Source organism: Corynebacterium meridianum (genome assembly GCF_016342265.1).
Classification (GTDB): Bacteria; Actinomycetota; Actinomycetes; order Mycobacteriales; family Mycobacteriaceae; genus Corynebacterium; species Corynebacterium meridianum.
This window is the reverse complement of the sequence record NZ_JAEIOS010000011.1, coordinates 115,343-230,685: the sequence shown is the minus strand read 5'-3', so window position 1 is coordinate 230,685 and position 115,343 is coordinate 115,343. Positions and strand designations below refer to the sequence as shown.

Sequence of the window (115,343 nt, the reverse complement as noted above, 5' to 3'; positions counted from 1 at the left end):
GGCATGGAGATCAACTACAGCGTTGCCGACGCGCCGCAGACCGCGGTGCTGCAGCAGGTGTCCAACGGAGTCCACCTCCGGATGGCCGTCCTGTTCACCCTTTTGGCCGGCTGACGGCCCGCCCCACCCCGAACCCTTCTCAGACATTCCCAGGACACGTGATACCCATGACTGCACAACATCCCTCCGACCGGCCCGCCACCGGTGCTCTCCCACCGGCGGAGCCGGGCGCCCTGCTCATCACCGACGTCCGCCCCTACGGTGAGGGCGAGCCGGTCAACGTACTGGTCACCGATGGCGTGATCACCTCACTCGACGCCGCGTCCGACACCGCCGCCGACCGCCACGTCGACGGCGCCGGTGGCGTGCTCCTGCCCGGGCTGGTCGACATGCACGTGCATCTGCGTGAACCCGGCCGGGAGGACACCGAGACGATCGCCACCGGCTCCGCAGCCGCGGCGAAGGGCGGGTTCACCGCCGTCTTCACCATGGCCAACACGAACCCGGTGACGGACCAGCCGATCATCGCCGAATCCGTCTGGTTCAAGGGCCAGAACACCGGACTGTGTGACGTCCATCCGGTCGGCTCCATCACCAAGGGGCTTTCGGGGAAGGAGATCACCGAGTTCGGCATTATGGCCGACTCCGCGGCAAAGGTGCGGATGTTCTCCGACGACGGAGTGTGCGTCTCCGATCCGCTGATCATGCGCCGCGCCCTCGAATACGCCCGCGGCACCGATGTGCTGCTGGCCCAGCACTGCGAGGATCCGCGTCTGACCGTCGGGGCCGTGGCCCACGAGGGCGAGGTCGCCGCCGAGCTCGGACTGCGGGGCTGGCCCCGCGCCGCCGAGGAGTCCATCGTGATCCGGGACGCGCTGCTCGCCCGCGACTACGGTGGGCGCGTGCACATCTGCCACGCGTCGACCGCGGGCACTGTTGAGCTGCTCACCTGGGCCCGGGAACACGGTATCCCGTTGACATCCGAGGTCACGCCGCACCACCTCCTGCTGACCGATGAGCTCCTCACCTCCTATGACGGGCGGTACCGGGTGAACCCACCGCTGCGCGAGGACAGTGACACCCACGTCCTCCGGCAGGCGCTCCTCGACGGGATCATCGACTGCGTGTCGACCGACCACGCACCCCACGGTTCTGAGGAGAAGTGCTGCGAGTTCGAGAACGCCCGCCCCGGAATGCTGGGACTCGAGACCTCGTTGGCCATCATCGCCCAGCTGTTCGTGGAGACCGGCCTCGCGGACTGGCGCTGGGTGGCGAAGGTCATGAGCGAACGCCCCGCGGAGATCACCCGGCTCCCCGGCCACGGTCGGCCGATCGCCGAAGGCGAACCCGCGAACCTGTGCGTCGTCGATCCGGATTTCCGGTGGACAGCGAAGGGATCGGAGATGGCGTCAAAGGCGGAGAACACCCCCTATGAGGGGCGGGAGTTCTCCGCGCGGGTCCGCGCGACGATCCTCCGGGGTCGGGTCACCTGCGAAGACGGCGTCGCGGCCGGGCCCCGGAACTGAGTCCGGCGCACCCGACGAAGAGATTGAATATAATACAGCCCAATGAATAAAACTGATTCTCATCCCAGACCCCCGAAAGGCGGCCCCGTGAGCGACTCCGTCGACACCAAGCGGACCGACATCCCAGCAGTTCTCGTCCTCGCCGACGGTCGCACCTACCGCGGCTTCGGTTTCGGTGCCACCGGCACCACCCTCGGTGAAGCGGTGTTCACCACCGGCATGACCGGTTACCAGGAGACGATGACCGATCCCTCCTACCACCGCCAGATCGTCGTCGCGACCGCCCCCCAGGTCGGGAACACCGGGTGGAACGACGAGGACGGCGAATCCCGTGGTGACCGGATCTGGGTCGCGGGCCTCGTCGTCCGGGATCTCGCCCACCGCGTATCCAACTGGCGTGCCGAGCGGACCCTCGCCGAGGAGATGGAGAAACAGGGGATCGTCGGCATCCGGGGTGTCGACACCCGCGCGCTGGTCCGGCACATCCGGAACCACGGTTCCATGTCCGCGGGCGTGTTCAGCGGCACCGACGCGCAGCGGGACACCGACGAACTCGTCCGGATCGTGAATGAGCAGCCCGCCATGGCGGGAGCGGACCTCGCCGGTGAGGTCAGCTGCACCGAGCCCTACACCGTCGAACCCGACGGGGAGCACCGCTTCACCGTCGTCGCCTTCGACATGGGCATCAAGACCAACACCCCGCGCAACTTCGCAGCCCGCGGTATCCGCACCGTCGTCGTCCCCGCGGGAACCGACTTCGACACCATCTCCTCCTACTCGCCGGACGGAGTGTTCGTCTCCAACGGACCCGGGGACCCGGCGACTGCCGACGAGATGGTCGCCGCGGTCCGGGATGTCCTGGCGGCGAAGATCCCGTTCTTCGGGATCTGCTTCGGCAACCAGATCCTCGGCCGCGCGCTCGGGATGGAGACCTACAAGCTCAAGTTCGGTCACCGCGGCATCAACGTCCCGGTGCTCGACCACTCCACCGGCACCGTCGAGATCACCGCCCAGAACCACGGCTTCGCGCTCAAGGGTGAAGCGGGCGTCGAGTTCGAAACCGACTTCGGACCCGCGAAGGTCACCCATACCTGCCTCAACGACGACGTCGTCGAGGGAGTCGCCCTCACCAACGGACTGGCGTACTCCGTGCAGTACCACCCGGAGGCCGCGGCCGGTCCCCACGACGCCAACCCCCTGTTCGACCGTTTCGTCGAGCTCATGTCCACCAGCAGCACCCCGACGGAAGGTTAAGAACCAATGCCCAAACGTAGTGACATCAACCACGTCCTGGTCATCGGCTCCGGGCCGATCGTCATCGGACAGGCCTGCGAGTTCGACTACTCCGGCACCCAGGCGTGCCGCGTCCTGAAGGAGGAGGGCCTGCGGGTCACCCTCATCAACTCCAACCCGGCGACGATCATGACCGACCCCGAGTTCGCCGACCACACCTACGTCGAGCCGATCCGGCCCGAGTACATCGAGAAGATCTTCGAGGCCGAACGCGCCGCCGGTCACCCCGTCGACGCCGTCCTCGCCACCCTCGGCGGACAGACCGCACTGAACGCCGCCATCGCCCTCGACCGGCGCGGCAGCCTGAAGAAGTACGACGTCGAACTGATCGGCGCGGACATCGACGCGATCGAACGCGGCGAGGACCGGCAGAAGTTCAAGGACATCGTCGAGCGCATCGGTGGCGAATCCGCCCGCTCGCGGGTCTGCCACAACATGGACGAGGTCCGGGAGACCGTCGCCGAGCTCGGCCTGCCCGTCGTCGTCCGGCCGTCGTTCACCATGGGCGGCCTCGGCAGTGGCCTCGCCTACACGGACGAGGATCTCGAGCGGATCGCCGGTGGGGGACTGGCCGCCAGCCCGGAGGCGAACGTCCTCATCGAGGAGTCCATCCTCGGCTGGAAGGAGTTCGAGCTCGAACTCATGCGTGACGCCAACGACAACTGCGTAGTCGTCTGTTCCATCGAGAACGTCGACGCGCTCGGCGTCCACACCGGCGACTCCGTCACCGTGGCACCATCCATGACCCTGACGGACCGCGAGTTCCAGATCATGCGCGACCAGGGCTTCGCGATCCTCCGGGAGGTCGGCGTCGACACCGGTGGCTGCAACATCCAGTTCGCCATCAACCCCGACGACGGCCGTCTGATCACCATCGAGATGAACCCCCGTGTCTCCCGCTCCTCGGCGCTGGCCTCGAAGGCGACCGGTTTTCCGATCGCGAAGATCGCCGCGAAGCTCGCCATCGGTTACACGCTCGACGAGATCACCAACGACATCACCGGCGTCACCCCCGCCGCCTTCGAGCCGACCCTCGACTACGTCGTCGTCAAGGCGCCCCGCTTCGCCTTCGAGAAGTTCCCCGGTGCCGACGACACCCTGACAACGACCATGAAGTCCGTCGGTGAGGCGATGTCCCTGGGACGCAACTACATCGCCGCCCTCGGCAAGGTCATGCGCTCCCTGGAGACCAAGCAGACCGGGTTCTGGACGAAGCCCGACGAGTTCTTCGCCAGGGACAGGGCCACCGACGTCGAGGCCGTGCTCGCCGATCTGAAGCGCCCGACCGAGGGCCGGATCTACGACGCGGAGCTCGCGCTCCGTCTCGGTGCCACGGTGGAGCAGGTCCACGAGGCCAGCGGAATCGACCCCTGGTTCCTCGGCGAACTGCAGGCGCTCGTCGACTTCCGTGCCACCCTCGAGAACGCACCGGTGCTCACCGAGGAGCTGCTGCGCACCGCGAAATGGTACGGACTGTCCGATCTGCAGATCGCGGCACTGCGCCCGGAGCTCGCCGGCGAGGACGGTGTCCGTCGCCTGCGCTGGTCCCTCGGCGTCCGTCCCGTATTCAAGACCGTCGACACCTGTGCCGCGGAGTTCGAGGCGAAGACCCCGTACCACTACTCGGCCTACGAGCTCGACCCGGCGGCGGAATCCGAGGTAGCCCCGCAGACCGAACGGGAGAAGGTCATCATCCTCGGGTCCGGACCGAACCGGATCGGCCAGGGCATCGAGTTCGACTACTCCTGCGTGCACGCCGCACTCGAGCTGTCCCGCGTCGGATACGAGACGGTCATGGTCAACTGCAACCCGGAGACCGTCTCCACCGACTATGACACCGCCGACCGGCTCTACTTCGAGCCGCTGACGTTCGAGGACGTCATGGAGGTCTATCACGCCGAGACGCAGTCCGGCACCGTCGCGGGCGTCATCGTCCAGCTCGGTGGCCAGACCCCGTTGGGGCTGGCGGAGAAACTCCGCGACGCCGGAGTTCCCGTCGTCGGCACGAGCCCCGAGGCCATCGACCTCGCCGAGGACCGCGGCGAGTTCGGAGAGGTCCTGCGCAAGGCGGAACTTCCGGCCCCGGCCTTCGGCACCGCCACCTCCTTCCGGGAGGCCCGCGCCGTGGCCGAGGAGATCGGCTACCCGGTTCTCGTCCGCCCGAGCTACGTGCTCGGTGGACGCGGAATGGAGATCGTCTACGACGAGCAGTCGCTGTCCGACTACATCGACCGAGCCACCGAGATCACCACCGATCATCCGGTGCTCGTCGACCGGTTCCTGGACAACGCCATCGAGATCGACGTCGACGCCCTCTGCGACGGTGACGAGGTCTACCTCGCCGGCGTGATGGAGCACATCGAGGAGGCCGGCATCCACTCCGGAGACTCCGCGTGCGCGCTGCCGCCCATGACACTCGGGCCGGAGGACATCGCCAAGGTCCGCGAATCCACGGTCAAGCTGGCGCACGGTATCGGTGTCCGGGGCCTGATGAACGTCCAGTACGCCCTGAAGGACGACATCCTCTACGTCATCGAGGCCAACCCCCGCGCCTCCCGCACCGTTCCGTTCGTGTCCAAGGCCACGGGCGTCCCGCTGGCCAAGGCCGCGGCCCGGATCTCCCTCGGGGCTTCGCTCGCCGAGCTCAGGGAGGAGGGCATGATCCCGACCAGTCACGACGGCGGTTCACTGCCGCTAGACGCACCCATCGCGGTCAAGGAGGCGGTCCTGCCGTTCAACAGGTTCCGCCGGGCGGACGGATCCCTGCTCGACAGCCTGCTGTCCCCGGAGATGAAGTCCACCGGTGAGGTCATGGGCCTGGCGGACAACTTCGGAGCCGCCTACGCCAAGGCCGAGGACGGCGCCTACGGCGGCCTGCCCACCGAAGGTACGGTCTTCGTGTCCGTCGCCAACCGGGACAAGCGGACCCTGATCTTCCCGATCCAGCGCCTGGCCACCCTCGGGTTCAGGATTCTGGCCACCTCCGGTACGGCGCAGATGCTGCGCCGCAACGGGATCGAGTGTGAGGTGGTGTACAAGCACTCCGACGTCAAGGAGGGGGACGACAAGATCTCCGTGGTCGACCGGATCCTGGGTGGGGACATCGATCTCATCCTCAACACGCCCGCCGGATCCGCCGGTGCGCGACACGACGGTTACGACATCCGTTCCTCCGCGGTCTCGGTCGGAGTGCCTCTGGTGACCACCGTCCAAGGCGTCACCGCGGCCGTCCAGGGAATCGAGGCCATGCGCTCGGGCGAGCTCACCGTGCGGGCGCTCCAGCAGCTCGACCACGCCGTCGACATGGTCAGGGAGAAGGAATGAGCGACACCGTGATCCCGTCCTTCGGGGACCGGCTCGCCGCGGTGGGCGCCGACCGGGGCCGGTTGTGCGTGGGCATCGACCCGCACCCGGGTCTGCTCCGTGACTGGGGGCTGTCGGCCGACGGGGCCGGCCTGCGCGAGTTCGCCCGGATCTGCGTGGACGCCTTCGCGGACACCGCCGCCCTCGTGAAGCCGCAGGTCGCCTTCTTCGAGAGGTACGGCAGCTCGGGCTACGCGGTACTGGAGGAGACGATCGCCTCTCTCCGTGACGCCGGATGTCTCGTGCTCGCGGACGCGAAGCGGGGCGACATCGGTTCCACCATGGCCGCATACGCCGACGCCTGGCTCGACGACGACTCGCCGCTCGCCGTCGACGCCGTGACCGTCTCCCCGTACCTCGGTGTCGGTTCGCTGGATCCGGCCGTGTCCCTGGCCGTGGAGAAGGGGAGGGGAGTGTTCGTGCTCGCCGCGACCTCGAATCCCGAAGGTCCCGAGGTGCAGCGTGCGAACCGCACCGACGGGACGTCCGTCGCGCAGTACGTCGTCGACTCCTGCGCTGCCCACAACGCACCCTTCGTCGCCCGCGGGGGGTTCGGCCCCTGCGGGGTCGTGGTCGGTGCGACCGTGACCGACGCCCCGGACCTGGGGGAACTCGGTGGTCCGGTCCTGTTGCCCGGGGTCGGCGCCCAGGGGGCCGGCCCGGATGATGTGGCCTTACTCACCCGTGGCGTGGAGCCGCTCGCGTTCGCCAGCGTTTCGCGGGGTATTCTGCGCGCGGGGCCGGATGTCGGTGACCTGCGGAAAGCCTGCACGCGACAGGCGGCCGCCTTCGGTGGATGACACTGTACGGAAACCCATCAAAAACACTGGTCAGAGCGCTGTCAATGATCCCGGGAAAGGGCCTTTGCGGCCCCGACCTTTGACTTTGCGTCACTAGTGTTAGACTGTTCCAAGTTCGCTGGCTGACACCGATGAGATTAGCGGTGCCGGGACCGGCGAGAACTGGTAGAACCGGACCCCGCGACTACCCAATGACACTGTCCGAGAAAATGAAAAACGGAGGAACCCCGTGGCCCTTCCCAAGTTGACCGATGAGCAGCGCAAGGATGCCCTTGCCAAGGCTGCCGAGGCGCGTAAGGCACGCGCCGAGCTGAAGGAGAAGCTGAAGCGAGGTGGCACCAACCTGAAGGAGGTGCTCGCCCAGGCGCAGAGCGATGAGATCATCGGCAAGACCAAGGTCTCCGCACTGCTCGAGGCCATGCCCAAGGTGGGCAAGGTCAAGGCCAAGGAGATCATGGAGGAGCTCGAGATCGCGCAGACGCGTCGTCTCCGTGGCCTCGGTGACCGCCAGCGCCGTGCGCTTCTGGAGCGTTTCGGCTTCTCCGAAGAGGACTAGTCGTCGACATGTCGGGTGATCGGAGTCCAGCGCGTCTCGTCGTGCTCGCCGGGCCGTCCGCGGTCGGAAAATCGACCGTGGTCAACCGGCTCCGTAATGAAGTCCCCGACCTGTTCTTCTCCGTGTCGATGACGACACGCGCGCCACGTCCCGGAGAAGTCCACGGTCGTGACTATCTTTACGTCAGTCCCGAGGAGTTCCAGCGGACAATTGATGCGGGTGACATGCTCGAATGGGCTGAGATCCACGGCGGCCTGCAGCGTTCCGGTACCCCCGCCCGGCCTGTCCGGGAGGCGCTGGAACTCCGGCGTCCGGTGCTCGTGGAGGTCGATCTGGTCGGGGCACGCAATGTCGCCCGGATCATGCCCGAATCCCGGACGGTGTTCCTCGCTCCACCCTCCTGGGAGACGCTGGTGGAACGCCTGACCGGCCGTGGTACGGAACCCGCTGACGTCATCGAGCGTCGGCTGGAGACGGCCAGGGAGGAACTCGCGTCCGCGGATGAGTTCGATTACGTCGTCGTCAACGATGACGTTGACCGTGCCGTCGCTGACATCCGAGCGATCCTCACCGGTAATTGAGCCGGTCCAGGTATCTCCGGTTCTTCCGGACAGAACAGAAACACTCTTTCTTCCCCGACTTTTGAAGGTGCTAAACAGTGACCAATGACATCACCGCCACCGAGGCCGTCTTCGATCAGCCGGTCGGTATCACCGACCCGCCGATCGATGAACTGCTGGACAAGGTGTCCTCGAAGTATGCCCTGGTGATCTTCGCCGCCAAGCGGGCGCGCCAGATCAACAGCTATCTCCACCAGCGTGATGAAGGCGTATTCGAGTTCGTTGGCCCGCTGATCGACGACAATCAGGCGAAGCCGCTCACGGTCGCGCTCCGCGAGATCAACCGCGGATTGCTCGACCACGAAGAAGGCTGAGACCCTCGGAGTCGATTCCGACGCATTCGCCGTCCCACATACATGTACCCTTTCCCCTCCGACGGACACCCCGGGCCCACCGCCTGTGGTGTTTCGGCATCCCGGAGGGGGAGGGGTCTTGTCGTCTTTGCGCGACAGTTTCCGTCCCGACCGAAGATTGAAGGATCCCGTGACCAGCAATCCGCCCGCTGACACCCCACCGACCGGAAACGGCGGGGACTCCCGGAGTCCCCGGAACATCGTGCTCGGTGTCGCCGGTGGCATCGCCGCCTACAAGGCGTGCCACATCGTCCGGGGGTTCACCGAACGCGGAGATTCCGTCCGGGTCGTTCCGACGGCTTCCGCGTTGAACTTCGTCGGTGCCGCGACGTTCGAGGCGCTGTCGGGACACCCGGTCGCCACCGATGTATTCGACCGCGTCGATCAGGTGCAGCATGTCCGCATCGGTCAGGAAGCCGACCTCGTGGTCATCGCCCCCGCGACCGCGGATCTGCTCGCACGGCTCGCAGCGGGCAGAGCGGACGATCTGCTCACCGCAACCTGCCTGGTCGCCACCTGCCCCGTTGTCGTCGCACCGGCGATGCACACCGAGATGTGGAATCACCCGGCCACGCGCGCGAACGTCGCGACGCTGCGGGATCGCGGTGTCACCGTGCTAGAGCCCGCACACGGACGTCTGACGGGAGCGGATTCCGGGGCCGGGAGGCTCCCCGAACCGGAGCAGATCGTCGCGCTGTCGCTCCTGCGGCTCGCGGGCATCGGATTACCCCAGGATCTGTCCGGTCGCCGCGTCCTCATCACCGCGGGCGGGACCAGGGAGAGCGTTGACCCGGTCCGCTATCTGGGGAACCGGAGCTCCGGGCGGCAGGGCTTCGCTCTCGCAGAGGTCGCCGTGCAACGGGGCGCGGACGTGACACTGATCGCAGGAGCCACCGACGCCCTCCCGACGCCGTGCGGTGCCGAGGTAATCCGGATATCTTCGGCCCGGGAACTCGCTGACGAGGTCGACGCCCGGGCCACGGATCACGATGTGATCATCATGGCGGCCGCGGTCGCCGACTACCGTCCATCGGTGACCGCTCCGTCGAAACTCAAGAAGACCTCGGGGTCCGCACCGACCAGCATCGAACTCACCGAGAATCCCGACATACTCGCCGGCCTCGTGGATTCGCGTCGGTCCGGCCGCATCGGCGCAGACACCGTGATCGTCGGTTTCGCCGCCGAGACGGGCGACGGGGAGGGTTCGGTCCTCGACCATGCGCTGCGCAAGATCCGGCGGAAGGGCTGTGATCTCCTCATGTGCAACGACGTCGGATCCGGGCGGGTATTCGGGCGTACCCGCAACCGTGGTTGGCTGATAACTCCCGACGGTTCGGCGACGGACGTCCCGGACGGCACCAAACTCGAGGTTGCGTCCCGGATCCTGGATTCCGTGGTGAGGATCACCGCGGCCAGGTGAGCGTCACCTCTATGGCGGGGTATCTCCCTCTGACCGGCGGGTGAGTGGACCATTGCAGTTTTAGACAGCTTGGTCTATATTTAGGTTCGTGTCGCCGTACGCGGCGACCCCACAGGTGCGCTCCACGACTTCCCGTACAGTCGCTCCAGGAATCCTCCGTGAGCCCGCCGAACCAGAGAACTACAACGAGTTGAGAAGGAAGTACCGTGGCTGTAGGCACCACCGCCGTCCGTCTGTTCACCAGCGAATCGGTCACTGAAGGGCACCCGGACAAGATCTGCGACGCCATCTCCGACACGATCCTCGACGCCATGCTCCGGGCCGACCCCCACTCCAGGGTCGCCGTCGAGACCGTCGTCACCACCGGACTCGTCCACGTCGTCGGCGAGGTCCGGTGCTCCGGATACGTCGAGATCCCGGCACTCGTGCGCACCAAGCTCCGCGACATCGGATTCACCTCGTCGGAGGTCGGGTTCGACGGGACGACATGTGGCGTCACCGTGGCGATCGGGGAGCAGTCCCAGGAGATCGGCGCCGGCGTCGACACCTCCCACGAGGTCCGCAACGGCGACACCGGCGACGATGACAATCAGAGCGGTGCCGGCGACCAGGGACTCATGTTCGGCTACGCGTCGAACGAGACCCCCGAGTACATGCCCCTGCCTGCGGCCACGGCCCACCGGCTCGCCCGCCGCCTGACCCAGGTCCGTAAGGAGGGGATCGTCCCTAATCTCCGCCCCGACGGAAAAACCCAGGTCACCTTCGCCTACGACGCTGACGACCGACCGGTCCGGCTCGACACCGTCGTGATCTCCACCCAGCACGATCCCGACGTCACCCAGTCCTGGCTCGAGGAGCAGCTGAGGACCCACGTGATCAACCACGTGATCCGGGAGGCCGGACTGGAGAGCTTCGCCGACGAGGATCTGACCGTCCTGATCAACCCCTCCGGTTCGTTCGTCGTCGGGGGCCCGATGGGAGACGCGGGCCTGACGGGACGCAAGATCATCGTGGACACCTACGGTGGCATGGCCCGTCACGGCGGCGGGGCGTTCTCCGGAAAGGACCCGAGCAAGGTCGACCGCTCCGGTGCCTACGCGATGCGCTGGGTCGCGAAGAACATCGTCGCCGCCGGTCTCGCCGACCGCGCGGAGGTCCAGGTCGCCTACGCGATCGGCCGGGCGAAACCGGTCGGACTCTATGTGGAGACATTCGGAACCGCGCACGCCGGACTGTCGGATGCCGACATCCAGGGTGCCGTCGCCGAGGTGTTCGATCTGCGTCCCGGAGCGATCATCCGCGAGCTCGACCTGCTGCGCCCGATCTACGCCGCCACCGCCGCGTACGGACACTTCGGCCGTACGGATCTCGATCTCCCTTGGGAGCGGGTCAACCGGGTCGACGAGCTCCGCGCCGCCGCCGGTCTGTGAGCTGATCCACCGGATCGGCGATATACAATCGTCGGCATGTCCAAACCCCGTACCCCGGCTCCGAGTGCGCCGGTGGCACGGGTCCTGCCGCTACTCGGGCTCGCCCACCTGGACCGGCCCTTCGACTACCTCGTCGACGAGAAGCAGCACGCGGACTGCCGCCCCGGGGTGAAGGTGCGGATCCGGTTCTCCGGGCGCCTCGTCGACGCGGTGGTGCTCGCCCGCACCTCCGTCAGCGAACACGCGGGCGATCTCGCTTGGCTGGACCGGGTGATCTCCCCGGAGGTCGTCTATCCGGAGCAGACGAGGGCACTGGTCGACGCTCTCTCCGACCGCTACGGCGGGGTCCGCAGTGACCTCATCAGATCCGCGGTGCCGTCCCGGCACGCGACCGCCGAGAACTCGGACACCTCGACGCCGTGGGAGGAACTCGGAACAACGAGTGACCCTGACCTCTCGCCGTGGATCAGCTACCTGCACGGACCGAACTTCGTCGACGCCGTCCTCGCCGGACGTGCTGCCCGCGCGGCCTGGCAGATCGCTCCCGGCGACGACTGGGCCCGGGCGCTCGCGGGCCTCGCCGTGGCGACCGTCCAGTCCGGAGGTGGGGTCCTCATCGTCCTACCGGACCAACGCGACGTCGACACGCTCGAAGCCGCGCTGCGTGAACTGGTCTCCGCGCGGCAGATCACCGTCCTGAACTCCGCACTCGGGCCACAGGCGCGCTACCGGCGCTTCCTGTCGGTCCTCCACGGGCAGGGTCGGCTCGTCATCGGCACCCGGAGCGCGGCCTACGCCCCGGTCGAGGACCTCCGACTCGCGGTCCTCCTGCACGACGGGGACGACAACCTCATAGACCCCCGCGCGCCCTACGCCCACGCCCGGGAGGTGCTCACGACCCGCAGCGCACAGAGCGGGTGCGCGCTCATCCTCGGCGGGCACACCCGGACCGCCGAGGTGCAGCTCATGGTCGAGCAGGGCTGGATGCACGGTCTCGTGGCACCGCGCGAGGTCCTGCGGCAGCGGATGCCCCGCGTCCGGGCCACCGCCGACAGCGACGTCGCACTCGAGCGTGATCCGTCGGCCAGGTCCGCCAGGCTCCCGGTCGTCGCATTCGACGCGGTCCGCAGGGCGCTGGACCGGGACGAACCCGTGCTAATCCAGACGCCCCGCAAGGGATACGTGCCGACCCTCGCGTGCGGACAGTGCCGGGCGCCCGCCCGGTGTCGCGCCTGCAACGGTCCCCTCGGACTCCCGGCGGGCGACAACGACGCACCCGGAGTGCCGATGTGCCGGTGGTGCGGGAGGCCCACCGCCAACCACCGGTGCGGTAGCTGCGGATCCGTCCGGCTCCGCGCCGTGGTCCTCGGCTCCGAACGGACCGCCGAGGAGCTGGGCAGGGCGTTCCCCAAGGTCCCGGTCTCCACATCCGGTGGAACCCGCGTCCTCGACGAGGTACCGCCGGGCGCCCGGCTCGTGGTATCCACCCCCGGCGCTGAACCACCCGTCAGGGACGGGGCCTACGGGGCCTGCCTGCTGCTCGACACCTGGGCCCTCCTGGGGCGGGCGGACCTCCGCGCCACAGAGGACGCGCTCGCCAAGTGGATGGCGGCCGCCACCCTCGTCACCCCCAACGGGGACGGGGGAGAGGTGATAGTCGTCGCCGACCCGGTGCTCCCGCCGGTCCAGGCGTTGATCCGGTGGGATCCCGTCACCGCGGCCGCGATGGAGCTGGCCCAGCGTCGTGAGGTGGATCTTCCGCCGGCGGTGCACCTGGCCGCGGTCGACGGCCCCCAGACGACCCTCGACGACTTCATGGGCCTCGTCGAGCTACCGGAGGGCGCGGACATCCTGGGCCCCGTGGACCTCCCTCCGGGTTCCCCACTGCCGGGGGAGTACGACGAGTCCCGGTTCGGGCCCCCGCAACGGCTCCTCGTCCGGGTGCCGCTCGGGTCGGGACCACGGAGCGCACTCGGTCGGGCACTGCGGTCGGGACGGACCGCACGGGCGGTCCGCAAGGACGAGCTTCCCCTCCGCATCCAGATCGATCCGCTGCACGTCGGCTGATCACCGCCACCCGGGGGACTGAGTGACGGACTTCAACCGATCCGGCCCGGGGCCGTAGGATGGGACGTTGACCCGACAATCCCCGTAGTAAGGATGCCCCCCGCTCATGCGCCTGGTTTTCGCCGGCACCCCCGAACCCGCCGTCGTCGCCCTCGAGAAGCTGCTGACCTCGAACCACGAGGTCGCCGCGGTGATCACGAGACCCGATGCCCGCCGCGGCCGGGGACGAACCCTGCACCCGTCGCCCGTGGCGGAACTCGCCGCAGCCCACGGCGTCGAGATCCTCAGACCCACGTCCCTGAAACCCGACTCCGGGGACGGTCGCGCACTGCGCGCACGCCTCGCCGAGATCGCACCCGACTGCATCCCCGTGGTCGCGTACGGGAACCTCATCACCCCGGACCTCCTCGATGCCGCCCCCCACGGCTGGGTGAACCTGCACTTCTCCCTCCTCCCGGCATGGCGTGGTGCCGCTCCCGTGCAGGCAGCGATAGCCGCGGGCGACCGGGAGACCGGGGCCGCCACCTTCCGGATCGAGGAGGGACTGGACACCGGGCCCGTGTTCGCCCGTGTCACGGAGACGATCACCCCGGACGACACCGCCGATGATCTCCTCACCAGGCTCGCCCACAGTGGTTCCCAACTCCTGGTGGACACCATGGACGGCATCTCGGACGGATCACTGGAACCGACACTGCAGACCGGGGAGGCGACCTACGCCGCGAAAATCTCCAAGGACGACGCCCGGATCGACTGGACCTCGACATCCGCCGAGATCGACCGTCGGATCCGCGCCTTCACCCCGGCGCCCGGGGCGTGGACCACGCTCAACGGTCAACGCATGAAGATCGGTCCGGTGGCTGTGGCGGACGGCGGACCCGGATCACCCGCGGCCGGGGAGCTGCGGGTGACCGACGACGGCCTCGTGGTCGGAACGGGAGACGGGGCGGTGCTGCTCCGGCGGATCCAGGCCCCGGGCAAGAAGATGATGGCTGCAATGGACTGGGCGCGCGGCGCGCATACGGAAGAAGGAACGGTACTCGTATGAGTTTGGAAAAATCCGGTGGATTCCGCGCACGGAGCGGCAGCGGACGCAACAGTTCCCGGACCACCGACGGTGGAGCGGGCGCGCAGCGGCGGAGCGGCGGAGGAGCCGGGAAACGGGGGCGGACGCAGTCGTCGCACCGGCCCAAGGGGGACGTCGCGGGAACCCGCGCCGGTTCGACGAAGAAGGCGGCCCCCGGTGGATCCGTCCGTCCCCTGACCCCGGGGATCGACGCGCCCCGCGCGGCGGCACTGCACGTCCTGCGTGCGGTCCGCGCCGATGACGCCTACGCGAACCTGATTCTCCCCGGTCTGCTCCGCACGCACGGGATCACGGACCGGGACGCCGCGTTCGCCACCGAACTGACCTACGGCACGCTGCGTCAGCTCGGTGTCCTCGACGAAGTGATCGACGCGGCATCGAGCCGACCCCTCGAGACCATCGACGGGGAGCTTCTCGATGTCCTCCGCCTGTCGGCCTACCAGCTGCTGAACATGCGGGTCGGCGCCCACGCTGCGGTGGACACCGGGGTCCGGCTCACGGAAGGCATCGGGCAGGAACGGGCCAAGGGATTCGTCAACGCCGTCCTGCGGACCATCTCCAGGAAGACCCCGGACGAGTGGATGGACGAACTCGCCCCGGCGGGGGGAGTGGCGGCCACGGCCTTCGCGAACGCCCACCCGGTCTGGATCGCGGAGAGCTTCGCCAGGGTGCTCGGGGACGCCGAACTCGATGAGGCTCTCGCCGCGGACTCCGAACGGCCGAAGGTCCACCTCGCCGCCCGCCCCGGTGAGATCACCGCGGAGGAACTTGCGCTGGCCACCGGTGGCGAGCCCGGCCCGTACTCGCCGTACGCCGTCCATCTCGACTCGGGTGATCCCGGTGACCTGGAACCCCTGCGGGAACGGCTGGCCACCGTCCAGGACGAGGGCAGTCAGATCATCGCCCGCGCGGTGGTCGAGGCCCCGGTGGAGGGGACGGACCGGGGCCGGTGGCTCGACCTGTGCGCCGGGCCCGGTGGCAAGGCGGCTCTCATCGGCGCCCTCGCGCGCATAGACGGTACCCGCCTCGACGCGGTGGAGGTTTCCGAACACCGGGCGAAACTCGTGCGCACCGCGACCAGCGGCCTACCGGTCAACGTGGTGACGGCCGACGGGCGCGACCCGGGACTCGAGCCCGGGTACGACCGCGTCCTCGTCGACGCACCGTGCTCCGGCCTCGGTGCCCTGCGCCGCCGACCCGAGGCACGCTGGCGCAAGTCCGAGGCCGACATCGCAGAACTCGCGGAGCTCCAGTTCGAGTTGCTCACCAGTGCCGTGTCGCTGGTCCGGCCCGGCGGGGTGGTCGTGTACTCGACCTGTTCGCCCGATCTCCGGGAGACCCGCGGTGTCGTCGATCGTGCGCTGGCGGAACTCGGTGTCACGGAGCTCGACGCAACGGGCCTCGCGTGCGGGATGTCGGACACCGGTGAGCACGCGAGCGTCCAGATGTGGCCCCACCGCCACGGCACCGACGCGATGTTCTTCAGCGTGCTCCGGGTCGGCCGCGCCTGACGCCCTGACCGTGTGTTCCCGGCGGGCGGGACGATAGGATGGCGACATGCCAGAGCCGATCATCGCACCGTCAATCCTGTCCGCCGACTTCACCCGCCTCGGGGAGGAGATCGCCCGCGTCCCCGACGCCGACTGGATCCACGTCGACATCATGGACGGACACTTCGTCCCGAACCTCTCGTTCGGGGCGATGATCACCGCGGCGGCGCACCGGGCGACGGACATCCCGCTCGACGTCCACCTGATGATCGAGAACCCGGAGAAGTGGGTCGACGACCACATCGACGCCGGCGCGCACACGGTGATCTTCCACGTGGAGGCGACCGAAGATCCCGTGTCCCTCGCCCGGCACATCCGGGAGAAGGGGGCCCGTGCGGCGTTCTCCCTGCGCCCCGGGACGCCGATCGAGGACCACCTCCCGATTCTGGGTGAATTCGACCAGGTGCTCGTTATGAGCGTCGAACCCGGGTTCGGCGGCCAGTCATTCATGCCCGACCAGCTGGATAAGGTCCGCACACTGCGACGTGAGATCGACGCCCGTGGACTGGACTGCACCATCGAGATCGACGGCGGGATCTCCCGGGACACCATCGCCGCGGCGGCTGAAGCGGGATGCGACGCCTTCGTCGCCGGTTCCGCGGTCTACGGCGCCGAGGATCCGAACACCGAGGTCGGTCTTCTGCGCTCGCTCGCCGCACGGGCCTGACCCCGTCGCCGGAACCGGAGTCCAGCCAGAGTCTTTGCCGGGATCCGGGGGTGGCGGGCTAGACTGGGCGCAGAAGCACAGCCGGACCGATGAGACAGAGATTGAGTGGACGTGAACCCTGAGGGCAAGACCAACGGAGCCGAGAACGGCGGCGTCGACATCCAGCGGATGCTCGCCGCGGACGCTCCGACGACCACGGAGCGCCCCTGGGAACTCGTCGTCACCTCGCGGCGTCTCAAGGTGCTCGCGGTGCTCGCGGTCATCGTGGTCATGGCCGTCCACATATTCATGGCGTTCGCCGTGGCGATCGGGGACACGGGTGCAGCGGTGACCACGGTGGACCAGTGGTCCTTCGTCGGTGTCGGTCTGGTCATCGCCTTCTGCTGCATAGGGATCGCCAGGCCCCGTGTGCGCGCCAACGCTGACGGGGTGGAGGTCCGTAACTTCATCGGCACCCGGTTCTACCCTTGGTCGGTGATCTACGGGCTGTCGTTCCCCAAGGGGGCCCGCTGGGCGCGGCTGGAGCTTCCCGAGTTCGAGTTCGTTCCGATGTGGGCGTTCCAGTCCGCGGACGGTGAGGCGGTCGTCGAGGCCGTGGACCGGTTCCGCGACCTCGAGGACGCCTACATGCCCGAAGACTAGGTCGGACCGGGGAAGTGACAGTTTTGTTGTTCCTGCATCAGCGGACGGTCCGTTAGTCAGTGGCCGATCCAGCAACCTACCGCCCCGCTCCCGGGACCGTTCCCACCGAGCCGGGCGTCTACAAGTTCCGGGAGGAATCCGGCCGCGTCGTCTACGTGGGCAAGGCGAAGAACCTCCGGGCCCGGCTGTCGAACTACTTCCAGGATGTCACCCAGCTGCATCCGCGGACCCGGCAGATGGTGTTCGCCGCCTCCTCCGTCGAATGGACCGTGGTGTCCAGCGAGGTGGAGGCGCTCCAACTCGAGTACACGTGGATCAAGCGGTTCGATCCGCGGTTCAACGTCAAGTACCGGGACGACAAGACCTATCCGATGCTCGCCGTCACCGTCGGGGAGGAGATCCCGCGGGCCTTCGTGTACCGCGGTCCGCGCCGGCGCGGCGTGCGGTACTTCGGCCCCTACAGTCACGCGTGGGCAATCCGCGAGACGCTCGACCTGCTGATCAGGGTGTTCCCCGTGCGGACCTGCTCCAAGGGGGTCCTGAATCGGCACCGGCAACTCGGTCGCCCCTGTCTCCTCGGGTACATCGACAAGTGTTCCGCACCCTGCGTCGGAAGAGTCAGCCCCGAGGAGCACCGGGAGATCGTCGACGGCTTCTGCTCATTCATGTCGGGGCAGACCGACCGGGTCACGCGCAGGCTGGAGCGGGAGATGAGCGAGGCTGCCGAGGAACTCGACTTCGAACGCGCGGCGCGGCTGCGCGACGATCTCGGGGCGATCACGAAGGCGATGGAGAAGCAGGCGGTCGTGCTCGGCGACGGTACCGATGCCGACGTCATCTGCTGCGCGACCGACGAACTCGAGGCGGCGGTCCAGATCTTCCACGTACGCGGCGGTCGGATCCGCGGTCAGCGCGGCTGGGTGGTGGAGAAGACCGGGGACACCGAACTGGAGATGGGGACGGACGGGCACGACCCGGCTGTTCCCCGGATAATCCAGAACTTCCTCACCCAGTTCTACGGGGAAGCGGCCGAACGTGCCGCGGAGGACCGGTCCGAGGCGGAGAAGATCCTGCGCCGTGGGGTCGACCAGCTCTCGCACACCGACGACGGGCAGGATCTGCAGATCTCTCCGGTCCCCAGGGAAGTGCTGGTCCAGGAACTACCGGAGGACTCCGAGGAGACCACGGCGTGGCTCACCGCGCTGAAAGGGGCGAAGGTCGATCTGCGGGTACCACAGCGCGGTGACAAGCGGGCGTTGGCCGAGACCGTCGAACGCAACGCCAGGGAGGCGCTCAAGCAGCACAAGCTCAAGCGCGTCGGGGACCTGACCGCACGTTCCGCAGCCCTGCGGGACATCCAGGAGGCGTTGTTCATGTCCGAGGCGCCCCTGCGGATCGAGTGCACCGACATCTCCCACATCGCGGGCACGGATGTAGTGGCGTCTCTGGTGGTTTTCGAGGACGGACTACCCAGGAAATCCGACTACCGGCGCTACCGCATCCGTGAGGCGGCGGGGGACGGCCACAGTGATGACGTCGCGTCCATCGCCGAGATCACGCGGCGGCGGTTCCTGCGACACCACCGGGACGCCACCGACGTCCCCGACGCCGAGGAGTTCGACGGCACCCGCTTCGACGACGAGAAGGTGGAGGAGCACACCACCGACGCCCGCAGGTTCGCCTATCCTCCGAACCTGTTCATCGTTGACGGTGGTCTGCCGCAGGTCAATGCCGCGCAGGCGGTCTTCGATGAACTGGGGGTCACGGACGTGACCCTCGTCGGACTGGCCAAGCGGCTGGAGGAGATCTGGGTACCGGGTGACAATGAACCGGTCATCCTCCCGCGTAATAGCCAGGCGCTCTACCTCCTGCAGCAGATCCGGGACGAGGCGCACCGCTTCGCCATCACCTATCACCGCCAGCAGCGCAGCAAACGGATGCGGGTCAGCGAGCTAGACGGGATCAAGGGGCTGGGCGCGGCGCGGCGTGCCGAGCTGGTCCGCCACTTCGGCAGCGTGCGTAAGCTGAAGGCCGCGGACATCGACGAGATCACGGAGGTCAGGGGATTCGGACCGGCGCTCGCCGAGGCTGTCTACCGGGGGCTCCACCCCGAGTGACCGGGGGCACCGGCCGGTGGCGCGGAAAAACCGCGACCCCGGCACGGACTGCTGCGATAGAATGTCGTCATGACCGTCGACGCACGTGAAGATTCGCCCGAGCACGCTCCCGGTCACTCGATAGAGAGTGATCCCGTCCTCGTCACCGGAATGTCCGGCGCGGGTCTGAGTTCCGCGGCCCGTGTGCTCGAGGACCTCGGCTGGTACGTGTCGCAGAATCTGCCCGCCGAGCTGATGGTGGAGCTGGTCGAGCTGTGCCGCCGCGAGGATTCCCCGGTTGACAAGCTCGCCATGGTGACGGACGTTCGCTCGCGGAGTTTCCACGGCGGACTGCAGCAGGTGCTGGACGAACTCGGCGACAAGGGGATCAACCCCACGATCCTGTTCATGGATGCCCGGGACGACATGCTGATCCGCCGCTTTGACACCGTTCGTCGGACGCACCCCCTGCAGGGCGCCGACACATTGAGCATCGGTATCGCCCGGGAGCGCGAGGCCCTGGCGGGGATCAAGGAGCGCGCTGATGTGGTGATCAACACGTCGGACCTGTCGGTGCACGATCTCCGTCGGGCGATAGAGAGTTCCTTCGCCACCATCGACAACATGCGCCAGCACGTCACCGTGCAGTCGTTCGGCTTCAAGAACGGCGCGCCGTCGGACGCCGATCTCGTCGTGGACGTGCGCTTCCTCCCCAATCCCTACTGGGAACCGGATCTCCGTCCGTTCCGTGGCGTCGACAAGCCGGTCAGCGACTACGTTCTGGCGCAGCCGGCTGCGCGCGAGTTCATCGACAACTTCGTCGCGATGTTCTCCACGATGGTGGAGGGGTACCGCAGGGAGGGCAAGAGCTTCATCACCGTCGCGGTCGGCTGCACCGGTGGACACCACCGCTCGGTGGCGGTCGCCGCGGAGATCGCCCGGCAACTCGATGAGATGGATGGCCTCGACGTCTCGGTCAACCACCGCGACATCTGCCGTGGCTGAGGGAGGCTGGATTCACATGGACAAGTCCACCGGTGGTTCACAGTCCCCGGTTCTCGGGAGTCTCACCTGTCTCGGTGGGGGGCACGGCCTGTTCCAGACCCTCCGGGCCGGGCGGCATCTCGACGTGGACCGCATCACCGCGGTCGTCACCGTCGCCGACGACGGCGGATCCTCCGGCCGGATCCGACAGGAACTCGGCCAGATTCCCCCGGGCGATCTCCGGATGGCGCTCGCCGCACTGTCCCGGGACAATGAGGAGGGGCGGTTGTGGGAGGAGACCCTGCAGCACCGCTTCGGTGGCTACGGTGCTCTGGCCGGACACGCCGTGGGGAATCTGCTCATCGCCGGGCTGACGGATATCCTCGGAAGTCAAGTCCAAGCACTTGATACCGTGGCAAAGTTGACGCAGTCCCACGGTCGGGTCCTCCCCGTGTGCGAGCAGCCCCTGGAAATAGAGGCCGAGGTCGCGGGCCTCGGAGACGAACCGATGGCGGTGCGCCCGGTACGTGGCCAGGTGGCCGTCGCATCGACGACGGGAAATGTCCGCCGGGTCAGGCTCTTCCCGGAGCATCCTCCGGGAGGCGTGGACGCCGTCGCGGCCATCCGCTCCGCCGACATGGTCACCCTCGGTCCCGGTTCATGGTTCACGTCCGTGATTCCGCACATCCTCGTGCCCGACATCACCCGTGCGCTGATCGAGACCGACGCGTGCCGGGTGGTCATCCTGAACCTGACCGCGGAACCCGGTGAAACCGCAGGCTTCTCCACGGAGCGGCACATCCACATGCTCACCCAGCACGCGCCCGATCTGCGTATCGACCACATCATCATCGATTCCACGGTGATCTCCAGCGACGTGGAACGCAGCTACCTCGCCCGTGCCGCCGCGACCATCGGGGCGGATGTCGCGTTCGAACCGGTCCGGGCGGACGACGGGGACGGAGGCTGGGTCAATCGCCATGACCCGGTCAAGCTCGCGTCCGCACTCCAGCGGGTCTACACCCGTCACGTCTCCGAGCGACCGCAGCGGTAGGATCGACGGTCACGACGCGGCACCCGTGACGGGACCGCGTCATGTTGGAGAACAGCGAATGAGGGGAGCCGGATACAGTGGCACTGACCACGCGGGTGAAAGAAGAACTGGGGCGCGTCACGGTCAAACGCGACGCCCCGAGGACCGCGGAACTCGCCGCTCTGCTCCGGTTCTCCGCGACGCTTCAGACCGTGGGGGACAGGTTGGTGATCGAGGCGGATGTCGAGTCGATGGACGTCGCCCGTCGGATCAGGGATTCCATCCGGCATCTCTACGGGTATGAGGCGCTCATTCACGCCGTCGGGTCGGGTGGTGGGCGTCGCACCCGCAGCTACTCGGTCACGGTGACGGACGGTGCCCGGGAGATCGCCCGTCGGGTCGGACTCGTCTCGCCCTCGGGTCATGTCGTCCGGGGACTGCCCCCGAGGGTTGTCTCCGGTACCGTCTCCGACGCGGAGGCGGCGTGGCGCGGGGCTTTCCTCGTGCACGGTTCACTCACCGAGCCCGGTCGGTCTTCGGCGCTGGAGGTGGCGTGCCCGTGTCCGGAGGCGGCCCTCGCGCTCGTCGGGTGCGCGCGTCGCCTGGGCATCACGGCAAAGACGAAGGAGTCCCGGGGCACTGACAGGGTCAGTGTGCGGGACAGCGAGGCCATCGGCGCCCTGCTCACGCGGATGGGCGCACAACGCACCAGGTTGGAGTGGGAGGAACAGCGCACCAAGCGGGAAGTGCGGGCGTCGACGAACCGACTGGCCAACTTCGATGACGCCAACCTCCGGCGCTCGGCTCGTGCGGCGGTGGCGGCTGCGGCCCGGGTCGAACGGGCCCTGGAGATTCTGGGGGAGGACGTCCCGGACCACCTCGCGGAGGCCGGGCAACTGCGCGTCCGGCACCGGCAGGCATCGCTGGAGGAACTCGGTCGGCTCGCTGATCCGCAGATGACCAAGGACGCCGTCGCGGGCCGGATCCGCCGGCTGCTGTCGATGGCCGACCGGAGGGCCGTCGAGCTCGGAGTGCCGAAAACCTCCGAGGTGGTCACCGACAGCCTTTTCGCCGGGGACAGCTAGAACATCGGACCGGCGCCGTGTGGACGGGCCTTCCGCTGCGACGTCCGTCCATACGATGTGCCGCGCGACCCCACCTCGCCGCCGATGTGATCAATACCACAACAGACGGTCCACGGCCCGTGTCGGGGCCGTCCGGAACAGTCGCGGGCCACTATTCGGGGGTGATGTGCGGGTGCGTATGTGGGGTTCCATGGAGAAGCACCCGTGGTTCCCAAAATCAAAGAGCCACCTCGTGTGGTTTTTTCCGGATCGGTCACGGGATACTGTCCGTTTGAATGTCCGTATGTGTCTATTTCCGGTGTGACTGTGCCCGCTTTCACTGCACACTTCAGCCGACGTCGGTACAGTGGGAGCCATCAGGGATGAACGCCCGAACTCCCCGGTTCAGGGTCATCCCGATGATCAAGGTTCCAACAGGACAAAGGAGATCACAGTGACGGTTCGTGTAGGCATCAACGGCTTCGGTCGCATCGGACGCAACTACTTCCGCGCCATCCTCGAGCGCGGCGCCGACATCGAGGTTGTCGCGGTCAACGACCTGACCGACAACAAGACCCTGGCGCACCTGCTGAAGTTCGACTCCATCCTCGGCCGCCTCGGCCAGGACGTCGACTACGACGACGAGTCCATCGTCGTCGGCGGCAAGCGCATCATCGTCACCGCGGAGCGGGACCCGAAGAACCTGGCCTGGGGTGAGCACAACGTCGACATCGTCATCGAGTCGACCGGTTTCTTCACCGACGCCAACGCCGCCAAGGCCCACATCGAGGCCGGCGCGAAGAAGGTCATCATCTCCGCGCCCGCCAAGAACGAGGACGCAACGTTCGTCGTCGGTGTCAACCACACCGACTACGACCCCGAGAACCACACCATCATCTCGAACGCGTCCTGCACCACCAACTGCCTGGCTCCCATGGCGAAGGTCCTGGACGAGGCCTTCGGCATCGAGCGTGGCCTCATGACCACGATCCACGCGTACACCGGTGACCAGCGCCTGCAGGACGCCCCGCACAAGGACCTCCGCCGTGCGCGCGCCGCAGCCGTCAACATCGTTCCCACCTCCACCGGCGCGGCCAAGGCCGTCGCCCTGGTGCTCCCGCAGCTGAAGGGCAAGCTCGACGGCTTCGCCATGCGCGTCCCGGTTCCCACCGGCTCCTGCACCGACCTGACCTTCACCGCCTCGAAGGACGTCACGGTCGACGAGGTCAACGCCGCCATCAAGAAGGCCGCCGAGGGCGACCTGAAGGGTGTTCTGGCCTACTCGGAGGAGCCCCTGGTCTCCACCGACATCGTCACCGACCCGCACGCCTCCATCTTCGACTCGGGTATGACCCGCGTCATCGGTGACCAGGTCAAGGTCGTCTCCTGGTACGACAACGAGTGGGGCTACTCCAACCAGCTCGTCACGCTGACCGAGTACGTCGGCGACCGGCTCTGATCCGGCGCGGAAACCTCCGCCGTCCGGGCTGACGCCCTAGAAAACGCCAACGGCCCGGGATGCGTACCTCTCCGGAGGTACGCCCCGGGCCGTTGGCGCACTCGAACCGGGTCGAACCGGTTCACCCGCCATCTTCACCCCGATAGAGAAAAAACAGATCTCAAGGAGAATCGATGACCGTCAAGAACCTCAACGACCTGATCGCCGAAGGGGTCGAGGGCCGTTACGTCCTCGTCCGTTCCGACTTCAACGTCCCTCTCAACGAGAACCGTGAGATCACCGACTCCGGTCGCATCACGGCATCCCTCCCGACCCTGAAGAAGCTCGTCGACGGTGGCGCCAAGGTCATCGTCATGGCGCACCTCGGCCGGCCGAAGGGCGAGGTCAACGAGAAGTTCTCGCTCGCCCCGGTCGCCGCGGCGCTCTCCGAGGAGCTCGGCCAGTACGTCGCTCTCGCCGGCGACGTCGTCGGCGAGGACGCCCACGAGCGTGCCAACGGCCTGACCGAGGGTGACGTGCTGCTGCTGGAGAACGTTCGTTTCGATCCCCGCGAGACGAGCAAGGACGCCGCGGAACGCGGTGAGTTCGCCGACCAGCTCGTCGCCCTGACCGGCGAGAACGGCGCATTCGTCTCCGACGGCTTCGGCGTCGTCCACCGTGCCCAGGCCTCCGTGTACGACGTGGCCCAGCGCCTCCCGCACTACGCCGGTCAGCTCGTCGAGAAGGAGATCAAGGTTCTCGGTGAGGTCGCGTCCAACCCCGCCAAGCCGTACGTCGTCGTCCTCGGGGGCTCGAAGGTCTCGGACAAGCTCGGCGTCATCGAGGCCCTCGCGCCCAAGACCGATGCACTGATCATCGGCGGCGGCATGTGCTACACCTTCCTCGCCGCACAGGGTCACAACGTACAGAAGTCCCTGCTCCAGGAGGAGATGATCGACACCTGCCGGGACCTTCTCGAGCGTTTCGGTGACTCCATCGTGCTGCCGGTCGACGTCGTCGCCGCCGACCGGTTCGACAAGGACGCCGAGAAGCGGACCGTCGACGTCTCCGAGATCCCCGAGGGCTGGATGGGCCTGGACATGGGTCCCAAGTCCGTCGAGCTCTTCGCCGCCCGCCTCGCCGAGGCCAAGACGATCTTCTGGAACGGACCGATGGGGGTCTTCGAGTTCCCGGCGTTCGCCGACGGCACGAAGGGTGTCGCCGAGGCGATGATCTCCGCCACCGAGAACGGCGCGTTCTCCGTCGTGGGCGGCGGCGACTCCGCGGCCTCCGTGCGGACCCTCGGCCTGAACGAGGACGGCTTCAGCCACATCTCCACCGGTGGTGGCGCCTCCCTCGAGTTCCTCGAGGGCAAGACGCTCCCGGGCGTCGACGTCCTGGAGAACTGACGGCGGTCCCGCCCCGACAGGGGCGGGAACCACCCACCCATAGACACCAACCACGAAGAAAGGCCAGAACATGGCACGCACCCCCCTCATCGCCGGCAACTGGAAGATGAACCTCAACCACCTGGAGGCGATCGGCGTCGTCCAGAAGCTCGCCTTCGCGCTGCCGGAGGACTACTACGACAAGGTCGACGTCGCGCTGACCGTCCCGTTCACGGACATCCGCTCCGTGCAGACCCTCGTCGACGGCGACAAGCTCCGGATCACCTACGGTGCCCAGGACGTGTCCCGCCACGAGTCCGGTGCCTACACCGGTGAGGTCTCCGCAGAGATGCTGGCGAAGCTCGGCTGCTCCTGGGTCGTGGTCGGCCACTCCGAGCGCCGCGAGTACCACGGTGAATCAGACGAACTCGTCGCCGCCAAGGCTGCAGCCGCCCTGAAGCACGGTATCAGCCCGATCGTCTGCGTCGGTGAGTCCCTCGAGGTCCGCGAAGCCGGCGAACACGTCGACTACGTCGTCGCCCAGACCCGCGCATCCCTCGCCGGCCTGGACGCCGACCAGCTCGCGAACACGGTCGTGGCCTACGAGCCCGTCTGGGCGATCGGCACCGGCAAGGTCGCGTCGGCTGACGACGCCCAGGAGGTGTGCGCCGCTATCCGCGCGACCATCGGTGAGCTCGCCGACGACAAGGTCGCCGACGGCATGCGCATCCTCTACGGTGGCTCCGTCAAGGCTGACTCGGTCGCGGAGATCGTCGGCAAGCCCGACGTCGACGGCGGTCTCGTCGGTGGAGCCTCGCTGAACGGTGACGACTTCGCCAAGCTCGTCGCGAACGCGGCCGGGCCGCAGTCCTAGTTCCCGCATCTGGGTGGGTGCTGCCCGCACCCGCCCCGCCCCAGTGCCCGACGTTATCAACGGGACCGACACCGCCACCCCAGGTCTCGGATCCGTCCCGGTGACGGCGGGCACCGGTCTGTGCAGAGCACCTGACAGACCGTGAACCCCCAGGCGCCCGGCCCGAATTCCGGCTCCACCGCCAATCGACAAGGAAGCACAACGTGCCTGAACAACTTCGCGAGGACATCCGGCATCTCGGCCGAATCCTCGGCAACGTCATCCGTCAGCAGGAGGGAGACGACATCTTCGACCTCGTCGAAGGTGCCCGTAGAGCCTCCTTCGGCGTCGCGAAGGGCGAACGCACCCTCGACGATCTAGTCGGGATGTTCCGCGACCGTGACACCTCCACAATGATCAAGGTGGTGCGGGCCTTCTCCCACTTCGCGCTGCTGGTCAACCTCGTCGAGGACCTCAACGACGAGAACACCCGCCAGGAGATCCTCGACGGAGGCGCACCGGCCCCCGACTCCACCCTCGAGGCGACGTGGGTCAAACTCGAATCCGCCGACATCACCGCGGAAGCCGTCGCGGAAACCATCGCCACCGCGGAGATCGCCCCGGTGCTCACCGCACACCCGACGGAAACCCGACGGCGGACGGTGTTCGACGTCCAGAAGCACATCACGGCGCTGATGCAGGAACGCCACGACATCGCGTCGCGTCCGCGGAACAGTCGGACCGAAGCGCGAACCAGGGAGATCGACCGGGCGATCCAACGACGGATCACCGTCCTCTGGCAGACCGCGCTCATCCGGGTAGTCCGCCCGCGGATCGAGGATGAGATCGAGGTCGGGCTGCGCTACTACAAACTGAGCCTTCTCCGGCAGATCCCAGCGATCAACCACGATGTCCGGCACGAACTGCAGGCCCGGTACGGCGACGCCGTGCCCGCGACCGCGGTGGTCAAGCCAGGATCCTGGATCGGGGGAGACCATGACGGGAACCCCTACGTCACCGCGGCCACGGTCCGGTACGCGACGACCCGTGCCGCACAGACCGTGCTCAAGTTCTACGCCTCCCAGCTGCACAAACTCGAACACGAACTGTCCCTTTCGGACCGACTCTCGGAGGTCAGCGGCGAACTCATCGAGCTCGCCGACCGCGGGCACAATGATGTACCCAGCCGGGTCGACGAGCCGTACCGTCGTGCGGTCCACGGGATCCGCGGACGGATCGCCGCGACCCAGGCTGAACTCATCGGGTCGGATTCCGTGGAGGGCACCTGGTACCGGTGCCACGAGCCATATCCGGGGCCGGAGGAGTTCGCCGCGGATCTGGACGTCATCGACACCGCGTTGCGGGACTCCTACGACGGGCTGATCGCGGATGACCGGCTCGGACGGATCCGCTCCGCGGTCGCGAGCTTCGGATTCCACCTCTACTCGCTGGACCTGCGCCAGAACTCCGAGTCCTTCGAGAACGCGCTCACCGAGATCTTCGCGCACGCCGGGGTCACCGAGGAATACCGCGCCCTCGATGAGGAGGCGAAGCGGAAGATACTCGTCACAGAGCTCGGCTCACCACGGCCCCTCATCCCTCCGCATCCCCAGAACTTCAGCGAGGAGACCCGGCGTGAGCTGGAGATCGTCGCAGCCGCGGCGGAGGCGGTTGAGAAGTTCGGTGAGCGGATGGTGCCGCACTGCATCATCTCCATGGCGCAGTCGGTGTCCGACATCCTCGAACCGATGGTCCTGCTCAAGGAATTCGGTCTGATCCGTGTCGGGGACGGACAGCCCCGCGGCGAGATCGACATCATCCCGCTCTTCGAGACGATCGAGGATCTGCAGGCCGGGTCTTCGATCCTCCGGGACATCTGGGACGTACCGGTCTACCGCGGCTACGTGCGTCAACGGGGGGAGATCCAGGAGGTGATGCTCGGATACTCCGACTCGAACAAGGACGGCGGCTACTTCGCCGCCAACTGGGCTCTCTACGACGCCGAACTCGACATCGTCCAGGCCTGCCGGGACAACCAGATCCGTCTCCGGTTCTTCCACGGCCGGGGAGGGACCGTCGGCCGTGGCGGCGGCCCCAGCTACGACGCTATCCTCGCCCAGCCTGAGGGGGCGGTCTCGGGTTCGGTACGGGTCACTGAGCAGGGGGAGATCATCTCCGCGAAGTACGGACACCCGACCACCGCCCGACGCAACCTGGAGGCCATCGTCTCGGCGACCCTCGAGGCGTCGCTGCTACCGGTCGACGATCTCGATCACCCCGAAAGAGCACACGAGATCATGCGGGAGATCGCGGAGCTCTCCCGGCGCAAATATGCGACACTCGTCCACGAGGACCCGGGGTTCATCGAGTATTTCACCACCTCGACACCACTGCAGGAGATCGGTGCACTGAACATCGGCTCACGCCCGGCTTCGCGGAAACAGACAGCGTCCATCGGTGACCTCCGCGCGATCCCGTGGGTCCTCGCCTGGTCCCAGTCCCGCGCCATGATTCCGGGCTGGTTCGGGGTGGGTACCGCCCTCCGGGAGTGGATCGGGGACGATCCGGAGCGTCTCCGGGAACTCCGCGCGCTATACCGGGACTGGCCGTTCTTCACCTCCGTGATGTCGAACATGGCTCAGGTGATGGCGAAGGCGGAGATGCCGCTCATGGAGCTCTACGCGTCGCTGGTCAAGGACCGGGAGGTCGCGGAGCGTATCTCGGCGGCGATCTCCGCGGAGTACGACCTGACCATCGACATGTTCCTCACCGTGACAGGCGCCGACCGTCTGCTCGCGGACAACCCCACCCTCGAACGCTCGGTGCGCAGCAGGTACCCGTACCTGCTGCCGCTCAACGTCATCCAGCTGGAGTTGCTCCGCCGCTACCGTGCCGGTGACACCGACGACGGTGTCCCGGACGGCATCCAGTTGACCATGAACGGACTGGCCACCGCCCTCCGCAACTCGGGATAGGGGAGGCCCGGAAAGCAGATCCGAGGCCCGTTTCCGGGACGGGCCGCGGATCCCCGGTGTCGCCGCCGTACCATCTGGGCCGACGTGTATGGTTGTATCCGACGGCCTCCGATCCGGCCCACCAACAGTGGCCCAGATCCCCGGGGTCCCGATCTTCCGGACCGGGGCCGGACAAGACCGACCTATCCACGATTAAAGGATCCACGTTTCCATGGTGCTTACGCTTCAGATCGTTCTCTTCCTGTCCTGCCTCGGCATGACCATGTTCGTGCTGCTGCACAAGGGCAAGGGTGGCGGTCTCTCGAGTCTGTTCGGTGGCGGCGTGCAGTCCAACCTCTCGGGTTCCACCGTCGTCGAGAAGAACCTCGACCGGGTCACCATCATCTGCGCGATCATCTGGATCGTCTGCATCGTCGGCCTGAACCTGATCCACGCCTACGTCGGGTAACACCACTCGCACCGGCGACGACGCCGCGCGTCCGTGATCCGTCACGGCCCCGACGTGGCGCCCGGCGGAGTTTGACCGCATCCCGTCCGCCGGGTCGTGTCGCACCGGGAATGACAGGGCGCAGCGCCTTGCGAGCGGTGGGTCGCTGCTGCACCTACTCGGGGGCTGGGACATCGACGGCCCGCGAAGGTGTGTGAATGGTGCGAGTGCTTTTCCGTTTCCCCGGTAGGTGTTGCCCGTTGGTGCACCATCCACGACGTCCAACGGTCCCGGTCGGGATTGCCCCACCGAACCACAGAAGCCGCCCCCGGCGTCACCGGGGGCGGCTTCTCGCATGAAAGGTTTCTGGCATGAAGGGGGCGGCGCAGTGCCCCGGTGCGGTTGTTCAGGCTTTGCTCCGGCTGCGAACCGCATTGCCGCCCGCCAAGGCTTACTCGTTGAATGCCTGGTGCCTCTCCTTCGATTCGTGGAGAAACCCGCATCGACCTGCGCCGTTCCACCGTCGCCGTCAGTACGCCGCTGAATGTGGGTGAAAACGAAACGCATCATTCGGTGGCCCGGGAAAGGCGCGGTTCGCACACTCACCCCACACCGCGCAGCGGCACAACGAACCGATCATTCATCCACGACGCACGGTGAGATTGTCACCCACGTCGAAAACGGTGGTTTCGGGATACCCGGAAAAGCTGCCGTCGCCGTGCCGAAGATTCCACTGCATCCGGAGCACAACCATCGCCACCGGTGCCTGGTGTGTCCTCCACGAACCGGTCTCACCCCGTACCCCGGGGATACCCCGGAGCCGCACCCACGACCGTCTGCGGCGTTCCCGGTTCCGGGTTTTGGCCGTCACCGGGTCCGACAAGGGGGGAGAGGTAGGACAGGGCCCGGATCAGAGGTCGGGGTCGGCCGCCGCGTCATCGAGGAACAGCACGGTCTCCGACCTTCCGCGGGCACCGGCGGCGGGCCAGTCCTCCGTGGCGGCACCGTCGATGACCGCCCTAGCCGCGTCGGCCTTCTCCGCACCTGAGACGAGCAACCACACACGGTCGGCCGAACGGACCGCGGGCAGAGTCAGCGTGACCCGCTCCGCCGGTGGCTTCGGCGAGTCGGTGACAGCGAGCACGAGGTTCCCGTCCTCCCGGACCGCGGGGGTGTGGGGGAAGATCGAATTGACGTGGCCCTCTCCGCCCATACCGAGCAGGTGCAGATCGAACCCCCGGGGCGCGAACGTACGGAGGTCCCGCTCAACCCTCTCCACGGCGGAGTCGAGATCATCTCCGTCGCCGAGACCGTAGCCGTGTATGTTGGCCTCGTCGATGTCCACATGGTCCAGTAGCGCGGCCCGGGCCTGACCCTCATTCGATTCGGGATGCGTGACATCGACATTCCGTTCGTCGCCGAAGAACACGTGGATCCGTGACCAGTCGATGTGGACGACGGGGAAGTCGTCGCTCATCGTGCGGGCCGTCGCGTCGAACTCCGCCAGCCTCCTCAACAATCCGATGCCTGCGCCGCCGCCGGTCAGGACAATGCGGGCCATGCCGTCACCGTGCAGTCCGCCACCGGCCTGTACCGCGGCGATGGTCTGGGTCATCCTGGCCGCGGCTGTCGTGACGAGTGAATCGAGGTCTCTGACACGCTGAATGTCCAACATCGTGGGTCCTTCCCGGAATTCTGATCAGTCTGTGATTGCGTCGACGTACCGCACCCGATTCAGGCCACGCAGAGCGCGCGCGTAGGCGAGGTCCGGATCGAGGTGCCGGAGTTCCTCCGCGAGACAGTCCGCCCGGCTCCGACGCCCCAGGGCGACGAGTCCGTGGTGTGAACCGTCGACCGAGACCGAGAGTGTCTCCGCGTCGCGGACCTCCACCGTGATTTTGGAGCGACTCCGGAAGAGGACCACACGGGTGATCGCGATGCACTCCCGTCCCTCGTCATCGACGGGGACGGCGTCCTGGCCGGTGGACTGCCGCACGATGTTGACGCCGAACCGGTCGGCGAGCCACCCCGCCGCGAGGTCGACGCTGGGGGAGTCGGCCGGTCCGTGGACCTCCGCATCGAGCACGCCTTCGTGTGGAGGCTGATCGAGGGTCGACGCGACGATTCCCCGCCACTGCGTGATCCGGGACCAGGCCATGTCGGAGTCACCCGGGCGGTAGTGGTTGCGACGCCGGTAGATCGAGTCCTCGGGTGGATCGTAGAGCGCGTCGGTGATCCGCCGGGCCGCGATCCTTCCGATCGGATCGGCCGAGGGATTGACGGGAGCGGTTCCCGGCCACCACGCGACTATCGGGGTATCGGGCAGCAGCAGCGGGGTGACCACCGCCTCCACGTGGTCGGCGACCTCGCCGGTGAGGCGAATCAGGACGATCTCCGAGGCGCCCGCGTCGCCACCGATCCTGATCTCGGCGTCCACCTTCGAGGGCTTCACCGTCGGGTCGCCGCTCACCATCACCAGAACCCGGGAAGGGTGCTCACGGGAGGCGTCGTTGGTGGCGGCGATGATGCCCTCGATGTCGTCGTTCGCGTCAGCGACGACGATGAGCGTGAGCACTCGTCCCGTGGTGACCTGCGCGCCCCATTCACGGATGGACACGAGCTCAGCGGCGATTGCCCGGGTGTCGGTGTCGGGCATTGTGATGATCATTGGGGCCTTTCAGACTGGAGCGGCGTGGGGGAGTCGGTGTCGGGAGGATGCGTCACGGGCGACGCCAGGTGCGGTCCTCCCGTGCCAGCATCCTCTCCGCGGACATCGGACCCCAGGTTCCCGCCTCGTAGTCCTCGGGGCGGCCACGCTGGGCCCAGTACTGGATGATCGGATCGAGGATCTGCCAGGACAACTCGACCTCTTCGTTCGTCGGGAACAGGCTCGACTCGTCGAGCAGGGCATCGAGGATGAGCCGTTCATAGGCTTCGGGCGACTCCTCGGTGAATGCCTCCGAGTAGGAGAAGTCCATGTTCACGTCGCGGACCTCCATGGTGGAGCCGGGGACCTTCGAACCGAACCGCATCAGCACACCCTCGTCCGGCTGGACACGAATGACCACGGCGTTCTGGCCGAGCGCCGATGTCATGACGTCCCCGAACGGCAGATGGGGAGCAGGCTTGAAGATCAGCGCGATCTCCGTGACCCGGCGACCGAGCCGCTTCCCCGTCCGGAGGTAGAACGGAACGCCCGCCCAACGACGTGAATTGATCTCCAGGGTGCAGGCGGCGTAGGTCTCGGTGTTGGAGTCGTCCGAGAATCCCTCCTCCTCCCGGAGACCCGGGACACGGGTCGACCCCTGCCAACCGGCCGTGTACTGCCCCCGCGCGGTGGTCTTGGCGAGCGGGTAGACCGGTGCGGTGGCCCGGAGAACCTTGATCTTCTCGGCCTGGAGTTCCGCCGGGGTGAAGCTCACGGGTTCCTCCATCGCAGTCAGCGCGAGGAGCTGCAGCAGGTGGTTCTGGATCACGTCGCGGGCGGCACCGATACCGTCGTAGTAGCCGGCGCGACCTCCTAGGCCGATGTCCTCGGCCATGGTGATCTGGACGTGATCGATGTAGTGGCTGTTCCAGAGGGGATCGAACAGCTGGTTCGCGAAACGGAGCGCCATGATGTTCTGGACCGTTTCCTTCCCCAGATAGTGGTCGATGCGGAACACGGAGTCCTCGGGGAACACGGCATTGACGATCCTGTTGAGTTCCCGCGCGGACTCCTGATCGTGGCCGAAGGGCTTTTCGATGATGACCCGCCGCCAGGAGTTGGCGGGGGCCTTGGCCATCCCGGACCGCTTCAGCTGGTGGCAGACGTCGGAGAAGTAGTCCGGCGGAACGGAGAGATAAAAGCCCCAGTTTCCCGCCGTCCCCCGGGTACGCTCGAGGTCCGCGAGCTTCTCACCGAGGGCGTCGAAGGCGTCGTCGTCGCGGAAGTTCCCGGTGACGAACTCCATCCCCTCCGCCAGTCGTTCCCAGACGCTGTCCCTGACCTCGGTACGTGCACCGGCCACCACGGCGTCGTGGACGTAGTTCTCGAAGTCCTTCTTCGACCACTCGCGACGCCCGTAGCCGACGAGAGCGAAACCCGCGGGTAGCAGGCCACGGTTCGCCAGATCGTAGATGGCGGGCAGCAGCTTCTTCCGGGCGAGGTCGCCCGTCACCCCGAAGATCACCATCCCGCACGGACCGGCGATACGCGGGAGTCGTTTGTCCTGGCTGTCGCGGAGGGGATTGAACCAGGGTGCGTTGTCGGGGAGACCGGTCAGGGTATTGCTCACGGTTGTGTATGCCTGCTTTGTCTTTGGTCGTGGTCCACACACCGGGCTACCGGGTCCGGTGGGTGGAGGGGAAGGTATGTCCGGGGATGGTCAGAGGCGCTGGCGCATCGACTCGAGGAGTTCGTTCCAGCTCTTCTCGAACTTCTCGACGCCCTCGCGTTCCAGGACCGCGAAGACATCGTCGAGATCGATCCCGACGGCCTCGAGGGCGGAGAGCACCTCGCGGGACTCGGCTGCGCGGTCCGTGAGGGTGTCGCCGTGCAGCCCTCCCTGTTCGAGGGTGGCGTCGATCGTGGGTTCGGGCATGGTGTTCACCGTCTGCGGCCCGGCCAGCTCGGTCACGTAGAGCGTGTCCGGGTAATCCGGGTTCTTCACACCGGTCGACGCCCACAGCGGCCGCTGGACCGTCGCGCCCGCGGGTAGCTCCGCATCGGCGAAGGAGGTGCGGAACAGCTCGTAGGCGAGCCGTGCGTTCGCGACCCCGGCTTTGCCGCGCAGTGCGAGGGCGGCGTCGGTCCCGATCTCCTCGAGCCGACGGTCGACCTCCACATCGAGACGGGACACGAAGAAGGACGCGACCGACTGGATTCCGGCGACATCGTGGCCGTTCTCCGCGGCCGCCCGGATACCGGCGATGTACGCCTCGATGACCTCGCGGTACCGGGCGCAGGAGAAGATGAGGGTGACATTCACGCTGATTCCCTCGGCGAGGGCTCGGGTGATCGCGGGAAGCGAGCCGGGGGTCGCCGGGATCTTGATGAGCAGGTTCGGGCGGTCGACCCTCTTCCACAGCTCCCGGGCCTGTTCGATGGTCGCCTCGGCATCATCTGAGATCCGGGGATCGACCTCGATGGAGACCCGTCCGTCGACACCTCCGGTGCGTTCGAACGTCTCGCGGAAGACGTCGCACGCGCGGCGGACATCGTCGACGGCCATGGCGTAGACGGCTGCGTCGGCGTCCGCACCCTCCGACTTCAGGACGGTGATCTGGTCGTCGTAGGCCGTGCCCGAGGTCATCGCGGTGGCGAAGATCGCCGGGTTGGTGGTCACGCCGACGATCGACTTCGTGGTCAGGAGTTCCTCCAGATTGCCGCTGTCGAGGCGGTCACGGGAGAGATCGTCGAGCCAGGTGGCGGTACCGATTTCGGCGAGTTCATCGATGTGGGTCATGTGGGCTCCTAGTGCAGGCTTGGGGAATCGGTCGTTCCCTCGTATCCGGAACACGAGGGTAGTCGGCTTTCTGCGCCGGTGCAGCGCCGTGGTCCACCCGACACAGTGCTCCGGGCCACCCCTCCGCCCGGATGCGGGGCGGGGTGGCCCGGAACGTGGGACGGGTGATCAGATGTCAGTGGGCGGCCGCGAGGGACTCCCGCGCCGCGGCGACGACTGCGGCTGTCGTGATGCCGAACTCCTCGAACAGCTTCTCGTACGGCGCGGACGCACCGAAGTGCTCCAGGGACACCGGGCGTCCTGCGGTACCGAGCCAGCGGTACCAGGGCATCGCGATGCCGGCCTCGACGGAGACGCGCGCGGTGACGGACGCCGGGAGGACGGACTCGATGTACTCGGCGTCCTGTTCCTCGAACCAGTCCATGCACGGGACGGAGACGACGCGGGCGGCGATGCCCTCCTTCTCGAGGGTCGTGGCCGCCTCGACGGCGAGCTGGACCTCGGAGCCGGAACCCATGAGGATAACGTCCGGGGTGGGCTTGGAACCCTCGACCAGGATGTAGGCGCCGCGCGCGACCCCCTCATCGGCCTTCTCCGCGGTCCCCTCGAGAACCGGGACATTCTGGCGGGTGAGAGCGAGGCCCTTCGGTCCCTCCCGGTAGAGCAGGGAGTGCTTCCAGGCCGCCGCGGTCTCGTTCGCGTCCGCGGGACGGAGCATCGAGAAGTTGGGGATGGCGCGGAGGCTGGCCAGCTGCTCGACGGGCTGATGGGTCGGGCCGTCCTCACCGAGACCGATGGAGTCGTGGGTCCAGACGTAGTAGGCGTCGGTGCCCATGAGCGCGGCGAGGCGCACGGCGGGGCGCATGTAATCGGAGAAGATCAGGAACGTGCCACCGTAGGGGCGGGTGCCGCCGTGCAGGGCGATGCCGTTCATGATCGAACCCATCGCATGCTCGCGGATACCGAAGTGGAGGTTCCGGCCGTACGGGTCCGTGGTCCACGTGTCGGTCGTGATGTGCTCGGGGCCGAAGGACGGTGCGCCCTTGATGACGGTGTTGTTGGAACCGGCGAGATCCGCGGAACCGCCCCAGAGCTCGGGCAGGGTGGCGCCGAGTGCCTGGAGAACGGCCTCCGAGGCCTTGCGGGTGGCCACGCCCTTGGCGTCCGGCTCCCAGGCCGGCAGGCCGTCGGCCCAGCCCTCCGGGAGTTCGCGGGCGGCGAGCCGGTCGAAGAGCTCCCTGCGCTCCGGGTTGGCTTGCGCCCAGGCGTCGAACCTCTCCGTCCACGCGGCGGTCTTCCGGGCGGCGCGGTCACCGAGGGAGCGGGTGTGGGCGAGAACCTCGTCGTCGATGTGGAAGGAGACCTCGGGGTCGAAGCCGAGAACCTTCTTGGTGGCGGCCACCTCGTCGTCGCCGAGTGCCGCGCCGTGGACCGCACCGGTGTTCATCATGTTCGGGGCCGGGTAGCCGATGATGGTGCGGACCCGGATGAAGGAGGGCCGGGAGGCGTCGGCCTTGGCCTCCGCGATCGCGGCCTCGAGCGCGGCGACGTCCTCGCCGGACTCGACCTCGAGGGTCTGCCAGCCGTATGCCGCGTACCGGGCGACCGTGTCCTCGGTGAAGGCGATCTGGGTGTCGTCCTCGATCGAGATGCGGTTGTCGTCCCAGAAGACGATGAGGTTTCCGAGCGCCTGGGTGCCCGCGAGGGAGCTCGCCTCGCTGGTAACACCCTCCTCGATGTCGCCGTCGGAGGCGATGCAGTAGATGAAGTGGTCGAACGGGGACTCGCCGGCGGGAGCCTCCGGATCGAACAGACCCCGTTCGCGGCGGGCCGCCATCGCCATGCCCACGGCGGAGGCGAGACCCTGGCCGAGGGGACCGGTGGTGATCTCCACACCGTCGGTGTGCCGGTACTCGGGGTGGCCCGGGGTCTTCGCGCCCCAGGTACGGAGAGACTCCAGGTCATTCATTTCCAGACCGAACCCACCGAGGAAGAGCTGGATGTACTGGGTAAGCGAGGAATGCCCGCAGGAGAGCACGAACCGGTCCCGGCCGGCCCAGGTCGGCTGAGCGGGATTGACGTCCATGGCGCGCTGGAACAGCGTGTAGGCGAGGGGGGCAAGGCTCATCGCGGTACCCGGGTGTCCGGAGCCGCAGTTCTGCACCGCGTCGGCGGCGAGGACCCGGGCCGTGTCGACGGCCCGGGTGTCGAGGTCGGTCCAGTCCTCCGGGTAGTTGCGGCGGGTGGATTCCTTCAGTTCATCAGACAGGGTCACGGTCTGGCTCCTCGTTTCGTTCGGTCGGCCAGGAACTGGCGCGTTCGTCAGCCGCGGGACGTACGCCACGCGGCGGTCAACGTCACCAGCTTAACGGCTCACCGGTGATCGTGTACCCACCGCCCGGACCCTGGTTTCGGGCGCCGGAGGGGCCTTGGGGGTGGCGTCCGGATTCTCGCGCACCGGCTGCGGTTCATCGGCACAGCTCAAGAAGGGGGAGTCGGGCGGAGCGGACTGGGAACCGGGGTCGAAGGCGGTTAAGATGAAGCGGGTGTGTACCCTCTACTTATCGTCGAGGGCGCGCCGCCATGTCAGTGGCACGTTAGTTTTCCTGTTTTCCGCCCCCGTGTGGTCCGTTTCCGGAAATCACCGCGGGGAGGATCCGGTGGGCCCCCGATGGCACACCCCCTGAAGCCCGTGATCCACTGGCGCTTCGACCCGACATCTGCTGGAGGAATGGTCCTTGGAGACGATTAAGGCGTACCTTGCGCTGACGAAACCAAGAGTCATCGAGCTGCTTCTGGTCGCCACCATCCCAGCGATGCTCCAGGCCGACCGCGGGGAGAACCACGTCGGGCTGATTCTTCTCACCGTCATCGGCGGCTGGATGGGTGCCGCCGCGGCAAACACCTTCAACATGATCGCGGACAGTGACATCGACAAGGTGATGAAACGCACGGAACGACGGCCGCTGGCGAAGATGGTCGTGACGAACCGGAATGCGACGGTGTTCGCGTGGACACTCACCGTGATCAGTTTCCTCTGGCTGTGGCTTCTGTGCCGCTCGTTGCTCGCCGCCCTGTTCGTCATGGCCACCATCGCCTTCTACATCTTCGTCTACACCAAATGGCTGAAGCGCCGTACCCCGCAGAATGTCGTCTGGGGTGGGGCGGCCGGGTGTATGCCGGTGGTCGTCGGGTGGGCGGTGATCACCGACAATCTTCCCCAGGGAGTGCCGCACCAGTGGTGGCAGGCCATCGTCCTGTTCCTCATCATCTTCTTCTGGACACCGCCGCACACGTGGGCGCTCGCCATGCGGTACAAGGAGGACTACCGGGCGGCCGGGGTCCCGATGATGCCCGTCGTCCGGACCGAGGCGCAGGTGACATGCCAGATAGTGCTCTACACGTGGGCGACCGTAGTCACGACGTTCCTGCTCATCCCCGCCGCGGGATTCATCTACGCGGCTGTCGCCGTCGCGGCGGGGGCCTGGTTCATCATCATGTCCCACCTGTTGCACCGGGGAGTGCTGCGCGGGGCGGAGGTCAAGCCACTGAAGCTGTTCATCCTGTCGAACAACTACCTGGCGGCGGTGTTCGTCGCGCTCTCGCTCGACGCATTCTTCGGCCTGGAGACCGTGGGACAAATGCTGGGAATCACCACGACATTCTTCTGACCGCCGTCACGGACGGTACCCCGTCCTGTTCCCGCCGCGGCTCGTCACGAAACTTCGAGGACGATCGAACCGGTCGTCGCCCTGGACTCCAGTTCCCGGTGCGCGACCGCGGCCTCGGCGAGCGGATGGACTGAACCGACCCGGACATTCAGCCGGCCCTCGACGATCGCCTGGGTGACGGCCTGTGCCCGCATGACGAACTCGCCCTCCCGCGCGGTCCAGGCACCGATCGAGGGGCGTGTTAGGAAGATTGACCCGTGGGTGTTGAGCAGCTGGGGGTCGATCGGTTCGACCGGTCCGGAGGCCGCACCGAACAGACACACCGTGCCGCGCGGGCGCACCGCACGCAGCGACTGGTGGAAGGTGGACCTGCCCACCCCGTCGTAGACGACGTCGACGCCGTTCCCTCCGTTCGCGTGGCGCACCTGGTCGGCGAGGCCGTCAGTGTAACGGAACACCTCGGCCGCACCGGCCCGTCGGGCGAGCTCCTCCTTCTCGTCGGTGGAGACGACCGAATAGACGGTCGCACCGCGGGCCGCAGCCATCTGTGTGGCGAGCAGCCCGACGCCGCCGGCGCCGGCCGTGAGGAGGCAGGTGTCGCCGTCGCGCAGTGAGTAGACGCCGTCGGTGAGGTAGTGGGCCGTGATTCCCTGCAGGAGCATGGAGGCCGCGGTGTGGGGATCTATTCCGCGGGGGACGGCGACGAGCCGGTCGCGCGGGACAACCGCGTACTCCGCGTAGGATCCGAAGGCGTCGCACCAGGCCACCAGGGTTCCCTCGACGATCTCGCCGCGGGGATCCTCGACAACCCGGCCGGTTCCCTCGAGCCCGGGGATGAACGGGAGCTCGGCGTTGTAGACGCCCCCCCGGTAGTAGGTGTCGATGTAGTTGACCCCGGCGACGTCGACCGCCACCAGAACCTGGTTCTCGTTGGGGGTGGGGCGGGGAACGTCGGCTGGTTCCAGTACCTCGGGACCGCCGTGACTGGATATCCGGATAGCTCGCATGGGTCAATCTTAACGTGACTGCCCACCCGGCCGCCCGGGATCAGGCCGTGCGGGCCCCGGCATCCCGTCCCGAGATACGTTCCCTGCGCAGGCGGTCGCCGTCCCGGGAGCCGGTGGTCCCCACATCTCCTCCGATTCTGTCGCGGCCGTAGGCGAAGAGCACACCGGTGAACGCGACCACGGTACCGGAGAGGGTGACGTGGACCGGGACGGTCCATCTCGGGACACCGAAGTTGAACTGGATGATGCCGATCGCCGCCTGCAGGATGATGAACGCGATGAGGATCCACCCGATGCGTCTGGCCCGGAGAGCGGCACCGACGGTGACCAGAGCGATGACGAGACCCACGGTCAGTCCGAGATACAGGTACATGAAGTGGGCGTGGATGTTGGCGATGCGGGCGAGATCGATGTCCAGTCGACCCTCCATGCCGACACCGGAGTCGCCGGAGTGGACGCCGGCGCCGGTGACCATGGTTCCCGTGCCGAGGACGACCGCCAGGGTCGCCGCGGAGAGGAACGCCAGGTGACGGAGCGGTCGGGGATAGGTTTCCTTCGGGGTCCCGTCATCGGGTTCGGCGATCCGGACCCACAGGATCGCCGCGAGCCAGACGAGGAGCATCGAGGGCAGGAAGTGCATGGCCACCGACCACCACCGCAGCTCCAGGTGGACGGAGATTCCGCCGAGGATCGCCTGAACGATTACGCCGATGCCCTGGATGAAGGCCTGAATGATGACTTCCCGGCGGCGGGCCGCCCGCACCACCGCGATGAACACGAGTAGCGCCGCGGCGGCGACCACGAAGGTCAGGAGACGGTTGCCCCACTCGATCGCCTGGTGCACCCACGGGGCTGCACCCGCCACGGGAACGAGCGATCCCGGCTGGCAGTTTGGCCAGGTGACACACCCGAGGCCGGAACCGGTCACACGGACAATCGATCCGGTGACCGTGATGCCCGCCTGACAGACGAGCAGGATCATCGCCAACCGGCGTTGAATCCGGACCTCGGGACCGTTCACGAGGGATCGGAACCACTGGCGGGGGTGGGTGAACAGGGACGGGGCTGGGCTGGTTCTCACGCCCCTGATCCTATCCTGCCGTCACGACCGCCCCGGGAAGGGACCTACGGGTCAGGCGGTGAACTTGAACACCCTGACGGTCACCGCTCCGGAGATGACGGCCCAGACGGCGAGCACGAGAAGCTCCACGGCGGGGAAACCACCGGCCAGAGCTCCGGTCAACCCCTGGGTCAGAGCCACCGACGGAATGATGACGGTCCAGTCGGCCCAGTCACCGATGCCGTCGGCCCGGATCTGTATGTAGGACGCCGTCCCGATCAACAGGAACCAGACCAGGTTCGCCAGCGCGAGGACGATCTCGGAACTCAACGTCCCGCCCATGAGGAGGCCGAGGGCGGTGAATGCGGCGATTCCGACGATAAGGGTGAGGATCGCAACCGGAAGCGTGAGCGGATCAGGGCGCCATCCGAGGACGAGTGCGGTCCCGCTGAGCAGGATCGTCTGCACCGCGGACACGGCGAGCACACCGAACACCTTGCCCGCGATGATGACCCACCGCGGTACGCCTGAGGCACCTATCCGCTTCAACGCACCGTATCTCCGGTCGAACGCGACGGCGATGGCCTGGCCCGTGAACCCGGCCGATACCGCGGAGATGGCGAGCGTGAGGGGCAGGACGACCTCCACCGGATCCTCGACGTCGAGTAGCGGCAGCAGGGACAGTGCGATGAGTGATCCGAGCGGGATCACAAGGCTTAGCAGCTGCTGTTCACCGTGCCGGAGGAACAGCCTGGCCTCGATCACGGCCTGAGCCAGGAGCATGCGGGCGGCACCGGCCTGCCGTGGATCGGGAGTGAAGGTCCCCGGCGCGAAGCGGGGTTCGCCGCCGGTACGGGTGTCGGGATGCTCGGGGATCATCGTCAGCTCCTCATTTCGCGGCCGGTGATGTCGAGGAAGACATCCTCCAGACTCCGGTGGTCGATACCCAGTTCGCGGATGAGCACATCCTGCTCCGCGGCGGCTGCCGCGATGGCGGCGATGAGATCCGGCGTCGGTCGTGCCTGGATGCGGTAGGACAGGGGGCGTGTCGCGGTGAGGGTGGCGTCGCCGTGGTTCCCGGCGGAAACCAGGGAGGTGTGGAAGCGGGTTGTGTCGAGTTGCGCCGAGGTGTCGACGCGGATCTGCGCCGCCCCGGCACCGGTCAGTGCGGTGAGCTCGGTCGGGCTCCCCTCCGCGACCTTGACACCGTGGTCGATGATCACCACCCGGTCCGCCAACGCCTCCGCCTCGTCCATGAGGTGGGTGGTGAGGACGACGGTGACTCCGTCGCGCCGCAGGGAATTGATCAGTTCCCATACGGCGAGCCGGGACTGGGTGTCCATGCCCGCGGTCGGCTCGTCGAGGAAGATGAGCTCGGGTCGGCCGACGAGGGCGCACGCCAGGGAGAGGCGTTGCTGCTGTCCTCCGGAGAGTCGGCGGTAGGAGGTCCGGGCGTGCCGCGAGAGACCGACGAGATCGAGCAGCCAGCTCGGATCCAGGGGGTGGGCACTGTAGGAGGCGGTCAGGTCGAGCATCTCGCCCACCCGGATGCCCGGGTACGCGCCGCCGCCCTGGAGCATCACACCGATCCTGCGCCGTACGGCGTCGGCGTCGGTGGCGGGATCGAGCCCGAGGACCCGGATGAGTCCTGAGGAAGGATCGGCGAACCCCTCGCACATCTCGATCGTGGTCGTCTTCCCGGCCCCGTTCGGACCGAGGAGGGCGAGCACGGTTCCGCGCTCAACCCGCAGATCCAGGTGATCGACGGCACAGACGTCGCCGAAGTACCGCGTGAGTCCGCGGGTCTCCAGCGCAGTATCTGTGGCGGTGCCATGGTGCCGCCGTCGCGCTCGGTCTGTCTCAGTCACGACGGCCAGTCTATGACACGCGGTCGCCAACGTCGTACAACCCACCACAGCAGGGCCAACACGGCGATCGTGGACAGGGCCGTGGACAGGTAGATGCCGGCCACCGTCCCGGGTGGAAGAGGCAGTCCGCGCGGCAGGACGAAGAAGCAGACCACGGCTGAATACGCCGTCGCGGAGACCCGGAACAGCGGGCGGTTCGCCCACGCGGCGAGCGGCATGATCGCCCACAGCATGTACCAGGGCTGGACGACGGGGAAGAGCAGCACCAGAACGAACGTGGAAATCCCCAGCCCGCCCACGGGATGGATCGTCCCCCGGTAGACACCGATGAGCATACGGAGCATGAATGCTCCGGCGACGGCTACGCCGACCCCACGGGTGACGGTCAGCATGGCGGCGGTCTGGTCGCCGAGTCCGGCGAGCATCCCGATGCCTCCCGCGATCACGCCGAGGGCAGTGGTCGCCGACATCCAGGACCGTACCGCGACCGCTCCGCCCTGGCCGGACACCCAGCCGAGACCGATTCCGGTCGCCGCGGTGAGAACCGCCACCGAGGCGACCATGATCGTCGCCTGGAATACCCCGGAGAAAAAGACGGAGAGTACCGGGTGCCACCCCCGCGAACTGAGCGCGCGCGCCACCGCCATCCCGGTGAATCCGAGCGCGGTGAATCCGGTGATCTTGACCATCCCGCCCCCGGAGATAAGGACCGCGGAGAGCACGAGCAACACCCACCCCGCCGTCCGGGCCGATGGCGCGGCAGCTAAGAGGCCGTCGACGCCGCGGAGCCCAACCTCCATGCCGACGAGCAGCAGGCCGAGCAGCACCGATTCATTGTGGATTCCGCCGACGAGATGGAGCATCGTCAGCGGGTTGAGCAGGCCGAGCCAGAGGGCCGCCTGCACGCTGACGCCGCAACGGGACGCGAGGCGGCTCAACGCCCACCCGGCGGCGGTTATGCCCAGCACCGCCACGAGCCGATGGAGGTAGACGCCGACGAACACCGATTCACCGGCCACCTGATAGATCAGCGCCGATATGCCGCTGGCGACCGGTCCGTACGGGGACGGGGAATGGGACCAGATCAGCGGTACGGAACGGGCTAGCGGGTTGCCGGAACCGAGGAGGTCGACCGGTCCGGCGCTGTAGGGGTCGAGTCCCCTGGCGGTGATGGCCCCCTGGGCCAGATAGGAGTAGATGTCCTGGGTGAACATGGGGGCACTGAGAGCGATGGGGGTCATCCACACGATGAAGGTGCGGTAGAGCTGCCCGGTGTGGACCCTGACCTGACGTTTCCGCTCGTGGAGGACGCTCGCCCCGACGTAGGGGGCCATCAGCACCCAGGACACCACGATGAGGGCGACCCCGGTCAGCGCGACGGTAGACGATGTCTGCAGCATGCGTTGCATGATGGATCCGCCGGGAAAGGTCCGGTACACGTTGTCGGTGACCGGTAGCGCACCGGCACCGAGTGCCCCGAAACTCAGCATCAGCGCACCGACGGTGCCCAATAGACGGAGCAGAGCGAACCGGAGGGGCAGTGCCGCGGTTCCGGGTACGGGGCGTCGAAGGTCCGGGTCACCGCTTCCGGGCTGGTGGAGGGACGCAGACCTCGAGCCGGCCGTTCCCAGCCGGGGGAGTTCACCGGTGAGGGCGCGGAAGAACACCGTTCGGCGCGAGGTGGCATCTGACACAACGGCATTCTAACCGGGTGTGGCGTGATCCGCGTTCCGCGGGCCGCCTCCCGGAGATGTGGCCCGCGGCGAGGGGGTGGTCGACATGACGGTGCATCACCCCCGTGGCATATTGTCCGGCCGCTCGGCGAGGGGCGGGGAGCCCGGAGTTGAACGGTGGTCAACCGGCGGACCGTCGAGCGTTCCGATCACCGGCGGGTACAGCGGAGATCCACCGGATCCGGCATCCATCTTCACCGGTTGGACAACGGGAATGAATTACGGAACACTTGTGTTGTCTAATGATGACCGGTGGGTCGGACCCGCCGTAGACAGACGTATCCCGGCTGTCCGCTCCCCGCTTTCCCCGGTACCGGTGGAGGAGGGGCGGCATCCCGGGAAGCACCCGGATTGAACAACGGACGAGAGAGCAGGAGGTGACAACGGTGACGACAGCACGACAGGATCAGGCCGAGTCCCGGCCCACCTGCTCCCCGGCGGATTCGTTCCGTCCCCAGGACGGAGACACCCGGCGTGCGATTCTCCGGACGCTGCTCGAGCGGGCCCCGGTGAGCGCCTCGGACATCGGGGCCCATCTCGGGTTCTCGGCGGCGGGTGTGCGTCGGCATCTGGACATTCTGGTCGACGATGAACTGGTCGAGGTCACCCGCCCCGTCGGTCGTGGCCGCGGACGTGGGCGGCCGGCGAAGGCCTTCCGCCTCACCGACCGGGGCCGCGCGACGTTCGGCCACGACTACGACTCCCTCGCCACTTCCGCTCTGCAGGCTCTGCGGGAGACAGGCGGCGAGGAAGCCGTCCGGGCGTTCGCCCGGAGGCGCATCTCGACGATCGTCGACGGGATAGCACCCGCCGACGACGAGGAGTCCGTCCCCGCGACAGCCCGCGCGGTTGCGGACGCATTCTCCGCTCACGGCTACGCCGCCACGGTGCACCATGCCGGCGGAGGCGTGCAGATCTGCCAGCACCACTGTCCGATCTCCCAGGTCGCCTCGGAGTTCCCCGAACTCTGTGAGGCGGAGCATGAGGCGATCGCCAGATTGCTCGGGAATCATGTGCAACCCCTGGCGTCCATCGCCGAGGGACACGGCATCTGCACGACCAACGTTCCGGCCGGGCAGCTCACATTGACCCCCATACCCCACACTCCTGATGAAAGGAGAGGCTAAATGACCCAGGCCCAGGAAAAGCCGGTTGTCGACGCCCCCCGCACCGATGAGGAGATCATCGACTCAATCGGCGCGTACAACTACGGTTGGCACGACACGGACGTCGCAGGCGCGGCAGCGAAGCGCGGTCTCAGCCCCGAGGTCGTCGCGGACATCTCCGGCAAGAAGAACGAGCCCGAATGGATGCTGAAGAACCGGCAGAAGGCACTCGACATCTTCGAGCGTAAGCCGATGCCGACCTGGGGAGCCGACCTCTCCGGAATCGACTTCGACAACATCAAGTACTTCGTGCGTTCCACGGAGAAGCAGGCCACCACGTGGGACGAGCTTCCGGCGGACATCAAGGACACCTACGACAAGCTGGGTATTCCGGAGGCGGAGAAGCAGCGCCTCGTCGCCGGCGTCGCAGCCCAGTACGAGTCCGAGGTCGTCTACCACCAGATCCGCGAGGATCTGGAGGCGCAGGGCGTCATCTTCCTCGACACCGACACCGCCCTCCGCGAGCACGAGGACCTTTTCCGCGAGTACTTCGGTACCGTCATCCCCGCGGGCGACAACAAGTTCGCGGCCCTGAATACCGCGGTCTGGTCCGGAGGGTCGTTCATCTACGTCCCCAAGGGTGTCCACGTCGACATCCCCCTGCAGGCCTACTTCCGCATCAACACCGAGAACATGGGCCAGTTCGAGCGGACGCTCATCATCGTCGACGAGGACGCTTACGTCCACTACGTCGAGGGTTGCACCGCGCCGATCTACAAGTCGGACTCCCTGCACTCCGCGGTCGTGGAGATCATCGTGAAGAAGGGCGGCCGCTGCCGCTACACGACGATCCAGAACTGGTCGAACAACGTCTACAACCTCGTCACGAAGCGCACCAAGTGTGAAGAGGGTGCGACGATGGAGTGGGTCGACGGCAACATCGGCTCGAAGGTCACGATGAAGTACCCGGCCGTGTGGATGACCGGACCCCACGCAAAGGGTGAGGTGCTCTCCGTGGCTTTCGCCGGCGAGGGCCAGTTCCAGGACACCGGCGCGAAGATGGTCCACATGGCGCCGTACACGTCCTCCAACATCGTGAGCAAGTCCGTCGCCAGGTCGGGCGGCCGCGCGGCTTATCGTGGGCTCGTCCAGATCAACGCCAACGCGCACCACTCGACCTCGAACGTCGAGTGTGACGCCCTCCTGGTGGACAACATCTCGAGGTCGGACACCTACCCGTACAACGACATCCGGAACGACCACGTCTCCCTCGGCCACGAGGCCACGGTCTCGCAGGTTTCCGAGGACCAGCTCTTCTACCTGATGAGCCGGGGTGTCGCCGAAGACGAGGCCATGGCGATGATCGTGCGCGGCTTCGTCGAGCCGATCGCGAAGGAACTCCCGATGGAGTACGCGCTCGAACTCAACCGCCTGATTGAACTGCAGATGGAAGGATCGGTGGGTTAAACCCGATGACCGAGACAAAAGTGGAACGTGTCAAGAACGCCACCTACCACGACACCAAGGGTGACCTGTTCACCTCCTTCAACGTCGACGACTTCGACGTTCCTCGGGGCCGGGACGAGGTCTGGCGCTTCACTCCTCTGCGTCGGCTGAGGGGCCTGCACGACGGCACCTTCCCCGAGGCGACGACCCCGGACGTCTCCGTTGACGTTCCCGAGTCGGCATCGGGTGTCACGGTCGAGAAGGTGACCCGCGATGACGAACGGATCGGTACCGCCGGTGCTCCCGTCGACCGCGTCGGGGCCCAGGCGTGGACCGCCATGGAGGAGGCCACCCTCGTCACCTTCGCCAGGAACTCCTCGAACACCGACCCGGTCACCGTCACGGTCACCGGCAGGGGAGCCGACGTCACATCCTTCACCGACGTCAGCATCGTCGTGGAGGACGGCGCCGAGGCCATCGTCAACATCCGCTACACCGGCGACGGCACCCACTCCGACAATCACGAGTACATCGTCGGCGACAACGCCCGGCTGACGGTCGTCGTCCACGTCGACTGGGACGATACCGCGGTCCATCTCGGCAATCAGCGGGCGAAGCTGGGCCGGGACGCGGTGCTCCGCCACAACGTCGCCTGCTTCGGTGGCGGCGTCGTACGCCTCATCCCGAGCGTCAAGTTCACCGCACCCGGCGGAGACGCCGAACTCCTCGGTGTGTACTTCGCCGACGACGGGCAGTTCTTCGAGCAGCGTCTGCTCGTCGACCACGCCGAGCCGAACTGCCGCTCCAACGTCCTCTACAAGGGTGCCCTGCAGGCGGATCCGTCCTCGGACCTGCCGGACGCCCGGACCGCCTGGGTCGGCGACGTGCTGATCCGCGCCAACGCGCAGGGGACCGACACCTACGAGACGAACCGGAACCTGGTGCTCACAGAGGGCGCGAGAGCCGACGCGGTTCCCAACCTCGAGATCGAGACCGGCGAGATCGTCGGTGCCGGCCACGCGGCGACGGTCGGTCGCTTCGACGATGATCAGCTGTTCTACCTGCTGTCCCGCGGCATCGACCCGAACCAGGCCCGTCGACTGATCGTCCGGGGCTTCTTCTCCGAGGTCATCGGCCGGATCCCCGTCAAGGCCGTCCGTGATCAGCTCGAGGAGCAGATCGCCGAGGAGCTCGAGGGCACGCGCCTCTGACCACCTCTCGGGTACGTGTGACACACGTTCTCCTCCACCGCAACACACTCACAGCCCAAGAAAGAACCGATAATGAGCACTCTTGAAATCAAGAACCTCTCGGCGCAGGTAGCCGCCACCGATGAACACAGCGAACCCAAGCAGATCCTCAAGGGCGTCAACCTGACCATCAGGTCCGGTGAGACCCACGCCATCATGGGCCCCAACGGCTCCGGCAAATCCACCCTGTCCTACACCATCGCCGGACATCCCAAGTACGAGGTCACCGGTGGTGAGGTTCTCCTCGACGGGGAGAACCTCCTCGACATGGATGTCGACGAGCGCGCCCGCGCCGGACTCTTCCTCGCCATGCAGTACCCCGTCGAGGTCCCCGGTGTCTCCATGGCGAACTTCCTGCGCACCGCAGCCACCGCTGTCCGGGGAGAGGCCCCGAAGCTCCGGGACTGGATCAAGGAGGTCCGCGGTGCACAGGAGGAGCTCGCCATCGACCGTGCCTTCTCCGAACGCAGCGTCAACGAGGGCTTCTCCGGTGGCGAGAAGAAGCGGCACGAGATCCTCCAGCTCGGTCTCCTCCGCCCGAAGTTCGCCATCCTCGACGAGACGGACTCCGGTCTCGACGTCGACGCCCTGCGCGTCGTCAGTGAAGGAATCAACCGCTACCGCGACCGCAATGATGGTGGTGTCCTGCTGATCACGCACTACAAGCGGATCCTCAACTACGTCAAGCCCGACCACGTCCACGTCTTCGCGGCGGGCCGGATCGTCACCTCCGGTGGCCCGGAGCTGGCCGATGAGCTTGAGGCCCACGGCTACGACCGCTTCCTCTGATGACGGGAGGAACCCCGATGTACCGCAATCCCGACGGCAGCCTGGATGTGCGGGCGATCCGTGCAGAGTTCCCGATCCTGGATCGGACCGGCCGGGACGGTTCGACCGTCGCCTACCTCGACTCCGGTGCGACGTCACAACGCCCTGAGCGAGTGTGGCGTGCGGAGGAGCGGTTCGTGCTCGGTACGAATGCCCCGGTCCACCGGGGTGCGTACCTGCTCGCCGAAGAGGCCACTGACGCATACGAATCCGCCCGTGACCGGATCGCATCGTTCGTCGGTGCCGAAGATTCGGAGATCGTGTTCACGAAGAACGCCACCGAGGCACTCAATCTCGTGGCGCACGTCCTCGGCGACGATCGCGCCGGAGACCTCTCGGTCGGGGCCGGCGACACCGTCGTGCTCACCGAGCTGGAACACCACGCGAACCTCGTTCCATGGCAGGAACTCTGCCGGCGGACCGGCGCAACGCTGAAGTGGTACGGAATGACCACCGACGGTCGCATCGATCTCGATTCCCTCGAACTCGATGAGACGGTCAAGGTTGTCGCCTTCACCCACCAGTCCAACGTGACCGGAGCTGTGTCGGACGTCGCCGAGGTTGTCCGGCGCGCCCGGTCGGTCGGTGCCCTCACCGTGCTCGACGCGTGCCAGTCGGTACCCCACCAGACGGTGGACCTCCACGCCATGGGAGTCGACTTCGCCGCGTTCTCGGGCCACAAGATGTGCGGTCCCACGGGTGTGGGTGTCTTCTACGGCAGAGCACGGATCCTCAAGCTCCTGCCGCCTTTCCTCACAGGTGGTTCGATGATCGAGAAGGTCACCATGGAAGGGTCCACCTACACCGCACCGCCGCAGCGTTTCGAGGCGGGTACGCAGATGAACAGCCAGGTCGTCGGTCTCGGAGCGGCCGTGGACTTCCTCACCGGGGTCGGGATGGACGCCATCGCCGCCCACGAGGAGAAGCTCACCGCCCGGGCACTGTCGGCGCTCGGTGAGATCCCCGGCCTCCGGATCATCGGTCCCACGACGACGGAGAACCGGGGCGGCGCCGTCAGCTTCGTGGTGGACGGAATTCACCCGCACGATCTGGGCCAGGTCCTCGACGATGGTTCGGTTGCCATCCGGGTCGGGCACCACTGTGCCTGGCCCGCCCACCGTGCCGGCGGTGTCCAGGCCACGGCACGTGCATCCTTCTACCTGTACAACACGCCCGATGAGGTCGACCGGCTGGTCGCCGGTGTCCACCGGGCCCGAGAGTTCTTCGGGGTCAACTGATGAGACTTGAACAGATGTACCAGGAGGTCATCCTGGACCACTACAGACATCCGCAGCACAAGGGACTCCGGGATCCGTTCGATTCCGAGGTGCACCACGTCAACACGTCCTGCGGCGACGAACTCACACTCCGGGTCCATCTCTCGGAGGACGGATCTACGGTCGAGGACGTGTCCTACGATGCCGTCGGTTGTTCCATCAGCCAGGCGTCCACCTCCGTGATGGCCGAGGAGACCGTCGGCGCGAAGGTCGAGGACGCGATGAAGAGTGTCACCGCCTTCGAGACCATGATCACCTCCCGCGGTACCGAGGAGGGGGACGGTGACCTGATCGGTGACGGCGTCGCCTTCGCCGGAGTCTCGAAGTATCCGGCCCGAGTCAAATGCGCCCTGCTCGGGTGGAAGGCATTCCAGGCCGCGACCGCTGAAGCACTGAAGGAGAAGAAATGACCGACGAGACCCGGAATCCCGGCACGGCCCCGTCCGATGGCGCGGGTCTTCCCCCGGACCGTTCCGACGAGAAGATAGAGCGCGTCCGCCCGGAACAGTCCGAGACGGATCTCGCGAAAGCGAGTGACGTCGAGGAATACATGCGTGACGTGATCGACCCCGAGCTCGGCATCAACGTCGTCGATCTCGGTCTGGTCTACGACATCTGGATCGAGAACGGTGACGAGGCGGTCGTTCAGATGACGCTGACCTCCCCGGCGTGCCCGTTGACGGACATCCTGGAGGAACAGGCGGAGACGGCCGTCGTCGGCTCCGGCACCGCCAGCAAACTCGACCTCGAGTGGGTCTGGCGTCCGCCGTGGGGACCGCACATGATCACGGAGGACGGCCGCGAGCAACTCCGGGCGCTCGGCTTCTCGGTCTGAGAGGATGATGTTCGCCCCTTAACGGAGGTAACACCGTTCCCAACCGGGTGGTGTACAGGTTTAAACCGGGCAGCGGTGTGACGGGCAATTGATTCGTGGCGGTGGAAACGCGCCGTGGTCCCAACCCCGGTGGCAGATCTGCTTTCGTGTTTGTCGTCTGACGGTTAGTGTTGGTTCCACAATCTCCCACAGTCAGGAATCACATGAGACACAGGATCAGACGAACCTGCACCGCAGCTGTCACCGCTCTGGCGTCCGCGACGCTCCTCTCCACGGGAATCCCGTTCGCCGCCGCGGCTCCGGCCGAAACGACGACTTCTACTGTGGCCCCGGCCGACACCGCAAAACGGACCGTCGCCCGGGAGCTCACCCTTGAGTCCACCCCGGTCAGCGACGTCGAGAACAACGCGCGCAGGTACCGTATCAAGGCGCGTCTGACGTCCGCGGACCCCGGGACGGGCCACGGTATCGTCGGACAGGTCGTGACCTTCTCCGTCAACGGTCCAGCCTCCGAGTACACGGTCGACGTTGTGACGGACGCGAAGGGAACAGCGACCATCTACCACGTGGTGACCTTCGAGGACGGTCAGGCTCTGGAATCCGGGGTCCAGGTCACCACGACCGTCGACTCCCACTACGAAGACCACGCGATCTACTCGGCCGCCGAAGCCAAGTTGGTCGTGGAGCTGACCGGTAACCCGGACCAATCCGGGCCCTCGGGATCTTCCGTGAACTCCATCACCGACATGATCACCAACTTCTTCGAGTCGATCCTCGACTTCTTCACCGGCATCTTCGGGGCGAAACCGTGATCGCCCGGAGGATTCGATCAGCACCGGACAGCCGTGGAACGCGGTTGCGGGCTCGCTCCGGTGCCGGGCTCGCCGTGGCGGCGGCCGTCCTCGTCGTCATCGGCGCGGGTACCGGAGTGTCCGCCGCTACTCCGGCGCCGCCCACGGCGACAGGCGAGTGCGTCCCCGGTGCGGCTGCCCTCTGCGATATGCCGCACCCCGTTGATCCCATCTACGTTCCGCGTTCACTCGAACTGTCTGTGACCCCAGAGGGGCCATTCAACTCGAGGATGCGTGTTACAGCGGTGGTGGAGTACGGACCGAAGGCCCCCTTCCGGGCGGAGGGGGAGACGGTGACCTTCACCATCGACGGCGAGACCTACACCGCGGTGGTCGGGGCGGATGATTCGGCCTCGGTGGTGTTTCATCCGCTGCCAGAAGGAGGTCTCATCGTCGCTGATCTGCCGATGAGCTACGAGAGCGAAGGCCTGATCATCAAAGGCGACGCCCACTCGGAGCTGGAGTACACCGCTCCGGAGAACCCGGGCATCGGCAGCATCGGAGGATTCCTCGGTTGGCTGCTGAACCTGCTCCGTGGGATCTTCGGCCTCTGAGTCAACGAGAAACAGGGACGGGGCCTCCGAACGGGTAGGTCCCTGTCCTGGCGGACCTTCCCGCGAGGTACCTCTGCCACCCGCCCCGCATGCCGGGGCGGGTTATCCGTGTCCGGACAGGATTTGAAACCGGCACCCACCGGTCTGCGACCGATGTGACGCGGCCACTCGTCACCGCATTGCCGCCGGGATCAATCCGGAGACCAGTTCGCCGCCCGAGCGCGATCGACCACCGGGGTGACCGGTGAAAGGGGAGTGCGCTCATCCGGGAGCCGGTTGACGTTAATCACCGCTTTTCCTCATTCGCGGACTACTTGGCCCGTCCGCTCGCTGATTGGCGCAGTACGTGACCTGCGAGCAGGAGAAATCCGATCTAAGCGGACCTCCCCAGGTGTCTTTCCCACGGGGTCTCCGAATCCACCCGGCGATCTGTTTCGACGTTTACGTCCCGCCGACCTCAACCTCCCGGTCCCCGGCTGTGATCGGGGCAGCGGCACTCACTGATTGACACCGAAACACAGGAGCATCGGGTGCGGAGAGTCTGTAACGGGTGCCCCCGTGCCGGTCATCATCCTCGGGTATCGACAATTCCCAGCTAATTTCGGGAAACTCACATAGGCTTGGTGGGGACTAACGTTTCCACGTTGTCCATGGTCATGGCGTCCCAACCGGTACCCGGAGCGGTAAGCTCCCTCCGCCGCGGAACATCCGACCAGAGCAGAACACCCGACGAGCTGAGATTTACCGGGAGGAAAGAAAATGAACGGGACAACAATGAGACGTACCACAACGGGGGTGATCGCCACGTTGGCTCTCGCAATCGGGACGCTGGTGTCGCCGTCGGGCGGTGCAGCCCAGGCGACACCACCGGGTGGGACCATGGGTTTCGACGTCGACCACGATCTCGGTGCAGATCCGTTCTTCACCGACGAGGTCCTCGCCACCGGCGGTGAGAACGGCTTCGACTGCTACCGGATACCTTCCCTCGGGGTCGCGGGTGACGGCACCGTACTCGCGTCATGGGATGGACGGCCGGGGACCTGCGGAGACGCCCCCCAGCCCAACTCGATCGTCCTACGGCGGTCAACCGACAACGGAGTTACGTGGACCTCGCAGGAGGAACTCGCGGCAGGCAGGAGGGATGATCCGGTCCACGGCTACTCGGATCCTTCCGTGCTGGTGGACTGGTACACGGGAGACATCTTCAACTTCCACGTCAAGAGCTACGACGTCGGCATCCGGAATTCGGAGATCGGTACGGACCCGGATGCCCGGAACGTACTGCACGCCGCCTACGCGAAGAGTGCGGACAACGGAGAAACCTGGGAAACCGGAACCGTGATCACCGACCAGATCACCGGTGACGCCCCGTGGCGGGGCCGTTTCGCCACTTCAGGAAACGGGATACAGCTCCAGTACGGGGAACACGCGGGGCGCCTCGTCCAGCCGGCGATGGTGGTCACCGAAAGCGGTGAGTTCCGGGCGGTGACCTGGTTGTCCGACGACCACGGAGAGAGCTGGTTCCCGAGTCGGGCATTCGGGACCGGAATGGACGAGAACAAGATCGTCGAGCTCTCGGACGGGCGGCTGATGAACAACTCGCGGTCGTCGGACAGGTCCGTTCTCATGCGCAAGATCAGCTACAGCTACGACGGAGGCGAGACGTGGACGGAGCCGGTACCGGATCCCCGGTTGCCCGACCCACGGAACAACGCCTCGCTGATCCGTCTCTTCCCGAACGCCCCCGAGGGTTCCGCTGAAGCGAAGGTCCTCCTGTTCAGCAACACGGCATCGACATCCGGACGTTCGAACGGCACGATCCGGCTGAGTTGCGACGAGGGGGAGTCCTGGCCGGTGTCCCGCCAGTTCCGTGCCGACAATCTCCAGTACACCTCGATGGCGACGCTGCCGGATGGTTCGATCGGGCTCCTGTTCGAGGAACACAACCAGGGCAATTCAAACAACATCCACTTCTCCCGCTTCAACCTGCCCTGGCTCGGCGCATCCTGCCTGGATGCCCGGGTTGAGCCGGTGACGATCGGGCCCGGTCAGACCGTCACGGTCACCGCTACCGTCGCCAATCCGCTCGGAGATGAAATCGTCGATCTACCCCTCCGTGTCACGCTGCCCGAGGGGTGGACCGCCGATGCCGGATCCGTGAGTGTCCCGGCGGGCGGGGAAACCGAGGTCTCCTTCGCTGTCACGGCACCGTTGAATGCCGTCAGCGGTCAGGTCGAAGGGCATCTGCACGTCGACGCCCCGGGCTCACTGAGCAAGCGGGACTCCTTCCGCATCGAGGTGGTGAACGGTCACGTCCCCGGCCCCGGTGATGTGACGATCACCCCGACCGTGACCAACGCCGGAGAGTCCTTCAGCGTCGGTGACGAAATCAGGTACAACTTCCACGTCGTGAATCCCACGTCCACTCCCGTCGGCATCCTGCCCAGTGGTGAACTCGAGTCCTTCGATCCGGCGACGACCTCGGGCAAGAACTGCCGGTGGAACAACTTCGCCGGCGACACCACCGCCGACTGCCCCTTCGCCTATCACACGGTGACCACCGAGGACCTGGACCGGGGCTTCTATGCACCGACCGTCTCGTGGCGGATCGGCAGGCCCAACCACACCGGCGATCCCTACACCACGATCACCCAGACACTGCCGCGCGTCGAGTTCGGTGAGCCGCCGACGCCGGCCGTCGCGGAGGTGTTTCTGGCGCCGATCAACCCGGTCCAGTCCGATGCCGGGGACATCGATGTCACGGCTGACGTCACGGTCGCGATGCGTCCCAGCGACACTCAACTGCCTCCCGGTGCACAGGTCGTCCTCTACGTGGACGGCACCAGGGTCGCAGTTGCCCCGGTCACCGCTGGGGGCACCGCCACGGTGCCCTTCACCCTGGGCCCGGTCGCAGCCGGTGGGCAGGAGTCCGTACACAGGCTCCGCGCCCGACTCGTGTTGCCGCAGGATGCTGACCCGGCCCTCACGGTGGGGGCTGACGCCCGGGGCTCGGTAACGGTACTTCCCGCCGATCGGGTCATCGAGGAACGGACGCTTTCGCTGGGCGAGATCCCCGACATCATTTCGGACGGGCAGCCCCGTGAGCTTCCCCTCACCGCACGTCTGACCGGACCCGACGGCGTCGTTCGGGGCACGGAGGTCACCTTCACCGCCGAAGGGGCGGCCGTGGGGAAGGCGATCACCAGCTCGGAGGGCCTCGCCGTCGTCGCGTACACGGTGTCGCCTGTGGCCGAAGGCGGGCAACCCCGCACCGTCACGGTCGCCGCCTCCGTCCCGGCTGTCACAGGGACTGCGACCGAGTCCCCGGCCGTCGTCTCGGAGATCTCCTTCCGGGTACTTCCGCCGGAGGCGCCCGGTCCCTCACCGGAGCAGGAAGCGGAGCAGCTGGCGGCGGCGTACCCGGTCCTCGCGATCATCGCTTCGATCGGTTCGGTCCTCGCCTCGATCGCACGGGCGGTAGGCCTGCTGGGCATATTCCCGGGCCTCCGGGATCTCGGCGACATCCGGTGGTGGGACCGGCTGGTGCACTAGAGAATCCCGGGTTGCACCGGTCCACCGTGTCGGGCGACACGGACCCCGGAGCCCCGCGTCGCCGCCGGAATACCCGCATCCGGTGGAGGTGCGGCTGCCCGATGAGCCCACGGAAAGTCCCGCAGCCGCGTCGCGTTGCTCCTTCTGCCGCGAACCGGGTGCTCTACTGTCCCGTAGGCAGCGGCTCGGCGGGACTGTGGTGTGCCACGTCCCGGTTTCCGGAACTCAGCCGCGGAGGATGCCCTGCAGGATCCGCAGTCGCATCGCCTGGTCTGACGCCCGGAAGACCGCGACCATGCCGCGAATCGTCCCCAAGGGGGTACCCGTCTCGAGAAAGGCCCGCTGTACCCCTGGATCCTGACTGAACAGCGCGTCCATGAAGCGCGGGAACTCGTCGATGTCAAGCCCCCGGAGGACTTTCTGTCCGAGGTCCTTGAGCATTCTGTCGAGCTTCATCGAAGGCCGGTTCCACGGTAGAGTCCGTGCTCGGGCGCCGCCCAGGACCGGGGCGAGGGCGTCCAGGGTCGGTTCAACGAGCTGCAGACTCGTCGCCACCGAGTATCCCGAGATCGGGCTGATCAACCCCGCGCGTGCACCGAATGCCACGGTTCCGCCGTTGTGCCCGGTCGACGGTTTCCCCATCGGTATCAGGACCCGTTCCTCCCGGAGAATGTCCCGTTGTGCGGGTGCGAGAACGCCGAGTCTGCGTTTCAGTGAACGCTCCAGGTCCTGCCACGGTACCGGGCGATCAGCGACCAGGATAGTTTCCTCGTAGAGCATTCCGTCGCGTACCGGCAGCTGGTAGAGGAACGTCGGGTACCGACGGCATCCACCGTGCTGACGGAGGTCCATCCACACCGCGGCGTCATCGGTGAGCGGAACGGCAACGACGATGCCGTACGCCTGCTGCACCGGTCGTGGACCGGTACAGGGAACGCCTCTCGCGTCGACGACCAGCGGAGCACGGTACCGCCGTGTCCCGACGGTGACCGAGTTCGCCCGGATGTTTTCGCCAGGGCCAACGACGACCGGGAAGGTGGCGAGACTGCTCCGGAGAGCGTCGTTGTCCAGTATCAGGTACTCGCGTCCGAGACCGCGTGTGCCGTGGGTCCCGATCACCGCGGAGCTGCTGGACGTCTGTACCGGTAACGGATCCAGCCAACCGGGCGCTTCGTCACGGAAGATGCCGTAGGTGTGTGGCCACCGTCGCCCGGGATCCACCCCGAGCACGCGCCAGCCCCGGGTCTGCGCGCGGTGGGCGAGTGCCATGCCCGCGGGGCCGAGGCCGACGACGATCAGGTCGATAGGTCCGGGCAACGGGCCGGAACCCGCCGGAGCCGCTGACCCGGGATCTGGAACGGGCATCATCGGGTTCACCGTCGACGCCTCCTCCCCGGTTGCCGTGGACTCCGGAGAACGGGGTTCCGGGAGCCACTGATACACTGTCCGGCTGTGATTGTAACCAGTGATCTTGAAGTGCGTGTCGGTGCCCGGACGCTGCTTACCGCCCCCGGGCAGCAGCTCCGGGTACAGCCCGGGGACCGCATTGGCCTGGTCGGTCGGAACGGTGCGGGAAAAACCACGACCATGAGGATTCTCGCCGGGGAAGCGGAACCCTACGCTGGCGCGGTGACCCGCTCCGGAACGGTTGGGTATCTTCCGCAGGACTCCCGTGAGGGCAACATCGAGGTCACCGCACGGGAACGGGTGCTATCCGCCCGGGGTCTGGACAAGATCCAGTCGGCGATGGAACGCCAACAGGAGATCATGGAGACCACGGCGGACGACAACCGGCGGGATACCGCGATCCGGAAGTACTCGCGCCTGGAGGAGCAGTACCACACGCTGGGCGGCTATGAAGCGGCGAGTGAGGCGGCACGAATCTGTGACGCACTCGGGCTACCGGCGCGGATCCTCGACCAGCAGCTCAAGACACTCTCCGGCGGCCAGCGTCGCCGCGTCGAACTCGCCCAGATCCTGTTCGCCGCGTCGGCGGGATCAGGGAAATCCGCGACGACACTTCTCCTGGACGAACCGACCAACCACCTCGACGCAGACTCGATCACCTGGTTGCGTGAGTTCCTCAACCGGCACGAGGGTGGTCTCATCATGATCTCCCACGACGTCGACCTGCTCGAAGCGGTCTGCAACAAGATCTGGTTCCTCGACGCGGTGCGTGGCGAAGCGGACGTCTACAACATGGGCTGGAAGAAGTACCTGGATGCCCGCGCCACCGATGAGGCCCGCCGGCGCCGCGAGCGCGCCAACGCGGAAAAGAAGGCTTCGGCGCTGAAGAAGCAGGCGGCGAAGCTCGGGGCGAAAGCCACGAAGGCGGCCGCGGCGAAACAGATGCTCGCCCGCGCGGAGAAGATGATCGAGAGCACGGACGAGATCCGTAGATCGGACAAGGTTGCGCACATCACGTTCCCGGAACCCGCCCCGTGCGGAAAGACCCCGATGAATGCGACCGGGCTGACGAAGATGTACGGGTCCCTCGAGGTGTTCGCAGGCGTGGACCTGGCCATCGACAGGGGTTCCCGGGTGGTCGTCCTCGGATTCAACGGTGCGGGCAAGACCACGCTGCTCAAGCTTCTGGCGGGTGTCGAGCGGACGGACGGTGAGGGCGGAATCGTCTCCGGCCACGGGCTGAAGATCGGGTACTTCGCGCAGGAACACGACACCATCGATCCGGAGGCCACGGTGTGGGAGAACACCGTGCGGGCCTGCCCCGATGCCGGGGCACAGGATCTGCGGGGACTGCTCGGCGCCTTCATGTTCTCGGGCGATCAGCTCGAACAACCGGCGGGCACCCTCTCCGGTGGTGAGAAAACCCGGTTGGCGCTCGCCGCGCTGGTGAGTTCGCGGGCCAATGTCTTGCTTCTCGACGAGCCCACCAACAACCTCGACCCCGTTTCACGTGAACAGGTCCTCAACGCTCTGGGAACCTACACCGGTGCGGTGGTGCTGGTCACCCACGATCCCGGTGCAGTGGAGGCCCTCGATCCGGAGCGCGTGATTGTGTTGCCCGACGGGACCGAGGACCTGTGGAGTGACGAGTACATGGAGATCGTCGAACTCGCGTGACGCGTCGGCGCCGGTAACCGGCGCTCACGTCATGGGGCTGTACCGCGGGACGCCTATCCTGGGGCCATGGATTTCAGCTGCGCGACCGACGCCCGGGCCCGACTCTGGGCACAGGAACTCACATACCCCGCCGAGTTGATGCTCACGACCCTGGATCTGATGGATGGGGGAACACCGCCCGAGCAGCTGCGCGACGGAGCGTGGCGGATCCTCGATGAGGCCATCGTCCTGGGTGAGGGTAACGGGTGTTACCGGGAGGCGTCGGATCGGCTCCTGACCTGGCGCGCCCACCGCCACGCGGGCGTCCGGGTCGGTGCCTGGCGCACCGCCACGTCCGGCGATGTGGTGCGGATACGCTTCGCCGGGACCACCTCGCCCTGCCTGATCCTGCGTGTGGACACGCGGGAGCGTGAGACGCGGCTCGTCTACGGGACGCTGCCGGGCCACGTCGAATGCGGCGAGGAGGCCTTTTCCGTGGAAATCGGGGACGACGGCGTCGTCCGGGGCCGGATATTCGCCTTCTCGGTCCACGCGTGGTGGCTGGCGAAACTGGGTGCTCCGGCGGCGCGTGCCGTCCAGACCCTCATCACGCGCCGGTACCTCGAGGGACTGATCCCGTAGGAGTGCGCGCGCTCAGCCGGCGTAGATCCGGGCGAAGTTCAACAGGAGCCGGTTGTCGGTGGAAAGATCCTGTCCGGAGCAGGAATCCATGATGGAGTCGAATTCCTCCGGCTCGTAGTAGCCGGCCTCCCGGTAGACCTCGAGCCGGTCGCGGAAGGAATCGAGCTCCAGTTCCGGATGGAACTGCGTCACAAAGATGTGCCGTTTGATCCGGTACATCTGGACGGGGCAGACGTCGCCACGGACCAGGAGCGTCGCACCCGGGGGGAGGGCCCGGGTCGCTTCCTTGTGTCCCACGATGGTGGGGAACCGCGAGGGCATCCCGTCGAGGATCGGATCCGCGAGTCCCTCCGTCGTCACGTCGACGAGGATGCAGCCAGGCTTCTCCCCGAAGTGCCGGTCGATGACCCCTCCGGCGACACTGCCGATCACACCGACGCCGAAACACGCTCCGAAAAGGGGGAAATCCCGTTCGATGCACTCCCGGATGACGGTGTTGAGGCATGCCTCCACACGGACCTGATGGTCGGTCTTGTCTGGCTCGGTGGCGTTGTAGGGGCCGCCACCGACAATGATGCCCGAATAATCATCCAGGATGATCGGGCCCAGAGGCTCCCGGTCGACGCGTTTCTGGATGAGAAACTCGGGCTGGAGTTCCATCATCGAGACGAACGATCGGTACTCGGCTTCTGCGGCATCATCCTCGGGTCGGGTGCTCAGCAGAAGGAACGGCTTGGTTATCTCGGTGACGGCCATACCGAGTGATACTACTGTCTTCTCACCGGAATATGGGAGTTATCACACCGCAAAACCAGGACTAATGATCAGACCGGTCTGATCAGAGACTGGCGGGGGTCTGCGTCCGCACACTGGCCTCCACCAGATCGAGGACCTGGTGCAGGCAGTCCGTGGGTTCTCCGCTGGCGAGATGGGTGATGAAGCCGTCCATCACCGTGACCAGGTAGGTGTGCAGGACCTCGACCGGTACGTCCGTGCGCATCCGACCGGCATCGACACCCGCCTGGAGACGGGAACGGATCGCCTCGTCCAGGACAGCCTGATGCTCGACCCAGCGGGCCGAGAACACCGGATCCGTGCGCAGGAGACGGGTGATCTCCAGACGTGTGGAGAGCCAGTCGTACCGGTCCTGGTGGGCGAGCATGTCCCGCATGACCTCGACCAGCCCCTCCGCGGCAACGACATCCGCCATCCGGGCCGCGTCCTCCCGTGCCAGCGCCAGGAAGAGGTTCTCCTTGTCGGCGAAGTGGTGGAAGATGGCTCCCCGGGATTTTCCCGTGGCCTGTTCGAGACGCCTGACGGTCGCCCCGTCATAGCCGAACTCCGCGAAGCAACGGCGGGCGCCTTCGAGGATCTCCCGGCGCCGGTGGGAGAGATCCGAGGAACTGACCTTGGGCATGACAGTCCTCCTTGGTTGTGGCGTTGTGATCCATCCCGCTGACCCTGTCTGGTCGGGTTCGGGTACACGAGTGGATTGTACTGGCGTTTTAGACGTCGAGGGGGCTACGGGACGCGGACGGTGGACACCGTCGCGCATCACCGCAGCCCCCGTCGGTCAAATCGTGGCTCAGCTCACCGACCCGGACCAGCGGTCACTGGGACCGGGAATCCGGGTGGTGGACCGGCTCAGGCTGCGTCGCGGGCCATGTTCCGCAGCACGTACTGGAGGATGCCACCGTTGCGGAAGTACGCGGCCTCACCGGGGGTGTCGACGCGGACCTTGGCGTCGAAGACCACGTCTTCTCCGTCTTCCTTGTGTGCGGTGACCTTCACGGTCTGCGGGATCGTGTCGTTGTTGAACTCCTCGATACCCTCGATGTCGAAGACCTCGGTGCCGTCCAGTCCGAGTGACTCGTGGGACTCACCCTCGGGGAACTGGAGCGGGATGACGCCCATTCCGATCAGGTTCGAGCGGTGGATACGCTCGAAGCTCTCGGTGATGACGGCCCGGACCCCGAGCAGGTTGGTTCCCTTCGCCGCCCAGTCACGGGAGGACCCGGTGCCGTACTCCTTGCCACCGAGAACGACCAGCGGGATGCCCTCCGCCTTGTAGTTCTCGCAGGCGTCGAAGATGAAGGCCTGGGGGGCGCCTTCCTGGGTGAAGTCCCGGGTGTAACCGCCGGCCTGATCGACCAGTTGATTCTGCAGGCGGATGTTCGCGAAGGTACCGCGCATCATCACCTCGTGGTTGCCACGCCGCGAGCCCAGAGAGTTGTAGTCGTTGCGCTCGACGCCGTTCTCGTCCAGGTACTGGGCCGCGGGGGTCCCGGGCTTGATGGAGGAGGCGGGGGAGATGTGGTCGGTCGTGACCGAGTCGCCGAGCTTGCACAGGACGCGTGCACCCTTGATGTCCTTGACCGGTTCCGGATCCATGGTCATTCCGTCGAAGTACGGCGCCTTGCGGATGTAGGTGGAGGACTCATCCCAGTCGAAGGTCTTGCCCTCGGGGGTGGGAAGGTTCTGCCACTGCTCGTCACCCTTGAACACGTCGGCGTAGTCGGCCTCGTAGAGTTCGCGGGAGATGCACTCCTCGATTGTGGACTCAATCTCCTCGGTGGAGGGCCAGATGTCGGTCAGGAAAACGTCGTTGCCGTCCTGGTCCTGGCCGAGCGGCTGCTTGTCGAAGTCGAAGTCCATCGTGCCGGCGATGGCGTAGGCGATGACCATGATCGGCGAGGCGAGGTAGTTCATCTTGACATCGGGGGAGATGCGGCCCTCGAAGTTACGGTTGCCCGAAAGTACCGCAGTGGCGGTCAGGTCGTACTTGTTGATCGCCGCGGAGATCTCCTCCGGCAGCGGGCCCGAGTTACCGATGCAGGTGGTGCAACCGAAGCCCGCGAGGTAGAAGCCCATGGCCTCCAGGTCCTTCCACAGGTCGGCGCGCTTGTAGTAGCCGTCGACGACCTGGGAACCCGGGGCGCAGATGGTCTTGACCCACGGCTTGGCCTTCAGGCCCTTGGCCGCGGCCTTGCGGGCGATGAGGCCGGCACCGATCATGACGGACGGGTTCGAGGTGTTGGTGCAGGAGGTGATGGACGCGATGGCGACCATGCCGTGGTCGAGCGTGTACTCGCCGCCGTTGGGGGAGGTCACGGTGACCGGACGGGAAGCACGGCCTTCCGCACCGCGTGCGGCGCTCTCGCCGTGGCCCTCACGCGAGGAGTTGTAGAGGTCATCGACATCGGCCTCGTCGAAGTCGAGCTCGCCTTCGGAGTCCATACGGACGGCCGGGCGACTCTCATCCTCCTGGACCTCATCGCTGCAGTAGTTGGGCAGATCCTTGCGGAACTGTTCCTTCGCCTTCGACAGCAGGATGCGGTCCTGCGGGCGTTTCGGGCCGGCGATGGAGGGCTCGACGGTCGAGAGATCGAGTTCGAGGTACTCGGAGTACTCGGCTTCGGGGGTGTTCTCGTCCAGCCACATGCCCTGAGCCTTGGCGTAGGCCTCGACGAGTGCGATCTGCTCTTCGGAGCGGCCGGTGAGCTGCAGGTACTTGGTGGTCTGCTCGTCGATGGGGAACATCGCGCAGGTGGAACCGAACTCGGGCGACATGTTGCCGATCGTCGCGCGGTTCGCGAGCGGAACTTCCTTGACGCCGGAGCCGTAGAACTCGACGAACTTCTGGACGACGCCGTGCTCGCGGAGCATCTCGGTGATCGTCAGCACGACGTCGGTGGCGGTGACGCCGGCGGGGATGGAGCCGGTCAGCTTGAAGCCGACGACGCGGGGGATGAGCATCGAGACCGGCTGGCCGAGCATCGCAGCCTCAGCCTCGATACCGCCGACACCCCAGCCGAGGATGCCGAGTCCGTTCTCCATCGTGGTGTGGGAGTCGGTGCCGATGCAGGTGTCGGGGTAGGCGACGCCCTCGTTGTCGAAGACGACACGGGCCAGGTTCTCGATGTTGACCTGGTGGACGATGCCGGTTCCCGGGGGAACGACACGGAAGTTGGAGAAGGCCTTGGAACCCCAGCGGAGGAACTGGTAGCGCTCCTCGTTGCGCTCGTACTCGATCTTAACGTTCTTCTCGAGTGAATCGGAGTGACCGAAGGCCTCGATGATCACGGAGTGGTCGATGACCATCTCGGCGGGGTTGAGCGGGTTAACGCCATCGGGGTCGCCACCCAGGGTCTTGATGGCCTCGCGCATGGTCGCGAGGTCAACGACACAGGGAACGCCGGTGAAGTCCTGCATGAGGACGCGCGCGGGCGTGAACTGAATCTCGATGCTCGGTTCAGCGGAGGCATCCCAGTCCGCGATCGCCTGAATGTGATCGCGGGTGATGTTGGCGCCGTCCTCGGTGCGGAGAAGGTTCTCGCCGAGGACCTTCAGGGAGTAGGGCAGCTTCTCCATGCCGGATACGGCATTGAGGGCGTAGTACTCGTAGGACTTGTCGCCGACTTCGAGGGTGCTCTTGGCGTTGAATGAGTTCTGGCTCTCAGTCACGTAAGCTCCGTTCCTAAAAATTTCGGGTGAGTAGAGCGTCGGCTGGGTTACTCTCCGGCTGGCGCCGACGCAGGTAAAAAGAGCGGTTCATCGTGGCCGCTGGCCGACATGAACGTCGTCTGGGGTAAAGTATAACAGTACGGGCGTTCTGTTCGACAATCGCGGCCCGCTCCGCTACTTTCCACCCCCGTAATCTATCATTCCGGTCCCGAACGCCGTGGTGGCACGCCCCAATTCGTTTCCCTCCCCACCCCCGCGACGGTGGGTGCGCCCCGCGTGCGACGCCAAAAGCGGCGGCTACCCCCGGAACCACCCGGGTCGACATGGCGCAGAGTGCTCCGGTCACGCGCGTGCGGGGTGTCGATAGGCTGGTGGGAACGATTGAAGGTGCGAGTCCTGCGCGTGCGGGGTGTCGACCCCGGAGAGCTCGCCCGGACGTGCCATAGTCGGTCGGGGAGGGGTTTCCCGCACCGGGTGTGTGTCCCCGCCCTGCCGAACTACCGAGAGGAAGCCGCTGCCCCATGATCCCCGCCGACATCAATCTGACGGACATCACCAAGGATCTCGCCGACGACGGCGTCGCCATCGGCTCATTGGACTCGGAGTATCCGGGCCTGTCCGACGCACTTTCCGGGGTGATCGACAACGCCCGAAGCGGCGGCTTCGGGGAACTGCGTTTCGTGTTCCTCGATTCCGCCCCCGCGGTTGCCGCGGACCAGCGCGACGTCGCACAGGACCTGCTCGACGCGACCGGCGCCGACACGCTGATCCTGCGTTCTCCCGCGGGGGGTGCCGTCGTGAGCGGGGAGCATTCCCGTGCCGCGATCGAATCTGCACAGGTGGACCTGTTCGGAAACCCTGATCTCGTGGCCGGAACCCAGATCTTCGTGGACGATCTCACCCGGGCCACCGTCCCCTGGCAGGGGATCAACATCGGGATGGCGGCCGTTGTGCTGGTTGCGGTCCTCGTGACGGTCATCACGCTGCGCTCACGCATCAGCTGAGGCGGCTCCCCGCACATGGTGAAGAGGGGTCATCGACGTACTTGGTCAACCCTGGTTCCTTGACTTGGGAGCGTTCACCGGGGCCGATCCCTCCGCGTCTGTGCCATCCCAGGGCTAACGGCCGAGGTTCTGCGTCTGCGACACGCCGATAATGCTCCAATATGTGACGAATATCACGATAGCGACGCATTTGAGTAAGTGCACAGGTCAACAACCCCGTCAGTCATGTGTTGGGGCTTTACCACTGTGACTACTGGGGTCATTGTGTACCCAAGTTCCTGCAAGTGAATTAACGTGCAGTTGTCAGCTCATGAGTCTCATCGGATCAATCTGTGCTCATCGGTAACAGTCAGGCTGCGGTCCATCCGGCCCGCACCGGCTCATCGAAGGGTCCGGGTCTGTCAGGCACGTGGGGAAGCATGCCTGGTGCATCCGGATACACAGTCGGTGCGGCCCATGAGCGACGTCGAATGTTCACCCACCGCGGGTTCCGGTACTTCAGGTCCGGGACCACGGCCCACGATGCGAGAAGCAGTCGCCGCCACCAACGGTCCCGCCCAGCGGGGCCAGATCCGGTCACGGATCCGGTCGGTCGGGGATAGGAGTTAACCAGTGGCAATGTTCACGCCCCGCCACGTCTCGGACGTCAGCGCAGCTCAAAGTCCCGCCCCCGTTTTCTCCCGACGCATGATCGGGCTTCTCCTGACGGCCTCGCTGGCCTGCACACTCACGCCAGCTGCCGCGGAGCCCCGGAACCCTGACGACTCCGAGATTGCCGCCGCCGAGCAGGCGGTCCAGCTGAGCTCGGGGGAGGTGGCGTCACTCGCAGCCGGTCTCTCGGCCGCTCAGGAGCAGATCTCCGGGCTCGAGAACGAGATGGGTCGCCTCCGTGAGGCGGTCAACAAGGCCCTGGTCGACCTGCACGATGCCCAGGCCACCGCGGAACAGGCGCGACAGAACGCGCGGGGTGCACGGACGGACCTCGAGCAGACCCAGGAGGAGTTGAGCTCCGAGCAGGCGAAGCTCGATGAAATCTCGCGCAGTGCGTACCGGAGGGGAACGACATCGCTCGCCGTCAGCGGACTCGCCGGGGCGAAGAACGCCGATGACGCGCTCGACAGGCAGACCTTCCTGCGGACCGCTGCGGCGAAGCAGCAGGGTGTACTGGAATCCCTCGATCGACTTCGTACCGAGAACGCCAACGAGGAATCGCAGCTGCGCGCCGCCCGCAGGGTGGCGGAGGACCGCGAAGCCGAAGCGGAGGCCGCGGAGGCCGCTGCCCGCGCCGAGATCGAGGACAATGCCCGCCGCATCGAGCAGGCCGCCGCTGAGCGGGACCGGCTCGCAGCGGAACGCGATTCCGCCCAGAGACGGCTCGCGGAGGCGCGGGCCGCCTCTGGCGAACTCCTCAACCAACGTAAGGAGTTCGAGGAGTACACGCGCGCTGAAGCGGAGAGAAAGGCCGCCGAGGCCGCGGCCGAACTTGCTGCCCGGCAGAAGGCCGCTGCGGCGGAGGACTCGGCGGACAGCCGTCAGGAGGCCGCGGCCGCGGCGAGCGCGGCGGCGGCTGCTGCACTTGAGGCCCCCGACCGGGCCGAGGCCCGGGAGAAGGCCCAGGAAGCCGCGGATCAGGCGGTTCGGGCTCAGCAGGTGGCTGAGAAGGCCACCGCGGAAGCCGGGAACGAGGCGGCCGCCGCACAGCGGGCGCAGGATCTCATGCGTGCCGCGAGTGCGGCCGCGTCACTGGCCGCCGCAGCACTGGTCGCGGTCAACTCCCCGGATCACGCCACCCTGGACAACCCATATCCCCGGGAGGAATCGGACGCCGACACCCTGATCGCCGCGGTGCGGGACACCGTAGCCGTGCTGGACGAGAACTTCGGGGGAGCAGCGGGTTACTCGGCATCGCCTCAACCCACCGCCGCCGATGAGAGCGCGACCGTCGACGACACGACTGCCGCAGACGGTGCCGGCGTGCCCGCCATCACCACCGCGGCACCGGCTGCTCCGACGACGACCACGCGGAACGGTACCGCGGACGATCCCGTGACCGGAACCCTCGACACAGTCGTAGACTACGTCACCTTGACCGACCTCGACGAGGTCACGGAGACCGCCACGGACGTCATCACGGGATCCCGGGCGGAGAAGATCGAGGGCGTCATCTCCAGGGCGACGTCCGTGATCGGCACGCCGTACGCGTGGGGCGGCGGTAACGCCGCGGGGCCGACGAGGGGAATCCGGGACGGTGGGATCGCGGACTCCTACGGCGACTACAACAAGATCGGATTCGACTGCTCGGGGCTGACGCTCTACGCCTTCGCCGGTGCCGGTATCGCACTGCCGCACTACACGGGTTACCAGTACCAGAGGGGCACCAAGGTTTCGACCTCCAACATCCAACGGGGGGACCTGCTCTTCTGGGGGCCGAACGCCGAGTACCACGTGGCGATCTACCTCGGTGACGGGATGATGATCGAGGCACCGCAGTCAGGTGGTCACGTCCAGATCAGTCCGGTGCGCTGGTCCGGCATGAGCCCGTACGCGGTTCGCCTGATCTGATCCGTCCCGCCGGAACCGCCCACCGACGTGTTGCCGGATTCCGGGGCGCGGTTCGGTAGTCTGGGGGGCATGGCTCACGCTCGCACCGCCGACTACGACGCACTGCTGTTTCTCTCTTTCGGGGGACCGGAGGGGCACGACGACGTCCGTCCCTTCCTGGAGAACGTGACCCGTGGCCGCGGAATTCCACCCGAGCGCCTGGACGAGGTGGAGGTCCACTACCACCACTTCGGTGGTGTCAGCCCACTGAATCAGCTCAACCGCGAGATCATCGCGAACGTCCGGGCGGAACTCGCGGACAGGGGCATTGAACTGCCCGTGTACTTCGGTAACCGGAACTGGCATCCGATGGCCCCGGACACCGCCGTTGAAATGGCCCGGGACGGGATCCGCAACGCTCTCGTGTTCGCGACCTCCGCCTGGGCGGGTTACTCGGGGTGCAGGCAGTACGACGAGGACATCGCGGGCATGCGGGAGCGTCTGGCTGCAGAGGAACTGCCGGAGATCCGGTTCACCAAACTCCGGCAGTTCTATGATCACCCGCTGTTCATCAAGGCAATGGCTGATGCGGTCCGTGCAGCCTACGGACGGCTCCCCGACGAAGTCCGGTCATCCGCCCGCCTGATGTTCACCGCTCATTCGATCCCCACGGCTGCCGACAACGCGGCCGGGGTCGACGATGACGGGCCGTTGTATTCCCGCCAGGTTCACGAGAGCGCCGCACTGGTCGCCCGGGAAGTGGGGGTCAGCGATTTCGATGTGGTCTGGCAGTCCCGTTCGGGATCTCCGCACACCCCCTGGCTCGAACCCGACATCGTCGACCACGTCACGGAGATACACCACGACCGCGGGCTCCCGGCGGCGGTGGTCTGTCCGATCGGGTTCGTCTCCGACCACATCGAGGTCGTGTGGGATCTCGATTCCGAGCTCGCCGAGGAAGCGGAGCAGTTCGGCATTCCGATTGAACGCAGCGCCACCGCGGGCCCCACCCCGGAGTTCGCGAAAATGGTGGTCGACCTGGCCATGGAGATGATCGAGGGCACCGGGCCGGTACGTCTCGGGTCGGCGCCGTTGAAGGGGTGCACCGTGAACGGGGCCTACTGCGGAAACGGCTGCTGCGCCCCCGCCAGGCGGCCCACCATGTCGAAGCGGCCCGGTTAACGGGGCCGGGCGGGGAACCATTCAGGGCGAGGTTTCGGGTTCCGGAGCGCCGGCGGTGGCTCCGCCACGACAATCCGGTACGAGTCCCGTACCGGCTGTCCACGTTGACCGGTAGACTAATCCGTCAGTGCAGTCGCCCGTATTCACCGACCGCGTAGGCCACCCCGGCCATGCGCGCGGTGCGGAGATGCGTGAGAAGCTGGGTCAGTTCCGCGTCATGACTGTGGTCGCCGGCTTCGCTCACGACGGTCTCGATGATCGCGGCGACCCGGTCCGCCCGGGCGAAGACCCTGACCGCGCGGGGCGTGACCGAGTCGGGCAACCCTGGGCCCGAGTAGAAGTCATCCAGCCTCCCAACAGTCAATCGTGGGGAGGGCAACGGGCTACGGGTGAATCCACGGGACTCGATGAGGTCGGCGGCACGGGACGTCGCACCGGCGAGCATCCTGTCCGCGTCCCCCGGCCCGAGATGGTCCGGCTCGGGTACCGGTCCGCGTGCGGTGTACCACCGCCACCGGACCACACCTCCCGGATCGCCGAGGCCCGGCCCGGGAAGCAGCACATGATTGATCTCCGGATCCGGGTCCCGGATCACCAGCGCACTGAAGTCGAGAGCGCGTGCCGCCTCGGCGGCCGGTGACCCCGCGATGAGCCCCGGGACCTGACCGGGCCCACCGAACACGAGTCGGAGTACGGGCTCACCCGGGGCGAGAAGGGGAAGCACCGGGGCGGCGGTCTCCCGGAAATGGCGCAGCAGCCCGATCAACCCACCGCCGACCGGCGATTCGTCCCCGTCCGGCCCGGAGACGATGAGGCTGTGGTGGGTGCCGTAGTCGCCGAATGCATCGAGAAGGTCGTCGTAGCTGACTCTGCCGTAGAGCCAACCGGCGAGCCAGACGGCGGCGTTCTGGAGCGGTGAGTACACCAGCGGGCGGAAATCCATGGTTGCCAGAGTTTAGCCGATATGGTTGATCCCCATGAGTTTCAATGATCCGTACGGAGGCGACATACTCTCCGGCCATTCCCGGCGCCTCAAGCCCGTGTACCCGAAGGTGCCTGCGGAACCCGGACTGGTCGCGGAGGTGATCGCCGACGGATTCGTCGGGGCGGTCACCGGCTTCGAGCGCACCTATGACGGTGACTTCGTCAGGCTCGAGGACAGGCACGGCCGGGAGAGGCTGTTCAAACTCAGGGACGGTGCTTTCCTGCTGGAGGGGAAGCGGGTGACCCTCACCCGGTACGTCCCCGAGACCGGTCCCACGCGGTCGAACTCGGGCTCACGGAAGGTCGCGAACCTCACCGCCAAGGTCGCGGCGCCCTCGAGGATCTGGGTGGAAGGTATCCATGATGCGGCGATCGTCGAGAAGGTGTGGGGTCACGACCTGCGCGTCGAGGGAGTGGTCGTCGAGTACCTCGAGGGCCTGGACAACCTTCCGGAGCGCCTCACCGAGTTCCGGCCGGGGCCCGGAAGAAGGGTCGGCGTTCTCGCCGATCACCTCGTCGAGGGCTCCAAGGAAACCCGGTTGACCCGGTCACTCGGGCCGGATGTCCTGGTGACGGGCCACCCGTTCATCGACATCTGGGCGGCCGTGAAACCGCAGAAACTCGGGATCCGGGCGTGGCCGGACGTTCCCCGGGGCGAGGACTGGAAGACCGGGATCTGCGCCCGACTCAAGTGGGGGACACCCCGGGAGGGGTGGAACCGGGTCTACGGGGCGGTCGAGAGCTACCGGGACCTCGACTCGACGCTCATCGGAGCGGTGGAGCGGCTCGTCGATTTCGTGACGATCCCGGACGTTGACAAGCGTGATCTGCTCTGATTCCGGGTCTGGGGCCGGTAACCGTGTTCAGGTAGGGTGAGAATCGTGGGTGCACTCATCTGGTTGATAGCCGCGGTCCTGTTGGCTGCCCTCGAGCTGCTGGCGGGTGATTTCACCCTGCTGTTGCTGGGTGGCGCCGCACTGGCCACGGCCGGTGTCGCGGTCCTGGATGTCCCCCTCTGGGTGGAGATCGCCGCTTTCGCGGTGTCCTCACTGGCTCTGCTCATCTTCGTCCGTCCGGTGCTGCGGCGGCGGACCCTCTCTGCGCGGATGTTCGACACCTCCCCGCAGGCGCTCGTCGGTACGTCCGCGACCGTTCTGGAGGACGTCGACGGGCACAGCGGGCAGATCCGGCTCGACGGCGACGTCTGGTCCGCGAGAAGCCTCGACCCCACACACAGGTTCGCCCCGGGCGATCGGGTGAACGTCGTCAAGATCGACGGTGCCATCGCCGTCGTCTGGAAGGAGATCTGAGCATAATGGAAGCTGCTCTGGTTCAAGTTTTTCTGATGGCGCTCATCGTCATCCTGATCGGACTGGTGGTGTCGAAGTCCCTCAAGCTGGTGCCGGAAGGCGAGGCAGCCGTCATCGAGCGCCTCGGATCCTACACCCGGACCGCACAGGGACTGACGTTCCTCATTCCTTTCATCGACCGGGTCCGCGCGAAGGTAGACACCCGCGAACGGGTCGTCAGTTTCCCGCCCCAGGCCGTGATCACCAAGGACAACCTGACGGTGGACATCGATGTCGTGGTCACCTTCAAGATCAACGAACCGCATCTCGCGATCTACGGCGTCGACAACTACATCTACGGTGTCGAGCAGATCTCCGTCGCCACGCTCCGTGACGTCGTCGGCGGGATGGACCTCGAGGAGACACTGACGTCCCGTGAGGTGATCAACCGTCGGCTCCGCAGCGAACTGGACGGTGCGACGACGAAGTGGGGACTGCGTATCGCCCGCGTCGAGCTCAAGGCCATCGATCCACCGCCGTCCATCAAGCAGCCGATGGAGAAGCAGATGACAGCGGAGCGTGAGAAGCGGGCGATGATCCTCACCGCGGAGGGGCAGCGGGAGGCGTACATCAAGACCGCCGAGGGGCAGAAACAGGCCCGGATCCTCGCCGCCGAGGGAGAGAAGCACGCCTCGATCCTCGCCGCGGAGGCCGAACGACAGGCCGAGATGCTCCGCGCGGAGGGTGACCGCGCCGCCAGCTTCCTCCGGGCGCAGGGTGAGGCGCGCTCGATCCAGAAGATCAACGCCGCGATCAAGGCCTCGCAGTTGACGCCCGAGGTACTGGCCTACCAGTACCTCGACAAGCTGCCGAAGCTGGCCGAGGGCGACGCCAACAAGGTGTGGATGATCCCGAACCAGTTCGGCGACTCCCTCGAACAGTTCGCCCGTGCCATGGCGAACAAGGACGACGAGGGCGTATTCCGGTTCGAGCCCAACGAGGTCGACGACCGTACCCGGGAGATCGCGGAGGACGACGACACCGAGGGATGGTTCTCCACGGAGTCCGATCCGGAGATCGCCGCCGCGGTCGCGGCGGCCAACGCCGTGGCGAACAAGCCGGTCGATCCGTCGCCGCACGAGGCGAAGAGGGTTCCTCCGGCGGATCCGGAGATTCCCGCGCCCCCGCTCACCGGAACCGGGTTGCCCGGTGTCCCCTCGGTAGCCCCCGAGAGTCGGATCACCTCCGACCTGGAGAACACGGACGGAGCCTGACCGACTCTCCTCGACGAGGCCCCGCTCCTGATCACCGGAGCGGGGCCTCGTCACGTGTTGTCGGACCCGACCGCCGGAACCCCGTCACCCACGTTCACGTCAGTCTCTTTCGGTTGCATCTTCCGCCCTGCGGAGCAGACCGACGGCGAGTTTCCATCCGGCGGTCTCCGCCGTCCATCCCGCGGCCGCGAGGCGTTGGGACATGGCCTGCTTCGAGATGCCGAGTTCCGCGGCGGCCTCGTTCTGACTCATCCCCCCACGCATCAGCTGGGTGGCCTCCCGCCCCTCGGTCGTGCGCTTCGCCAGGACGTGGGCCAGTAGCGCGAACACCGCGGTGATGCCGCTCGTGTCCCCGCCGCTTTGGGAGCGGACCCGTACCACTCCGGTACGGCACCGGCGCCCGATCGCGGCTGTCGCGAGTTTCCGGACCTCATCGGGTTCGGCACCCGAATTCGACGCGATGCCTATCCCGATCGCCCAGTCACCGGCGGACAGCAGCGCCATGGTCGTGTCGGTCACGGCTTCGGCGGAGTCGACGACCGCGCAGATGTCCTCCACCCCGAGCAGCTCGAACCGACCCACGCCGTCGAGTGTCGACAGTGCCTCCGCGGAGCGGCGGACCAGGTCAGCCCGGCGGCGTTCCCGGCCGCGGTAGCGGGCGTGAACTGCGAACATGGTCTCTCCCGTCTCGCGTCTGTGTCGGTCTCCACAGCGGAGCCTTCATCATATTCACATCGAGTCTACCCTCAGGGCTTGACTTCCGCTGTGGGGGCTGCGGGAGGACCGGCGGGCACCACGGCCCAGCGGTGACATCGGTGGTTCCGTCAGCCGGAAAGGGGGCCGGATCCCGGCGATTCCCGCACCTGAACCGGGAGTCGGGAATCCACGATGAGGCCACTGATTCCCGCGAGGGTGATCACCACGGTGACGACCACGACAGTCGGATCCGTGTGTCCGACGAGTGCGTCACCGAGGATGACGGTCGCTACCGTCCCCGGCGCTGAACCGATGAACGTCGCCACCGTGAAAGCCGGTAGTGAGACCTGCGTCAGTGCCGCGGTGTAGTTCAGGACGGAAAAGGGAACGACCGCGATCATGCGCAGCGAGGCCACTGCGAGCCAACCGCGTTGCCTGAGGCGTGCGTTGATGCCGGCCACCGCCGGGTGTGTGAGTCGTGGTCCGATCCACTCACCGAGAAGCGTACGCATGAGGACCAGGGACAGCGCCGCTGAGGTGGTGGTGGCCGTCAGTGCGATCAGTACCCCCGTCACCGGCCCGAAGAGTATCCCGCTGGTGAGCGTCAGAATGGTCCGTGGTACCGGGAACTGGGTGACGAGGACGTAGCCGGTGAAGAACAGCAGCGGGAACCAGGGGCCCGTTTCCCCGGCCCATGACCGGAGCTGACCGATGCCGGGCACATCGACCCAGAACACGAACACGGCGGTCGTGGCGACGAACACCAGGATCGCCAGGCGCTTCAGCAGTGGTAGCGCCAGGAAACCGCGGAACAACTGAGGCGCGGTCGTCGCCAGCAGATGAAGCGACCGCCGCACCCAGTTCCGGAATCGAGTCACGCACCAAGCTTACGGGCGGGGATCGAGACACTGGCGTTCGGTGCCCGACGGCGCCGGATCGGGGCGATGCGGTCCCGCCGGACGGGGACCACCCGAAGGGGTGTCGTGTTTACCGAATCAGCTCATCTGACGGGGGCTCACCGGTTAGACTCAGGTACTGCCGTGAAGGCAGCCACGACGACCGATGGACAGGATTCTCTCACTGTGACCACTACACAAAACGAACGTGAGCACCCACTGAATGTCCCGGAGAAGTCCCCGGGGCTTCCCGAGGACTTCAGCCAGCGCCAGGACGCCTGGTACAAGTCAGTGGCCGGTGTTTTTGCCCGGGTACAGCGCAAGGACGTCGCCGATGTGCCGCTCGACGTGTGGAAGAAGCTCATCAAGACCACCTACGACGGCATCGACGTCCGACCGCTCTACACCCGTGCCGATGAGTTCTCCGAGGCCGCCGCACCGGGTGTGTTCCCGTTCACCCGGGGCAACGAGGTCGAGGACGCCCAGCGCGCGGGGTGGGGGGTCACCGAGACATTCGGGCGGGATGCCGTCGAGAATGCCGCCGCCGTCAACAAGCAGATTCTGCACGCGCTGTACAACGGGACCACGGACCTCGTCCTCGATCTCACCGGAGAGCTGACCCCGTCCGATCTCGGGGACATGCTGAGTGGTGTCCTGCTCGATCTGGTTCCGCTGCGGCTCGCCGCGGGTGCGGAGACTCCCGCCGCAGCCCTTGAGCTCTACAAGCTGGCCGAGGCGGCGGACAATCCGGACAAGATCACCCTCGAGCTGTCCTGCGCCCCACTGACCGCCACCGTCGACGCCACCGACTCCGTCGATCTCCCGACGGCCGTCGAACTCGCGGTCGAGGCGTCCGCGCGTCCCGGTGACGTCCGCGCGATCCTCGTCGACGGTGTCGCCTTCAGCAATCAGGGCGCGACCGACGCCCAGGAGATCGGCTTCGCGCTCGCTACCGGCGTCGAATACCTCCGCGCGCTCGTCGACGCGGGACTCGACACCGCCGCGGCCCTCCGCCAGATCTCGTTCCGGTTCGCAGCGACGGACGATCAGTTCGCCCAGATCGCCAAGTTCCGCGCGGCCCGCCAGCTCTGGGCCCGGGTCGCCGAGGTCGTCGGCCACGCGGAGGCCGGGGGAGCACCCCAGCACGCGATGACGGCTCCGGTGATGTTCAGCCAGCGTGACCCCTGGGTGAACATGCTCCGCAGCACCGTCGCCGCCTTCGCGGCAGGTGTCGGCGGCGCCACCGATGTCGAGGTCCTGCCCTTCGACGCGGCGGTCAAGGGAGGCCTGCAGGGAACCTCGCGGTCTTTCGCGCACCGGATCGCCCGGAACACCAACCTCCTGCTCCTCGAGGAGTCCCATCTAGGTTTCGTCGTGGATCCCGGCGGCGGGTCCTATTTCATCGAGGACCTCACCCGGGAGCTCGCCGACGCGGCGTGGTCCATCTTCACCGGTGTCGAGGCGGACGGTGGGGTCCGCAGCCACCAGGAATCGGGAGCCCTGCAGTCGGCACTGGATGAGTCCCATGAGGCCGTCCGCGCCGATGTGGCACACCGGAGGAAGCAGATCACGGGCATCAACGAGTTCCCGAACCTCGCGGAGAAGCCGCTCCCGGCGGACCGCCGGGTGGAGCCTGCCGGTGTCCGGCGGTGGGCCGCCGAGTTCGAGGCGCTGCGCAACCGTTCCGACGCGTTCCTCGAGGAGCACGGCAGCCGGCCGCGGGCGGTGCTCATCCCGATCGGGCCCCTGGCCAAACACAACGTACGGACGGGCTTCGCGACGAACCTCCTCGCCTCCGGCGGGATCGAGGTCGTCAATCCCGGTCAGCTCGTTCCGGGTACCGACGAGTTCACCGAGGCCGTGAAGGACGCCGAGATCGCCGTCCTCTGTGGCGCGGATCCGGAGTACACCGCGACCGGTGCAGAGGCCGTCCGTGCGGCCCGTGCCGCCGGGGTCGGAACCCTGCTGCTGGCCGGCTCCCCGAAGTCCTTCGCAGAGGCGGAGGACACCCCCGATGACTACCTGAACATGACCATTGACGCCGCTGCCACCCTGGCCGGCCTGCTCGAGACGCTGGGAGCGTGACGCACACCATGAGCACCATCCCGAATTTCCACGACATCCCACGTACCACCGGCGAGGCCCCGTCGTCCGTCGATGATCCCGGCAAAGCCGCGGAACAGATCTGGGCGACGCCCGAGGGCATCGACGTCAAGCGTGTCTACACCCGTTCCGACCGCGACGCCGCCACCGTCGGCGACGGGGAACGCCCGCCGCACCCGCTGGACACCTTCCCGGGCACCCCGCCCTACATGCGCGGCCCGTACCCGACCATGTACACCAACCAGCCGTGGACGATCCGCCAGTACGCCGGTTTCTCCACCGCCGCGGAGTCCAACGCGTTCTACCGACGCAACCTCGCGGCGGGGCAGAAGGGTCTCTCGGTCGCCTTCGACCTGGCCACCCACCGCGGCTACGACTCCGACAACGAGCGGGTCCTCGGTGACGTCGGTATGGCCGGCGTCGCCATCGACTCCATCCTCGACATGCGTCAGCTGTTCGAGGGAATCGACCTGGGCGCGGTGTCCGTTTCGATGACCATGAACGGCGCCGTCCTGCCGATCCTCGCCCTCTACATCGTCGCGGCCGAGGAACAGGGCGTCGGCCCGGAGCAGCTCGCGGGGACCATCCAGAACGACATCCTCAAGGAGTTCATGGTCCGCAACACCTACATCTATCCGCCGAAGCCCTCGATGCGGATCATCTCCAACATCTTCGAGTACACCTCGCTGAAGATGCCGCGGTTCAACTCGATTTCGATCTCGGGCTACCACATCCAGGAGGCCGGTGCCACGGCCGACCTGGAGCTGGCGTACACCCTCGCCGACGGCGTCGAGTACATCCGTGCCGGTAAGGACGTCGGTCTCGACGTCGACAAGTTCGCACCCCGACTGTCCTTCTTCTGGGGCATCTCCATGTACACCTTCATGGAGATCGCGAAGCTCCGTGCCGGCCGACTCCTCTGGAGCGAGCTGGTCGGCGGTTTCGAACCCAAGAACAAGAAGAGCCAGAGCCTGCGCACCCACTCGCAGACCTCGGGTTGGTCGCTGACCGCGCAGGACGTGTTCAACAACGTCCCGCGTACCTGCATCGAGGCCATGGCCGCGACCCAGGGCCACACCCAGTCGCTGCACACCAACGCCCTGGACGAGGCGCTGGCGCTGCCCACCGACTTCTCCGCGCGCATCGCCCGCAACACCCAGCTGCTCCTGCAGCAGGAGTCCGGGACCGTCCGCCCGGTGGACCCGTGGGCGGGTTCCTACTACATCGAGTGGCTGACCAACGAGCTCGCGAACCGTGCCCGTGCGCACATCGAGGAGGTCGAGGCCGCGGGCGGCATGGCGCAGGCCACGGCCGAGGGCATCCCGAAGCTCCGCATCGAGGAGTCCGCCGCCCGGACCCAGGCCCGGATCGACTCCGGACGTCAGGCGCTCATCGGCGTCAACAAGTACATCGTCGAGGAGGACGAGGAGATCGAGGTCCTCAAGGTCGACAACACCAAGGTGCGCCAGGAGCAGCTCGAGAAGCTCGACCGGCTCCGCGCCGAGCGGGACAACGAGGCCGTCCAGGTGGCGCTGGACAAGCTCACCGAGGCCTGCCGGATGGAATCCAAGGAGGCCGGCGACCTCGAGCACAACCTCCTGAAGCTCGCCGTGGACTGCGCCCGCGCCCAGGCGACGGTCGGCGAGATCTCCTACGCCATGGAGAAGGTCTTTGGCCGGCACGAGGCCGAGATCCGCACGCTGTCCGGCGTGTACAAGGACGAGGTCGGAAAGGAAGGCGCCGTGAGCAACGTCCAGCGTGCGATCGCGATGGCGGACGCATTCGAGGCCGAGGAGGGGCGTCGCCCGCGTATCTTCATCGCCAAAATGGGGCAGGACGGACACGACCGCGGCCAGAAGGTCGTCGCCTCCGCCTACGCGGACCTCGGCATGGACGTCGACGTCGGACCGCTGTTCCAGACGCCCGCAGAGGCGGCCCGCGCGGCGGTCGACGCCGACGTGCACGTCGTCGGTGTGTCCTCCCTCGCGGCCGGGCACCTCACCCTCGTGCCCGCGCTGAAGGAGGAGCTGGCCAAGCTCGGACGCGAGGACATCATGATCATCGTCGGCGGTGTCATCCCGCCCGGTGACTTCCAGGATCTCTACGATTTCGGTGCCGCCGCGATCTACCCGCCCGGCACCGTCATCGCGGACTCCGCCATCGACATGATCACGAAGCTCTCCGCGAATCTCGGTTTCGACCTGGACCTTCCGGACGAGCTGCAGGCCGAGGCCGAGGCGTCCGAGGGCTCCTACGGCACGCCGGTCGAGGCGTAGAGGGGTTCCGGGGAAGATGAGCATCGACGACGAGTTCCTCGAGCACCATCTCGGTTCGCTCGCGACGACCGCCGGGACCGATCTGGGTTCGGCGACGGCCGTGGCCCCCGAGGTCGTCCGCCGTGCCCGTCGCCGGATCGACGTCGACGAGCTCTTCGAGGCCGTCCGGGACCGGGACCGGACCCGGATATCCCGGGCGATCACGCTCCTCGAATCGACGGCGCCGGCACACCGGGTCCTGGCCCAGGAACTTCTCGTCCGCCTGCTCCCGTTCTCGGGTGACGCCCTGCGGGTGGGGATCACGGGCGTTCCGGGCGTGGGGAAGTCGACGTTCATCGAGGCCCTCGGGATGAAGCTCATCGGGGAGGGGCACCGGGTGGCGGTTCTCGCCATCGACCCCTCCTCGACCAGGACCCGGGGATCGATCCTCGGGGACAAGACCCGCATGTCCAAGTTGTCCAGCCAGGATGACGCGTTCATCCGGCCCTCGCCCTCGGCGGGCACCCTCGGTGGTGTGGCCAAGGCGACCAGGGAGTCCATGGTCGTGTTCGAGGCCGCGGGTTTCGACATCATCCTCGTCGAGACGGTCGGCGTCGGGCAGTCGGAGGTCGCCGTGTCGAATATGGTCGACTGCTTCACCTTCCTCGCCCTCGCCGGTGCCGGCGACCAGCTCCAGGGCATCAAGAAGGGCGTCCTCGAGATGGCGGATCTCGTGGCCATCAACAAGGCGGACGGCCCGAACACGAAGACGGCGAAGCGGGCGGCCCGTGAGCTGGCCGCCGCGCTCCGGATGGTCCGGAGCGAGGACGCCGTCTGGCATCCGCCGACGATGACGATGTCGGCGGTCGAAGGTGAGGGCGTCGACAAGTTCTGGGAAACCGTGCAGGAGCACCACGAAGCGATGCTCAGGTGCGGGAAGTTCGAGGAGAACCGCAGGGAACAGCAGGTCGGCTGGATGTGGTCGATGGTCCACGAGACGCTGCTCCAGCGCCTGAACACCAGTGGCCGGGTCAAGGAGACGCGGACCTTCGTCGAGGATCAGCTGCGGCACGGGCGGATCACCCCGACCCTCGCCGCGGAGAAGATCCTCGAGGTCTTCGACGCGACGGACTAGCCCGACCCGTTGACGTGAGACGACACGGCAGACCACTCCGGTCTGTCGTGTCGCGCTCGTTGGACGGGAACTAGCACAAAAGAAGCCGGCTCTGACATGGTCCGATGCGAAGCCTCTGCGGGGTGGGTACAGTGGGACCCGTAAACAGAAAACCCTATAGATAAGAGGAGACTCATATGTCTGACCTTCGTACCGACCATGGTCCGAACCCGTATGTCCTCGACATCGAGAAGGCCACCAAGGACAACGACAACTTCCGCGACACCCTGTGGACCGGCAAGTTCCTCCAGATGACCGTGATGAGCATTCCCGCGGGCGGCGAGATCGGCGCCGAGGTCCATGACGACCACGACCAGTTCCTCCGGCTCGAGGCCGGAAAGGGCCACGTCATGATCGGCGACGACGCCGACAACCTGGACATCGACCAGACCGTCGAGGATGACTGGGCGATCTTCGTCCCAGCAGGTAAGTGGCACAACGTCGTGAACGAGGGCTCCGAACCGCTCAAGGTCTACTCGATCTACGCGGCACCGGATCACGTCAGGGGCACGATCCACGCAACGAAGGAAGACGCGGACAACGACCCCAACGAGCAGCACGACGACTGATCGATCGCCACGTCGAGGCGGTAAACGGCATTCCACCGGAACAACGGTGGAATGCCGCTTCGCGCTTTCCGGCCCATCCACCCCACCCATCGGGGTGGTGCCCGGGCAGCGGGCGGCCGTCGCTGTGGCACAGACGAGGGAGCCGGACCTATTCTGGGGGTATCGGCCGGCCACATCCGGGGCTCATCCCCGCTCCGGTCCACGACCCACCGACCGGCGGGTCACCAGGCGACAACCCGAGAGGAAGAGAGCACCATGCAGCGGAATTGGAAGGGACTCGTATTCATCGTCACCAGCCTGGACGGCTTCATCGCCCGACCGGACGGAGATGTCAGCTGGCTTCTGGATCAGGATCACGGGATCGAGCACCCGGTCGAACACGCCCCGGGTGGCGCCGGAGACTTCGCGCGGGTGTTCGGGGAGACCGACGCCGTCGTCATCAGCCGTCCGGCGTTCGACAAGCTCAACGACCTCCCCGAATGGCCGTATCCGGGCAAGGACGTCATCGTCATGACGACCCGGGAGTCATTCTCCGACGAGCGGGTCACGGTGGCACGCAACCTCGACGAGGTCGTTTCCCTGATCGACGAACGAGGCTACAACGGCGTATTCATCGACAGTGCGGGAAAGATCCGGCAGTTCCTGGAACGTGGTCTGGTGGATGAGCTGACGGTGACCACGGTGCCGCTGGTCCTCGGGGACGGGATCCCGCTGTTCGGCGGAGTGAACTGCGATGTTCCGCTCCGGCTGCTCGACGCGGGGACCACGCGGGAGGGTTACGTCCACGCCCGGTACGAGGTCCTTCCTCCGGTCCCGCACAGCCATGCGCACGACGCCACGCAGTCGTACACGCCGAACGTCAAACGGCCCCACGTCGACTGACATGAGGCCGTCGTCTCACCAGGCGCTCGGTACGTAGTTCTTCAGGAAACACCCGTAGAGATCCACGCCGTTCTCGCCCTGGACGATGGGGTCGTACACGCGCGCCGCACCGTCAACGAGATCGAGTGGCGCATGGAACCCCTCGTCGGCGAGCCGCACCTTCGTCGTGTGCGGCCGCTCGTCCGTGATCCAGCCGGTGTCCACCGCGGTCATCAGGATTCCGTGCTCGGCGAGTTCCCCCGCGGCCGTGCGTGTCAGCATGTTCAGGGCCGCCTTGGCCATGTTGGTGTGGGGATGGCCCGGCCCCTTGTATCCCCGGCCGAACACACCCTCCATGGCGGAGACGTTGACGATGTACCTGCGCCGGGCCGGAGCGGCCTCCATCGCGGGACGCAACCGGTCGATGAGGATGAACGGCGCCGTGGCGTTGCACAGCTGCACCTCGAGCATCTCGAGCGGATCCACCTGGCCGATGCGGGCCACCCACGAGTTGTGGGCGACCTCGTCAGGAACCAGACCGCCCGCATCGATGGCTGTTCCTTCGTTGACCCGATCCATCGCAGCGGATCCGCCGGTCATCGCCAGCGCGGCGAGTCGGGATGCATGGGCCTGCGCGGCGGCGGCCGCTGCGTCCACAGCCCGGTCACCGCCACCGCCGAGCGACGCGACGGCAGCGTCGCCGGCGGTACCGGTGCCGGTGAGGGCCGCCGGGTGGAGTGTGGAGGTCGAGCCGAGAGAGAGTATGTCGACGTCTCGCTCGATACCTTCGAGAGGCGCGGACTCCGCGTCGACCAGCCCGGAGTAGGCACCGGGGGAGCGGCGTACGGTCTGGGCCGCGTTGTTGATGAGGATGTCCAGCGTGCCCGCGGCGGCGACGGAATCGGCGAGACTGATGACCTGCGCAGGGTCCCGGAGATCCACGCCGACCACATGGAGACGGTGGATCCAGTCGGGGGAGTCGGCGACCGCGGTGAATCTGCGTACCGCATCCCGCGGGAAGCGGGTGGTGATCGTCAGGTCCGCGCCGTCACGCAGCAGTTTCAGTGCGATATACATGCCGATCTTCGCCCGTCCGCCGGTGAGCAGTGCTCTCCGCCCGGAAAGATCCACCCGGGCCTCCCGACGTCGCCGGTTGTCGGCGGCACAGTCCGGGCACAGCTGGTGGTGAAAGGAATCGACCAGCGTGTAGGGCTGCTTGCAGACGTAACAGTTCTGGGCGCGCTGGAGACGCCCCGCGAAGCCGTGCGGGGTGGCCACCGCACCCGGTTCGAGTTGAGCGGGCGCTCCGTCGGCGGGAGTGATGAGGAGTCCGGAGGTCTCATCGTCGATGCGCCGCGGATTCGCCGTCGCGGTCGCGTGCAGGACCGCTTCGTCGGCACGCTTCTGGCGCTCCCGTGCCGCCAGTTTGCGGGATCTCTTGACCTGCTTGAACAGTCCGGCGACAGCCCGCTGGACGCGAACCGAATCCGGGTGGTCGGGATCGAGCCGACCGGCTTCCTCGATTACCTCGAGACACACCTCGAGGTCGTCTGGCGCTATGGACACTGACCTGAATCCTTCCGTCTGCGGCCCACATGCCGGACCGGGAGCTCGGGCGGTCCGGGCAACAGGTGGTTGCGGCCCCGGGAAACTCTACCCGGCGACGGAAACGGCCGGGGAATTCAGCGGAGGAAGGACTCCAGTGAGACCCAGGTGGGTTTCGGCGTCATGGTCGCATCGATCGCAGATGGATTGTAGAAGCCGAACAGCACGGGCTTCCCCCCGGCCAGGATGGGGATCTCCCAGGTCTGTTCGGTGACGGTACCGACCCGCCACTTTTCGGGACAGGTCAGATCCCCGAGCAGTGCACCGATGTCCTCGAGTTGGGCGGCGGGATCTCCGCCCCTCTCCGCGGTGGGATCGGGGATTTCATCGAACTTCACCACGGGACTGTTGACGTACCCCCCGTCATCCCGGATGAAGACGATCGGGGCGGTGCCGCACTCCTCGCCCACCAGACCCCCCTGGGTGTTCCGGACCTTTCCCTTGATGATCGCCACGGTTCCGGACGGGTCCCTGCTCAGCGAGGCACTGTCGATGGCGATGTCCACGCCCACTCCGTGGACGAGTTCCCCGGGACGGACCTTGTGGACGTCACCCGGGGCTATGTCATCGGGGCCGTCCTCCGCGGGCCTGGGCAGGTAGTCGGCACCGCCGGTACCACCGGTTACCCCAGGCGGAGGACCGGCGGTACCCGATTGTGGTGGCGAGGAGATGTCGGACCGGGAGGCCGCGGCGCTGGAGGTCGGATCAGCGGTCCCGGATTTGCCGGTGAGCGGAACCACGGAGGAGAAGCAGCCGGAACACAGCACTGCTGCGGCGACGGTGGCGACGGTGATGGCGGCGGTGCTACGGAACATGATTGTCCTCGCTGTTGGACCGGAACCGGTGCGTGACCGGGTGGCATTGTTTCCGGCTGAATCCTATCGCGACCGGCGCATGTCCGGGGACGTTGTCCCGCGGTCACCCCTCATGAGGGGCCGAAGCACGGGTGGGGAGCGGGGGTTTCCGCTACCTGGGCAGGTGTTTCCGGTTGGCTAACAACTATTGCCGGGGGTAGCGAAAAGCCCGGGGAACATGTTCCCCGGGCTTTCACGTTGTGTCCGGAGGGGGACTTGAACCCCCACGTCCGTTAATAGGACACTAGCACCTCAAGCTAGCGCGTCTGCCATTCCGCCACCCGGACCCGAGTGGATCTAACCTGTGTGTCCGGCCTCTCCGGCCGGGCACTCGCATACTGTAGCCCGAAACGGCTCACCGGATCAAATCACCAGTACAAATGGCGTTTCCGCGATCCAGATGGCGGGTCCGGGCACCGCGGCGCCCGACTGATGCGACGACAGTTTCCGGAGTTGGGCCCGTGTATCTTCATCTCATGCCCATCACCCCTCCGAATCCGACCAGACAAGGTTCGTGGTCCTGGTTCGTGCCTGATGACGCGCCCGAGGAGAAAAAGTTCCACGCACGGACCGTCGGTATGACACCGGTCCGGATGACTCTCGCGGCGCTGACCAACCATCCCCGGGTGGTTCTGCTCGTCGTCGCAGCGACCCTGGTCGCTGAATCGTGCGGTATCGCCCTGTCCCGGATAGCGGGCTGGTCGACCAGTGCCGTCATCGACACCGGTCATACCGTGGCTCTGCTCGGCACCGTAACCCTCATCCTCGTGCTGCAGGGGATCGGTTTCTGGACCGAGGCGGCGAAGATCGGGCTGAATGACATGTCGATCGCCCGGATGGTCCACGGCCTCCGCCTGGAACTGACCCAGAACCTGATGGTCCTCGAGGCCCGCACACTGACACCGGGCACCGTCCTCAACACCGTCGATGAGGACACCTCGGCTCTCGCGGAGGTCAAGCAGTCGTTCGATTTCACACTGTCCCTGTTCTTCTACCTGACGGGTTCGGCTCTGGTGATCGCCGCGGTCGACTGGCGCCTCGCACTCGGCGTCGTGTCCGGCGGTGTGTGCACCGCGCTGGTCGCCGCGGCCACCGCCGGTCCGTTGACGCGGGTCGCGGAGGAACGACGCGCGGCGGAATCGCGGGCGGTTTCGCTCGCGACAGATTTCGCCCAGGGTTCCCGGATAATCAAGGGCCTGGGCGCCGTGGAGACCAGTCACGCACGTTTCGATGCCGCGGCCGGAGACGCACTGACGGTGATGCTCCGTGAGGTCCGGATAGGTGCATTTATGACCGTCGTCCGGCAGGCTGTTCCCGCGGTGTTCGGGTTCGGTCTCGTCGTCGGCGCGGCACTGCTCGCCTTCGACGGACGGATCACACCGGGTGAGTTCCTCACTGTCGTTCTCCTCGCGCCCCCCGCACTCACCGTCACGGGCTTCTCCCTGGGATTCTTCATCGACGTCTGGTCCAGGGCACAGGCGTCCGCAGGTCGAATCGGCCGATTCACCTCCGCGCTCACCGACCCGGAGGACATCTCCACGGAGGTGCCACCGGAGGTCCCGGGGCCCGGACTCACGGTGTGGGCTCCCGTCACCCCGGAAGGTCGCCGTGTCGCGGCGGACCGTGCCCGGCAGCTGGCCGTGACGCCCGGGGTCCTCGCCCCGCCACACGGGGTGAACATATTCGAGGGCACTCTCCGCGAGAACATCGACCCGACCGGGAAGCTGGACACCGCACGGGTCCGGGCCGCCCTCGACGCGGCGTGCTGCGGGGACATCGTGACCAGGCTCGGCGGATACAGACCGGACGGTGGGTTACCGGATGCCCCGATCGGGGAGGCGGGTCTGAACCTCTCGGGCGGGCAGCGTCAGCGTGTCGCCCTCGCCCGGGCGCTCGCAGCCGACGCGGAGATCCTGCTCCTGGATGAACCGACGACGGGACTCGACGCCGTCACTCTGGACGACGTCGCCCGGGCGGTTACACAGTTGCGGGGATCTCGGCCGACGGTGATCATCACCGCCGGACGTGCGTGGCGGGCAGTCTCCGACCGCGTTCTCACCGACAGGGAGCTCCTCCGATGACGAATCCCTCCTCCCGAGACCGCCGGCGTCACGACAGTCTCGCTCCCGCATCCGCGCGGGAGATCGGTCGGTGCCTCCGCTCTCTGCCCAGTTTCCCGGGAGGTGGTTGGTGGGGACTCACCGCGGTGGTGTTCGCCCTCAATCTCGGTTCCATGACCGGTTCCTCGACGTTGCTCGGACGTTCCGTCGACCTCATCTCCGGCCTCGCCGTGCCCGGTTTCGGTTCTGGCCGGGCCGGATTCACCTCCCTCCTCGTCGTCGTGGGAATGCTGATGCTCGTCGAGTTGCTCACGCGTCCCGCCGCGGCGTACCTGATGTTCACCGCCACCCGCAGGCTCACCGTCGACCTCCGGCGTCGGTGCCTGGCGGCGACCCTAGAGGCGCCGATCCCGGACGTGCTCGAACTCGGTACCGGGAACGTGATGACCCGGCTGACCAAGGACATTGACACGGCGTACCGTGCCGTCCAGAGCATCGGGACCCGCTTCGTGGTCACCACCCTGATGTTCCCGTTCACCTTCGTCGCGCTCACCCTGATCACGCCCTGGTACCTGCTTCTCCTGCTCCTTCTCCCGGCGATCTTCGCGGTACCCGTGAAACGAACGCTGGACGGGCTACCTGCCGCGACCAACGCGCTGTCCACGGCGCAGGCCCGGCGCAACAACATGCTGCTGGACACGATCCGGGGTATGCCGACCATCCGGGCCTTCGGTGTCCGGACCTGGGCGACCGAACGACTGGAGCACAACTCCTGGAACACCGTGCAGCGGGAGGCGGACCGGATCCCGCTGTTCCTCCGGCTCATCGGAACCGGCTATCTCGCGTACGGTCTCCTGCTCGCCAGCGCGATCGCGATGTCGACTCTTCTTGTCGCACAGGGCGTGTTGACCACGGGAGAGGCGTCCGCCGCGGTCGTCCTCGTCGTCCGACTGGAGATGCACGTCTTCAACGTCCTCGTCTTCACGGGGGAGATCCAGAACGCACTCACCGCGCTCGGTCGGGCGGTCGCGCTGGCCATGCTCTCCGACAATGCGGTTGATGCCCCGGCCCCCGGGGACTGCACCGGTTGTCCCGAGGTCAGGGTAGAGCATCTCGGTTTCCGTTACCCCGGTGGCGCACCGATCATCGACGACCTGTCCCTGGCCCTCGGACCCGGGACGATGACCGCGTTGGTGGGCGCATCCGGGGCCGGGAAATCGACGCTCGCCGGACTGATCGCGGGCCTGCAGCGACCGGCGTCCGGCACCATCTCCATCGGCGGGGTCGACACCTCGACGGTGCCGGACACGTGGACGGCCCGACAGGTGTCCCTGATCAGCCAGGAGGTGCACCTGTTCTCCGGAACGCTGCGGGAGGACCTCCGGATGGCAGCCCCCGGAGCGGACGATGCGACTCTCATCGCGGCTCTCTCCCTGGTCGGTCTCGCACCGGACAGTGCCGGCTGGCAGCGGTGGCTGCCCGATGGTCTCGACACCCTGATCGGCGCCGGGAACGATGAGCTCGCCCCAGAGGTTGAGCAGCAGGTATCGCTCGCGCGGATCGTGCTGATCGATCCCCCTGTCCTGATCATGGACGAGGCGACGAGTGAGGCCGGATCGGACAACGCACGCAGTCTGGAACAGGCTGCACTGGCCGTTGCGCGGGGCAGGACCTCACTGGTTGTCGCACACCGGCTCGACCAGGCTGTCGTCGCCGACCGGATCATCCTCATGGATCGGGGCACCGTGATCGAGGACGGAACACATGCGGACCTGCTCTCCGCCGGCGGGCGGTACGCGGACCTCCACGCACGGTGGAGTGGGTCACGGAAGGGAGACTGAGTGATCCGTGCCACGACGCCGTCAGGTGAATTCTGTTAGAAAAGGGGTATGACCTCTTACGCTGATGACCCCCGTTTCCCCGGCCCCGATCCGTACGCGCCGTTGAAGGATCTCCCGTCCTTCGACCTGCACTCCGATGACCTGCAGAACGGCGGTACCTTCGCCGAGCAGCACCTCGGGGGCAACGATGTCTCTCCCCACCTCGCCTGGTCGGGCCTCCCAGAGGGCACCAAATCGATCGCGGTGACCTGTTTCGACCCGGACGCCCCCACCGGAGCGGGGTTCTGGCACTGGGCGGTGCTGAATATCCCGGCTTCCGTCACCGAACTGGCGACCGGCGCCGGGGGAGAGAGCGTCGACGGTGTGGACGGGGCGGTCAGCCTGGTGGGGGACAGCGGAACCCGCGGTTACTACGGACCGCAGCCGCCGGAGGGGCACGGTCCGCACCGCTACCTGTTCGCGGTGCACGCCGTGGACGTGGAGGAGCTGGATGTCCCGGCGGACGCGACCCCCACGGTCCTCGGTTTCAACCTCTACTTCCACAGCATCGGGCGCGCGATTCTGTGGGGCTGGCACGAGAACCCCTGACCATCACCCCACCACGGGGCTGACTCCGGTTGAGTTCAACTCCGCTGCACCGGCTAGAGTCGGGAATCGTTATGACGAAAAAGACTTCCGGCGACAATCCTGAACCGCAGCCGGTGAAAGCGGTTCCCCCGGCCCTGCGCGTGGGTGGTGCATTCATCGCACTCGCCATCGTGCTCGCCCTGTGGACTTTCCTCGAGGTTGTCCTGAATGGATGGCTGGCGCCGTTCCACGTGACGACGCGTTTCCTGCTGATCTGCGTCGCCGCCATCATCATCGGCGGTTCCGCAACCTCAGGTCGCACCCAGTACGTCACGATGGGGCGGGTGGTCACACTCGGTGTCGCCCTGACCCTCATCGTCCTGAGTAGGGTACTGCCCAACACCACCTTCATGGTGATGGGGCAGTACTGGTTGCCTTCCTACGCGATCGTCTCCCTGCTGGCGGGCCTGATCATCAAACGCCAGATGATACCCGCCGGTTAGGCGCGTTCGTCGATCCAGGGCAGGCCACTGCCGACAGCGTCGGCGATGCTGTCGAGGCCGTGGGCGTGGATCTGGGCCGCCACACCTCTGTGAATGTCCCGGATCCACCAGGGACCTCCGTAGATGAAGCCCGTGTACCCCTGGAGCAGTGCCGCGCCCGCGGTGATACGTTCCCACGCCTGCTCGGCGGTCTCGATGCCGCCCGCGCTGACGAGAACGAGCTTCCCGCCGACCCGCTCGTGCAGTCTGCGCAGGATCTCGAGCGACCGCTCGGCCACCGGGGGACCGGAGATCCCGCCCGCACCCATCTTCTCGACCTTCCCGGCATCGGTGACCAGTCCCTCCCGGGAAATGGTCGTGTTCGTGGCGACGATGCCCGCGAGGCCGAGCTCTACGGCCAGGTCAGCGACTGCGTCGACGTCGGTGTCACTGAGGTCCGGGGCGATCTTCACGAGGACCGGGGTGTCCGCTACCTCCATGACCGCCTTCAGGATCGGGCGGAGTGACTCCACGGCCTGCAGATCCCGGAGGCCCGGGGTATTGGGGGACGAGACGTTGACCACCAGATAGTCCGCGAGTCGTCCGAGCATCTTCGCCGATGTCCGGTAGTCTTCCACCGCCTCCTCGGCGGGAACGACCTTGGTCTTGCCGATGTTGATGCCGATGACGTCATTCAGTTTCCGGCGGTGCAGGTTCCGGGCTACCGCAGCGGCACCGTGATTGTTGAATCCCATCCGGTTGAGGATCGCCCGGTCAGCCCGGAGACGGAACAGCCGGGGCTGGGGGTTGCCCGCCTGCGGGGAAGCCGTGACGGTACCGAGTTCGGCGTACCCGAACCCGAGTGCCCCCCAGGCATCGGCGCAGGAGGCGTTCTTGTCGAAACCTGCGGCAAGCCCCAGAGGCTGGGGAAACTCTACCCCGAAGACCTGCTGCCGGAGCACCGGGTCGGACACTCCGAGGGCCTTCCCGAGCAACCGGTTGGTACGGCCCATCCCGTGGAGAATCTGGAGGCCATTCATGATGTAGTTGTGGATTCGCTCGGGCGGAAGGGTGAACATCGCCCGTAGCGCGAGGTTGTACAGGGGACGTGACGGCAGATCGGACATGGTGGATCCTCAAGCTCGGTAAGTCGGAAGGGGTACGACGTACATGGGGTGCGCTCGGCGCGCCCGGGGACCATCCTACGACGGTCCCCGGAACACTCAGCCAGTGCGGGAGGCGCCGAGTGCGTTGCTCCGGGTCGCGGTGTCGATGACCTGGATGCCCTCGGAACCGACGGCGATGAGATCACCGGATGCGGTGGTGCCGAGCCCCCGGACGTCAGCGGTGGAGCGGAGCGACCCGACTGCGACGGGTACCCCCTCGGCCACGGAATACGCGGTGATCTCGTTGTCCGCCGTATCCGAGACCCACACGACCTGATCCGCGCTGTCCCAGGTCAGTGCCCAGGGACTCGTTCCCGCGGTCGCCATCTGGTGCAGCATGATGACGGGACTCACGGTGTAGACCAGCAGCTGTCCGCCCCGGGTGTCGGAGGCGAACACCACCCCGGTACCGGCTTCGCCCACGCTCATCCGTCCCACGCCCAGGCCGGCGCGCAGCGCGGCGCCCGGCTTCGAGTTCGTCCAGTCGACACCGCTGATCACAGTGTTTCCGCGGTCGATGACGACCGCCCGGTCCGATTCTCCCGACACGGGGACCGTGATGAGCTGGTCCACCGAGTCCTTGATGTCGATCGCGGCGTCGACGTCCCCGCCGGGGGTGATCACCAGAACCTCCCCCTCTCCGGACGCTCCCGCCAGGATCCGTCCGTCACCGGTCACCGCGGCGGTGGTCACCGGTACCGGTACCCGGATGTTCTCGGGCGCACCGGGGGAGTCGGCGTCGATCAGACGGATGACGCCCGCACCATCACCCTCCGGACACGCGAGAACGAATCTCTCGCCCCGCGCCGACAGTGAGCCGCACCCGGCCGCGACGTCGACGGTGGTGTAGTCGCCGGTGGCGAGCTGTTCGACGGTGCCGATCCCGAGATGCCCCCCGGAACGGACGGCAAGGATGTCGCCCTCCGCGACAGCGAGATCCGTCAGTTCCGATTCCCCGAGGACGCCCGCCACCCGGAAGTTCCGCCCGTCCGGGCTGTCGGAGGGCGGCGAATCGGCGATCGTCGCTTCGGTGAGCTGGGGAAGCGCGGATTCGTCGACGGGGGAAGGCGCGCTGTTGCAGGCCGAGACCGCGACGGCTGCGGCGGCGAGCACCGCTATCAGGGCAGGACGTGGGGTAGACACACTGGGGACGTTACCAGAGGCACCGGGCTCGCCACCGTTCCCGGGGTGATGCGGGAAACACCTGTTCAGCACCTACCTTTCGGGTACCGGAGGATCAGAGGGAGACCTCGTCCAGCGCTTCCCTGATCGCCCGGGGCAGACCGGCCGTGAGCCCCTCGAGAACCTCATCCAGTTGGGCCACGGTCCTCACTCCCATCACCGCGGAGGTCACGGCACCGCGCTGCCGGAGCCAGGCCATCGCCGCTGCGGCCGGAGATATGTCTAGTCCGTCCGCCGCGGTGCAAAGCGCCTCGACCACGGTCACGCTCCTCGGAACCAGCAGTCCCTGGACCTCCGCGTCGTGTTTCGGGGATGCTCCCCGGGAACCTCCGGGAATGCCGTGCCGGTATTTCCCGGTGAGCACCCCCTGCGCGAGTGGCGCAGCGGCGAAGAACCCGACTCCCAGGTGTTCGGCGGCCGGGATGAGTTCCTCCTCCGCCCGTCGATCCAGGAGGCTGTATCCGGCCTGGGCGGCCACTATCGTCCGGTTCCCGCCCACAGCGCGGGTGACGGCCAGCTGCCAGCCGGAGTATCCGCGGACGCCGGCGTAGCGGGAACGGCCCGTCCGGACCGCCCACTCCAGCGTCTCGGAGACCTCCTCCGGTGGGGTTCTGGGATCCCAGAACCCGACACTCCACACGTCGAGATGGTCCGTTCCCAGGGTCGAGAGGCTGCGGTCCAGTTGAGCCATCAGTGCCCTCCTGGAACAGTCGACCCTCCGGCCGAGCGGGAGCGTGGGGTCGACCCCGGAAGAGGATGAGAGAACGAGCTGGCCACGATCGACCGTGCGCCGACGCAGGAGGTCTCCGAGGAGTTTCTCCGCGACACCGTCGGCATAGGCCGGGGATGTGTCGATCAGTGTCCCGCCGGCATCGGCGAATGCCCGCAGAATAGCCCCGGTGTCCTCCGCCGGGGTGGCTTCCCCCCAGGTGGACACCCCGAGGCCCAGTTCTGAGACCCTAAGTCCGCTCGTGCCCGCCGTATTCTCTCTCACGGGCACCACCCTAGCGGTCGCACGGAGTACGGTGTGGTGCGTGAGTCTGATGAGTTTCCTCGCCGGCCTGGTGCCCGGCCGTGCCCAAGCGTCCCTGTCCGCCGCGGAGACGTCGCTCCACAACGCGAGCGACGTCCTGCCTCCACTGCATGCCGCAGGTGGTACCGACGCGGTGGCGGACCAGATGAGCTGGACACAGACCGTCGTGCTCTCCGTGGTTCAGGGGCTGACCGAGTTCCTCCCGGTGAGTTCATCCGGGCACCTGCGGATCGTCAGTTCCCTGCTCTTCGGACAGGACGCCGGCGCATCCTTCACCGCCGTCGTCCAGCTCGGCACCGAAGCCGCGGTGCTGGTCTACTTCGCCAGGGACATCTGGCGGATCGCCACCGGCTGGTTCCGGGGACTGGCCGACAGGTCCAGGCGTGGACTCGACTACCGGATGGGCTGGATGGTCATCATCGGTACCCTGCCGGTCGGGATCATCGGCTACCTCGGCAAGGACCTGATCCGCGACAACCTGCGGAACCTGTGGATCACCGCCGCGATGCTGGTGCTCTTCAGCTTCGTGTTCATCGCCGCGGAACGGTGGGGAACGAAGAAGCGGTCCTTCGGCGACCTGAGCCTGCGGGACGCCGTGATCATGGGGTTCGCACAGTGCCTCGCGCTGATCCCCGGTGTTTCGCGGTCCGGCGGCACGATCTCCGCGGGCCTGTTCCTCGGACTCGACAGGGAGGTGGCGGCACGGTTCTCATTCCTGCTGGCCATTCCGGCGGTTCTGGCCTCCGGGTTGTTCTCATTGCCCGACGCATTCGCCCCGGAGGCCGGCCAGGCGGCGTCCGCCGCTCAGCTCGCGGTGGGCACGGGTATCGCTTTCGTTGTGGGGTACGCATCGATCGCGTGGTTGCTGAAGTTCGTCTCGACGCACTCGTTCTCCTGGTTCGCCGCCTACCGGATCCCGGTGGGAATCGCCGTCATGGGACTGCTGGCGGCAGGCGTGCTCCAGGCGTGATCCACCGGGTTCTCCCGGGCACCGGGGGCGCATCCGTCGGCCGCCGTCACCCGCGCTAGAGTTGTCCCCATGCATTCCTGGCCCGAACCCGAGGTCCCCGTCATCGGGGGAACCGCAGTACCGCTCAACCTGTTCGACACCGCGGACGGGGTGGTCCGCCCCGTCACCGTCACCGGAGACACCGCGGGCATCTACGTCTGCGGTATCACCCCCTACGACTCGACCCATCTCGGGCACGCCGCAACCTACCTCACGTTCGATCTGATCAACCGCCAACTCCGGGACAACGGCTACCGGGTCCGGTACGTGCAGAACGTCACCGACGTCGATGATCCGCTGTTCGAACGCGCCACCCGCGACAACGTCGACTGGCGGGAACTCGGGACCGAACAGACGGACCTGTTCCGTTCCGACATGGCCACCCTCCGGGTGATCCCGCCGACGGACTTCATCGCGGTCACCGACATCGTCGATGAGGTTATCGACCTCGTCTCCGCTCTTCTGGACAACGGAAGTGCCTATGTCGTCGACGACGAGTACCCGGACATCTACGCCTCGCTCGACGCGACCCCGGGTTTCGGCTATGAGTCGAACTACGACCGCCCAACCATGATGAGGTACTTCACCGAACGGGGCGGCGACCCGGACCGGCCCGGCAAGCGGGATCCGATGGATGCCCTCATCTGGCGTGCCGCACGCCCGGGCGAGCCCGCCTGGGAGGCCCCGTTCGGTGCCGGACGACCCGGCTGGCACATCGAGTGCGCTGCGATCGCGCTGAACCGGCTCGGTTCCGGCTTCGCGGTTCAGGGGGGCGGCACCGACCTGATCTTCCCGCACCACGAGTACAGTGCCGCGCACGTCGAGGCAGCCACCGGTTCGGAGAGGATGGCCGGGCACTATGTGCACAGCGGAATGATCGGGCTCGAGGGAACGAAGATGAGTAAGTCCCTGGGCAACCTCGTATTCGTGCACAAGCTCACCGCAGCGGGTCATGAACCGGAGGCGATCCGCCTCGGGGTCTTCGCCGGCGGTTACCGGAGTGACCGCGACTGGTCCGAGAAAGTTCTCGCGGACGCGGAGGACCGTCTCTCCCGTTGGCGGAACGCCGCGACAGCGGCCACCGACACCGGCGCCGCCGAGGATCTCGTCCAGCAGGTGCGTAGGGCGCTGGCGGATGACCTCGACACGCCGCGGGCCCTTGCAGTGGTCGATTCCTGGGCGGCGACGACCCTGTCCGGACCCCACGGCACCGAAGGCCCTACCGACGCCGGAGACCTGGTTTCCCGTGCTCTCGATTCCCTGATGGGGGTCCGGCTCCTGCCCGCAGCCCGCTGACCGGCTCTGACGTCGCGGACCGGAGGGGCGGGCCGACCACGGCGACGCGCCTGGTACACAATGGGGGGCATGACTTCCACGCCCATCAGCCAGCAGTTCTCCCCGGTCGTCGACGAGTTCATCGACGACCTCGAGACCTTCGCGACCGGTTCGTACCTCGGCAAGGACGAGAAGGAGTTCTGGGAGCAGCCCTTTGATCCCGCCGTCCTCCCTCAACTCCGTCAGGTCATCGACGGATTCCTCAATGAACTGGACCGCCTACCGGAATCCCCGGAGGCGGACGTGGTGACCGGGGTGATCTCCCGGTTCATCACCGCGATCGAGACGTTCAACGCCCGCCACGGCGACGCCGTCATCGAACCCGAGGAGTTCGAGGAACTCAACTCGCTGATCACCCGGTCGGTCGCGGCGACCGGATTCACCGCACCCGAGACCGAGGAAGCCGAGGACGGTTTCGAGCTTCCGGCATTCGAGTAGGAGAGGAGCCCCCACCGTGACCAAACCGAAGCAGCCCACGGCACCCGACACTCCCGCCGCCGTCATCTGGGACATGGACGGCACACTCACCGACACCGAGCCCCTGTGGGCGATCGCGACCTACGAGCTGAGTGAGCGAATGGGCCGCCGGTTGACCGTGGAGAAGCACGCCGCGACGATGGGCGGGACGTTCGACAACACGTTCCGGGTGTGCGCCGAGCACGCCGGCATCACCCCGGATGACGCCGCCCGCGACAGGTACCGGAGGGTCCTCTTCGACCGGGTCGCCGAACTCTTCGCCGAACGTCTCACACTCAATCCCGGCGTCAGGGAGATCCTGGACGGGCTCAGAGCCCGGGGTACCGCGATGTATGTCGCGACCAACACGCCCCGCGAGCTCGCGGACCTCGCGATCGCGGCCGTCGGGCGTGACTACTTCGCCGACACCGTCTGCGGCGACGAGGTGCCCCGGGGTAAGCCTGCCCCGGACATCTACCGGGAGGTGGCGAGCCGTGCGGGGGTGTCACCGGGGGAGTGTCTGGTCTTCGAGGACTCGCCGACGGGCATGACCGCGGCCCGGGACGCGGGGTGCCGCGTGGTCGGGGTACCCGGACCCGCCGGGGACGGGCCACCGGGTGTGCCCACACTGGGGGAACTGACCGGCGAGCCCGGACTCACCGGTGCAGATTTCCGGGGCGTCGACGTGGACGCGGTCGACGCGCTGTTCCGTTCGCTTACCCCCACTCGTGAACCGCGCACCGATCGGGATGTGCAAGAATGATCCACGTGAAAGACTTCGACTCCCTCCATGCAGAACTGCTCTCCCGTGCCACCGAACGCCCTGAGGGCTCAGGTACCGTGGCCGCTCTCGACGCGGGTATCCACGCCCAGGGGAAGAAGATCGTCGAGGAGGCCGCGGAGGTGTGGATGGCAGCCGAGTACCAGTCCGACGAGGAGCTCGCCGAGGAGATCTCGCAGCTGATGTACTGGACCCAGGTCGTCATGGTCGCCAGAGGTCTGAAGCCTGAGGACGTCTACAAGCATCTCTGACCCCGCACAGCAACCACCGTCCACCACACACCCCTGAAGGACCCCGGGAAAACCATGCTCAAAGTAGCCGTACCGAACAAGGGCTCGCTGTCCGAATCCGCCGTCGAGATCCTCTCGGAGGCGGGCTACACCGGTCGTGGGGACAGCAAAGCCCTGACCGTCACCGACAGGGCGAACAACGTCGAGTTCTTCTTCCTCCGACCCAAGGACATCGCGATCTACGTCGCGAACGGCCAGCTCGATCTCGGTATCACGGGCCGTGATCTGGCGGCCGATTCCCTCGCCGACGTCCAGGAGGTCCTCTCCCTGGGCTTCGGGAGTTCCACATTCCGCTATGCGGCTCCGGCAGGGGAGACCTGGTCCGTCGAAGACCTCGACGGCAAGCGGATCGCCACCTCCTACCCGAACCTCGTCCGCGAGGATCTCGCGACCCGCGGACAGTCCGCGGAGGTGATCCGCCTCGACGGTGCCGTCGAGATCTCCATCCGGCTCGGTGTCGCTGACGTGATCGCCGATGTCGTGTCCACAGGCCGGACGCTCCGCAAGCAGGGCCTCGAGCCGTTCGGCGAGCCCCTGGTCTCCTCGGAGGCAGTCATCGTCGGGCGTGCCAGTGAGACCGTCACCGCGGAACAGCGTGTCCTGCTCCGCCGGATCGAGGGAATTCTCCACGCGCAGAACTACCTCATGCTGGACTACAACGTTCCCCGCTCCCTCCTCGACGCCTCCACCGCGGTCACCCCCGGTATCTCCGGACCGACCGTTTCCCCGCTGGCGCTGGAGGACTGGGTCGCCGTACGCGCGATGATCCCGCGCAACAACGCCAACGATGTGATGGACGAGCTAGCCGAGCTCGGTGCCCAGGCTATCCTCGCCTCGGAGATCCGGATAGCCCGACTCTGATCCTGAAGGCCTTCCGACCCCCGTCCCGGTTCTACTCCGGTACGGGGGTCTTCACGGGTCCCGGCTTTCCACCCGAACCGGACACCTCCGAGCCGAGGGGGTGGCCGACACGGGCGGACGGGAGCGACTGTTCCTCCGTCAGGGGCGATGTCCGCGGTGTAGCGGGAGCGCGTCACCTACGATCGGGAGAAGGCCCTGTACTGGGAAAACAGCGAACTCTTCGACGTATCCGGGTCCGCGGTGCGAACCGCGGAGGATGGCGGAGCCACCACCGCCCGTGTGTACCGAAACGTCGTTATGCTGGGGGCGTGAGCGGCTCCTGCCGCACGAGGATTCTGTCCAGTAGAGAGGTGGTACGACGATGGCCAAGTCATCAAAGCGTAAATCAGGCGCCCGGAAGATGGGGAAGCAGGACGATTCCGCGATACCCGCGGAGAACGCCGCTCCCACCCCGGAGCCGGAGACCGGCGCCCGCAAAACACCCGACAACTCCGGCGTCCGGGCCGACCACACGGGCAACGGGACCCGTACCGAGGTCGACCTGCTAGGCGAACTAGAGATACCCGATGAGGCGTACTACGGCGTGCACACCGTCCGTGCCATGGACAACTTCCGGATTTCCCGAATAACGATCAACGAGGTGCCCGAGTTCATCCGCGGCATGGTCCAGGTCAAGAAGGCGTGCGCACTGGCGAACCGGAGGCTGCACACCCTGCCCGCGGAGAAGTGTGAGGCGATCGTCTGGGCGTGCGACCAGATCCTGGCAGAAGGCCGGTGCATGGACCAGTTCCCTCTGGATGTCTTCCAGGGTGGTGCGGGAACCAGCCTCAACATGAACACGAACGAGGTCATCGCGAACCTCGCCCTTGAGTATCTGGGCGAACCCAAGGGCTCCTACGACATCATCAACCCGAATGATGACGTCAACATGAGCCAGTCGACCAACGACGCCTACCCCACGGGCTTCCGGCTCGGCGTCCACTACGCACTGAATGACCTGATCGATGAACTCGATGAACTCCAGGCGGCGTTCGCCGCGAAGGGCCATGAGTTCATGGACATCCTGAAGATGGGCAGGACCCAGCTCCAGGACGCCGTCCCGATGACGCTCGGGGAGGAGTTCGCCGCTTTCGCCCACAATCTGGCCGAGGAGAGGGTCGTTCTACGGGACGCCGCCGAACGACTCCTCGAAATCAACCTGGGGGCGACCGCGATCGGTACCGGGGTGAACACCCCGGCCGGGTACCGGCACCAGGTAACCGCCTCGCTCTCCGAGGTCACGGGCCTGGAGATGAAGTCCGCCAAGGATCTCATCGAGGCCACCAGTGACTGCGGTGCCTACGTTCACGCGCACGGTGCGGTAAAGCGCGCCGCGATGAAGTTGTCGAAGATCTGCAACGATCTTCGCCTGTTGTCCTCCGGGCCGCGGGCCGGCCTGAACGAGATTAACCTCCCCGCGCGACAGGCCGGCTCGTCGATCATGCCGGCCAAGGTCAACCCGGTCATCCCCGAGGTCTGCAACCAGGTGTGCTTCAAGGTTTTCGGCAACGACATCACCGTCACCATGGCAGCGGAGGCGGGCCAGCTCCAGCTCAACGTCATGGAGCCGGTGATCGGGGAGTCGCTGTTCCAGTCGATCCGGATCCTCCGGAACGCCGTCGAGACGCTCCGCACCAAGTGCGTGGAAGGAATAACCGCGAACGAGGACGTCTGCCGGGCGTACGTCGACAACTCCATCGGAATCGTGACCTACCTCAACCCGTTCATCGGCCACCATAATGGTGATCTCATTGGTAAGGAGGCCGCCGAGACCGGCAGGTCGGTGCGGGAGCTCGTCCTCGAGAAGGGGCTCATGGACACCGAGACCCTGGACCAGGTACTGAGTAAGGAGAACCTCATGCATCCGGTGTTCCGAGGGCAGCTTCACCTCGATCGTTAGCCCTTGAGACGCGTAGATAGACGACCGCCCCCGCCCCACCGGCGGGGGCGGTCGCATGTCTCGACGCAGGTCAGTTGCGCCCCGCTTGTCGCCCTCTGAAAAGGTATGTTTAATTGAGTTGTAATGCGTCCGATAGGGACGATCCGCGACAATCCACCAGGAGCGAAGGCCGTGATTCTCGCACTGCAGATCATCATCGTCACAGCCGCCATCGTGCTGGGGGCACGACTCGGCTCAATAGGCATCGGTCTCGCCGGTGGGCTCGGCGTGCTGCTGCTCGGACTCACCGGTACCGAGGTCGCCTTCGCCGACATCCCGTTCGACGTCATCGGCGTAATCATGTCGGTCATCGCCGCCATCGCCGCCATGCAACGTGCCGGGGGAATGGACTGGTTGGTCGACCTGGCGGAGAAGCTGCTGCGGAAGAACCCGAGGTACGTCACCTATCTCGCGCCCGTCGTCACCTACACCATGACGCTACTGGCGGGCACCGGGCACACCGCGTTCTCCACGCTGCCCGTCATAGCGGAGGTCGCGAAAGAGGGCAAGGTCCGTCCCTCGCGCCCTCTGTCGGTCGCCGTCGTGGCCTCCCAGATGGCGATCACCGCGTCACCGATCTCCGCGGCGGTGGTGTTCTTCGCCTCGATCCTGGAACCCCACGGAGTCGGCTACCTCCAGTTGCTCGCGGTGGTGATTCCCTCGACCTTCCTCGCGGTATTCCCGACCGCGTTCATCGCGAACCGTCTCGGCGTCGATCTGGAGAAGGATCCCATCTACCGTGACCGCCTCGAGAAAGGCCTCATCAGCCCCCCGAAGGAACGTACGGAGAAGAAGGCACCGGCAGCGGCAAAACGCTCGGTGTGGCTCTTTCTCACGGCGATCATCCTCGTCGTCACCTACGCGACCGCGATATCCGACCAGGTCGGGCTCATCGCCGAACCCACTCTGCCGCGAAATGAGACGATCATGTCCCTCATGCTCGCCTGTGCAACGGCGATCGTGGTCTTCTGCCACGTCCCCGCCGACGAGATACCCGGCACGCAGGTGTTCCGGGCGGGTATGTCGGCCTGCGTGTGCGTCATGGGAGTCGCCTGGCTGGGCACGACCCTGATCAACGCCCATCTCGACAGCATCCAGCAGGCGTCAGGGGACATTCTGTCCCGCACCCCCTGGTTGCTCGCCGTTGTCCTCTTCTTCGCCGCCGCACTGCTCTATTCCCAGGCCGCGACGACCAAGGCGCTCATGCCCGCGGCACTCGCCATCGGCGTTCCCCCGCTCACCGCGGTCGCGTCCTTCGCAGCCGTCAGTGCGCTGTTCGTCCTGCCGACCTACCCGACGCTGCTCGCCGCCGTGGAGATGGACGACACCGGCTCGACCAGGATCGGAAAGTATGTATTCAACCACCCGTTCCTGATCCCGGGGACCCTCTGCATCGCGTTGTCGGTGGCGCTCGGATTCCTCTTCGGTTCAGTCATTCTCTGACCCCTGGACCAACTCCGGACAACGGAACAACCGGTTCCGCCGTTTGGGGGAGATCCGGATTTCCCCTGTGCGGTGGAGGTGGTGGCCGGTCGGGGTTCCCTACCGTCAGGGTATGACCACGACATCGACAGAAAACGAATTCCGGATACAGGGCCTTGAGGTGCGCTACGGCACAGACCGGGTCGTCCGGGACATGAACCTGAGCGCCACGCCGGGTCGTGTCACCTGTGTACTCGGCCCGAATGGTGCAGGCAAGACCACGACGTTGCGCGCCGGTCTCGCACTCGTCCGCCGGTCCGCGGGCGAGTGCCACCGGCCGGAGCACACGAACATCCTGCTCGATGACGGCGGACTCGTTCCAGGCCTCACAGTCCGTCAGCACATCACCTCCCGCGCCCTGTCCGCCGGCGTCTCCACCGGATGCGTGGATGACCTCATCGAGACCCTGGACCTCCCACGGTCCCGCTGACCCCGCGGGAGATCGACTGCGTGCGTGAACTGTGCCGGGGACAGAGCAACAACGACATTGCCGCCACACTGTTTCTCGAGCCGTCGATGGTGAAGACGCACCTGTCCAACGCCATGTCCAAGACCGGGGCACGGGGGCGGGTCCAACTTGTGATCTGGGCGTTCCGGTCGGGACTGGTCGACAGCTGATCAGGAGTCGCCGACGTCCGCGCCGTCGGCGGTGCTGCCGGGCCAGCCCGGGTATTCGGGAGGGGTGCCGCCGAAGGCGGGGCACAGTTCCTGGTGGGAACACCAGCCGCAGAGTTTGGAGGTCTTCGGGCGGAAGTTACCGCTGCGCCCGTCCGCCTCGATCTTCGCCCACAGCTCTCCGAGGTCACGTTCGAAATACTCCAGTTCCTCTACGGAGGGCGTGAGGAACATCGAGTCGGTGACCTTGAGGTACATGAGCCGCAACTGTGCCGGAAGCACCCGGTGCAGCCGCCAGTAGACCAGGGCGTAGAACCGCATCTGAAACTTGGCCTGCTGACTGAACCGCGGTATCGGTTTCTTGCCGGTCTTGTAGTCGACGACCCTGATGCGTCCGTCGGGGGCCTCGTCGACGCGGTCGATGAAACCGCGGACCGGTACCCCGTTCGGGAGAACGGACTCCACGTACATCTCGCACGCCTTCGCGGTGAAACCCCGGGGATTCTCCATCTCGAAGTACCCGCGCAGGAGGGAACGGCACTCGACGAGGAAGTCGTAGCGGGCCGCTTCGGAGACGAGTTCGTCGAGCTCGTCGTCCGCCGCGCACATCGCCGCCCAGGTGGGTTTGAGGCGTTTGACGGCCGCCGGGTAGGTGCGCTGCTCCGGTTCCCATTTGTGCATCTGTTCGAGGACATCGTGGACGAGCGTCCCCTTGACCTGCGCGACCGTCTTCGGCTCGGGGATGCGGTCGATGGCGCGCAGCCGGTAGAGCAGCGGACACTGCTGGTAGTCGTTCGCGCGGGAGGGGGACAGCGCGAGTGGGCGGGGCCGGGTGGACGGGCTGGTCGTTGCCGGTGAGGTCATGGAACACCACGTTACCGTCCACCCGGACCACGACCTTTCCGGGTGGACGGCGTGTTGTGCACCGTCGGCACACCGGCGCAGTCACCCCACAGCGTCGCCACCGCTACAGTTCGGCCTCCCGCGCAGCGGTGATCAGCCCCTCGACGGTGGCACGGAGGGAATCAGGTACGGACTGCTCGGTGAGATCGAGGAAGCCACGGACGATGAGGTCCCGCGCGATGTCCTCGTCGAGGCCGAGCGCCATGAGATAGTCGAGCCGGTCTCCGTCGATCATGCCGACGGACGCCTCGTGACTCAGCTGGGCTTCATCGACCCGCGCCTTCAACGCCGGGACGGAATCGATGTAGCCGGTGTCCCGGAGCATCAGTCCGTCGCACTCGAGGAACCCGGAGCACCCCCGTCCGATTCCGACGAGAGTTGTGTCGTTGGAGACCTCGCCCCCGTCGGACACCATCCGGGAGACCTGCTCGGCCCGCGAACCCGCGCCCTGCAACCGGATCTCGGTGTCCATCTCGCGGTGGGTGCCGGCCGGCGCGAACACGACCGAGTGGCTCGTGTCGGTGGCCCCGTCGTCGAGTTCGACGACGGAGTGGGAAACATGGTTACGCAGTCCGGAGACCGCCACCGACACGGAACTGTTCACCGCGTCGCGGGCGATCCGCGTCCCGGACCAGGAGTGGACGTCCATCTGGGGTCCCCAGCGTTCGACATCGAGAGAGCGCAGCCTGGCACCTTCCCCGATGAAGGTCTCCGAGACGGACACGTGGCGCCCGTGGGTCATCTTCGGTGTTACACCGGAGCCGCTGACGTGATCGACCCGGGCACCGGCTCCGATGACGGTCAGGTCATGGACGAACTGACGTTCCTGGGGGACGGTCATGAACGAGAAGCTCTGCAGGGGCCCGTCGAGGACCGCGCCGTCGTGGACCCACATGAACGTGCCCAGCGGCCTGTCCTGCGATTCGAAGGCCCGGCGGAGGACGTCGTCGTCGAGCGGGTCCACGAGGGAGAACATGAGCTGCTGCACCCAGGGGTAGGTGACCACCGCGTCGGACAGCGGCATGATCTCCACCTGCCCGTCGTGGGTGACGATGCGCTCGAAATGGTGGTCGACCATCAACGAAGTAGCGGCGCAGGAGTCCTCGTCGTGCCAACCCAGGTCCGCGAGGAGCCCCGGGGTCACGCTCCCGCTACCTAGTCCGGGAACCGGGGTGACGGCTGGAACAGTGGATGTCATCGGGATCAGTCCTTCAGTGTTGTCGGTGTGGGAATGTTGACGGATCAGGCGGCCCAGCCGTCGGTGCGGACGCGGGCGAGCATGTCGCGGGCGTCCCCGCTGTCGGTCAGGCGTCCGTCGCTCATCAGGTGCGCGATGGGGGAGTCGAGGTGGTCGAGGATGAACCCGGTGTGGGTGACGACGAGTGCGCTCCGTGCGGAACCGTCGGCACAGGGGGTCTGAAGCAGATCGGCGAGCGCACGACCCACGACGGAGACGTGTTCGAGATCGACGCCCGACTCCGGCTCATCGAGCAGACACATGGCGGGCCGTTGGAGGTGGAGTTTGAGCATCTCGAAGCGGCGCATCTCCCCACCGGAGAATCCGCAGTGCACGTCCCGGTCGAGGAACTGCGAGAGATCGAGGTTCTCGGCCGCCGAGGGGAGGCGGTCTCCGGCACGGATGGCCTGCGCGAGTTTCTCCACCGTGATCCCGTGGAGCTTCGGAGGGTGCTGCACCGCCAGACCCAGGCCGGCACGGGCCCGCTCATCGACCGGGAGTTCCGTGATGTCCCGTCCGTTGAGGAATATCCGCCCACCGGTGACGCGGAACGGTCCGGTGCCCATCACGGCGTTGAGGAGGGAGGATTTGCCGGATCCGTTCGCTCCGATCAGGACGTGGTTCTCGCCGTGGTTCACGGTGAGGGTGATGTTGTGGCAGACGGTTATGTCATCGACGGCGACGGTGACATCGTCGAGTGCGAGCAGAGGGGTGGTGGTGTCCATTGGCGATCCTTCTCCCTGACGTGGTCGGTCCGCCCCGCGGGCTCCAACCTGCGGGGAGGTGGTGCTTCAACTTCAGTGTACGGGCAAATGTGAACGCCATTCAGAATAAGGAAAGGGTGACCTGCGTCATACACTTTGAACTGGTGAAACAGGCGTCCCGACCCTCCCTGAACACCCGATCCGGGGGTACTCGAAACGCGGCGGCGGGATTGTCTACCGGGCACAATGGGGGAATGGTCAACAGACTCATCGGCAGCGACAGCACGTATCTTCTCCAGCACGCCGGCGATCCCGTCGACTGGTGGCCGTTCGGACCCGGGGCCTTCGCCGAGGCTGCCCGGCGCGATGTTCCGGTCCTCGTGTCGATCGGCTACGCCGCGTGCCACTGGTGCCATGTGATGGCCCGCGAGTCCTTCTCCGATCCGGGGATCGCGGCGCTGCTCAACGAGCACGTGGTGTGCGTGAAGGTCGACCGGGAGCAGCACCCCGACATAGACGCGCTCTACATGCAGGCCACCATCGCGTTGTCCGGTCACGGTGGGTGGCCGATGACCGTGTTCACCGATCCCGAGGGGCGTCCGTTCTACGCCGACACCTACGTACCCCCGGAGGATCGGCCGGGGCGCCCCGGGATGCCGAGGCTGATCCGTGCGGTCCGGGACACGTGGGACAACCGGCGTGAGGAGATCGCGGACATGGGGAAGAAGGTCCACGGAATGATGGAGCTGCACTCCGCGCCGGTGCGACCGGTCGCCACCGGGGAACAGATGCTCGAACGTGTCACGTCCGCACTCCGGGACGCCGAGGACCCGGTGCACGGCGGATTCGGTGGTGCCCCGAAGTTCCCGCCCTCCGCGACGCTGCTCGGACTCACCAGGCGGGCGGAACGGACCGGCGACGCTGGCCTGCACACCCTCGTCGGCAGGACCGTCGAGTCCATGGTCCGCGGTGGGATCTTCGATCAGATCGGTGGGGGTTTCGCCCGCTACACGGTCGATGCGGCATGGCGTACGCCCCACTTCGAGAAGATGCTCGACGACAATGCGCTGCTCCTGCGCGCCCTGTCGGCGCACGCGCACGCGACCGGTGACCCCCTCGCGGCCCGGGCGGCGACGCAGACCGCCCAATTTCTCTGCTCCCGGCTCCGTCGTGACGACGGACTGTTCGCCACATCCCTGGACGCCGACACCGACGGGGTGGAGGGAGCGACCTACCGCTACACGCGGGAGCGGGTGTCCACCGCACTCGGGTCGGGTGCCGAAGCGGACGTGGACTGGATCTGTTCCGTGCTCGGAATTGACGCCGCCGACGCCCCCGCGGCTGGTTCCGTTCCGAGGCTGTCCCGCGACCCGGATGACCTGCGCCGGTTCCTGCGCCTCCGGAAACGGCTCGCCGCAGCCCGGGACCGGGACCCGCAACCCGGGCGGGACGAGACCGCGACCACCGCCGGGACCGCAATGGCGGTGACCGCACTCACTGAGACAGCCGACCTCCTGCCGGGGTCGAATGATGCCGCCCTGCGCGCCACGGCCGCGGCCGCACTCCGTGCTGTCGACCGCCTGCACCGGGCACCCGACGGTGTTCTCCTGCGTTTCCGGAACGGTAGCCACGCCTCCCTCGCAGACCTGGCGTGGCTCGCCGTCGCCGCAGCACGCGCCGCAGCAGCGGCGTCCCGGACCGGGGACACGGAGACCACGACGGACTGCCTCCGCATCCTCCGGGATGCGCTGGGACAGATCGAGGACCGGCACACCGACCCGGAGAATCCCGGAACCTACTTCGACAGCGGGGTGGCGATACCGGTCCTCGGGCTCCGGGCCCGCGATCCCTTCGACACGGCGGTCCCGGCCGGTGTCGCGGTGGCCGGCGAGGCCTTCTTCACCGGGGCAGCGGTCGTCGGGACCACCGGGGACACCGACACCGCCGACCGGTGGACGGACCATGCCCGGAGGATCCTCGCGGTCCACGGGGAGGTGGCCGGCGCACATCCCCTGCAGGCGGGTGGCTGGCTCTGCCTCGCCGAGATCGCGGCCGCGGGTCCCACCCGGGCGGTGGTAATCCAGCCGACACCGGAGGCGCTCCGACGACTACGGGCGCAACTCGATTCGGCGGCTCTGGTGCTCGGCGCCGGTACCGCCGGCATTCACCCCGACGGCCCGGAGCCCGGTGACGGTCCCGCCGTGCAGATCTGCCGCGACGGGGCCTGTGGCCGGGTCGTTCCCCTGTGATGGTTGGATGGAGTACATGATCAGCGTCAGTGACTTCATCCACTCATCCCCGAGCTCGTACCACGCGGCGGATCAGGTCCGCCGGGAGCTTCTCGACGCCGGGTTCGCCGTACAGGATGAGGTGGAGCCCTGGGACGCCACCCCGGGTGGCCATGTGATGGTCCGGGCCGGTGCCGTCATTGCCTGGTACGTACCCGAGGACGCGTGTCCCGACTCGGGATTCCGCATCGTCGGGGCGCACACCGATTCCCCCGGGCTGAAGCTCAAGTCGATTCCGGACGCCGGAACCGCGGGCTGGCGGCAGGCCGCCTGCGAGGTATACGGCGGCCCGGTCCTGTCGAGCCTGTTCGACCGCGAACTCCGGCTCGCCGGACGGGTAATCACCGCGGACGGCACACGGCACCTGGTGGACACCGGCCCGTTGCTCCGCGTCCCGAACCTCGCGATCCATCTCGACCCGAAGGTGAACAAGGGTTTCGAGTACGACCCGCAGCGCCACCTCTATCCGGTCCTCGGCACCGGTGACCCCCGGGAAACCGTGCTCGAGACCGTCGCCCGCCTGGCGGCAATCGACGGGGAGATCATCGCCCACGATCTGATCACCTGCGACACCCAGGCCCCGGAGTTCTTCGGCACCGACCGGGATCTCCTGGCCGCCCCGCGTCTGGACAACCTCTCCAGCGTCTGGCCCGCGACCGCGGCACTGGCGACGGCCGTGCGTAACGGCGGGGCCGACGGACAGCGGGACATCCTCGTCCTGGCGGCGTTCGACTACGAGGAGGTCGGTTCCGGCGCGGTCACCGGCGCAGCCGGGCCCATCCTGCAGAACGTCCTCGAACGCACCGCCGAAGCGCTCGGCGCTACCGGCATCGACGCCAGGGCGAGGATGTACGCACGGTCCTCGTGCATCTCCGCGGACGCCGCGCACTCCGTGCACCCGAACTTCGCCGACCGCCACGATCCCGTCAACCGGCCACTCGCGGGCCTCGGCCCGGCGCTCAAGGTGAACGCGAAGCAGCGGTACGCCACCGACGCGGAATCCGCGGCCCTGTGGCACCGGGTGTGTTCCGCCGCCGGGGCACCCAACCAGGTGTTCGTCTCCGGCAACCACGTACCCTGTGGAACGACCATCGGGCCCATCACGGCGACACGCCTGGGCATCACCACACTCGACACCGGGGTGCCGATCCTCTCCATGCACTCGGCGCGGGAGATGGCCGCCGCCCGCGACATCGACACACTGGCGCAGATCCTCGGCGCCTACTACTCCGGTGCCTGACAGACCGAACACCACCAGACGAGACACGAACGAGAGACACCCATGGCTTATTCCGGACCCTTCCAGGCGGGTGACCGCGTCCAGCTCACCGACGCCAAACGCCGCCACTTCACGATCGTCCTCAAGGAAGGGGAGAGCTTCTTCACCCACAAGGGAGGAATCGCACACGACGACATCATCGGACGGCACGAGGGCACCGTGGTGGAATCCTCCCAGGGGGCCCTCTACCTCTGCTTCCGGCACCTCATGGTCGACCATGTCCTGTCGATGCCCCGGGGCGCCGCGGTCATCTACCCGAAGGATTCCGCCCAGATCCTCATCGAGGGCGACATCTTCCCCGGCGCCCGGGTCCTCGAGGCCGGGGCCGGCTCGGGTGCGCTGTCGATGACCCTGCTGCGGGCGATCGGAGAGTCCGGCGAACTGATCTCCTACGAGATCCGGCAGGACCACCTCGACTACGCCGAGGCGAACGTCGACGAGTTCTTCGGCGGCCGGCCCGCGACGTGGTCCCCCCGACTGGGTGACCTCAAGGAGGTCACCGTGGACGACATCGGAGGGCCGGTCGACCGGATCATCCTCGACATGCTCGAACCGTGGGAATGCCTCGACGCGGTCCGCGGACTCCTGCTGCCAGGCGGGGTATTCATGACGTATGTCGCCACCGTGCCGCAGCTGATGAAGGTGATGGAGGGGATCCGCGCGCAGGGTTGTTTCACCGAACCACGCGCATGGGAGTCCCTCGTCCGGGAGTGGAAGGTCGAGGGACTGGCCACCAGACCGGAGCACCGCATGAACGCCCACACCGCGTTTCTCGTCTGGGCGAGACGCCTCGCGGACGGTACCGTCGCGCCCCGACCGCAGCGTCGTGCCCGGAAGTGACGCAACCGGAAGAGAATGCGTAGAGAACAACCGGCTCACCCCGGTGGTCTAGATTGGAATTCCATGAGTACCTCCGCCGACACCCCCGATTCGGACGATACCGCTCCCGAGGTTCCCGGGCGGACGATTCCCGCGCCGCGATCCGCGGCTGACGTGAACCGGGACCTCTCGACGCAGCTCCGACGCGCCCACCGGGACAACCGGGAACTTGCGACCCGCAACACCAAGCTGGTCGAACTGCTGACCGCGTCCCGACGTAAGCTGGCCACCCTCAACGAGCAGCTCGAGCAACTCGCGGCACCGCCGTCCACCTACGGCACCTATCTCGAACCGACTCCGGGGCTGGAGGAGACCTGCGCCGAGGTGTTCACCTCGAACAGGCGCATGCGGCTGGCCGTGAGCCCCCTGATCGAGCGCTCTGAGCTAGTCCCCGGTGCACGGGTCCGACTCGGGGAGGGCGCCCAGGTCGTCGAGGTGTGCGGTTTCGACGATTCCGGGGAGATGGCGAGTGTCACCGAAATCCTGGAGGACCACCGCGCCCTCGTCGTGGACACCACCGGTGAAGAGCGGCTCGTCCGACTCTCCGGCCCTCTCCTGAACGGTGGGAAGCCTCCGCGCCCGGGCGACACGCTCCTCGTCGACACCCGCGCAGGCTACGCGTTCGAGGTGATCCCGAAGACCGAGGTCGCGAAACTCGCACTCGAGGAAGTCCCGGACATCACCTGGTCCGACATCGGGGGACTGGACGACCAGATCATCCGGATCAGGGACGCCGTGGAACTCCCGTTCACCCATCCCGAGCTTTACCGCGCCTACAGTCTCAGGGCGCCGAAGGGTGTCCTGCTCTACGGTCCGCCCGGCTGCGGCAAGACCCTCATCGCCAAGGCGGTCGCCAACTCACTCTCGGAGCGTATCGGTGACGGTTCCCGTTCGTACTTCATCAACGTGAAGGGCCCCGAGCTGCTGAACAAGTATGTCGGCGAATCGGAGCGTCAGATCCGGCTCATCTTCGAACGCGCCCGGGAACTCGCGGGAGAGGGACGCCCCGTCATCGTCTTCTTCGACGAGATGGAGTCCATCTTCCGTACGCGGGGAACGGGCGTGTCCTCCGACATGGAGACCACCGTCGTCCCGCAGCTGCTCGCCGAGCTCGACGGCGTCGAGAGCCTGTCCAACGTCATCGTGATCGGCGCGACGAACCGCGAGGAACTCATCGATCCCGCGATCCTCCGCCCCGGTCGCCTCGACGTCAAGATCCGGGTACAGCGCCCCGACCGCGCCGGAGCAAGGGAGATCTTCCACCGACTGCTCCACGAGAACGTGCCCGTCGCCGGCGACCCCGAGGCGCTCATCGACAGCGCGGCGGAGTACCTGTTCCGACCACGCCCCTTCGTGGAACTCACCTACCTCGACGGCAGTACCCAGGCGTTCCACTACCATGACTTCGTCTCCGGGGCGATGATCGCGAACATCGTCGACCGGGCGAAGAAGGAGGCCATCAAGGATCATCTGGCCGGCCGGACGAACGGAATCACCGACGAGCATCTCGCCCGGGCCATCGACGCCGAGAACGCGGAGAACGAGGATCTCCCGAACACCTCGAATCCGGACGCATGGTCCCGCATCACGGGACGCCCGGGTAGCCGGGTCACCGGTGTGCGCGTCCTCGAGGCGAACGCCTGATCCGGGTCTTAGCACGCCACGTCAGAAAGAGACACAACATGTCGCGTTTCATCGGTTCCGAGACCGAGTACGGGATCTCCACGCCGGACGATCCCACGGCGAGTCCCATCGTCACCTCCACTCACACCGTGCTCGCCTACGCCGTGGCCACCGGCGCATCACTGCGCCGCACCCGGTGGAACTTCGGCGAGGAGTCCCCCCTCAGGGACGCCCGGGGTTTCGATCTCCGCAGGTTTCGCACGGCCCCGGTCATCGACCCGAACACGGTCGGTGTAGCCAACGTGATCACGTCCTCCGGCGCCCGGTTCTACGTCGATCACGCCCACCCCGAGTACTCGGCCCCGGAGACCTCCGACGCGATGCAGGCGATGATCTACGACGCCGCCGGTGATCTCGTGATGAACCGGGCAGTCGATGCGGTTCGCCAGTACACGGCCCGAGGTGAGAGCGTCATCGAGGGACAACCGCCGTGCCCGGCGCTGAAGATGTACAAGAATAACGTCGACGGCAAGGGGGCGAGCTACGGCAGCCACGAGAACTACCGTTGGAACCGGTCGACCGACTTCGACGTCCTGACCCGGGCGATCATCCCGTTCTTCGTCACCCGGCAGGTCCTGATCGGCGCCGGGCGCGTCGGGCTGGGGGAGCGTGGTGAGTTGCCTGGGTTCCAGATCAGCCAGCGCGCGGATTACATCGAGCAGCCGGTGTCGCTGGAAACCACCCTGAACAGGGGAATCGTCAACACCCGCGACGAGCCGCACGCGGACGCCGACAGATGGGGCCGGCTCCACGTCATCATCGGTGACGCCAACATGTCGCAGACGGCGAACCTGCTCAAGTTCGGCCTGACCTCCCTGGTTCTCGATGCGATCGAGGCGGGGGAGGAATTCGCGGATCTCGAGCTCGCCGACCCTGTGGCCGCGGTGAAGCAGGTGTCCCGGGATCTCGACTGCCGGAAGCCCCTTCGGTTGATGGATGGCCGTGAGCTGCGGGCCACAGCGATTCTCCGGGAGTATCTCTCGCGGTGCCGCGACGTCAGTGACACGGACCGTCTCGTGCTGCGCACGGCGGGGGAGCTCCTCGACGGTCTCGACGTGGACCCGCTGCGCACCGCCGACAGGCTCGACTGGACGGCGAAGTGGTCTCTGATCCGCCGGTTCACCGACCGCGGCCTCGACATCGGGCACCCGAAAATCGCCCTGGTCGACCTCCAGTACGCGGACATCGATCCGGATCGCGGTCTCCATCATGCACTGGTCCGAAGGGGCAGCATGCGGAGTCTCGTCGATCCCGCGGTGATCGAGACCGCGGCTCTCACGCCGCCGGACGACACCCGTGCGTTCTTCCGCGGTGAGATCATGCGCCGCTGGCCCGATCAGGTACTCGCGGCGAGCTGGGACACCGTGGTCGTCGCCGGGGACAGGGTCACCGGCCACCACCGGCTACGGATGCCCGAACTGGATTGTCTCACCCGGAAAAACTGCGGAGATCTCTTCGACCGAGCCACAGACGCCGCGAATCTCCTGCGGCTCGTGGACGAACGCAGATTGGCGCCGGTCGACCGCATCGGTGGCCCCGGTCGCTGACGTCTGGCTGAAGGACACGACGAAGTCCCCGCCTCCGGAATATCCGGTGCGGGGCCCTCGTCGTGTCCTGCTAGCGGTGGAGAATGTTCGTGTTGATGTAGTGGAACAGACCCGCGATCAGCGCGAGGATTCCACCGATCGACACCAGCGACAGGAGGCTGCTGCCGACGGCCTTGCCGGAGAGACCGGAGAAGATGCTCTTTCCGTTGCTACCCGACGACGAAGGTTCCGGAGTCGAGGTAGGGGTCGGGCTGGAGGTCGAGGTCGGTGCCGGGGTGGACGTGGAGGTCGGTGCCGGGGTGGCTTCGGTGACCTTCACCGTCAGATCAACGGTGTCCTCGCTGCCGTCCTTGAACATGGCCTTCACCGAAACACTGATCTCACCGGTCGGTGCGTCCGCGGCGGCGGTGTAGGTGACGGCACCGGTCTTCTCGTCGATCGATGCGCCCTCCACGTCGCTGACGAGGCTGAAGACGGTGCCCTCAGGCGCTGCGGCAGCTTCGCGGTCGGTGGTCGTGGTCTCATCGAAGAGCACCTTGTCGGCGGTGACGGACTCACCGGCGGTCACCTCGAGGGTGTTCTTCTCGAGGTAGGCGTCCACGGACTCTGCGGTGGTCTTCGAATCGGTCTTGTCCGGGGTGTGTCCCATGGTCACAACGTCGATCTCGGGGTTGTACTGGCCTTCGGCGCCGGGGAGCTCGAGTCGCTGGATACCTGCGTAGTCGGTGTAGTCGACCTCTCGCCGATCGACGATGAAGACATCCCCGCCGACCAGTACGGTCGCGAGGGGCTGGTTTTTCTCGGTCCCCTTCATGTTGCCGGAGAGTGAAGCCTCCTGGAGGACGGCACCCGTGGAGGGGTCGACGACCATGAAGTAGTTCTTCGCGGAGGAGACCAACGCCTGCCCCTGCGAGTTGAAGGTCATGCCTGCGATGGAGACGAGCTTCTCCGGCTGTGCGGCATGGTACGGCATGGTGAACTCGCCGTTCTCGTACCTCAGGAACGCGACATTGGAGTTGCTGTAGTCGTTGTAGATGCCGATGTTCGTCCCGTCGGTCGCGACGCCCCGGAAGCTGTGGGTGTGGTCCTCGTTGGCGGGTGCGAACGCCTCCACGAGAGTGGCCTTCGTACCGTCGGCGGCCGGGGTGATGTGAACCGGGAGAGCGCCCGGTTCCGTACCGTCTTTCCGGGGGACGGAGTGATCGTAGACGTACAGGTAGGTACCGTCATTGAGCGCCCGGAGACCCGAGGTGGAGGAGAAGACGAAGGGGGAACCGTAGACCTCGTTGTAGTGCTCCCCGGTGTTCACATCCGGGTAGAGTTCGGTCGCTGCCGGAAGCTCCACCGTGGTCTTGCTGCCGTCGACGGCGATCGTCGTGAAACGGGCGGGGTAGTCGTCGACGGAGTCCTCGGCCTTGGGCAGCAGGTGCAGGACACCGAGCGTGCCGTCGGAGGCGTCCCGTGAGAAACCGGAGACGGTGCCCTCGACGGTGGCGATCTCGGTGGCGGCACCGATGCCGGAGGCGGTGACGGGCGCGCTGTGGATGACCGCCATCGCGGGTTCCTGCTTCGGCTCGACCCAGTAGAGCGTGTCTGTCGCGGGATCGAAGGCGGAGTCGGTCGCGCCGTTGGTCACGAACTCGAAGGGATCGGAGACCGTGTCCAGATCATGGGAGACGACGACCCCCTTGCCTGCGCCGTAGTCGTTGGTCACGTAGAGCACCGATCCGTCCGACAGCCCGTAGAGCCGCTCCGAGCCACCGGCCTTGACCGGGAGCCGGATGCTCTCGGCGAGGGAGTACCCGGTGTCGCCGGAGGTGTTCAGCTCGGTCTTGCCCGGGTAGGAGAACGCCAGGGAGCTGATGTACGGGTTCGAGGTGTAGAAGTTCGAGAAGGCCTTCTGGCCGTCCTCCAGCAGGGACCCTGCCACGCTCTTCCAGGTGGTGGTGTCGGTCTGGTTGTTGTACCGGCCCGCCTTGAAGTCGAGCGTCGCGAAAGGCACTTCCTTGACACCCAACCATTCACCGGTGAGATAGACCCGGGAGTTGACGGTCGCGTAGAGCGTCCCGGTTCCCTTGGCGGCGTCGAAGACGATCCTCGGGTCGGCGACGGACAGGTCGAGCTGACAACCACCGCGGACCGGCTCGTCCCCCTCGCAGTACTTCATGTAGTTGACCGTTCCGCCGTACTGCACGACCGTGTTGCCGTCGGCGTCAGTCTCGGTGGACCTGTAGGGCCACAGGAAGGTCCCGTCGACGAGTTCCGCGCCGTCGAAGAAGTGCGTCGCTCCACCGGTGTAGTTGTTGAAGGAGTCGCGGATCTCCCACTGGAGGGCGGGTGTCGAGTCCTCGTACTCCTGGGCGACGCCCGGGCGGGGAACGGTACCGATGGTGTCCTCGACGCCCGCGACGACGGGGGCTGCGATACCGAAGCTGACGGAGAGGGCGGTGACGGTGGCGAGGCCGAGGCGGGTGATACGACGGGAGGTGGTTCTGGGCACTGATGGGTCCTTAAGGGATCTGGTGTTCGGAATCGGTCACCGGTGGGGTCACATGTTCCGGGAATGCGGGGTGATTTCACCGGCGAATGGTGACAACACTAACAGAGGTTAGGCACGCCTCACCATCGTTTCTGCAGCTGGCTAAATGTGAAACGAGCGCCAAATGACACGTTTGATACCTTCCATCGAGAACGTCCGTGACCTACAGGTGAGGCACCGTAACCGTAGTAGGTAGTGGCAGCTCCACCGAACGATTGATCTTTGCGGGGCCCCGCCTGTCGCCCGGCTGATATCCAGTGAAAACCAGCTCTGATCACATCACCGAACACCGGAAACGCACCGGGGGTAACACCTGCGAGACCAGATCGCGGAGTCGGGGCGGACCCGTACCAGACGGATACCCCGGTTCGGTCGAGTTGAAGAGAAGGAAAGGCACCGTGTGCCCACCACGCCGACCTCGTGTGTGGGCAGAATGCCCGCATGACGGAGCCCGGCCCCGGCCCCCTCCCGCTTGTGCGCGGAGTGGAGGGGCCGGGCCGATACGATCAGGAACCGGACCCCGCGGGATCACGGAACAGGGGCATCAGTTCCGGGACATACCGGGGAACTGCGGGAGATGGAAAGCGCCGCGCATCTGTACCTTGATGAAGTGGATGATCGCGGCGATGATTCCGGCGAGGGCACCGATCGAGAGAACAGCCGTGTGCCCCGAGCTCCCGCTGCCGCCGGAGAGCTTGTCGGCGATGTCCCCCGTCGAACCACCGGGGTTCGCGGTATCTCCGTCAACGCGGACCGTAACGGTTGATCTCGTCCACGGATTCGTCCGGATACGTGACAGTTACCGGGATCAGCAGTTCTCCGGTGGCCTGACCGGCAACCGGTTCAACCGCTATCTCACCGGTGTCTCCGACGATGGTGACCCCGTCAATGTCGGCGACCGAGAAAGTTGTACCGGGGGGACTGGACCTTGCCGGTGCTCGTGCGCCGTTCGAATTCGGGAGCCGGAACAATGAGCTTTTCCCCGATGGCCACGGAATAGACCGGTTCCAGGGAGTCCGCGAACCCGTAGCGGCCGACGGTCACCCGCTCGACGTCCGGATCCGCGACCTTGTCCGCCGTACCCCGATCGATCACGGCGAGTCGGGTGTGGGTACCCCGATCGTCGTGGGGGACACTGACGAGGAACCTGTCACTCAACGAGATGAAGTTGCTCAGGTTCATGTTCCGCTCAGGCATCGCGGTGCTCTGACCGATGACGACGGAGTCCTCCACGGATCCGTCAATCGCGCTGAGTCTGGTCAATCGGCGGTCATTCGAGCTGAGAACGTAAAGATGGTCGCCTTCCGCGGCGACCCCGACTATGGCCGAGTACTCCGCGGCCCGGGGGTTGGAGTAGATCTCGGACAGCTCACCATCCGCGTAGCGGTAGAAGCCGAGAACCGGGTGGCTTGCACCGGCCTCGTTGCGTCCGTTGAATATGCCGACTATGCCATCGGCGTTGGTGTAGAGGCCGCTGACGCCCTGGGGGTTTGCCGTGAGCGTGGCCGCGGATGTGAATAGGCTTGCGGCCTCCGGCCCACCGGGAGTCAGGTGAATCGGGGTCGCACCGGTC

95 protein-coding genes and 1 tRNA gene (2 of these 96 running past the window's edge) are annotated in these 115,343 nt (G+C 66.7%); 67 read left to right on the top strand and 29 right to left on the bottom strand.

Annotated elements, in window-relative coordinates:
- The 24 genes from JDV75_RS04225 to secG all read left to right on the top strand — a co-directional run.
- Positions 1 to 114: the 3' end of an aspartate carbamoyltransferase catalytic subunit gene (locus JDV75_RS04225; protein WP_198737996.1), read on the top strand. Its footprint begins 810 nt before the window's first position; the window shows 114 of its 924 coding nt (coding positions 811-924); the start codon falls outside the window, past its left edge; it ends in the stop codon at positions 112 to 114.
- A 53-nt stretch (positions 115 to 167) separates the two neighbouring features.
- A complete protein-coding gene (locus JDV75_RS04220; RefSeq protein ID WP_198737995.1) occupies positions 168 to 1,526 on the top strand; it encodes a dihydroorotase in 1,359 nt (452 codons plus the stop codon).
- An 87-nt stretch (positions 1,527 to 1,613) separates the two neighbouring features.
- Complete coding sequence (carA, locus tag JDV75_RS04215) at positions 1,614 to 2,780, top strand: glutamine-hydrolyzing carbamoyl-phosphate synthase small subunit (RefSeq protein ID WP_336244293.1); 1,167 nt, start codon at positions 1,614 to 1,616, stop codon at positions 2,778 to 2,780.
- 6 nt (positions 2,781 to 2,786) lie between these two features.
- Positions 2,787 to 6,143 carry a carbamoyl-phosphate synthase large subunit gene (gene carB / locus JDV75_RS04210; RefSeq protein WP_198737993.1) on the top strand — a complete coding sequence of 1,119 codons (3,357 nt, stop codon included), beginning with the start codon at positions 2,787 to 2,789 and terminating at the stop codon, positions 6,141 to 6,143.
- Positions 6,144 to 6,151: 8 nt separating this feature from the next.
- Positions 6,152 to 6,982 (top strand): orotidine-5'-phosphate decarboxylase, encoded by an 831-nt coding sequence (gene pyrF, locus JDV75_RS04205; RefSeq protein WP_198738447.1) that lies wholly within the window; start codon positions 6,152 to 6,154, stop codon positions 6,980 to 6,982.
- A 229-nt stretch (positions 6,983 to 7,211) separates the two neighbouring features.
- Entirely contained in the window at positions 7,212 to 7,538 is a 327-nt protein-coding gene (mihF, locus tag JDV75_RS04200; protein WP_198735979.1) for an integration host factor, actinobacterial type, read from the top strand.
- An 8-nt stretch (positions 7,539 to 7,546) separates the two neighbouring features.
- Positions 7,547 to 8,119, top strand: a complete 573-nt coding sequence (gene gmk / locus JDV75_RS04195; protein ID WP_198737992.1) for a guanylate kinase — start codon at positions 7,547 to 7,549, stop codon at positions 8,117 to 8,119.
- Positions 8,120 to 8,196: 77 nt separating this feature from the next.
- Positions 8,197 to 8,472, top strand: a complete 276-nt coding sequence (rpoZ, locus tag JDV75_RS04190) for a DNA-directed RNA polymerase subunit omega (protein WP_198737991.1) — start codon at positions 8,197 to 8,199, stop codon at positions 8,470 to 8,472.
- A gap of 169 nt (positions 8,473 to 8,641) precedes the next feature.
- Positions 8,642 to 9,931 (top strand): bifunctional phosphopantothenoylcysteine decarboxylase/phosphopantothenate--cysteine ligase CoaBC, encoded by a 1,290-nt coding sequence (gene coaBC, locus JDV75_RS04185; protein ID WP_198737990.1) that lies wholly within the window; start codon positions 8,642 to 8,644, stop codon positions 9,929 to 9,931.
- Positions 9,932 to 10,137: 206 nt separating this feature from the next.
- Positions 10,138 to 11,361, top strand: coding sequence for a methionine adenosyltransferase (gene metK, locus JDV75_RS04180; RefSeq protein WP_198737989.1), 1,224 nt, complete (start codon positions 10,138 to 10,140; stop codon positions 11,359 to 11,361).
- 36 nt (positions 11,362 to 11,397) lie between these two features.
- Positions 11,398 to 13,428, top strand: a complete 2,031-nt coding sequence (locus JDV75_RS04175; protein WP_198737988.1) for a primosomal protein N' — start codon at positions 11,398 to 11,400, stop codon at positions 13,426 to 13,428.
- A gap of 106 nt (positions 13,429 to 13,534) precedes the next feature.
- Positions 13,535 to 14,476, top strand: coding sequence for a methionyl-tRNA formyltransferase (gene fmt, locus JDV75_RS04170; RefSeq protein ID WP_198737987.1), 942 nt, complete (start codon positions 13,535 to 13,537; stop codon positions 14,474 to 14,476).
- A complete protein-coding gene (locus JDV75_RS04165; RefSeq protein ID WP_198737986.1) occupies positions 14,473 to 16,026 on the top strand; it encodes an RsmB/NOP family class I SAM-dependent RNA methyltransferase in 1,554 nt (517 codons plus the stop codon). The genes fmt and JDV75_RS04165 overlap by 4 nt, the downstream gene beginning before the upstream one ends.
- Positions 16,027 to 16,072: 46 nt before the next feature.
- Positions 16,073 to 16,732: a ribulose-phosphate 3-epimerase gene (rpe, locus tag JDV75_RS04160; protein ID WP_198737985.1), complete on the top strand. Its 660-nt coding sequence runs from the start codon at positions 16,073 to 16,075 to the stop codon at positions 16,730 to 16,732.
- A 168-nt stretch (positions 16,733 to 16,900) separates the two neighbouring features.
- Positions 16,901 to 17,374 carry a PH domain-containing protein gene (locus tag JDV75_RS04155; protein ID WP_198738446.1) on the top strand — a complete coding sequence of 158 codons (474 nt, stop codon included), beginning with the start codon at positions 16,901 to 16,903 and terminating at the stop codon, positions 17,372 to 17,374.
- Positions 17,375 to 17,433: 59 nt separating this feature from the next.
- Positions 17,434 to 19,491 carry an excinuclease ABC subunit UvrC gene (gene uvrC / locus JDV75_RS04150; protein ID WP_198737984.1) on the top strand — a complete coding sequence of 686 codons (2,058 nt, stop codon included), beginning with the start codon at positions 17,434 to 17,436 and terminating at the stop codon, positions 19,489 to 19,491.
- Positions 19,492 to 19,560: 69 nt separating this feature from the next.
- Positions 19,561 to 20,475, top strand: a complete 915-nt coding sequence (gene rapZ, locus JDV75_RS04145) for an RNase adapter RapZ (protein ID WP_198737983.1) — start codon at positions 19,561 to 19,563, stop codon at positions 20,473 to 20,475.
- Positions 20,476 to 20,491: 16 nt separating this feature from the next.
- Positions 20,492 to 21,508 (top strand): gluconeogenesis factor YvcK family protein, encoded by a 1,017-nt coding sequence (locus JDV75_RS04140; protein WP_198737982.1) that lies wholly within the window; start codon positions 20,492 to 20,494, stop codon positions 21,506 to 21,508.
- A 77-nt stretch (positions 21,509 to 21,585) separates the two neighbouring features.
- Positions 21,586 to 22,572: a DNA-binding protein WhiA gene (whiA, locus tag JDV75_RS04135; protein ID WP_198737981.1), complete on the top strand. Its 987-nt coding sequence runs from the start codon at positions 21,586 to 21,588 to the stop codon at positions 22,570 to 22,572.
- 433 nt (positions 22,573 to 23,005) lie between these two features.
- Entirely contained in the window at positions 23,006 to 24,010 is a 1,005-nt protein-coding gene (gene gap / locus JDV75_RS04130; protein WP_198737980.1) for a type I glyceraldehyde-3-phosphate dehydrogenase, read from the top strand.
- 173 nt (positions 24,011 to 24,183) lie between these two features.
- Complete coding sequence (locus JDV75_RS04125; RefSeq protein WP_198737979.1) at positions 24,184 to 25,398, top strand: phosphoglycerate kinase; 1,215 nt, start codon at positions 24,184 to 24,186, stop codon at positions 25,396 to 25,398.
- Between the two features lie 70 nt (positions 25,399 to 25,468).
- Positions 25,469 to 26,251, top strand: coding sequence for a triose-phosphate isomerase (gene tpiA, locus JDV75_RS04120; RefSeq protein WP_198737978.1), 783 nt, complete (start codon positions 25,469 to 25,471; stop codon positions 26,249 to 26,251).
- A gap of 203 nt (positions 26,252 to 26,454) precedes the next feature.
- Positions 26,455 to 29,205 carry a phosphoenolpyruvate carboxylase gene (ppc, locus tag JDV75_RS04115; RefSeq protein WP_198737977.1) on the top strand — a complete coding sequence of 917 codons (2,751 nt, stop codon included), beginning with the start codon at positions 26,455 to 26,457 and terminating at the stop codon, positions 29,203 to 29,205.
- 211 nt (positions 29,206 to 29,416) lie between these two features.
- Positions 29,417 to 29,653 (top strand): preprotein translocase subunit SecG, encoded by a 237-nt coding sequence (gene secG, locus JDV75_RS04110; RefSeq protein WP_198737976.1) that lies wholly within the window; start codon positions 29,417 to 29,419, stop codon positions 29,651 to 29,653.
- A gap of 889 nt (positions 29,654 to 30,542) precedes the next feature.
- Here secG and pgl read toward each other — a convergent pair.
- The 5 genes from pgl to tkt all read right to left on the bottom strand — a co-directional run bounded on the left by pgl (position 30,543) and on the right by tkt (position 37,354).
- Positions 30,543 to 31,307 (bottom strand): 6-phosphogluconolactonase, encoded by a 765-nt coding sequence (gene pgl, locus JDV75_RS04105; protein ID WP_198737975.1) that lies wholly within the window; start codon positions 31,305 to 31,307, stop codon positions 30,543 to 30,545.
- A 24-nt stretch (positions 31,308 to 31,331) separates the two neighbouring features.
- Positions 31,332 to 32,300 carry a glucose-6-phosphate dehydrogenase assembly protein OpcA gene (locus JDV75_RS04100; RefSeq protein ID WP_198737974.1) on the bottom strand — a complete coding sequence of 323 codons (969 nt, stop codon included), beginning with the start codon at positions 32,298 to 32,300 and terminating at the stop codon, positions 31,332 to 31,334.
- Between the two features lie 52 nt (positions 32,301 to 32,352).
- The gene (zwf, locus tag JDV75_RS04095; protein ID WP_248094966.1) at positions 32,353 to 33,909 is read right to left on the bottom strand and encodes a glucose-6-phosphate dehydrogenase; all 1,557 of its coding nucleotides are present in this window, start codon (positions 33,907 to 33,909) and stop codon (positions 32,353 to 32,355) included.
- 90 nt (positions 33,910 to 33,999) lie between these two features.
- Positions 34,000 to 35,079, bottom strand: a complete 1,080-nt coding sequence (gene tal / locus JDV75_RS04090; RefSeq protein ID WP_198737972.1) for a transaldolase — start codon at positions 35,077 to 35,079, stop codon at positions 34,000 to 34,002.
- A 175-nt stretch (positions 35,080 to 35,254) separates the two neighbouring features.
- Positions 35,255 to 37,354: a transketolase gene (gene tkt, locus JDV75_RS04085; RefSeq protein WP_198737971.1), complete on the bottom strand. Its 2,100-nt coding sequence runs from the start codon at positions 37,352 to 37,354 to the stop codon at positions 35,255 to 35,257.
- Between the two features lie 463 nt (positions 37,355 to 37,817).
- Here tkt and JDV75_RS04080 point away from each other — a divergent pair, with 463 nt between their 5' ends.
- Positions 37,818 to 38,750 (top strand): heme o synthase, encoded by a 933-nt coding sequence (locus tag JDV75_RS04080; RefSeq protein WP_198737970.1) that lies wholly within the window; start codon positions 37,818 to 37,820, stop codon positions 38,748 to 38,750.
- Between the two features lie 44 nt (positions 38,751 to 38,794).
- On the opposite strand, the gene JDV75_RS04075 is transcribed toward JDV75_RS04080, so the two are convergent.
- Genes JDV75_RS04075 through mptB form a run of 5 tightly spaced genes read right to left on the bottom strand, consistent with a single transcriptional unit; the run spans position 38,795 to position 44,379 of the window.
- Positions 38,795 to 39,757 carry a quinone oxidoreductase family protein gene (locus JDV75_RS04075; protein WP_198737969.1) on the bottom strand — a complete coding sequence of 321 codons (963 nt, stop codon included), beginning with the start codon at positions 39,755 to 39,757 and terminating at the stop codon, positions 38,795 to 38,797.
- Positions 39,758 to 39,797: 40 nt separating this feature from the next.
- On the bottom strand, positions 39,798 to 40,838 hold the full coding sequence (locus tag JDV75_RS04070) for a COX15/CtaA family protein (RefSeq protein ID WP_418884377.1): 1,041 nt from the start codon (positions 40,836 to 40,838) through the stop codon (positions 39,798 to 39,800).
- Positions 40,839 to 40,889: 51 nt separating this feature from the next.
- Positions 40,890 to 41,696 (bottom strand): ABC transporter permease, encoded by an 807-nt coding sequence (locus tag JDV75_RS04065; protein WP_198737968.1) that lies wholly within the window; start codon positions 41,694 to 41,696, stop codon positions 40,890 to 40,892.
- A gap of 2 nt (positions 41,697 to 41,698) precedes the next feature.
- The gene (locus JDV75_RS04060) at positions 41,699 to 42,685 is read right to left on the bottom strand and encodes an ABC transporter ATP-binding protein (protein WP_418884376.1); all 987 of its coding nucleotides are present in this window, start codon (positions 42,683 to 42,685) and stop codon (positions 41,699 to 41,701) included.
- Positions 42,682 to 44,379 carry a polyprenol phosphomannose-dependent alpha 1,6 mannosyltransferase MptB gene (mptB, locus tag JDV75_RS04055; RefSeq protein WP_198737967.1) on the bottom strand — a complete coding sequence of 566 codons (1,698 nt, stop codon included), beginning with the start codon at positions 44,377 to 44,379 and terminating at the stop codon, positions 42,682 to 42,684. The genes JDV75_RS04060 and mptB overlap by 4 nt, the downstream gene beginning before the upstream one ends.
- A gap of 416 nt (positions 44,380 to 44,795) precedes the next feature.
- Here mptB and JDV75_RS04050 point away from each other — a divergent pair, with 416 nt between their 5' ends.
- The 10 genes from JDV75_RS04050 (at position 44,796) to JDV75_RS04005 (ending at position 56,117) form a co-directional block, all read left to right on the top strand.
- The gene (locus tag JDV75_RS04050) at positions 44,796 to 45,545 is read left to right on the top strand and encodes a helix-turn-helix transcriptional regulator (RefSeq protein WP_198737966.1); all 750 of its coding nucleotides are present in this window, start codon (positions 44,796 to 44,798) and stop codon (positions 45,543 to 45,545) included.
- Complete coding sequence (gene sufB, locus JDV75_RS04045) at positions 45,546 to 46,991, top strand: Fe-S cluster assembly protein SufB (RefSeq protein WP_198737965.1); 1,446 nt, start codon at positions 45,546 to 45,548, stop codon at positions 46,989 to 46,991.
- A 5-nt stretch (positions 46,992 to 46,996) separates the two neighbouring features.
- Positions 46,997 to 48,181, top strand: a complete 1,185-nt coding sequence (gene sufD / locus JDV75_RS04040; protein WP_198737964.1) for a Fe-S cluster assembly protein SufD — start codon at positions 46,997 to 46,999, stop codon at positions 48,179 to 48,181.
- A 72-nt stretch (positions 48,182 to 48,253) separates the two neighbouring features.
- Positions 48,254 to 49,009, top strand: a complete 756-nt coding sequence (sufC, locus tag JDV75_RS04035) for a Fe-S cluster assembly ATPase SufC (RefSeq protein ID WP_198737963.1) — start codon at positions 48,254 to 48,256, stop codon at positions 49,007 to 49,009.
- Entirely contained in the window at positions 49,009 to 50,286 is a 1,278-nt protein-coding gene (locus JDV75_RS04030; RefSeq protein WP_198737962.1) for a cysteine desulfurase, read from the top strand. The genes sufC and JDV75_RS04030 overlap by 1 nt, the downstream gene beginning before the upstream one ends.
- Positions 50,286 to 50,735: a Fe-S cluster assembly sulfur transfer protein SufU gene (sufU, locus tag JDV75_RS04025; protein WP_198737961.1), complete on the top strand. Its 450-nt coding sequence runs from the start codon at positions 50,286 to 50,288 to the stop codon at positions 50,733 to 50,735. Before JDV75_RS04030 ends, sufU begins: the two co-directional genes overlap by 1 nt.
- Positions 50,732 to 51,160 carry a metal-sulfur cluster assembly factor gene (locus JDV75_RS04020; protein ID WP_198737960.1) on the top strand — a complete coding sequence of 143 codons (429 nt, stop codon included), beginning with the start codon at positions 50,732 to 50,734 and terminating at the stop codon, positions 51,158 to 51,160. Before sufU ends, JDV75_RS04020 begins: the two co-directional genes overlap by 4 nt.
- A gap of 203 nt (positions 51,161 to 51,363) precedes the next feature.
- Positions 51,364 to 51,972, top strand: coding sequence for a hypothetical protein (locus JDV75_RS04015; protein ID WP_198737959.1), 609 nt, complete (start codon positions 51,364 to 51,366; stop codon positions 51,970 to 51,972).
- A 44-nt stretch (positions 51,973 to 52,016) separates the two neighbouring features.
- Entirely contained in the window at positions 52,017 to 52,565 is a 549-nt protein-coding gene (locus JDV75_RS04010; RefSeq protein ID WP_198737958.1) for a hypothetical protein, read from the top strand.
- 774 nt (positions 52,566 to 53,339) lie between these two features.
- Positions 53,340 to 56,117, top strand: a complete 2,778-nt coding sequence (locus JDV75_RS04005; RefSeq protein WP_232958164.1) for an exo-alpha-sialidase — start codon at positions 53,340 to 53,342, stop codon at positions 56,115 to 56,117.
- A gap of 225 nt (positions 56,118 to 56,342) precedes the next feature.
- Here the strand turns inward: JDV75_RS04005 and JDV75_RS04000 are convergent, their stop codons facing one another.
- Positions 56,343 to 57,560 carry a lycopene cyclase family protein gene (locus tag JDV75_RS04000; protein ID WP_198737956.1) on the bottom strand — a complete coding sequence of 406 codons (1,218 nt, stop codon included), beginning with the start codon at positions 57,558 to 57,560 and terminating at the stop codon, positions 56,343 to 56,345.
- A gap of 9 nt (positions 57,561 to 57,569) precedes the next feature.
- Between JDV75_RS04000 and JDV75_RS03995 the strand changes: the two genes are divergently transcribed.
- Both JDV75_RS03995 and JDV75_RS03990 read left to right on the top strand, forming a co-directional pair.
- Positions 57,570 to 59,201 (top strand): ATP-binding cassette domain-containing protein, encoded by a 1,632-nt coding sequence (locus JDV75_RS03995; protein WP_198737955.1) that lies wholly within the window; start codon positions 57,570 to 57,572, stop codon positions 59,199 to 59,201.
- Between the two features lie 66 nt (positions 59,202 to 59,267).
- The gene (locus JDV75_RS03990; RefSeq protein ID WP_198737954.1) at positions 59,268 to 59,822 is read left to right on the top strand and encodes a DUF1990 domain-containing protein; all 555 of its coding nucleotides are present in this window, start codon (positions 59,268 to 59,270) and stop codon (positions 59,820 to 59,822) included.
- Between the two features lie 12 nt (positions 59,823 to 59,834).
- On the opposite strand, the gene JDV75_RS03985 is transcribed toward JDV75_RS03990, so the two are convergent.
- The 3 genes from JDV75_RS03985 to can all read right to left on the bottom strand — a co-directional run bounded on the left by JDV75_RS03985 (position 59,835) and on the right by can (position 64,286).
- Positions 59,835 to 60,578, bottom strand: coding sequence for a glutamine amidotransferase (locus JDV75_RS03985; protein ID WP_198737953.1), 744 nt, complete (start codon positions 60,576 to 60,578; stop codon positions 59,835 to 59,837).
- Positions 60,579 to 60,660: 82 nt separating this feature from the next.
- Positions 60,661 to 61,239 (bottom strand): TetR/AcrR family transcriptional regulator, encoded by a 579-nt coding sequence (locus JDV75_RS03980; protein WP_198737952.1) that lies wholly within the window; start codon positions 61,237 to 61,239, stop codon positions 60,661 to 60,663.
- A gap of 227 nt (positions 61,240 to 61,466) precedes the next feature.
- Positions 61,467 to 64,286, bottom strand: coding sequence for an aconitate hydratase (gene can / locus JDV75_RS03975; RefSeq protein ID WP_198737951.1), 2,820 nt, complete (start codon positions 64,284 to 64,286; stop codon positions 61,467 to 61,469).
- A gap of 521 nt (positions 64,287 to 64,807) precedes the next feature.
- Here can and JDV75_RS03970 point away from each other — a divergent pair.
- The 3 genes from JDV75_RS03970 to JDV75_RS03960 all read left to right on the top strand — a co-directional run bounded on the left by JDV75_RS03970 (position 64,808) and on the right by JDV75_RS03960 (position 69,013).
- Complete coding sequence (locus tag JDV75_RS03970) at positions 64,808 to 65,290, top strand: Rv1476 family membrane protein (protein WP_198737950.1); 483 nt, start codon at positions 64,808 to 64,810, stop codon at positions 65,288 to 65,290.
- A 618-nt stretch (positions 65,291 to 65,908) separates the two neighbouring features.
- The gene (locus JDV75_RS03965) at positions 65,909 to 67,852 is read left to right on the top strand and encodes a DIP1281 family NlpC/P60 protein (RefSeq protein ID WP_198738443.1); all 1,944 of its coding nucleotides are present in this window, start codon (positions 65,909 to 65,911) and stop codon (positions 67,850 to 67,852) included.
- Positions 67,853 to 67,921: 69 nt separating this feature from the next.
- The gene (locus JDV75_RS03960) at positions 67,922 to 69,013 is read left to right on the top strand and encodes a ferrochelatase (protein ID WP_198737949.1); all 1,092 of its coding nucleotides are present in this window, start codon (positions 67,922 to 67,924) and stop codon (positions 69,011 to 69,013) included.
- 124 nt (positions 69,014 to 69,137) lie between these two features.
- Here JDV75_RS03960 and JDV75_RS03955 read toward each other — a convergent pair whose 3' ends face one another.
- Positions 69,138 to 69,956 (bottom strand): hypothetical protein, encoded by an 819-nt coding sequence (locus JDV75_RS03955; RefSeq protein ID WP_198737948.1) that lies wholly within the window; start codon positions 69,954 to 69,956, stop codon positions 69,138 to 69,140.
- 34 nt (positions 69,957 to 69,990) lie between these two features.
- Here JDV75_RS03955 and JDV75_RS03950 point away from each other — a divergent pair, with 34 nt between their 5' ends.
- From JDV75_RS03950 to JDV75_RS03940, 3 genes are read left to right on the top strand one after another with little or no spacing between them, the layout of a single operon-like run.
- Positions 69,991 to 70,833: a DUF3097 domain-containing protein gene (locus JDV75_RS03950; RefSeq protein WP_198737947.1), complete on the top strand. Its 843-nt coding sequence runs from the start codon at positions 69,991 to 69,993 to the stop codon at positions 70,831 to 70,833.
- 45 nt (positions 70,834 to 70,878) lie between these two features.
- Positions 70,879 to 71,307, top strand: coding sequence for an NfeD family protein (locus JDV75_RS03945; RefSeq protein ID WP_198737946.1), 429 nt, complete (start codon positions 70,879 to 70,881; stop codon positions 71,305 to 71,307).
- A gap of 35 nt (positions 71,308 to 71,342) precedes the next feature.
- A complete protein-coding gene (locus tag JDV75_RS03940) occupies positions 71,343 to 72,560 on the top strand; it encodes an SPFH domain-containing protein (RefSeq protein ID WP_232958163.1) in 1,218 nt (405 codons plus the stop codon).
- A gap of 99 nt (positions 72,561 to 72,659) precedes the next feature.
- Here JDV75_RS03940 and JDV75_RS03935 read toward each other — a convergent pair whose 3' ends face one another.
- On the bottom strand, positions 72,660 to 73,235 hold the full coding sequence (locus JDV75_RS03935; protein ID WP_198737944.1) for a MarR family transcriptional regulator: 576 nt from the start codon (positions 73,233 to 73,235) through the stop codon (positions 72,660 to 72,662).
- 149 nt (positions 73,236 to 73,384) lie between these two features.
- Positions 73,385 to 74,134, bottom strand: coding sequence for a TVP38/TMEM64 family protein (locus tag JDV75_RS03930; protein WP_336244291.1), 750 nt, complete (start codon positions 74,132 to 74,134; stop codon positions 73,385 to 73,387).
- Between the two features lie 237 nt (positions 74,135 to 74,371).
- Between JDV75_RS03930 and JDV75_RS03925 the strand changes: the two genes are divergently transcribed.
- The 5 genes from JDV75_RS03925 (at position 74,372) to JDV75_RS03905 (ending at position 81,135) form a co-directional block, all read left to right on the top strand.
- Complete coding sequence (locus JDV75_RS03925) at positions 74,372 to 76,237, top strand: methylmalonyl-CoA mutase family protein (protein WP_232958210.1); 1,866 nt, start codon at positions 74,372 to 74,374, stop codon at positions 76,235 to 76,237.
- An 8-nt stretch (positions 76,238 to 76,245) separates the two neighbouring features.
- On the top strand, positions 76,246 to 78,531 hold the full coding sequence (gene scpA, locus JDV75_RS03920; RefSeq protein WP_198737942.1) for a methylmalonyl-CoA mutase: 2,286 nt from the start codon (positions 76,246 to 76,248) through the stop codon (positions 78,529 to 78,531).
- A 16-nt stretch (positions 78,532 to 78,547) separates the two neighbouring features.
- Positions 78,548 to 79,645, top strand: coding sequence for a methylmalonyl Co-A mutase-associated GTPase MeaB (gene meaB, locus JDV75_RS03915; protein WP_198737941.1), 1,098 nt, complete (start codon positions 78,548 to 78,550; stop codon positions 79,643 to 79,645).
- A gap of 176 nt (positions 79,646 to 79,821) precedes the next feature.
- Positions 79,822 to 80,253 carry a cupin domain-containing protein gene (locus JDV75_RS03910; protein ID WP_198737940.1) on the top strand — a complete coding sequence of 144 codons (432 nt, stop codon included), beginning with the start codon at positions 79,822 to 79,824 and terminating at the stop codon, positions 80,251 to 80,253.
- 255 nt (positions 80,254 to 80,508) lie between these two features.
- On the top strand, positions 80,509 to 81,135 hold the full coding sequence (locus JDV75_RS03905) for a dihydrofolate reductase family protein (protein WP_198737939.1): 627 nt from the start codon (positions 80,509 to 80,511) through the stop codon (positions 81,133 to 81,135).
- Between the two features lie 15 nt (positions 81,136 to 81,150).
- Here the strand turns inward: JDV75_RS03905 and JDV75_RS03900 are convergent, their stop codons facing one another.
- The 3 genes from JDV75_RS03900 to JDV75_RS03890 all read right to left on the bottom strand — a co-directional run bounded on the left by JDV75_RS03900 (position 81,151) and on the right by JDV75_RS03890 (position 83,860).
- Complete coding sequence (locus JDV75_RS03900) at positions 81,151 to 82,680, bottom strand: SDR family NAD(P)-dependent oxidoreductase (RefSeq protein ID WP_198737938.1); 1,530 nt, start codon at positions 82,678 to 82,680, stop codon at positions 81,151 to 81,153.
- A gap of 116 nt (positions 82,681 to 82,796) precedes the next feature.
- The gene (locus JDV75_RS03895) at positions 82,797 to 83,534 is read right to left on the bottom strand and encodes a hypothetical protein (RefSeq protein ID WP_198737937.1); all 738 of its coding nucleotides are present in this window, start codon (positions 83,532 to 83,534) and stop codon (positions 82,797 to 82,799) included.
- A 240-nt stretch (positions 83,535 to 83,774) separates the two neighbouring features.
- Positions 83,775 to 83,860 (bottom strand) — tRNA-Leu (locus tag JDV75_RS03890).
- Between the two features lie 189 nt (positions 83,861 to 84,049).
- On the opposite strand from JDV75_RS03890, the gene JDV75_RS12155 reads away from it, so the two are divergent.
- From JDV75_RS12155 to JDV75_RS03870, 4 genes are all read left to right on the top strand, one after another.
- Positions 84,050 to 85,654 (top strand): ABC transporter transmembrane domain-containing protein, encoded by a 1,605-nt coding sequence (locus JDV75_RS12155; RefSeq protein ID WP_272490508.1) that lies wholly within the window; start codon positions 84,050 to 84,052, stop codon positions 85,652 to 85,654.
- Complete coding sequence (locus JDV75_RS03880; protein ID WP_198737936.1) at positions 85,651 to 87,474, top strand: ABC transporter ATP-binding protein; 1,824 nt, start codon at positions 85,651 to 85,653, stop codon at positions 87,472 to 87,474. The genes JDV75_RS12155 and JDV75_RS03880 overlap by 4 nt, the downstream gene beginning before the upstream one ends.
- A 48-nt stretch (positions 87,475 to 87,522) precedes the next feature.
- Positions 87,523 to 88,062: a YbhB/YbcL family Raf kinase inhibitor-like protein gene (locus JDV75_RS03875; RefSeq protein ID WP_198737935.1), complete on the top strand. Its 540-nt coding sequence runs from the start codon at positions 87,523 to 87,525 to the stop codon at positions 88,060 to 88,062.
- A gap of 71 nt (positions 88,063 to 88,133) precedes the next feature.
- Positions 88,134 to 88,544 carry a hypothetical protein gene (locus tag JDV75_RS03870; protein WP_198737934.1) on the top strand — a complete coding sequence of 137 codons (411 nt, stop codon included), beginning with the start codon at positions 88,134 to 88,136 and terminating at the stop codon, positions 88,542 to 88,544.
- On the opposite strand, the gene JDV75_RS03865 is transcribed toward JDV75_RS03870, so the two are convergent.
- The 3 genes from JDV75_RS03865 to JDV75_RS03855 form a co-directional block, all read right to left on the bottom strand.
- On the bottom strand, positions 88,541 to 89,650 hold the full coding sequence (locus tag JDV75_RS03865) for a quinone-dependent dihydroorotate dehydrogenase (protein ID WP_198737933.1): 1,110 nt from the start codon (positions 89,648 to 89,650) through the stop codon (positions 88,541 to 88,543). The two genes, JDV75_RS03870 and JDV75_RS03865, sit on opposite strands and share 4 nt — an antisense overlap.
- A 96-nt stretch (positions 89,651 to 89,746) precedes the next feature.
- Positions 89,747 to 90,832: a YncE family protein gene (locus JDV75_RS03860; protein WP_198737932.1), complete on the bottom strand. Its 1,086-nt coding sequence runs from the start codon at positions 90,830 to 90,832 to the stop codon at positions 89,747 to 89,749.
- Between the two features lie 94 nt (positions 90,833 to 90,926).
- On the bottom strand, positions 90,927 to 91,865 hold the full coding sequence (locus JDV75_RS03855; RefSeq protein WP_198737931.1) for an aldo/keto reductase: 939 nt from the start codon (positions 91,863 to 91,865) through the stop codon (positions 90,927 to 90,929).
- A gap of 184 nt (positions 91,866 to 92,049) precedes the next feature.
- Between JDV75_RS03855 and JDV75_RS03850 the strand changes: the two genes are divergently transcribed.
- The 10 genes from JDV75_RS03850 (at position 92,050) to JDV75_RS03805 (ending at position 100,714) form a co-directional block, all read left to right on the top strand.
- Positions 92,050 to 92,874, top strand: coding sequence for an undecaprenyl-diphosphate phosphatase (locus JDV75_RS03850; protein WP_198738440.1), 825 nt, complete (start codon positions 92,050 to 92,052; stop codon positions 92,872 to 92,874).
- Between the two features lie 69 nt (positions 92,875 to 92,943).
- The gene (gene mshC, locus JDV75_RS03845) at positions 92,944 to 94,209 is read left to right on the top strand and encodes a cysteine--1-D-myo-inosityl 2-amino-2-deoxy-alpha-D-glucopyranoside ligase (RefSeq protein WP_198737930.1); all 1,266 of its coding nucleotides are present in this window, start codon (positions 92,944 to 92,946) and stop codon (positions 94,207 to 94,209) included.
- Between the two features lie 69 nt (positions 94,210 to 94,278).
- On the top strand, positions 94,279 to 94,686 hold the full coding sequence (locus JDV75_RS03840) for a hypothetical protein (protein ID WP_336244290.1): 408 nt from the start codon (positions 94,279 to 94,281) through the stop codon (positions 94,684 to 94,686).
- 16 nt (positions 94,687 to 94,702) lie between these two features.
- Positions 94,703 to 95,467 carry an HAD family hydrolase gene (locus JDV75_RS03835; RefSeq protein ID WP_336244289.1) on the top strand — a complete coding sequence of 255 codons (765 nt, stop codon included), beginning with the start codon at positions 94,703 to 94,705 and terminating at the stop codon, positions 95,465 to 95,467.
- Positions 95,464 to 95,736 carry a phosphoribosyl-ATP diphosphatase gene (locus JDV75_RS03830; protein WP_198737928.1) on the top strand — a complete coding sequence of 91 codons (273 nt, stop codon included), beginning with the start codon at positions 95,464 to 95,466 and terminating at the stop codon, positions 95,734 to 95,736. The genes JDV75_RS03835 and JDV75_RS03830 overlap by 4 nt, the downstream gene beginning before the upstream one ends.
- Positions 95,737 to 95,790: 54 nt before the next feature.
- Positions 95,791 to 96,636, top strand: coding sequence for an ATP phosphoribosyltransferase (gene hisG / locus JDV75_RS03825; RefSeq protein ID WP_198737927.1), 846 nt, complete (start codon positions 95,791 to 95,793; stop codon positions 96,634 to 96,636).
- A 361-nt stretch (positions 96,637 to 96,997) separates the two neighbouring features.
- On the top strand, positions 96,998 to 98,575 hold the full coding sequence (aspA, locus tag JDV75_RS03820; RefSeq protein ID WP_232958162.1) for an aspartate ammonia-lyase: 1,578 nt from the start codon (positions 96,998 to 97,000) through the stop codon (positions 98,573 to 98,575).
- A gap of 171 nt (positions 98,576 to 98,746) precedes the next feature.
- Positions 98,747 to 100,057: an anaerobic C4-dicarboxylate transporter gene (locus tag JDV75_RS03815; protein WP_418884375.1), complete on the top strand. Its 1,311-nt coding sequence runs from the start codon at positions 98,747 to 98,749 to the stop codon at positions 100,055 to 100,057.
- 112 nt (positions 100,058 to 100,169) lie between these two features.
- Complete coding sequence (locus JDV75_RS03810) at positions 100,170 to 100,526, top strand: ATP-binding cassette domain-containing protein (protein WP_198737926.1); 357 nt, start codon at positions 100,170 to 100,172, stop codon at positions 100,524 to 100,526.
- Positions 100,527 to 100,546: 20 nt separating this feature from the next.
- A complete protein-coding gene (locus tag JDV75_RS03805) occupies positions 100,547 to 100,714 on the top strand; it encodes a response regulator transcription factor (protein WP_248094911.1) in 168 nt (55 codons plus the stop codon).
- Here the strand turns inward: JDV75_RS03805 and JDV75_RS03800 are convergent, their stop codons facing one another.
- The 3 genes from JDV75_RS03800 to JDV75_RS03790 form a co-directional block, all read right to left on the bottom strand.
- Positions 100,715 to 101,575: a RecB family exonuclease gene (locus JDV75_RS03800; RefSeq protein WP_198737925.1), complete on the bottom strand. Its 861-nt coding sequence runs from the start codon at positions 101,573 to 101,575 to the stop codon at positions 100,715 to 100,717.
- 103 nt (positions 101,576 to 101,678) lie between these two features.
- Positions 101,679 to 102,812 carry a SufD family Fe-S cluster assembly protein gene (locus JDV75_RS03795; protein ID WP_198737924.1) on the bottom strand — a complete coding sequence of 378 codons (1,134 nt, stop codon included), beginning with the start codon at positions 102,810 to 102,812 and terminating at the stop codon, positions 101,679 to 101,681.
- Between the two features lie 44 nt (positions 102,813 to 102,856).
- On the bottom strand, positions 102,857 to 103,576 hold the full coding sequence (locus JDV75_RS03790) for an ATP-binding cassette domain-containing protein (protein ID WP_198737923.1): 720 nt from the start codon (positions 103,574 to 103,576) through the stop codon (positions 102,857 to 102,859).
- Between the two features lie 233 nt (positions 103,577 to 103,809).
- Between JDV75_RS03790 and JDV75_RS03785 the strand changes: the two genes are divergently transcribed.
- The 5 genes from JDV75_RS03785 (at position 103,810) to dop (ending at position 111,231) form a co-directional block, all read left to right on the top strand.
- On the top strand, positions 103,810 to 105,804 hold the full coding sequence (locus JDV75_RS03785; protein WP_198737922.1) for a thioredoxin domain-containing protein: 1,995 nt from the start codon (positions 103,810 to 103,812) through the stop codon (positions 105,802 to 105,804).
- A gap of 7 nt (positions 105,805 to 105,811) precedes the next feature.
- Complete coding sequence (locus JDV75_RS03780; protein ID WP_198737921.1) at positions 105,812 to 107,083, top strand: M18 family aminopeptidase; 1,272 nt, start codon at positions 105,812 to 105,814, stop codon at positions 107,081 to 107,083.
- Positions 107,084 to 107,125: 42 nt separating this feature from the next.
- Positions 107,126 to 107,962 (top strand): tRNA (adenine-N1)-methyltransferase, encoded by an 837-nt coding sequence (locus JDV75_RS03775; RefSeq protein WP_198737920.1) that lies wholly within the window; start codon positions 107,126 to 107,128, stop codon positions 107,960 to 107,962.
- Between the two features lie 63 nt (positions 107,963 to 108,025).
- Positions 108,026 to 109,645, top strand: coding sequence for a proteasome ATPase (gene arc, locus JDV75_RS03770; protein ID WP_198737919.1), 1,620 nt, complete (start codon positions 108,026 to 108,028; stop codon positions 109,643 to 109,645).
- A gap of 38 nt (positions 109,646 to 109,683) precedes the next feature.
- Positions 109,684 to 111,231, top strand: a complete 1,548-nt coding sequence (gene dop / locus JDV75_RS03765; RefSeq protein ID WP_198737918.1) for a depupylase/deamidase Dop — start codon at positions 109,684 to 109,686, stop codon at positions 111,229 to 111,231.
- A gap of 70 nt (positions 111,232 to 111,301) precedes the next feature.
- Here the strand turns inward: dop and JDV75_RS12190 are convergent, their stop codons facing one another.
- The 3 genes from JDV75_RS12190 to JDV75_RS03750 all read right to left on the bottom strand — a co-directional run.
- On the bottom strand, positions 111,302 to 113,731 hold the full coding sequence (locus tag JDV75_RS12190) for an HtaA domain-containing protein (protein ID WP_198737917.1): 2,430 nt from the start codon (positions 113,729 to 113,731) through the stop codon (positions 111,302 to 111,304).
- Positions 113,732 to 114,513: 782 nt separating this feature from the next.
- Entirely contained in the window at positions 114,514 to 114,741 is a 228-nt protein-coding gene (locus JDV75_RS12305; RefSeq protein WP_198737916.1) for a Rib/alpha-like domain-containing protein, read from the bottom strand.
- Positions 114,656 to 115,343, bottom strand: partial view of an SMP-30/gluconolactonase/LRE family protein gene (locus JDV75_RS03750; protein WP_198737915.1) — the 3' portion only. 410 nt of this gene lie beyond the right edge of the window; only the last 688 of its 1,098 coding nucleotides appear in the window; the start codon falls outside the window, past its right edge — the gene reads right to left on this strand; the stop codon is at positions 114,656 to 114,658. The genes JDV75_RS12305 and JDV75_RS03750 overlap by 86 nt, the downstream gene beginning before the upstream one ends.

Coding starts and splice junctions, on each gene's coding strand:
- mshC (WP_198737930.1), top strand. CDS start 92,944: ATGCATTCCTGGCCCGAACCCGAGGTCCCCGTCATCGGGGGAACCGCA.
- JDV75_RS04155 (WP_198738446.1), top strand. CDS start 16,901: ATGCTCGCCGCGGACGCTCCGACGACCACGGAGCGCCCCTGGGAACTC.
- arc (WP_198737919.1), top strand. CDS start 108,026: ATGAGTACCTCCGCCGACACCCCCGATTCGGACGATACCGCTCCCGAG.
- sufB (WP_198737965.1), top strand. CDS start 45,546: ATGACCCAGGCCCAGGAAAAGCCGGTTGTCGACGCCCCCCGCACCGAT.
- JDV75_RS03840 (WP_336244290.1), top strand. CDS start 94,279: ATGACTTCCACGCCCATCAGCCAGCAGTTCTCCCCGGTCGTCGACGAG.
- JDV75_RS04220 (WP_198737995.1), top strand. CDS start 168: ATGACTGCACAACATCCCTCCGACCGGCCCGCCACCGGTGCTCTCCCA.
- secG (WP_198737976.1), top strand. CDS start 29,417: ATGGTGCTTACGCTTCAGATCGTTCTCTTCCTGTCCTGCCTCGGCATG.
- meaB (WP_198737941.1), top strand. CDS start 78,548: ATGAGCATCGACGACGAGTTCCTCGAGCACCATCTCGGTTCGCTCGCG.
- JDV75_RS03800 (WP_198737925.1), bottom strand. CDS start 101,575: ATGACCTCACCGGCAACGACCAGCCCGTCCACCCGGCCCCGCCCACTC.
- JDV75_RS04020 (WP_198737960.1), top strand. CDS start 50,732: ATGACCGACGAGACCCGGAATCCCGGCACGGCCCCGTCCGATGGCGCG.
- sufU (WP_198737961.1), top strand. CDS start 50,286: ATGAGACTTGAACAGATGTACCAGGAGGTCATCCTGGACCACTACAGA.
- JDV75_RS03830 (WP_198737928.1), top strand. CDS start 95,464: ATGATCCACGTGAAAGACTTCGACTCCCTCCATGCAGAACTGCTCTCC.
- JDV75_RS03880 (WP_198737936.1), top strand. CDS start 85,651: ATGACGAATCCCTCCTCCCGAGACCGCCGGCGTCACGACAGTCTCGCT.
- pgl (WP_198737975.1), bottom strand. CDS start 31,307: ATGTTGGACATTCAGCGTGTCAGAGACCTCGATTCACTCGTCACGACA.
- JDV75_RS04125 (WP_198737979.1), top strand. CDS start 24,184: ATGACCGTCAAGAACCTCAACGACCTGATCGCCGAAGGGGTCGAGGGC.
- JDV75_RS03870 (WP_198737934.1), top strand. CDS start 88,134: ATGACGAAAAAGACTTCCGGCGACAATCCTGAACCGCAGCCGGTGAAA.
- JDV75_RS03990 (WP_198737954.1), top strand. CDS start 59,268: ATGGATTTCAGCTGCGCGACCGACGCCCGGGCCCGACTCTGGGCACAG.
- JDV75_RS03785 (WP_198737922.1), top strand. CDS start 103,810: ATGGTCAACAGACTCATCGGCAGCGACAGCACGTATCTTCTCCAGCAC.
- JDV75_RS03865 (WP_198737933.1), bottom strand. CDS start 89,650: ATGTCCGATCTGCCGTCACGTCCCCTGTACAACCTCGCGCTACGGGCG.
- JDV75_RS03980 (WP_198737952.1), bottom strand. CDS start 61,239: ATGCCCAAGGTCAGTTCCTCGGATCTCTCCCACCGGCGCCGGGAGATC.
- scpA (WP_198737942.1), top strand. CDS start 76,246: ATGAGCACCATCCCGAATTTCCACGACATCCCACGTACCACCGGCGAG.
- JDV75_RS03910 (WP_198737940.1), top strand. CDS start 79,822: ATGTCTGACCTTCGTACCGACCATGGTCCGAACCCGTATGTCCTCGAC.
- JDV75_RS03895 (WP_198737937.1), bottom strand. CDS start 83,534: ATGTTCCGTAGCACCGCCGCCATCACCGTCGCCACCGTCGCCGCAGCA.
- JDV75_RS12155 (WP_272490508.1), top strand. CDS start 84,050: ATGCCCATCACCCCTCCGAATCCGACCAGACAAGGTTCGTGGTCCTGG.
- tpiA (WP_198737978.1), top strand. CDS start 25,469: ATGGCACGCACCCCCCTCATCGCCGGCAACTGGAAGATGAACCTCAAC.
- JDV75_RS03775 (WP_198737920.1), top strand. CDS start 107,126: ATGGCTTATTCCGGACCCTTCCAGGCGGGTGACCGCGTCCAGCTCACC.
- JDV75_RS03940 (WP_232958163.1), top strand. CDS start 71,343: ATGGCGCTCATCGTCATCCTGATCGGACTGGTGGTGTCGAAGTCCCTC.
- carB (WP_198737993.1), top strand. CDS start 2,787: ATGCCCAAACGTAGTGACATCAACCACGTCCTGGTCATCGGCTCCGGG.
- JDV75_RS04175 (WP_198737988.1), top strand. CDS start 11,398: ATGTCCAAACCCCGTACCCCGGCTCCGAGTGCGCCGGTGGCACGGGTC.
- sufC (WP_198737963.1), top strand. CDS start 48,254: ATGAGCACTCTTGAAATCAAGAACCTCTCGGCGCAGGTAGCCGCCACC.
- rpe (WP_198737985.1), top strand. CDS start 16,073: ATGCCAGAGCCGATCATCGCACCGTCAATCCTGTCCGCCGACTTCACC.
- aspA (WP_232958162.1), top strand. CDS start 96,998: ATGGCCAAGTCATCAAAGCGTAAATCAGGCGCCCGGAAGATGGGGAAG.
- JDV75_RS03795 (WP_198737924.1), bottom strand. CDS start 102,812: ATGACATCCACTGTTCCAGCCGTCACCCCGGTTCCCGGACTAGGTAGC.
- JDV75_RS03905 (WP_198737939.1), top strand. CDS start 80,509: ATGCAGCGGAATTGGAAGGGACTCGTATTCATCGTCACCAGCCTGGAC.
- JDV75_RS03960 (WP_198737949.1), top strand. CDS start 67,922: ATGGCTCACGCTCGCACCGCCGACTACGACGCACTGCTGTTTCTCTCT.
- JDV75_RS04015 (WP_198737959.1), top strand. CDS start 51,364: ATGAGACACAGGATCAGACGAACCTGCACCGCAGCTGTCACCGCTCTG.
- JDV75_RS03875 (WP_198737935.1), top strand. CDS start 87,523: ATGACCTCTTACGCTGATGACCCCCGTTTCCCCGGCCCCGATCCGTAC.
- JDV75_RS04065 (WP_198737968.1), bottom strand. CDS start 41,696: ATGATCCCCGAGCATCCCGACACCCGTACCGGCGGCGAACCCCGCTTC.
- JDV75_RS03985 (WP_198737953.1), bottom strand. CDS start 60,578: ATGGCCGTCACCGAGATAACCAAGCCGTTCCTTCTGCTGAGCACCCGA.
- hisG (WP_198737927.1), top strand. CDS start 95,791: ATGCTCAAAGTAGCCGTACCGAACAAGGGCTCGCTGTCCGAATCCGCC.
- JDV75_RS04075 (WP_198737969.1), bottom strand. CDS start 39,757: ATGCGAGCTATCCGGATATCCAGTCACGGCGGTCCCGAGGTACTGGAA.
- gmk (WP_198737992.1), top strand. CDS start 7,547: ATGTCGGGTGATCGGAGTCCAGCGCGTCTCGTCGTGCTCGCCGGGCCG.
- rapZ (WP_198737983.1), top strand. CDS start 19,561: ATGACCGTCGACGCACGTGAAGATTCGCCCGAGCACGCTCCCGGTCAC.
- JDV75_RS03810 (WP_198737926.1), top strand. CDS start 100,170: ATGACCACGACATCGACAGAAAACGAATTCCGGATACAGGGCCTTGAG.
- JDV75_RS03955 (WP_198737948.1), bottom strand. CDS start 69,956: ATGGATTTCCGCCCGCTGGTGTACTCACCGCTCCAGAACGCCGCCGTC.
- fmt (WP_198737987.1), top strand. CDS start 13,535: ATGCGCCTGGTTTTCGCCGGCACCCCCGAACCCGCCGTCGTCGCCCTC.
- JDV75_RS03935 (WP_198737944.1), bottom strand. CDS start 73,235: ATGTTCGCAGTTCACGCCCGCTACCGCGGCCGGGAACGCCGCCGGGCT.
- dop (WP_198737918.1), top strand. CDS start 109,684: ATGTCGCGTTTCATCGGTTCCGAGACCGAGTACGGGATCTCCACGCCG.
- JDV75_RS04005 (WP_232958164.1), top strand. CDS start 53,340: ATGAGACGTACCACAACGGGGGTGATCGCCACGTTGGCTCTCGCAATC.
- JDV75_RS04030 (WP_198737962.1), top strand. CDS start 49,009: ATGACGGGAGGAACCCCGATGTACCGCAATCCCGACGGCAGCCTGGAT.
- JDV75_RS04165 (WP_198737986.1), top strand. CDS start 14,473: ATGAGTTTGGAAAAATCCGGTGGATTCCGCGCACGGAGCGGCAGCGGA.
- sufD (WP_198737964.1), top strand. CDS start 46,997: ATGACCGAGACAAAAGTGGAACGTGTCAAGAACGCCACCTACCACGAC.
- JDV75_RS03850 (WP_198738440.1), top strand. CDS start 92,050: ATGAGCTGGACACAGACCGTCGTGCTCTCCGTGGTTCAGGGGCTGACC.
- JDV75_RS04140 (WP_198737982.1), top strand. CDS start 20,492: ATGGACAAGTCCACCGGTGGTTCACAGTCCCCGGTTCTCGGGAGTCTC.
- JDV75_RS03790 (WP_198737923.1), bottom strand. CDS start 103,576: ATGGACACCACCACCCCTCTGCTCGCACTCGACGATGTCACCGTCGCC.
- JDV75_RS03950 (WP_198737947.1), top strand. CDS start 69,991: ATGAGTTTCAATGATCCGTACGGAGGCGACATACTCTCCGGCCATTCC.
- JDV75_RS03965 (WP_198738443.1), top strand. CDS start 65,909: ATGTTCACGCCCCGCCACGTCTCGGACGTCAGCGCAGCTCAAAGTCCC.
- JDV75_RS03970 (WP_198737950.1), top strand. CDS start 64,808: ATGATCCCCGCCGACATCAATCTGACGGACATCACCAAGGATCTCGCC.
- JDV75_RS03780 (WP_198737921.1), top strand. CDS start 105,812: ATGGAGTACATGATCAGCGTCAGTGACTTCATCCACTCATCCCCGAGC.
- tal (WP_198737972.1), bottom strand. CDS start 35,079: ATGACCCACATCGATGAACTCGCCGAAATCGGTACCGCCACCTGGCTC.
- JDV75_RS04100 (WP_198737974.1), bottom strand. CDS start 32,300: ATGATCATCACAATGCCCGACACCGACACCCGGGCAATCGCCGCTGAG.